This is a genomic window from Gulosibacter sp. GYB002 (genome assembly GCF_036577665.1).
GTDB lineage: Bacteria > Actinomycetota > Actinomycetes > Actinomycetales > Microbacteriaceae > Gulosibacter > Gulosibacter hominis.
This window is the reverse complement of sequence record NZ_JARBDD010000001.1, coordinates 1-115,343: the sequence shown is the minus strand read 5'-3', so window position 1 is coordinate 115,343 and position 115,343 is coordinate 1. Positions and strand designations below refer to the sequence as shown.

General features: G+C 63.2%; 102 protein-coding genes and 1 tRNA gene (1 of these 103 running past the window's edge). 30 read left to right on the top strand and 73 right to left on the bottom strand.

What is annotated here, in order from left to right; genetic code table 11:
* The 4 genes from gatB to PV375_RS00495 all read right to left on the bottom strand — a co-directional run.
* A protein-coding gene (gene gatB, locus PV375_RS00510; RefSeq protein ID WP_332105681.1) for an Asp-tRNA(Asn)/Glu-tRNA(Gln) amidotransferase subunit GatB crosses the window boundary here: on the bottom strand, positions 1-3 show its 5' portion. The gene continues 1,512 nt to the left of window position 1, outside the view; only the first 3 of its 1,515 coding nucleotides appear in the window; it begins with the start codon at positions 1-3; its stop codon lies beyond the left edge, outside the window.
* Positions 3-1,523, bottom strand: coding sequence for an Asp-tRNA(Asn)/Glu-tRNA(Gln) amidotransferase subunit GatA (gatA, locus tag PV375_RS00505; protein ID WP_332105680.1), 1,521 nt, complete (start codon positions 1,521-1,523; stop codon positions 3-5). The genes gatB and gatA overlap by 1 nt, the downstream gene beginning before the upstream one ends.
* Before the next feature lie 12 nt (positions 1,524-1,535).
* A complete protein-coding gene (gene gatC / locus PV375_RS00500; RefSeq protein WP_332105679.1) occupies positions 1,536-1,835 on the bottom strand; it encodes an Asp-tRNA(Asn)/Glu-tRNA(Gln) amidotransferase subunit GatC in 300 nt (99 codons plus the stop codon).
* Between the two features lie 65 nt (positions 1,836-1,900).
* Positions 1,901-3,556 carry a DUF6882 domain-containing protein gene (locus PV375_RS00495; protein ID WP_332105678.1) on the bottom strand — a complete coding sequence of 552 codons (1,656 nt, stop codon included), beginning with the start codon at positions 3,554-3,556 and terminating at the stop codon, positions 1,901-1,903.
* A 140-nt stretch (positions 3,557-3,696) separates the two neighbouring features.
* Here PV375_RS00495 and PV375_RS00490 point away from each other — a divergent pair, with 140 nt between their 5' ends.
* A complete protein-coding gene (locus PV375_RS00490; RefSeq protein WP_332105677.1) occupies positions 3,697-4,641 on the top strand; it encodes an acyl-CoA thioesterase in 945 nt (314 codons plus the stop codon).
* A 54-nt stretch (positions 4,642-4,695) separates the two neighbouring features.
* Here PV375_RS00490 and ligA read toward each other — a convergent pair whose 3' ends face one another.
* The 4 genes from ligA to PV375_RS00470 form a co-directional block, all read right to left on the bottom strand.
* Positions 4,696-7,071, bottom strand: a complete 2,376-nt coding sequence (gene ligA / locus PV375_RS00485) for an NAD-dependent DNA ligase LigA (RefSeq protein ID WP_332105676.1) — start codon at positions 7,069-7,071, stop codon at positions 4,696-4,698.
* Positions 7,068-7,553: a hypothetical protein gene (locus tag PV375_RS00480; RefSeq protein WP_332105675.1), complete on the bottom strand. Its 486-nt coding sequence runs from the start codon at positions 7,551-7,553 to the stop codon at positions 7,068-7,070. The genes ligA and PV375_RS00480 overlap by 4 nt, the downstream gene beginning before the upstream one ends.
* 131 nt (positions 7,554-7,684) lie before the next feature.
* Positions 7,685-8,839: a tRNA 2-thiouridine(34) synthase MnmA gene (mnmA, locus tag PV375_RS00475; protein ID WP_332105674.1), complete on the bottom strand. Its 1,155-nt coding sequence runs from the start codon at positions 8,837-8,839 to the stop codon at positions 7,685-7,687.
* Between the two features lie 20 nt (positions 8,840-8,859).
* Complete coding sequence (locus PV375_RS00470) at positions 8,860-10,068, bottom strand: cysteine desulfurase family protein (protein WP_332105673.1); 1,209 nt, start codon at positions 10,066-10,068, stop codon at positions 8,860-8,862.
* Positions 10,069-10,157: 89 nt separating this feature from the next.
* Between PV375_RS00470 and glgX the strand changes: the two genes are divergently transcribed.
* From glgX to glgB, 3 genes are all read left to right on the top strand, one after another.
* A complete protein-coding gene (glgX, locus tag PV375_RS00465) occupies positions 10,158-12,251 on the top strand; it encodes a glycogen debranching protein GlgX (RefSeq protein ID WP_332105672.1) in 2,094 nt (697 codons plus the stop codon).
* Between the two features lie 172 nt (positions 12,252-12,423).
* Positions 12,424-14,403 carry an alpha-1,4-glucan--maltose-1-phosphate maltosyltransferase gene (locus PV375_RS00460; protein WP_332105806.1) on the top strand — a complete coding sequence of 660 codons (1,980 nt, stop codon included), beginning with the start codon at positions 12,424-12,426 and terminating at the stop codon, positions 14,401-14,403.
* A gap of 99 nt (positions 14,404-14,502) precedes the next feature.
* A complete protein-coding gene (glgB, locus tag PV375_RS00455; protein ID WP_332105671.1) occupies positions 14,503-16,722 on the top strand; it encodes a 1,4-alpha-glucan branching protein GlgB in 2,220 nt (739 codons plus the stop codon).
* A gap of 99 nt (positions 16,723-16,821) precedes the next feature.
* Here the strand turns inward: glgB and PV375_RS00450 are convergent, their stop codons facing one another.
* On the bottom strand, positions 16,822-17,811 hold the full coding sequence (locus tag PV375_RS00450) for a tetratricopeptide repeat protein (protein WP_332105670.1): 990 nt from the start codon (positions 17,809-17,811) through the stop codon (positions 16,822-16,824).
* Positions 17,804-20,107 (bottom strand): hypothetical protein, encoded by a 2,304-nt coding sequence (locus PV375_RS00445; protein WP_332105669.1) that lies wholly within the window; start codon positions 20,105-20,107, stop codon positions 17,804-17,806. The genes PV375_RS00450 and PV375_RS00445 overlap by 8 nt, the downstream gene beginning before the upstream one ends.
* A 248-nt stretch (positions 20,108-20,355) precedes the next feature.
* Here PV375_RS00445 and PV375_RS00440 point away from each other — a divergent pair, with 248 nt between their 5' ends.
* A complete protein-coding gene (locus PV375_RS00440; protein WP_332105668.1) occupies positions 20,356-21,936 on the top strand; it encodes a hypothetical protein in 1,581 nt (526 codons plus the stop codon).
* The gene (locus PV375_RS00435; protein ID WP_332105667.1) at positions 21,936-22,982 is read left to right on the top strand and encodes an AI-2E family transporter; all 1,047 of its coding nucleotides are present in this window, start codon (positions 21,936-21,938) and stop codon (positions 22,980-22,982) included. Before PV375_RS00440 ends, PV375_RS00435 begins: the two co-directional genes overlap by 1 nt.
* Before the next feature lie 22 nt (positions 22,983-23,004).
* Here the strand turns inward: PV375_RS00435 and PV375_RS00430 are convergent, their stop codons facing one another.
* The 9 genes from PV375_RS00430 to rpsB form a co-directional block, all read right to left on the bottom strand.
* Positions 23,005-23,322 (bottom strand): hypothetical protein, encoded by a 318-nt coding sequence (locus PV375_RS00430; RefSeq protein WP_332105666.1) that lies wholly within the window; start codon positions 23,320-23,322, stop codon positions 23,005-23,007.
* A gap of 97 nt (positions 23,323-23,419) precedes the next feature.
* Positions 23,420-24,106, bottom strand: a complete 687-nt coding sequence (locus PV375_RS00425; protein ID WP_332105665.1) for a transglycosylase SLT domain-containing protein — start codon at positions 24,104-24,106, stop codon at positions 23,420-23,422.
* A gap of 141 nt (positions 24,107-24,247) precedes the next feature.
* Positions 24,248-24,811, bottom strand: coding sequence for a DivIVA domain-containing protein (locus PV375_RS00420; protein WP_201517451.1), 564 nt, complete (start codon positions 24,809-24,811; stop codon positions 24,248-24,250).
* Positions 24,812-24,834: 23 nt separating this feature from the next.
* Positions 24,835-25,770, bottom strand: coding sequence for a phosphatidate cytidylyltransferase (locus PV375_RS00415; protein WP_332105664.1), 936 nt, complete (start codon positions 25,768-25,770; stop codon positions 24,835-24,837).
* Positions 25,771-25,791: 21 nt separating this feature from the next.
* Positions 25,792-26,346 carry a ribosome recycling factor gene (frr, locus tag PV375_RS00410; RefSeq protein ID WP_201517449.1) on the bottom strand — a complete coding sequence of 185 codons (555 nt, stop codon included), beginning with the start codon at positions 26,344-26,346 and terminating at the stop codon, positions 25,792-25,794.
* Positions 26,347-26,406: 60 nt separating this feature from the next.
* The gene (locus PV375_RS00405) at positions 26,407-26,889 is read right to left on the bottom strand and encodes a PACE efflux transporter (RefSeq protein WP_332105663.1); all 483 of its coding nucleotides are present in this window, start codon (positions 26,887-26,889) and stop codon (positions 26,407-26,409) included.
* A 62-nt stretch (positions 26,890-26,951) separates the two neighbouring features.
* The gene (gene pyrH, locus PV375_RS00400; protein WP_201522094.1) at positions 26,952-27,692 is read right to left on the bottom strand and encodes a UMP kinase; all 741 of its coding nucleotides are present in this window, start codon (positions 27,690-27,692) and stop codon (positions 26,952-26,954) included.
* Positions 27,693-27,880: 188 nt separating this feature from the next.
* Positions 27,881-28,735, bottom strand: a complete 855-nt coding sequence (tsf, locus tag PV375_RS00395) for a translation elongation factor Ts (RefSeq protein WP_332105662.1) — start codon at positions 28,733-28,735, stop codon at positions 27,881-27,883.
* A 14-nt stretch (positions 28,736-28,749) separates the two neighbouring features.
* Positions 28,750-29,592 (bottom strand): 30S ribosomal protein S2, encoded by an 843-nt coding sequence (gene rpsB, locus PV375_RS00390; protein WP_201517445.1) that lies wholly within the window; start codon positions 29,590-29,592, stop codon positions 28,750-28,752.
* Between the two features lie 278 nt (positions 29,593-29,870).
* Between rpsB and PV375_RS00385 the strand changes: the two genes are divergently transcribed.
* Both PV375_RS00385 and PV375_RS00380 read left to right on the top strand, forming a co-directional pair.
* On the top strand, positions 29,871-30,425 hold the full coding sequence (locus PV375_RS00385; protein WP_332105660.1) for a murein hydrolase activator EnvC family protein: 555 nt from the start codon (positions 29,871-29,873) through the stop codon (positions 30,423-30,425).
* A 63-nt stretch (positions 30,426-30,488) separates the two neighbouring features.
* Complete coding sequence (locus tag PV375_RS00380) at positions 30,489-31,826, top strand: hypothetical protein (protein ID WP_332105659.1); 1,338 nt, start codon at positions 30,489-30,491, stop codon at positions 31,824-31,826.
* A gap of 179 nt (positions 31,827-32,005) precedes the next feature.
* Here PV375_RS00380 and PV375_RS00375 read toward each other — a convergent pair whose 3' ends face one another.
* From PV375_RS00375 to PV375_RS00360, 4 genes are all read right to left on the bottom strand, one after another.
* The gene (locus PV375_RS00375) at positions 32,006-32,911 is read right to left on the bottom strand and encodes a tyrosine recombinase XerC (RefSeq protein WP_332105658.1); all 906 of its coding nucleotides are present in this window, start codon (positions 32,909-32,911) and stop codon (positions 32,006-32,008) included.
* 321 nt (positions 32,912-33,232) lie between these two features.
* Positions 33,233-34,690, bottom strand: coding sequence for a DNA-processing protein DprA (dprA, locus tag PV375_RS00370; protein WP_332105657.1), 1,458 nt, complete (start codon positions 34,688-34,690; stop codon positions 33,233-33,235).
* Between the two features lie 95 nt (positions 34,691-34,785).
* Positions 34,786-36,345: a YifB family Mg chelatase-like AAA ATPase gene (locus tag PV375_RS00365; protein ID WP_332105656.1), complete on the bottom strand. Its 1,560-nt coding sequence runs from the start codon at positions 36,343-36,345 to the stop codon at positions 34,786-34,788.
* On the bottom strand, positions 36,345-36,710 hold the full coding sequence (locus tag PV375_RS00360; protein WP_332105655.1) for a YraN family protein: 366 nt from the start codon (positions 36,708-36,710) through the stop codon (positions 36,345-36,347). The genes PV375_RS00365 and PV375_RS00360 overlap by 1 nt, the downstream gene beginning before the upstream one ends.
* Before the next feature lie 125 nt (positions 36,711-36,835).
* Between PV375_RS00360 and PV375_RS00355 the strand changes: the two genes are divergently transcribed.
* The gene (locus PV375_RS00355) at positions 36,836-37,495 is read left to right on the top strand and encodes a sodium/glutamate symporter (protein ID WP_332105654.1); all 660 of its coding nucleotides are present in this window, start codon (positions 36,836-36,838) and stop codon (positions 37,493-37,495) included.
* Between the two features lie 128 nt (positions 37,496-37,623).
* Here PV375_RS00355 and PV375_RS00350 read toward each other — a convergent pair whose 3' ends face one another.
* Both PV375_RS00350 and PV375_RS00345 read right to left on the bottom strand, forming a co-directional pair.
* Positions 37,624-39,360, bottom strand: a complete 1,737-nt coding sequence (locus PV375_RS00350) for an ABC transporter ATP-binding protein (RefSeq protein WP_332105653.1) — start codon at positions 39,358-39,360, stop codon at positions 37,624-37,626.
* A complete protein-coding gene (locus PV375_RS00345) occupies positions 39,357-41,972 on the bottom strand; it encodes an ABC transporter ATP-binding protein/permease (protein ID WP_332105652.1) in 2,616 nt (871 codons plus the stop codon). Before PV375_RS00345 ends, PV375_RS00350 begins: the two co-directional genes overlap by 4 nt.
* 295 nt (positions 41,973-42,267) lie before the next feature.
* Here PV375_RS00345 and PV375_RS00340 point away from each other — a divergent pair, with 295 nt between their 5' ends.
* Positions 42,268-43,908 (top strand): thiamine pyrophosphate-binding protein, encoded by a 1,641-nt coding sequence (locus tag PV375_RS00340; RefSeq protein ID WP_332105651.1) that lies wholly within the window; start codon positions 42,268-42,270, stop codon positions 43,906-43,908.
* A gap of 18 nt (positions 43,909-43,926) precedes the next feature.
* Here PV375_RS00340 and PV375_RS00335 read toward each other — a convergent pair whose 3' ends face one another.
* The 9 genes from PV375_RS00335 to PV375_RS00300 all read right to left on the bottom strand — a co-directional run bounded on the left by PV375_RS00335 (position 43,927) and on the right by PV375_RS00300 (position 51,427).
* Positions 43,927-44,250: a DUF2469 family protein gene (locus PV375_RS00335; RefSeq protein WP_332105650.1), complete on the bottom strand. Its 324-nt coding sequence runs from the start codon at positions 44,248-44,250 to the stop codon at positions 43,927-43,929.
* A gap of 11 nt (positions 44,251-44,261) precedes the next feature.
* Positions 44,262-44,933: an ABC transporter ATP-binding protein gene (locus PV375_RS00330; protein ID WP_332105649.1), complete on the bottom strand. Its 672-nt coding sequence runs from the start codon at positions 44,931-44,933 to the stop codon at positions 44,262-44,264.
* Positions 44,934-44,946: 13 nt separating this feature from the next.
* Positions 44,947-46,887, bottom strand: a complete 1,941-nt coding sequence (locus PV375_RS00325) for a hypothetical protein (RefSeq protein WP_332105648.1) — start codon at positions 46,885-46,887, stop codon at positions 44,947-44,949.
* 71 nt (positions 46,888-46,958) lie between these two features.
* Positions 46,959-47,222 (bottom strand): lactococcin 972 family bacteriocin, encoded by a 264-nt coding sequence (locus PV375_RS10510; protein ID WP_442903913.1) that lies wholly within the window; start codon positions 47,220-47,222, stop codon positions 46,959-46,961.
* A gap of 249 nt (positions 47,223-47,471) precedes the next feature.
* Positions 47,472-48,128 carry a ribonuclease HII gene (locus PV375_RS00320; RefSeq protein WP_332105647.1) on the bottom strand — a complete coding sequence of 219 codons (657 nt, stop codon included), beginning with the start codon at positions 48,126-48,128 and terminating at the stop codon, positions 47,472-47,474.
* Positions 48,125-48,958, bottom strand: coding sequence for a signal peptidase I (gene lepB, locus PV375_RS00315; protein WP_332105646.1), 834 nt, complete (start codon positions 48,956-48,958; stop codon positions 48,125-48,127). Before lepB ends, PV375_RS00320 begins: the two co-directional genes overlap by 4 nt.
* A 122-nt stretch (positions 48,959-49,080) precedes the next feature.
* Positions 49,081-49,428, bottom strand: coding sequence for a 50S ribosomal protein L19 (gene rplS, locus PV375_RS00310; protein WP_332105645.1), 348 nt, complete (start codon positions 49,426-49,428; stop codon positions 49,081-49,083).
* Between the two features lie 189 nt (positions 49,429-49,617).
* Positions 49,618-50,253: a hypothetical protein gene (locus tag PV375_RS00305; protein WP_332105644.1), complete on the bottom strand. Its 636-nt coding sequence runs from the start codon at positions 50,251-50,253 to the stop codon at positions 49,618-49,620.
* A gap of 82 nt (positions 50,254-50,335) precedes the next feature.
* A complete protein-coding gene (locus tag PV375_RS00300; protein WP_332105643.1) occupies positions 50,336-51,427 on the bottom strand; it encodes a carboxylate-amine ligase in 1,092 nt (363 codons plus the stop codon).
* Positions 51,428-51,626: 199 nt separating this feature from the next.
* Here PV375_RS00300 and rpsP point away from each other — a divergent pair, with 199 nt between their 5' ends.
* From rpsP to trmD, 5 genes are all read left to right on the top strand, one after another.
* Positions 51,627-52,073, top strand: coding sequence for a 30S ribosomal protein S16 (gene rpsP / locus PV375_RS00295; RefSeq protein WP_332105642.1), 447 nt, complete (start codon positions 51,627-51,629; stop codon positions 52,071-52,073).
* A gap of 2 nt (positions 52,074-52,075) precedes the next feature.
* Entirely contained in the window at positions 52,076-52,306 is a 231-nt protein-coding gene (locus PV375_RS00290; RefSeq protein ID WP_201517429.1) for an RNA-binding protein, read from the top strand.
* Positions 52,307-52,308: 2 nt separating this feature from the next.
* Positions 52,309-52,857, top strand: coding sequence for a ribosome maturation factor RimM (rimM, locus tag PV375_RS00285; protein WP_332105641.1), 549 nt, complete (start codon positions 52,309-52,311; stop codon positions 52,855-52,857).
* An 88-nt stretch (positions 52,858-52,945) separates the two neighbouring features.
* Positions 52,946-54,364 (top strand): hypothetical protein, encoded by a 1,419-nt coding sequence (locus PV375_RS00280; protein WP_332105640.1) that lies wholly within the window; start codon positions 52,946-52,948, stop codon positions 54,362-54,364.
* A complete protein-coding gene (gene trmD, locus PV375_RS00275) occupies positions 54,364-55,077 on the top strand; it encodes a tRNA (guanosine(37)-N1)-methyltransferase TrmD (RefSeq protein ID WP_332105639.1) in 714 nt (237 codons plus the stop codon). Before PV375_RS00280 ends, trmD begins: the two co-directional genes overlap by 1 nt.
* 13 nt (positions 55,078-55,090) lie before the next feature.
* Here the strand turns inward: trmD and ffh are convergent, their stop codons facing one another.
* Positions 55,091-56,680 carry a signal recognition particle protein gene (gene ffh / locus PV375_RS00270; RefSeq protein WP_332105638.1) on the bottom strand — a complete coding sequence of 530 codons (1,590 nt, stop codon included), beginning with the start codon at positions 56,678-56,680 and terminating at the stop codon, positions 55,091-55,093.
* A gap of 95 nt (positions 56,681-56,775) precedes the next feature.
* Between ffh and PV375_RS00265 the strand changes: the two genes are divergently transcribed.
* On the top strand, positions 56,776-57,348 hold the full coding sequence (locus PV375_RS00265; RefSeq protein WP_332105637.1) for a gamma carbonic anhydrase family protein: 573 nt from the start codon (positions 56,776-56,778) through the stop codon (positions 57,346-57,348).
* 258 nt (positions 57,349-57,606) lie between these two features.
* Positions 57,607-59,208 (top strand): amino acid permease, encoded by a 1,602-nt coding sequence (locus tag PV375_RS00260; RefSeq protein ID WP_332105636.1) that lies wholly within the window; start codon positions 57,607-57,609, stop codon positions 59,206-59,208.
* A 100-nt stretch (positions 59,209-59,308) separates the two neighbouring features.
* On the opposite strand, the gene ftsY is transcribed toward PV375_RS00260, so the two are convergent.
* On the bottom strand, positions 59,309-60,190 hold the full coding sequence (gene ftsY / locus PV375_RS00255) for a signal recognition particle-docking protein FtsY (RefSeq protein ID WP_201517422.1): 882 nt from the start codon (positions 60,188-60,190) through the stop codon (positions 59,309-59,311).
* Positions 60,191-60,276: 86 nt separating this feature from the next.
* Here ftsY and PV375_RS00250 point away from each other — a divergent pair, with 86 nt between their 5' ends.
* Both PV375_RS00250 and PV375_RS00245 read left to right on the top strand, forming a co-directional pair.
* Complete coding sequence (locus PV375_RS00250) at positions 60,277-60,897, top strand: histidine phosphatase family protein (protein ID WP_332105635.1); 621 nt, start codon at positions 60,277-60,279, stop codon at positions 60,895-60,897.
* Positions 60,898-61,034: 137 nt separating this feature from the next.
* Positions 61,035-62,033 (top strand): TerC/Alx family metal homeostasis membrane protein, encoded by a 999-nt coding sequence (locus tag PV375_RS00245; RefSeq protein WP_332105634.1) that lies wholly within the window; start codon positions 61,035-61,037, stop codon positions 62,031-62,033.
* Between the two features lie 30 nt (positions 62,034-62,063).
* Here the strand turns inward: PV375_RS00245 and PV375_RS00240 are convergent, their stop codons facing one another.
* From PV375_RS00240 to PV375_RS00195, 10 genes are all read right to left on the bottom strand, one after another.
* A complete protein-coding gene (locus tag PV375_RS00240; protein WP_332105633.1) occupies positions 62,064-62,984 on the bottom strand; it encodes a hypothetical protein in 921 nt (306 codons plus the stop codon).
* Positions 62,985-62,995: 11 nt separating this feature from the next.
* Positions 62,996-63,538, bottom strand: a complete 543-nt coding sequence (locus PV375_RS00235; protein ID WP_332105632.1) for an RNA polymerase sigma factor — start codon at positions 63,536-63,538, stop codon at positions 62,996-62,998.
* Between the two features lie 124 nt (positions 63,539-63,662).
* Positions 63,663-64,589 (bottom strand): lytic murein transglycosylase, encoded by a 927-nt coding sequence (locus tag PV375_RS00230; RefSeq protein WP_332105631.1) that lies wholly within the window; start codon positions 64,587-64,589, stop codon positions 63,663-63,665.
* A gap of 10 nt (positions 64,590-64,599) precedes the next feature.
* Positions 64,600-66,993, bottom strand: coding sequence for a choice-of-anchor M domain-containing protein (locus PV375_RS00225; RefSeq protein ID WP_332105630.1), 2,394 nt, complete (start codon positions 66,991-66,993; stop codon positions 64,600-64,602).
* On the bottom strand, positions 66,990-67,892 hold the full coding sequence (locus tag PV375_RS00220) for an anchored repeat-type ABC transporter permease subunit (protein WP_332105629.1): 903 nt from the start codon (positions 67,890-67,892) through the stop codon (positions 66,990-66,992). Before PV375_RS00220 ends, PV375_RS00225 begins: the two co-directional genes overlap by 4 nt.
* Positions 67,886-68,740, bottom strand: coding sequence for an anchored repeat-type ABC transporter ATP-binding subunit (locus PV375_RS00215; RefSeq protein WP_332105628.1), 855 nt, complete (start codon positions 68,738-68,740; stop codon positions 67,886-67,888). Before PV375_RS00215 ends, PV375_RS00220 begins: the two co-directional genes overlap by 7 nt.
* Positions 68,737-69,753 carry a choice-of-anchor M domain-containing protein gene (locus tag PV375_RS00210; protein WP_201522033.1) on the bottom strand — a complete coding sequence of 339 codons (1,017 nt, stop codon included), beginning with the start codon at positions 69,751-69,753 and terminating at the stop codon, positions 68,737-68,739. The genes PV375_RS00215 and PV375_RS00210 overlap by 4 nt, the downstream gene beginning before the upstream one ends.
* Positions 69,754-69,806: 53 nt before the next feature.
* Complete coding sequence (locus tag PV375_RS00205) at positions 69,807-71,351, bottom strand: anchored repeat ABC transporter, substrate-binding protein (RefSeq protein WP_332105627.1); 1,545 nt, start codon at positions 71,349-71,351, stop codon at positions 69,807-69,809.
* 122 nt (positions 71,352-71,473) lie between these two features.
* A complete protein-coding gene (locus tag PV375_RS00200; RefSeq protein WP_201522031.1) occupies positions 71,474-72,931 on the bottom strand; it encodes a choice-of-anchor M domain-containing protein in 1,458 nt (485 codons plus the stop codon).
* A 380-nt stretch (positions 72,932-73,311) separates the two neighbouring features.
* Positions 73,312-75,858 (bottom strand): DEAD/DEAH box helicase, encoded by a 2,547-nt coding sequence (locus tag PV375_RS00195; protein WP_332105626.1) that lies wholly within the window; start codon positions 75,856-75,858, stop codon positions 73,312-73,314.
* Positions 75,859-76,037: 179 nt separating this feature from the next.
* Between PV375_RS00195 and PV375_RS00190 the strand changes: the two genes are divergently transcribed.
* From PV375_RS00190 to PV375_RS00175, 4 genes are read left to right on the top strand one after another with little or no spacing between them, the layout of a single operon-like run.
* A complete protein-coding gene (locus tag PV375_RS00190; protein WP_332105625.1) occupies positions 76,038-76,988 on the top strand; it encodes a metal ABC transporter substrate-binding protein in 951 nt (316 codons plus the stop codon).
* Positions 76,985-77,773 (top strand): metal ABC transporter ATP-binding protein, encoded by a 789-nt coding sequence (locus PV375_RS00185; protein WP_332105624.1) that lies wholly within the window; start codon positions 76,985-76,987, stop codon positions 77,771-77,773. Before PV375_RS00190 ends, PV375_RS00185 begins: the two co-directional genes overlap by 4 nt.
* Positions 77,770-78,705 carry a metal ABC transporter permease gene (locus PV375_RS00180; protein ID WP_332105623.1) on the top strand — a complete coding sequence of 312 codons (936 nt, stop codon included), beginning with the start codon at positions 77,770-77,772 and terminating at the stop codon, positions 78,703-78,705. The genes PV375_RS00185 and PV375_RS00180 overlap by 4 nt, the downstream gene beginning before the upstream one ends.
* Positions 78,702-79,628, top strand: a complete 927-nt coding sequence (locus tag PV375_RS00175) for a metal ABC transporter permease (RefSeq protein ID WP_332105622.1) — start codon at positions 78,702-78,704, stop codon at positions 79,626-79,628. The genes PV375_RS00180 and PV375_RS00175 overlap by 4 nt, the downstream gene beginning before the upstream one ends.
* Here PV375_RS00175 and PV375_RS00170 read toward each other — a convergent pair.
* Complete coding sequence (locus PV375_RS00170; protein WP_332105621.1) at positions 79,562-80,239, bottom strand: metal-dependent transcriptional regulator; 678 nt, start codon at positions 80,237-80,239, stop codon at positions 79,562-79,564. The genes PV375_RS00175 and PV375_RS00170 overlap by 67 nt on opposite strands.
* A gap of 78 nt (positions 80,240-80,317) precedes the next feature.
* The gene (locus PV375_RS00165; RefSeq protein ID WP_332105620.1) at positions 80,318-84,085 is read right to left on the bottom strand and encodes an AAA family ATPase; all 3,768 of its coding nucleotides are present in this window, start codon (positions 84,083-84,085) and stop codon (positions 80,318-80,320) included.
* Between the two features lie 137 nt (positions 84,086-84,222).
* Between PV375_RS00165 and PV375_RS00160 the strand changes: the two genes are divergently transcribed.
* Positions 84,223-84,981 (top strand): ABC transporter permease, encoded by a 759-nt coding sequence (locus PV375_RS00160; protein ID WP_332105619.1) that lies wholly within the window; start codon positions 84,223-84,225, stop codon positions 84,979-84,981.
* Between the two features lie 26 nt (positions 84,982-85,007).
* Here the strand turns inward: PV375_RS00160 and PV375_RS00155 are convergent, their stop codons facing one another.
* The 15 genes from PV375_RS00155 to PV375_RS00085 form a co-directional block, all read right to left on the bottom strand.
* The gene (locus PV375_RS00155; RefSeq protein WP_332105618.1) at positions 85,008-85,379 is read right to left on the bottom strand and encodes a hypothetical protein; all 372 of its coding nucleotides are present in this window, start codon (positions 85,377-85,379) and stop codon (positions 85,008-85,010) included.
* A 153-nt stretch (positions 85,380-85,532) separates the two neighbouring features.
* Entirely contained in the window at positions 85,533-85,775 is a 243-nt protein-coding gene (locus tag PV375_RS00150) for a toxin (RefSeq protein WP_201522022.1), read from the bottom strand.
* Positions 85,772-86,017 carry a ribbon-helix-helix domain-containing protein gene (locus tag PV375_RS00145; protein WP_201522021.1) on the bottom strand — a complete coding sequence of 82 codons (246 nt, stop codon included), beginning with the start codon at positions 86,015-86,017 and terminating at the stop codon, positions 85,772-85,774. The genes PV375_RS00150 and PV375_RS00145 overlap by 4 nt, the downstream gene beginning before the upstream one ends.
* 100 nt (positions 86,018-86,117) lie before the next feature.
* Complete coding sequence (gene mutM / locus PV375_RS00140; protein WP_332105617.1) at positions 86,118-86,981, bottom strand: bifunctional DNA-formamidopyrimidine glycosylase/DNA-(apurinic or apyrimidinic site) lyase; 864 nt, start codon at positions 86,979-86,981, stop codon at positions 86,118-86,120.
* Between the two features lie 5 nt (positions 86,982-86,986).
* Positions 86,987-87,724: a ribonuclease III gene (gene rnc / locus PV375_RS00135; RefSeq protein WP_442903912.1), complete on the bottom strand. Its 738-nt coding sequence runs from the start codon at positions 87,722-87,724 to the stop codon at positions 86,987-86,989.
* A 3-nt stretch (positions 87,725-87,727) separates the two neighbouring features.
* Entirely contained in the window at positions 87,728-87,931 is a 204-nt protein-coding gene (gene rpmF, locus PV375_RS00130; RefSeq protein WP_201517404.1) for a 50S ribosomal protein L32, read from the bottom strand.
* A gap of 235 nt (positions 87,932-88,166) precedes the next feature.
* Positions 88,167-88,706, bottom strand: a complete 540-nt coding sequence (locus PV375_RS00125) for a YceD family protein (protein ID WP_332105616.1) — start codon at positions 88,704-88,706, stop codon at positions 88,167-88,169.
* Between the two features lie 37 nt (positions 88,707-88,743).
* Complete coding sequence (coaD, locus tag PV375_RS00120; RefSeq protein WP_201522018.1) at positions 88,744-89,244, bottom strand: pantetheine-phosphate adenylyltransferase; 501 nt, start codon at positions 89,242-89,244, stop codon at positions 88,744-88,746.
* Positions 89,245-89,309: 65 nt separating this feature from the next.
* Positions 89,310-90,560 (bottom strand): Dyp-type peroxidase, encoded by a 1,251-nt coding sequence (locus tag PV375_RS00115; RefSeq protein ID WP_201522017.1) that lies wholly within the window; start codon positions 90,558-90,560, stop codon positions 89,310-89,312.
* Positions 90,561-91,232, bottom strand: coding sequence for a copper chaperone PCu(A)C (locus PV375_RS00110; protein WP_201522016.1), 672 nt, complete (start codon positions 91,230-91,232; stop codon positions 90,561-90,563).
* Positions 91,229-91,867, bottom strand: coding sequence for a copper resistance CopC family protein (locus PV375_RS00105; protein ID WP_332105615.1), 639 nt, complete (start codon positions 91,865-91,867; stop codon positions 91,229-91,231). Before PV375_RS00105 ends, PV375_RS00110 begins: the two co-directional genes overlap by 4 nt.
* 102 nt (positions 91,868-91,969) lie before the next feature.
* Entirely contained in the window at positions 91,970-94,120 is a 2,151-nt protein-coding gene (locus tag PV375_RS00100) for an ATP-dependent DNA helicase RecG (protein WP_332105804.1), read from the bottom strand.
* Positions 94,120-96,576 carry a DUF3488 and transglutaminase-like domain-containing protein gene (locus PV375_RS00095; protein ID WP_332105614.1) on the bottom strand — a complete coding sequence of 819 codons (2,457 nt, stop codon included), beginning with the start codon at positions 96,574-96,576 and terminating at the stop codon, positions 94,120-94,122. The genes PV375_RS00100 and PV375_RS00095 overlap by 1 nt, the downstream gene beginning before the upstream one ends.
* Entirely contained in the window at positions 96,573-97,790 is a 1,218-nt protein-coding gene (locus PV375_RS00090) for a DUF58 domain-containing protein (protein WP_332105613.1), read from the bottom strand. The genes PV375_RS00095 and PV375_RS00090 overlap by 4 nt, the downstream gene beginning before the upstream one ends.
* Before the next feature lie 5 nt (positions 97,791-97,795).
* Entirely contained in the window at positions 97,796-98,767 is a 972-nt protein-coding gene (locus PV375_RS00085) for an AAA family ATPase (RefSeq protein WP_332105612.1), read from the bottom strand.
* Between the two features lie 23 nt (positions 98,768-98,790).
* Here PV375_RS00085 and rsmD point away from each other — a divergent pair, with 23 nt between their 5' ends.
* Entirely contained in the window at positions 98,791-99,381 is a 591-nt protein-coding gene (gene rsmD, locus PV375_RS00080) for a 16S rRNA (guanine(966)-N(2))-methyltransferase RsmD (RefSeq protein WP_332105611.1), read from the top strand.
* A 28-nt stretch (positions 99,382-99,409) separates the two neighbouring features.
* Here rsmD and thiL read toward each other — a convergent pair whose 3' ends face one another.
* Positions 99,410-100,453 (bottom strand): thiamine-phosphate kinase, encoded by a 1,044-nt coding sequence (gene thiL / locus PV375_RS00075; RefSeq protein ID WP_332105610.1) that lies wholly within the window; start codon positions 100,451-100,453, stop codon positions 99,410-99,412.
* 91 nt (positions 100,454-100,544) lie between these two features.
* On the opposite strand from thiL, the gene PV375_RS00070 reads away from it, so the two are divergent.
* Complete coding sequence (locus tag PV375_RS00070) at positions 100,545-101,093, top strand: DUF3515 family protein (RefSeq protein ID WP_332105609.1); 549 nt, start codon at positions 100,545-100,547, stop codon at positions 101,091-101,093.
* On the opposite strand, the gene PV375_RS00065 is transcribed toward PV375_RS00070, so the two are convergent.
* From PV375_RS00065 to PV375_RS00025, 9 genes are all read right to left on the bottom strand, one after another.
* Entirely contained in the window at positions 101,090-102,190 is a 1,101-nt protein-coding gene (locus PV375_RS00065) for a D-alanine--D-alanine ligase family protein (protein ID WP_332105608.1), read from the bottom strand. The genes PV375_RS00070 and PV375_RS00065 overlap by 4 nt on opposite strands.
* Positions 102,187-103,227 (bottom strand): NAD(P)H-dependent glycerol-3-phosphate dehydrogenase, encoded by a 1,041-nt coding sequence (locus PV375_RS00060; protein WP_332105607.1) that lies wholly within the window; start codon positions 103,225-103,227, stop codon positions 102,187-102,189. The genes PV375_RS00065 and PV375_RS00060 overlap by 4 nt, the downstream gene beginning before the upstream one ends.
* The gene (locus tag PV375_RS00055; protein WP_332105606.1) at positions 103,224-104,015 is read right to left on the bottom strand and encodes a lysophospholipid acyltransferase family protein; all 792 of its coding nucleotides are present in this window, start codon (positions 104,013-104,015) and stop codon (positions 103,224-103,226) included. Before PV375_RS00055 ends, PV375_RS00060 begins: the two co-directional genes overlap by 4 nt.
* Before the next feature lie 5 nt (positions 104,016-104,020).
* Positions 104,021-105,391, bottom strand: a complete 1,371-nt coding sequence (murA, locus tag PV375_RS00050; RefSeq protein WP_332105605.1) for a UDP-N-acetylglucosamine 1-carboxyvinyltransferase — start codon at positions 105,389-105,391, stop codon at positions 104,021-104,023.
* Positions 105,388-106,038 carry a 3-isopropylmalate dehydratase small subunit gene (gene leuD, locus PV375_RS00045; RefSeq protein ID WP_332105604.1) on the bottom strand — a complete coding sequence of 217 codons (651 nt, stop codon included), beginning with the start codon at positions 106,036-106,038 and terminating at the stop codon, positions 105,388-105,390. The genes murA and leuD overlap by 4 nt, the downstream gene beginning before the upstream one ends.
* The gene (leuC, locus tag PV375_RS00040) at positions 106,039-107,484 is read right to left on the bottom strand and encodes a 3-isopropylmalate dehydratase large subunit (RefSeq protein ID WP_332105603.1); all 1,446 of its coding nucleotides are present in this window, start codon (positions 107,482-107,484) and stop codon (positions 106,039-106,041) included. It lies immediately after the preceding gene.
* Between the two features lie 172 nt (positions 107,485-107,656).
* Positions 107,657-109,525, bottom strand: coding sequence for an AMP-dependent synthetase/ligase (locus PV375_RS00035; RefSeq protein WP_332105602.1), 1,869 nt, complete (start codon positions 109,523-109,525; stop codon positions 107,657-107,659).
* 63 nt (positions 109,526-109,588) lie between these two features.
* Positions 109,589-110,443: a PP2C family protein-serine/threonine phosphatase gene (locus PV375_RS00030; RefSeq protein ID WP_332105601.1), complete on the bottom strand. Its 855-nt coding sequence runs from the start codon at positions 110,441-110,443 to the stop codon at positions 109,589-109,591.
* 245 nt (positions 110,444-110,688) lie between these two features.
* A tRNA-Glu gene (locus PV375_RS00025) sits at positions 110,689-110,764 on the bottom strand.
* 105 nt (positions 110,765-110,869) lie between these two features.
* On the opposite strand from PV375_RS00025, the gene PV375_RS00020 reads away from it, so the two are divergent.
* From PV375_RS00020 to PV375_RS00005, 4 genes are all read left to right on the top strand, one after another.
* Positions 110,870-111,538: an MBL fold metallo-hydrolase gene (locus PV375_RS00020; RefSeq protein ID WP_332105600.1), complete on the top strand. Its 669-nt coding sequence runs from the start codon at positions 110,870-110,872 to the stop codon at positions 111,536-111,538.
* A gap of 112 nt (positions 111,539-111,650) precedes the next feature.
* A complete protein-coding gene (locus tag PV375_RS00015; protein WP_332105599.1) occupies positions 111,651-113,297 on the top strand; it encodes a hypothetical protein in 1,647 nt (548 codons plus the stop codon).
* Between the two features lie 108 nt (positions 113,298-113,405).
* A complete protein-coding gene (locus PV375_RS00010) occupies positions 113,406-114,614 on the top strand; it encodes a hypothetical protein (RefSeq protein ID WP_332105598.1) in 1,209 nt (402 codons plus the stop codon).
* A 153-nt stretch (positions 114,615-114,767) separates the two neighbouring features.
* Positions 114,768-115,079, top strand: a complete 312-nt coding sequence (locus PV375_RS00005; protein ID WP_332105597.1) for a thiamine-binding protein — start codon at positions 114,768-114,770, stop codon at positions 115,077-115,079.
* Positions 115,080-115,343: the final 264 nt, after the last annotated feature.

The following is a 115,343-nucleotide window of genomic DNA, read 5'->3' as shown; positions in this document are numbered from 1 at the left end:
CATTATCGTGCGCCTTCCTTGAGCTCGGGAGCGGCGGCCAGCAGCGTGCTACCGCGCTCGGTGTCGAGCGCGCGTTCGATCGCAGCGCCCACAGTGTAGAGTCGGGCATCTTCGCGGGCCGGGGCCATCAGCTGTAGTCCCACCGGCAGCCCGTCGGCAAGCCCTGAGGGCAGCGACAGTGCTGGCACGCCCGAGAGGTTTGCCGGGATAGTGGTGAAGTCGGCGTAGTACATGGCGGTGAGGTCTTCCACACGCTCGCCGAAGCGGAACGCCACCGAGGGTGAGGTGGGCGCGGCCAGCACATCGACCTCGCTGAACGCACGCTCAAATTCGCGCTGCACCAGCGTGCGCACCTTCTGAGCCGAGCCGTAATAGGCGTCGTAGTATCCGGCCGACAGCGCGTAGGTGCCGAGCAGGATGCGACGCTTGACCTCGTCTCCGAACCCGGCCGCGCGGGTTGCCGACATGACGGCTTCGACATTGGCGGCGCCGGCGTCGTCGACGCGCACACCGTACCGCACCGAGTCGTAGCGAGCGAGGTTGCTCGATACTTCGGCGGGCATCAGCAGGTAGTAGGCGGCGACGGCGTACTCGAATGTGGCGGTGTCGATCCAGCTGATTTCGGCGCCAAGTTCACGCAGCGTCTCGAGTGCTTTTTCGAAGCTCTCGCGCACGCCCGGCTCGCAGCTTTCGGCATCGGCAAGCTGCTTGGGTACGCCCACGCGCAGCCCCTTGACTGCGCCCGGCTCGTGTCCGGCGCGGGCAGCGTCGGCAAATGACGGCCACTCGGTGTTGAGTGAGGTCTGGTCGCGCTGGTCGCGACCACCGATGATGTCGTGCAACAGTGCGGCATCGAGCACGGTGCGCGCGGCGGGGCCGATCTGGTCGAGCGACGACCCCATGGCGAGTGCCCCGTAACGGCTCACGCTGCCGTAGGTGGGTTTCATGCCGACGGTGCCGGTCAGGGATGCCGGCTGACGAATCGAACCACCGGTGTCGGTGCCAAGCGCGATCGGCGACTCAAATGCCGCCACAGCCGCTGCCGAGCCACCGCCCGAACCGCCTGGGGTGCGGTCGAGGTCCCACGGGTTGTGGGTGGGGCCGTAGGCCGAAAACTCGGTCGAACCGCCCATCGCAAATTCGTCGAGATTGGTTTTACCGATGATCGGGGTGCCCGCGGCACGCAGCTGCTCAACGACGTGGGCATCGTACGGTGGTTTCCAGCCCTCGAGGATGCGGCTGGCTGCGGTGGTTTCGAGACCGCGGGTGGCGATATTGTCTTTCACCGCCACGGGCACACCGGCCAGCGGTGAAAGCGTTTCGCCGGCAGCGAGACGACGGTCGACTTCGGCGGCCTGTTCGAGCGCGCCCTCGGCATCGACCTTGAGAAATGCGTGCACCGCGCCGTCGACCGCGTCGATGCGGTCGAGGTGGGCCTGGGTGACCGCAACCGAGGTGGTGTCGCCGGCGCGAATTGCGGCGGCGAGCTCGGCGGCAGAGCTGCGAGTGAGTTGTTCAGTCATGCGCCTACTCCCCTACTGTTCTTCGCCAAGGATTGCGGTGACCCGGAAACGGGTTTCGTCGTGGTCGGGTGCTCCCGCGAGCGCGGCATCGCGGTCGAGGACCTGGCCCACTTCATCGGTCCGAGTGACGTTGTATTCCACCAGCGGGTGGCTTGCCGGGGGCACCTCGGGGGTGGCTACTTCTTGCACTTTTTCGATGATGTGCTGCAGGTCGACGAGCTGCTCGGTCATACGCGCCACCTCTTCGTCGGTGAGGTTGATTCGCGCTAGGCCGGCCAGGTGCTCGACGTCGGCCGCGGTGATGTCAGACATTGCGCTCCGTAATCGATATCGGATGGGAACTGGTCAATTCTAGTTCGCCATCGTCGCGATGGAGCTTAATGCGGCTGATACGGGGGCGGGGGCTGCTGGCCAAACGGACCGTAGGGGTTCTGCGGATGCTGCTGCGGGCGCGCTTGGCCAGGCTGCTGCTGTGGCCAGGTCTGCTGTTGCGGACCGGGCTGCTGTTGCGGACCGGGCTGCTGTTGCGCCCAGGGCGCCCGCTGTTGCTGCCCGGCTTGCTGCTGTGGCCCGGCCTGCTGTCCGGCCTGCTGTGGGGGCCAGGGCGCCTGTCGCGGCGGCTGTTGCGGTGGATACGACTGGTTGAACCGCTGCTGCGGCCGAGGTGCCTGTTGGCCGGGTGCCTGCTGACCGGGTACCTGTTGCTGGGGCTGCTGTGACTGCCACGGCCGCTGCCCCGGTGCGGGTTGGGATGGCGCTGCCGGGAATACCCCCGACTGCCCCGGTTGCCCAGGCGCCGGCTGGAATGGTGCTGCCTGGAATGGCGCTGGCGGTCGTGGCTGCGACCACTGCTGCTGCGGCTGATCAAACTGTTGCGGGCCCGGCTGCTGACCGGGCGGCTGGAAAAATTGCTGTGGCGGACGCTGCTGCCCCGGAGCCGACTGCTGCGGCGGACCCTGCTGCTGCGGCTGCTGCGGCGGACGCTGCTGCCCTGGAGCCGGCTGCTGCGACAGCGGTGGCAGCTCGGGCAGCCCCGGCATTGCGGGTTGGTTCACCGGCGCTGGTGCCGATGGGGGCGACACCGGTTCGGGTGCCGATGGCGGCGCTGCCGGCGGTGCTGGCGGTGCTGGCGGTGTTGCAGTCGGGTTCGCAACCGCAGGCTGCGAATCGACAACCCCAAAAATATCGGTGGCGGTGAACGCCGGCTCATCGGCATCATTCTCGGCCGGTTCATCAAGCTGTGGCGCATTTATAGGCGTGGATGCAAAAACAAATGGTGAGGGACCAAATGGCGATTCGTCGTCGAGTTCAAACTCCGCGACCATTCGCTCGGTCGACTCGCGCGCCGAGCGCTGGTCGACCGCATCCTGTTCACGATTGATCGACAGGATGCGCCCCTCGGCATCGAAGGTGGCGATCACCGTGCCATTGGCAACTGAGACGCGCATCCAATTCTCATCGAACGTCTCGCTGGAGGCATCCAATTGTTTGAGGTATGCCTCGAACGCGGCACGATGCCGGTCGCTGATCTGCAGCGCAACACCGCTCATCACAATGTCAACCAGTGCGTTTGCGTCGGGGAGTTCAAGCTCGCCGGCAGCCACGCTCAGCACTGCCAATTTGCCAGGCTCGGTCTCAATACGCAGCCAGTGGGACGCATCACTCAGGCTCTGCGCCGCCAGTTGCAACGACAGCGAGGCGGTTTCGTGCAGCTGCACCTGCGGGGTGGTCAGCGGCGCAATTGCGCGCTGTTCGCCAACCTCGCGTACACGACGGGCAAGCTGCAGCACCGCGTCGGAAACCCCGATGGCTTCCTGCCACGCCCAGGTCCACATCCCCGCGGTTTGATCAATAGTGGCGATGAACTGTGCCGGAAAATCGTGCGAGGTCTCGCCGAGGTGAGCCGTCACGGCTGCGTGCGCGGGGTTAAAAGTCCAGGTTGCGTCAGGGAAGCGTTCGGCCAGCTCACGCTCGGCCTGGACATGCGCGAAGATCGCGTCGGTAGCCAGGTCGATCAGCGACTCATCCTGCACGTTGCACTCCCCTCTTATCTGGCGTGGTCGAACCTCGGCAAGGGTATCGAATAACCTCGGCTCAAGGCTCGGCATCAACCGATAACTGGCGGTGAGAGAATAGAACAACTCCGTCTGTGTTGTCGAAGGAGATCGCCGCCATGCACGATCGCATCACGCTTCGTTTTCTCGCCGCTCCCACCGACGAGACCCGTGATGGGCTGAGCATTCAGGCGGGGCGCGTTCTCGAATGGATCGACAAGGCCGGTTACGCCTGCGCCGCGGGCTACAGCGGCCACTATTGCGTGACCGCGTACGTCGGCAATGTGCACTTTTCGCGACCGATCCGCCCAGGCGAACTCGTTGAGGCAACCGCGCAGCTCATTTACACGGGACGCACCAGTATGCACGTGCTGGTTACCGTCGAGTCGGCCAGCCCACGCACGGGCGAGTTCTCGCTGGCCACGCGCTGTCTGCTCGTTTTTGTCGCCATGGACGACGACCGCAAGCCCGTCGAGGTGCCCAAGTGGCGGCCGCGTACCAGCGAGGATGAACGACTCTCGGCGGATGCCGTCGAACGGCTCGAAGCCCGCAAAGAGATCCACCAGATCACCCTCGACCAAAAATTCAGCGACGAGGGCACAACCCCGTCACTTACGCTGCGGTTTTTGGCGAATCCGACGGATGTGAACTGGGGTGGGAACGCGCACGGTGGCATTGTGATGCGCTGGCTCACCGAGTGCGCGCAGACGCTTTCTACGAGCTTTGTCGGTAAACAAACGGTGTGCGTGTACACCGGCGGTATTCATTTTCAGGCACCGGTGCACATTGGTGATGTCGTGGAGGTTGATGGCCGAATCATCCACACCGGTCCGCACTCGGTGCACATGTCGCTGCGGGTACGTTCGACCGATCCGCGCGATATGCGGTTCAGGCTCACCACCCGCTGCACCATGGTGTTTGTGCGCGTGGATGAGGACGGTAAAGCCGCCGAGGTGCCGCAGCTCAAGCTCAAGAGCGAAGAAGACCGCCGGCTCGATGCACACGCGCTCGATCTCATCGCCCGCCGCAAACGCCTCAAGCCGCTGCCTACACCACGCCGCTAAGCCCGACTCAAACCGACTTACCGTTATTGGCTCGCCTAGCCGTTATTGCCCCGCCTAACCGTTATTGATCAGGTGCGCGACCGCATCCGGCCCGCCCTCGACAAGCAACGCAAAACCGGCCGCATCCAATACCGGGATGCCCAGCTCTTCAGCCTTCGCGAGTTTTGAGCCGGCACCCGGACCGGCAGCAACATAATCGGTCTTTTTTGACACGCTTGATGCCGCCTTACCGCCGGCCTGAATAATCGCTTCTTTTGCCGATTCACGCGAGTAGCCCTCGAGCGTTCCGGTAGCCACCACCGTCAGGCCGCTCAACGGGCCGCCGGTCTGCGCCGCAGCGCCCGGCCCTGGATGCCCAGGAATTTCCCACCGCACCCCAGCTGCGGTCCAGCGCTCAATAATTTCGATGTGCCAGTCGACCGCAAGCCATTCGGTAATCGACTCGGCAATGATTGGCCCCACGCCCTCAACCGAGCTCAGCTCGGCAACGCTCGCCGCACGAATCGCCGCCAGTGAACCAAACCAGTCGGCCAGCGCTCGAGCCGCGACCGGGCCCACGTGACGAATATTCAGCGCCACCAACAGTCGCCACAGCTCTTTGGTCTTCGCTTTTTCGAGCTCGGCAATCAGTTTGGTTGCCTGTGCAGACGGTTCGATAATTCGATGGTCTTTTTTGATGCCTGCCTGGCGCCGCTGCGCCGCGGTCATCCCCTCGGCTTCGGGCGGGTACTCGAGCCGCGAGCGCTGGAATGGCGCGCGACGCACCGGCTCACCGCTGTCGTCAACACGTTCCTCACCGGTTTCGCCATCGCGCACCACCACCACGATCGGCACGAGCTCTTCGACAGTGAGATCAAATAGCCCGGCCTCGGTGATCAGCGGCGGCTCAGCGGGATACTCGGGCTGGGTCAGCGCAGCCGCGGTCACCTCACCGAGCACCTCCACATCGAGCGCTCCCCGCGAGCCAATGTGTTCGATTCGGCCGCGCACCTGCGCGGGGCATGAACGAGCGTTCGGGCAGCGCAGGTCGATATCGCCCTCTTTCATGGGGCGCAGTTCGGCACCACACTCTGGGCAGTTTGCGGGCATCACAAACTCGACTTCGCTGCCGTCGCGGGCTGACATCACCGGGCCGAGGATCTCGGGGATCACATCCCCCGCCTTGCGCAACACCACGGTGTCGCCGATTTTGACGCCCTTGGCACGCACCACATCCTGATTGTGCAGGGTCGCCTGCCGCACCACCGAACCGGCAACCTGCACCGGGGTCATCACGGCATACGGGGTGGCACGGCCCGTGCGACCCATACCGATGCGGATGTCTTCGAGCTTCGTGTGCACCTCTTCCGGCGGGTATTTATAGGCGATCGCCCAGCGCGGCGCACGCGAGGTGGCGCCGAGTTTGCGGTGCTGCTCCAGTTCATCCACTTTGACGACAATGCCGTCAATTTCATGCTCAATGCTGGCGCGCTGTTCACGGTACTGTTCAACAAAATCAACCACCGCATCCGCGTTCGGCAGCACTCGCACATGCGGGCTTGTTGGCAGCCCCCAGCCGGCCAACAGCTCATAAATCTGCGATTGCCGTTGCTGGGTCGGATTGGGCCAGTCGCCGATACCGTGCACGAACAGCTGCAACGAACGAAGTCGCGCCATACCCGACTCATGTTCGAGGCCGGTTTTTTTGTCGATCTGCTGCCGCAAACCGCCGCTTGCCGCATTGCGCGGGTTGGCAAAGGCGGGGAAACGGTTTTCGGCGCGGCGCTGTGCCTGTTTTTCGGCAGCAACGTCCCACTCGCCGCGATGCTGCGAACGCAGCTGCGCCACCACTTTGTCGCGCAGCTCAAGCTGCAATTGGTTCAGCTTTTCGAAGGCGGCCACCGGGATGAATACCTCGCCGCGCACCTCAAACGCATCCGGGTGCCCATCACCTTCGAGCCGCTGCGCAATAGCCGGAATATGCTGCACATTCGCGGTGACATCCTCACCCGTGACGCCATCGCCGCGGGTGGCTGCGCGCACAAGCCTGCCGTGTTCGTACCGCAAATTGATCGCCAGGCCGTCAATTTTGAGTTCGCTCAGCCACTCGACCTCGCCACCAATAGCCGCCTGGGTTTTCCCCAGCCAGTCACGCAGCTCGGCAACCGAAAACACATTGTCGAGCGAAAGCATCCGCTCACCGTGCACCACCGGCGCGAACAGTTCTGCCACGCCACCGCCCACGCGCTGAGTTGGTGAATCGGGATCAACCAGCTCTGGATACTGCGCCTCAAGCTCACGCAGCTCGGCCATCCGTGCGTCATACTCCGAATCGGGAACGAGCTGCTCATCACGCTCGTAGTATGCCGCCGACCACTCGTCGAGCTGGGCACGCAATTGGCTTGCGCGGGCCGAGGCTACCGCGCGCTCATCTTGCAGCTGATCGCTCATGCGCCGGTCCGCTCGTCAAGGAAGACGTTGAGCTGCTTGCGGCCCGCGCCAAGCAGCCACTTGGCTTTTTGGTCGGTCTTTTTCTCGGCGTGCGCGGCGTTGGTCGTGTCGTAGTAGACATAGCCCACTCCGATACCAAAAATCGCCACGGCCACCCCCACAAAAATCCAGAACCAGAGCATGTCGGGCTGCATCAGCAAAATCGACAGGGCCAGCACGATGCCCGCAACAATCAGCCACATCAAAATCGCCGCGATCCAGTCGACCACGGCAAATTTGCGAGCTTTAGGGGTGCACTTCGCCGCGAACTCGCCGGCGGTCTCGGTGAATCGTGCCTCGTAGTCAGCTCCGGCACGCTCGCGGTCGTGGGGATGCGGATACCGCTTTGCCCAGCGCTCAACCTGCGTCAAAAATTGGTCGAGTGCCTCGCCGTCACGCAATTGTGGGGCGCCCTCGCGCGCTCCCCCGGTGCTCATTGACACGGTCGCAAACCCATCCCTTCCCGATCGGCCTGGCGACGAACAGTGTCGCCACGCTCGGCCAAGTCTAGTCGGGCCCACGACAAGTTTCGCTGCCGCTTGGCGCTCGACAAACGTCCGCTCGGCAGCCGCGGTCAGGCTGCCGGCGCCGATTCGCCGGTTTCGACAGCCGACTCAGTTCGGTCGATGGTGAAGGCCCCCACAACACGCTCGCCGTCGTACACCACTGCGGTCTGCCCCGGAGCCACACCGTGAATCGGATCGGCCAGCCTCACCGCCACCTCCGCTCCGGGTTCGGTCGCGTCGGGACGAGTGGAAATCTCGGCGACACGTCGAATGAACACCCCCGGCACCGCTTCGCCGTGCGCGCGCACCTGCACGAGACAGTCGAAACGATCGGCCTGCGGTGCTGGTCCGGCCCAATTGAACCGCTGCCCCGAAACCTCGCCGATCGCGAGTGCAGCCCTCGATCCCACCGTCACCTCGTTGCGTTCGGTGTCGATACCGAGCACAAATCGCGGCGAGCCATCGGGAGCCGGCCGACCAATATTGAGGCCCTTACGCTGCCCGATGGTGTAGGCGGCGGCGCCGGCATGTTCACCAATCTGGTTACCGTCCGCATCCACGATGGCGCCCGGGCGCATCGGGATGTGGTCGCCCAGCCAGGTGCGGGTGTCGCCATCGGGGATAAAACAAATGTCGTAGCTATCGGGTTTATTGGCCGTCACAAAGCCGCGGCGCTCGGCCTCCGCCCGCACCTGTGCCTTCGACTCGTCATCACCCAGCGGGAACCAGCAGTGCTGGAGCTGCTGCTCATTCAGCACCGCCAGCACATATGACTGGTCTTTATCGTGTTCGGCTGCGCGGCGCAGCTCACGAGTACCATCGGGCTGCTCAATCAACCTGGCATAGTGCCCGGTGACCACGCAGTCGAAACCAAGATCGAGCGCTTTTTCGAGCAGAGCCGCAAACTTGATCTTTTCATTGCAGCGCAGGCACGGGTTGGGAGTGCGCCCCTGGGCGTATTCCGAAATGAAGTCGTCGACCACGTCTTCGCGGAACCGCTCCGAAAAGTCCCACACATAGAAGGGAATGTCGAGCTCATCCGCAACTCGGCGCGCATCCACCGCATCTTCGATGGTGCAGCAACCGCGCGATCCGGCGCGCATGGTGCCACCGGCGCGAGAGAGTGCCAGGTGCACACCAACCACATCGTGCCCCGCGTCGACGGCGCGCGCAGCTGCCACCGATGAATCGACTCCACCGCTCATTGCCGCCAGTACCTTCATGGGTACCAGTGTAAGAGCCGCTACACCTCGCGGTACGAAAAACCTGCCTTGCGCGCGCGCTCATACGCCTCGGGCAGCACTTTGGCGAGCGTTTCGAGTTCGTCGTCGCTGGTCTGCTCGCCCACGGTCATCCGCAGCGCGCCCAGCGCCTGCTCGTTCTGGTAGCCGCAGCCAATGACCGCGTGGCTCGCCTCGGGAATACCGGCATGACATGCCGAACCGGTTGATACCGAAACACCTGCCATATCCAGCAGGTACACGAGCGAATCGCCCTGACAGCCGGGGAATAAAAAGTGGGCATTGCCGGGCACTCGCGCCGGAACCTCGACGCCACTGTCGTTGAGCATCCCGTCCGGGTCGGCGCCGGTGAGCGTCGCATCGGGCACCGCCTGGCACACGATTTCGATCATCCGGTCGCGCCGCTCACGCACTCGGGCAGCATGTTCGGCCAGCCACTGCTCATCAGCAATAAGCTCGGCAACGGCACCGAAAGCTACCGCGCCGGCCATGTTCTGGGTGCCCGATCGCAGCCCGTACTGCTGTCCACCACCGTGGATGAGCGGGTCGAGTTTGGTGCCGCGGCGCAGTGCCAGCGCGCCAATTCCCACCGGGCCGCCAACCTTGTGCGCCGAAACCGCAACCGAAGTCACACCCCACTCGTGCAGCGACACCGGCAGCGAGCCGTAGCTCGCTACCGCGTCGATGTGCACCGGCACTCCGGCCGCGTTCGCAAGCTTGGCGACCGAGCGCACCGGCTGCACCGTGCCGATCTCATTGTTGACGTGCAGCATGGCCACCAGTGCCGTGCGATCGTCAAGTTCGCGCTCCAGCGCATCCAGGTCAATCACACCGGTCGTGTCAACCGGCACGATCACCACCTCGGCTCCGTGGTGGTCGCGCATCCAGGCCACCGTGTCGAGCACCGCATTGTGTTCGATTGCGGTGGTGATGATGCGTGGCCGCTCGGCATCGCGGTTGCGTGCATGCCACAGCCCCTGAATTGCGGTGTTATCGCTCTCGGTGCCGCCCGAAGTCAGGATCGTCTCGACGGGCTCGGCTCCGAGCGAAGCCGCAATCGAGGCACGGGCACGCTCCAGGGCCCGACGGGAGTGTTGGCCGTGCGTGTGGATCGACCCCGGATTTCCGATCTGATCAACCGCAGCTACCAGCGCGGCTTTTGCAGCCGGATGCATCGGTGCGGTCGCGGCGTAGTCAAGATAAGCAACCATGCATGACATTCTGACACCTCGAGCCGGTTAAACTCTTGCGGTGTCCGCTGACGGCCGAGCAGTTTGGCCGTGACGTGCTGAGGATTTTCATGACCACACCAGACTTTGCCGATCTTGGCGTTACGCTCACCGAGTTTGGCGGCCGCCTGCGAGTGTGGAGCCGCCACGCCACCGCGATGGATCTCGTGCTCTTCGAGGGCGGCGCCGAACAGTTTTCGCTGCCCATGCAGCGCAGCGGCGAAACCTGGGAGGTCACCACCGCCGAACTGCGCCCCGGCCGCCGTTATGCGCTGCGGGTTGATGGCCCCGAGGGCGAACAGCATCGCTTCGATCGCTTCACCACGAGCCTCGACCCTTACGCTCGCCACGTCGAAAACATCGGTAGCGCCAGCACTCCCCGCTGGGTTGCCGTGGTGGTGGCCGATGACAAATTCGATTGGGGTGAAACGCCTCGCCCCAACACCCCGATGCGTGACACGGTCATCTACGAACTCCATGTGCGCGGTTACACGCAGCTGGCACAGTTCGTGCCCGAACCGCTGCGCGGCACCTACGCCGGTCTGGCCAATGAACACGTCATCGCACATCTCAAAAACCTCGGTGTCACTGCGGTTGAGCTTCTTCCTGTGCAGGCGTTCGGTAGCGAGCAACACCTGCGCCAGCAGCAACTCACGAACTACTGGGGCTACAACACGCTCGGTTTTTTTGCACCGCACGCACCCTATGCATCCGAAGCCGCCCGCCAAGCCGGACCCGAAGCAATTGCGCGCGAATTTAAGCAAATGGTGCGCACGTTCCACGAAGCCGGTCTCGAGGTCATCCTCGATGTGGTGTACAACCACACCGCCGACGAGCACGACAACGCCCCACAGGTGCTTTTCCGCGGTATCGACAATGCCGTCTACTACCGGCTCGGTGAAAACGGTCGGCTGAACGATGTCACGGGATGCGGCAACTCGGTAAACACCTCACAGCCGGTGGTGCAACAGCTGGTGATCGACTCGCTGCGATACTGGCACGAGGAGTTCGGCGTTGACGGGTTCCGTTTCGACCTCGCACCGACGCTCGGACGCGACGAACGCCACGAATATCACCGCGACCATCCCCTGCTGCAGGCAATCGTTTCTGACCCGCGGCTGGCCGACACCAAAATTATTGCCGAGCCCTGGGATGTGGGCTTCGGAGGTTGGCAAACCGGCAATTTCCCACAGGGATGGTCGGAGTGGAACGACCAGTACCGCAATCGCGTGCGCCGGTTCTGGGTTTCGAGTTTTGCCCAGGCCCGAATCACCGGCCACCACCGCGAGGGCGTCGGCAAACTGGCAACCGCGCTGGCGGGCTCATCCAACCGTTTCGCCGACGAACGCGGCCCGGTGGCGAGCATCAACTTTGTCACCGCACACGACGGGTTCACCATGCAAGACCTGGTGAGCTACAACACCAAACACAATCTGCTCAATGGTGAGCTCGGACGTGACGGCAGCAACGACAACCACTCGTACAACTTTGGTTACGAAGGAGACACCACCGACGAGCAGACACTCTTTTTGCGCCGATTGGCAGTGCGTAACCTTTTTGGCACGCTGCTCATCTCGGCCGGGGTACCGATGATCACCGCTGGCGACGAGTTCGGCCGCACGCAGCGAGGAAACAACAACCCTTACAACCAAGACAATGAACTCTCGTGGGTGCACTGGGATTGGAATGAGCAGGCCCGCGAGCGCATCAAACACGTGCGGTTGCTACTCAAACTTCGTGCCGAGCATCCGGTGCTGCGCCCCACGAACTACAACCACGGCCGCGAGCTGAGCGACCACTCCACCACACTCGAATGGTTCGACGCGCTCGGCGAAACTATGCCCGAGTGGGAGTGGAACTCACCACAAACCCGTTCGGTGCAATATCTCGCCTCGATGAAACTCGCCGAAGGTGTCGACCGGCTGCTCATCCTGGTGCACGGCGTCAACGACCCGGCGCCCTTCCGGCTTCCAAACATCGACGGTATTGCCGAATACCGACTGCTGTGGGACTCGGCCGTCGATGATGTGCAGCACCTGCACACCGATTCGATGGCAATCGCCGCGCCCGGCCAGCGAATGCACGTTACCGGCCCCTCGATGCGGGTTTACGCCGTGCGCCACCGCGCCATCACCGGGAACACCGCACCGATCCAGTTGCCATAGTGCGCGTTCAGGTAGCGCCCATGCGCGGTCACCCGAACTTGCTAGCGTCGAAACCGTGGCTGAAACACCTGCATCGAACCAGTTCCATCCCCGTCTTTCGCTGAACCGCCCCGCAACGAGCGCAGCGACCGAACCGAATGCGGCATTCCCCGGCAGCGGATACGAGCCGGTAATGGGGCGCATTCCGATCCTTGAGCTGCGCCCCCAGATCACCGACAACCTCTTCCCCGCCAAGGCTTACCAGGGCGAAGTGGTGCCGTTCTCATGTGTCGCATTCCGCGAAGGACATGACGTAATCGGTACGCAGCTGGTGCTCACTGATCCGCACGGCGAATCACGTCGCATTCGGATGCACGCGGGTCGCCCGGGTCTCGATGAGTGGGTGACCACCGTCCAGGTGCAGGAAACCGGCGACCACCACTGGTATGTGGAGGCGTTCGGCGACGACTACGCCACTTGGATGCACAACGCCACTATCAAGGTGCCCGCCGGCATTGATGTGGAACTGATGCTCGAAGAGGGCGCCCGCGTCGTTGAGCGAGCGGCCGACAACCGCGAAACACTCGCTGCCGCTCCGACCATTGCCGAGCAGCTGCGCGACGCCATCAAACAGGCCCGCGACACTTCCATCCCCGCAAACACCCGACTGGCAGCGCTCACCACCGCAGCCATCCAGCGCCACCTGCACGAACACCCGGTGCGGTCGCTCGTGACAAAGTCGGCCGAGCGCGGGCTCAAAGTCGAGCGCCTGCGCGCCGGATTCGGTGCCTGGTACGAGTTTTTCCCGCGCTCTGAAGGCGCCCGCCCCAACGGCGACGGATCGTGGACCTCGGGCACCTTCGCCACCGCCAGCAAGCGTCTCGACGGGGTCGCCCAAATGGGATTTGACGTGGTCTACCTGCCACCGATTCACCCCATCGGGCTCACCAACCGCAAGGGCCCGAACAACACCCTCACCGCCGGGCCCAACGACCCCGGCTCACCCTGGGCAATCGGAGCCGCAACCGGTGGGCACCGGGATGTGCATCCCGACCTCGGCACCATTGACGATTTTGTTGCCTTCCGCCGTCGCGCCGAAGAACTCGGCCTCGAGATCGCACTCGACCTCGCGCTACAGGCAACCCCAGACCACCCGTGGGTGAGCGACCACCCCGAATGGTTCACCACTCTCGCCGACGGCAGTATCGCCTACGCCGAAAACCCACCGAAAAAATACCAGGATATCTATCCACTCAACTTCGATAACGACCGCAACGGTCTGTACACCGAGGTGCTCGAGACGGTGCAGTTCTGGATCGAGCACGGCGTAAAAGTTTTCCGCGTCGACAACCCACACACCAAGCCGCTGCAGTTCTGGGAGTGGCTCATTCACGAAATCAATGCCGAACACCCCGAGGTGATCTTCCTCGCCGAAGCCTTCACCCGACCGGCCGTGATGACATCCCTCGCCAAAGCCGGGTTCCAACAGTCGTACTCGTACTTCACCTGGCGCAACAGCCGCGACGAGCTGCACGAGTTCATGAACTGGATTTCACACGAAACCAGTTCATTCATGCGCCCCAATCTCTTCGTGAACACCCCCGACATCCTCACCGAATACCTTCAGCACGGCGGCCGCCCCGCCTACGAAGCACGCGCGGTAATCGGGGCGATGGCCGGCACAAACTGGGGAGTGTACTCGGGCTTTGAACTCATCGAAAACGTTGCCCGCCCCGGCTCAGAAGAGAACATCGACAACGAAAAATACGAGTACAAGCAGCGCGACTGGGAAACCGCCGAAGCCACCGGGCAATCAATTGCACCGCTGATTCGCCGGCTCAATGAAATCCGCCACAGCCAACCGGCGCTCGCCCAGCTGCGCAACTATGTGGCGCACTACGCCGATACCGACCAGATCTACGCCTTTTCGAAGCACCTCGCCGGTGCCCACACCGAATCGGGCGCCCCGAACTCGATCATCGTGGTCGTCAACCTTAACTTCCGCGACACGGTCGAATCGAGCCTGCACCTCGACCTCACCAGCTTCGGACTCGTGCCCGGCAGCCGATTCCTGGTGGAAGATCTGCTGTCTGGTTCGGTTTGGGAGTGGCACGACGCGAACTATATTCGCCTCGGCCCCGGCCAAGCCCACATCCTGCGCGTAAAGCACTAATACGCATCCCTAACCGAGCGCCGGGCGGCTGCAATCGTGGTCGGCCGGCGCTCAACTGCGAACGCTAGCCTGAAGTCAGATGCTGACGAGAGGACTCCCATGAGCACAACACCGAACCTCACCCCTCCCCTCATCCCCGACGCCGAGCTGCTCGCGCTCGGTGAGGGGCGACACAGCGGCCCGCACGGTGTGCTCGGTCAGCACCTGCTCGACCCCACCGATGCGGTGGGTGACACCGCGGCCCCGGTAGTGCTGCGAGTGCGCCGCCCGCTGGCCGAGTCGGTTACGGTCGTACTGGCTACCAGCGGTGAGCGGGTCCCCTTGACACACCTCGCGCACGGTATCTGGCAGGGCACCCACATCCATGGCCTCGACGACTACCAAATCGCCACCGAATATGGCGATGGCGTCGAGCACCTCGAAGATGACCCCTACCGTTTCCTACCCAGCATCGGCGACCTCGATCTTTTTCTCATCGGCGAGGGCCGGCACGAACGGCTCTGGGAAGTGATGGGTTCGCATGTGCGTGAGCACTGGGGCACCCACGAAGCGGTCGCCGGCACCTCGTTCACCGTCTGGGCCCCGCATGCCGCCGCAGTGCGAGTGGTCGGCTCGTTCAACGACTGGGATGGTGCAAAGCACGCTATGCGCCGCCTCAACGAGGGCGGAATTTGGGAGCTATTCATCCCCGGCGTCAGCGCACACGCCACCTACAAATTTCAGATCCTCACCGCCGAAGGCGTCTGGATCGATAAGGCCGACCCGATGGCCCGTCACGCCGAACGTCCGCCACACACCGCATCCGTTGTCGCATCCACCAACGAATACGAGTGGAACGACAGCGACTGGATGAACCGGCGCGCCGCCACCGACCCGCACAACTCGCCCATGAGCGTGTACGAGCTCCACGCCATGTCGTGGCGACCGGGGCTCAGCTACGTCGAGCTCGCTGACGAACTCATCGACTATCTCGACCAAACCGGTTTCACGCACGTCGAGTTCATGCCGCTGGCCGAACACCCCTTTGGCGGCTCGTGGGGCTACCAGGTCACCGGCTATTTTGCGCCCACCTCCCGGCTCGGCTCACCCGACGAACTGCGCTACCTGATCGACCGGCTGCACCAGGCCGGTTATGGCGTGCTGATGGACTGGGTGCCCGGACACTTCCCGAAAGACTCGTTCGGTCTCGCCCGGTTTGACGGCCAAGCCCTCTACGAGCATCCCGACCCGCGTCTGGGCGAGCAGCTCGACTGGGGCACGCTGGTGTTCAACTACGGCAATTCCCAGGTGCGCAACTTCCTGGTCGCCAACGCGCTGTACTGGCTGGAGGAGTTTCACATCGACGGGCTGCGTGTCGACGCGGTCGCGTCGATGATCTACCGCGACTACTCGCGGGATGAATGGCTCCCGAACGCTGACGGCGGCCGCGAATACTACGAGGCCATCGACTTCCTCAAAGAGGTCAACGCCACCGCCTACAAGCTCTACCCCGGCATCGTGATGATCGCCGAAGAATCCACCAGTTTCCCGGGCATCACCCGCCCCACCGACTGGGGAGGCATCGGCTTCGGCCTCAAGTGGAACATGGGCTGGATGAACGACAACCTGCGCTATATTTCGCGCGACCCCATCCACCGCAGCTACCACCAGGGCGACCTCACCTTCTCATTCGTGTATGCCTGGAGCGAGCAGTACATGCTGCCGATTTCACACGACGAGGTGGTGCACGGCAAGGGCTCGATGTGGACAAAGATGCCCGGTGACGACTGGCAGAAAGCCGCAAACATGCGCGTGTTTTACGGCTACCAGTGGGGTCACCCCGGCAAACAGCTGCTGTTCATGGGGCAGGAAATCGGCCAGCCCAACGAGTGGAGCGAAGAGCGCGGCATCGACTGGTGGCTGCTCGAAAATCCCACTTTTGCGGGCATCCAGCGGTGGGTGAGCGACCTCAACCAGCTCTACCGCAACACCCCAGCCATGTGGGAGCTCGACAACGATCCCGCGGGGCTGCAGTGGGGGTCAGCCGATGACGCCGGGCACAGTGTTATCACCTTCATTCGCCGCGACCGTTCCGGTGGCGAACTGCTGTGCGTGTACAACTTTTCGAACTCGGCACTCGACGACTACCGCATCGGCGTGCCCACCGGCGGTGCCTGGCGCGAGGTGCTCAACTCGGACGATCTGCGCTACGGCGGCTCGGGGGTTGTGAACCCGAGCGATCTGCTGACCGACTCGGCGATGCCGTTGCAGGGCCACGCGCAGTCGCTGGCGCTGCGCATCCCGCCGCTGGGCGCGACGTTCTTGAAGCCGATCGATTAGCCCGGCAATTGGTCGACGAGCGACCGCAGTCGCTCGCAAACAATTGGGCCGGTTCCGCGAGTTGGATGCGGAACCGGCCCAATTGCGTTCAGCTGCGAACTAGGCGAACAGCAGGTTTGTCAGCTGCTGCCGAGCCCGCTGCACGCGCACATCCTCATTACCGACCACCTCGAAGTATTCGAGCAGTCGCTCACGAATCGCCGTCTTGCCAACTGCATCCACGCTGCTAAACAGCGACAGCAGTCGGTTGCATGCGTCGTCGACGTGCCCGCCCGAAAGGTCGAGGTCGGCAACCTCAAGTTGGGCTTCGAGGTCGTTCGGATTTTCGGCCGCGCGCTCACGAATCTCAGCAAGCGTTTTGCCCTGCAGGCGGCCCAGCAGCCTCACCTGCGCCAGCCCGGTGCGAGCGGCATCATCGCCTGGTTGTTCGGCGAGGGCTTTTTCATAGGCCTGCTGCGCGGCAGCAATATCGCCGCGCTCAAGCGCATCCCGTGCCGCCTGGTGAAGCGGCGGCAGTTCGGGTTCGGGGGCAGACTCTTCCGGCGCTGCTCCGGTGGCAATAGTTGCGGTCATACCGCGCTGAGCGGCCGCCTGGATCAGCTCGGCCACGAGCTGTTCGATCTGTTCGCGCGGCGGGTTGCCATTAAAGAGCGGCATCGGCTGGCCACCAAATAGCGCGATCGTCTGCGGCTGTCGGCCAAGATGCGGGTGTGCATCAAGGTTGATGCGCAGCAGTGCGATGCGGCCATTGGCGGCACGAACAATCTGTTCGAGCACCGGCACCAGCTCGGTCGATTCGTGTGACCATCCCGCGTGCATCTGCACCAGCACGGGCAGCAGGCTCGACAGCTGCGCAAATTGCTCGAGCTCGGTGTCGGAGCCCTCGATAACCACATCCGGCAGCGGAATCTGCTGCGAGCCGCCGGGCTGGCCCGGGTGCTGGGATGCGCCAGCCGGCTGTGGCGCGGGCTGCTGGGGCTGAGCCTGAGCTTCCTGCGCGCCTGCAGCGCCAGCAAGCGTGCTCAGATCAACCGCTCCCCCGCTTGCGGCCATCGCTGCCGAGCGGTCGTTTACCTGTTCATCAGCCATTCGTATTGACCTCATCCTTTGTCAGTTGACGTGCGCTGGTCATCGCCTGCGAAGTGCCGAGGAACGACACCTTGCCACCGGTTGCCTTCGAGGGAATATAGAACAAGACCTGGTCGGTGTAGACCCGTTCAAAACCGAACTCTGAAGTGTCGGTGCCCGCGAGCGCGGCCGTGCGGCCAGCCACCGATATACGTGAGCGGTCGTTAACGGCGCTGAGCGTTTCGGTTTCGTGGATCGAAACCGCCACGATTGCACCACCATCGAGTGCGGTTACGCCGACCGGTTCGCTATCGCTCGCCGCATAGCTGAAGTCGAGCTTGGCGACCTCGGCATCAAGCCCGTCGCGCTCACTCTTGCGATAGTCATCGTTCACCTGTTTGCGCAATGAGTCGTGTTCAGCAGTGAAATTCTTGGCGTGCTCCGACTTATCGCCCTTGGCGATAATGTCGGCGTAGGCTGCGGCAATTTCGTCGGGGTTCTGGGCGAGTCCGTCTGCCAACTCCGGTAGCGGCGTGGCACCGATCTCAACCGGTGCGGCATCGGGTAGTTGCACGCCGGGTTCAAATTGCACCAGCGAAGTGATTCGATATCCCTCGCGCGGTGACTGCTGCACCAGCATGGCGCCGAACGGCACGGCATCGGCCGAACCGTCGGAGGTGGCGTTGACCACAGCGAATGCGGTGCGCGGCCACTCCTGCGTCGCATCCGGAATCAAATATGCGACTTTGCCCGTGGGAAAAGGCACCGGCCCGGGGAGCTCACCATCGGCGCTCTGGGCCTTATACAGTGCCTTGCGCTCGGCGAGAGCATCACCGGTAAAGCGCGGCTCGAGCAGCTTCGCGTCGCGGTTTTTGTCGGCTTCTTTGGCGCGTTCCCCAGCATCAGCAATGATTTTGTCGGCCCGCTCTACCGAGAGCACCGGATAGTGCGCACCCTCGTCGATGATGGCCGCATCTGCCTCAGAAGTCGGGGTGCCGGTGGGGGCGATTTCGGTGCCGGTCCATGATTGCGGCCAGTATTGCGGCGCACAGCCGGCGAGTGTGAGTGCTCCGACAAGCAGCGCGGGCGCCACAAAGAACACCCGTTTAGGCGCCTGCGAGCGATTACGGCCGCGAGGACGTTTCCACTTCGATTCATCGTCGTCAGAGCTGGGTGCGGCGGGGGTTTCGCCGGCTGGTTCTGGTTTGTCGGCAGGTTCGGGTTCGGCACCGGATTCGGCCTGCGTTTGGGGCTCGGGCTCGGCTTGTGGCTCGGTTTGGGGTTCCGGCTCAGCCACGGGCGCTGCGGAATCGGTAACCGACTCGGCCGCATCCTGTGCACCCGGTCCGTCAACCACGACCGGTTCATCAATCACGGCCGGTTCAGCGTCGTCGGTCGGCGCATCCTGTTCGTTCGCTTCCGGTGCAGCACTGCGGATGATCGGAATCTCTGAGGTCGGCAGCGGCTCTTCCTCGGCATTGCGCGGCTGGAATGGTTCAGAAAGGTCAAGATCGGGCGCTGATTCAAGCTCGGTGTCAATCTCGTGATCACGCTGCGCGGCCGCGGCAGCGGCCACGACGCTCTCGGCCAACTCGTCGTCCCACTGCACCGCCGTCCATTGCTCGTGGTCGCGAGCGGCATGTTCCCGCTGCGCAGCGTCCACGGGCTTAGCTGGCGCCACGGGCGCAACCACCGCGCGACGCTGCGCGCGTCGACGCCCGGCAAGCGCCCACCACAGCAACAGTCCTGCCACCAGCAGCAGCACCGCCCCCGCAACAATCAACGGCCCCGAAAGTGGTGCGTACCCTCCGAATGGCCAGGTGATGGCGACCTTATTTGGTGCCGGATGCGCACCGTCGCTAGCGATCAGCATCGAATAACCGGGAGCCACCACGGTGTTGATCGTGAGCTCACCATCGCCCTCGATCGTTTCCATCCACAGATCGCTATTGAGCGGATCTGGCACTTCCGTTTCAGAACCGGTGACAGTGAACTCCAGTGATTCTTGATCGGGATGCCCGTCAACACTCGGTCCGACACTGATCGCGTCATGCTTGGCCTCACCAACCCAACCGTGCACATCATTCGTGCGACCAATGGCCACGACGATCGGACCGTCACCAGAAATTACGATTGACTGCGCCCCTGCGTGCGATGACAGCACCTTTTCATCAAGCACCATCACCGGCGCATCAGACTGCGATTCGCCGCTGGCCGTAATCGAATCGATCGCGGCCGCCTCCGAGAACTGCAGCAGCCCAATCGTCAAAAGCACGGCACCGGCCGCCGCAGCAAGCGCAGACAGAATAAATCGCACCAGTTCTCCTCCGTATCCGTCCGATTCGGCAGTGAGCCCCAGCTTTTGATTACCGAACGGATGCTCAATTTTAGACCAGCGCCCTGTTTCCACCTGGGCGGGCAGTCAATATCACCGGAGGCGATCAATTCTGCGCGCGCATCCAAACTTCGTCGGAAGGTCACACTAGGCTTTTGCCAGAGCGTGGACGCAGGGCGTCGACAACGTGACCGGGAGGTTTGATTCGAGTGAATGGCTTCAATTTCACCATGGCTATGCGCGGATACAGCCGTGAAGAGGTAGATGAGGCAATCGCGCAGCTGCAGCAGCGCATCCAGCAGCTCGAACAGCAGTCGCAGCAAACCTCCCGCACACTAGAAGAGCGCAACACCGAGCTCGAACAGCTCACCAGTCGTGCGGACGAGCTGCAGCGGGCCCTAAAAGAAAGCGATGCCCCAACCTATGCCGGGCTTGGCACCCGCCTTGCCGGCACCCTCGCCACTGCGGAAGAACAGGCGGCCCGGCTGATTGCCGACGCGAACCGCGAAGCCGACCGCATTCTGAGCGAGGCCCGCCAAAATGCGCTCAAGGTACAGGAAGACGCCAACGACTATTCCGAACGCGTGACCAATGAAGCTGACGCTTCCGCCCGCCGAATCCAGGCCGAAGCGCAGTCAACTGCCGACCAGCTCGTCGAAAATGCCACCCAAGAGGCTGAACTCATCCGCCAAAACCAAGAGAGCGAAATCGAGTCGGTAAAAAACCAGATCACCGCTGAGCTGCGCGAGCGGCGACACTCAACCGACCGTGAAATCGCCGCCGCCCGCGCGGCGGCGAACGAAGAAATCGCTCGCCAGCGCCAACAGCACGAAACCGAGCTGGCTAACTCTCTCGCCAAGCTCGCCGAACAGCAGCGCGGGTTCGAAGAGTTCAAACTCAACGGTACTGCCGAGGTTGAGCAGGCACGCGAAGCAATGCAGCGCGAGCTGGTCGAACGCCGTGCCGAACTCGAAAACGAACTGGCACAGCGCCGCCACCAGCAAGAGCAGGAGCTCGGCGAAGCCAAGACTCGGTTCGACCGCGAAACCAGCACCGCACGCGAAACTCTTAACGCCGAACTAACTCGCCTGCGCAGCGAGGCCGAAACCGACGCGCAATCACTGCGTGAGCAGGTCGAGCGCGAGACCACCGCGCTGCGAGAACTCGCCGAGCGCGAAGTGGCAGATCTGCGCGCCCAAGCAGAGCTCGAAACCGACGAGGTGCGCCGCGCACTCGAACGCGAGCAGAACGAGCTGCGCAGTCGCCTCAACGCAGAACTTGGTGAGCAGCGCGAAACTGTCATGCGCGAACTCGCTGAAGCGCGCTCGGCGCAGGAGGTCGAGCTGACCACCAAACGAAACGAATTCGAGAAGCAGCTGGTGGCTGCCGGGCGCAATGCCGAAGCTGCAGCCAAACGCATGATCGACGAGGCCACAGAACAGCTCGCCGACCTCAACCAGCGCAGCGAACAGGTACGCCGAGACTCGAGCAAGATCTCCGCCGATGCCCGCAGCCGCGCGCAAGAAACCATCGAATCGGCCGAACGCCGTGCCGCAACCCTGCTCGAGCAGGCGAACCGGCAGGCGCGCGAGCGCGCCCGTGAGCTCGAAGAGCGCAGCCGCACCGAAACCGCCGACGCCGAGCGCCGCCTGCGCGAACTTCAGGATGAACGCGACGAGGTAATCGGTTACCTCGACCAGATGCGGGCGGTTTTCCAGCAGCTCAATATCCCCACCCCGCAGCAGAACACCCAAACTCCGGAGCCAGCGACTGAAAAACCCGCTGCAGCTAGCGAAACCGACGAGTCATAATGCAGATCGAAAACCCCGTCCGCGTCGGATTTTTCGGCGCAATCGGTGTGCTGCTGGCAATGTTCCTCGCCGGCATGCTCACCTCGCTGTCGACAGTGCTCACCTATATCGGTGCTGCACTCTTCCTCGCGCTCGGGTTCGAGCCGCTGATTTCATGGCTGGAGCGGCGCCGCTGGCCACGGCCCGTAGCCATGTTGGCCACAATCGTGTTTGTCGCCGGAGTGGTGGCGCTCGTGGTGTGGGCAATCGTGCCCTCGGTGTCAGAGCAGGTGAACGAGATCGGCGTGCGCTACGGCGCTATCGTGAACGATCTCATCAACTCCAACATTGCCGATTGGGCTCGCAACACCTTCCCGCTACTCGATATCAATAAGATCATTGCCGAGGCCACCGCCTGGCTGCAAAAAAATGCTGGCGCGATCACCGGCGGCGTCCTGCAGGTAGGTGTGGGCATCGTAAACGGACTGTTCGGCGCGATGATCGTGTTCATCCTGATGACCTACTTCATCACCAGCATGAACTCGCTCAAGCGGGCGTTCTACCGTCTGACCCCCGGTTCCAAACGCGCAACCGTCGCCAAAATCACTGAAAAGGTCACCGGTTCGGTGGGCAAATATGTGATGGGTCAAATTGGTCTCGCCGCGGTCAACGGCGTGCTGTCGTTCATCTTCCTCACCATCATCGATGCGGCCATGCCGATGGTGTTCGCAGTGCTGGCGTTCGTCGGTTCACTCATTCCGATGGTGGGTACGATTTCAGCCTCGGCACTCATCGTCATCGCCCAATTGCTGTTGGCCCCGCCGGGAACCCCGGTGTGGTGGATCTGCGCCATCTACTACCTCGTGTACATGCAGATCGAGGCCTATGTGATTTCTCCGCGCATCATGTCGTCAGCGGTGAAAGTGCCCGGCTCGGTTGTGGTCATTGCTGCGCTCACTGGAGGTACGCTGCTGGGTCTACTCGGTGCCCTCATCGCCATTCCGGTCGCGGCCAGCATCATGATCATCATCGAAGAGGTCATCATCCCGGTACAGGACGAGCGCTAGCCCAGCCGCAACCCCGCAGTCGCTACCAGCGCTGCCAGCACGGCGTGTGCCAGTGTCGCCGATCTGCCAGTGCCGATTCATCCCCCAGCACGCTATCGGCGCGCCACACCGCCACATGGGCCACCCCCACACCCACCTCTCTGCCGCACCCGGGGCAGCGATAGGGCTTCTGGGCGCGTTCCGAACGGATTTGCTGCACCGTCCACTCAGCCCCGTGACGTGCCTCGACGCGCCGGGTCGCGCCCCGAATCCGACCAATGTCAAGCGGTTCGGGTTCGACTTGCCACTTATTGTGCCGTCGCCTACCGCCGCGACTCGACCGGTTACGCTGCCCTGACATGGCTGCCAGTGTACTGAGGCCGCATTAGAGACAGCACCGACAAAAAACTCGGGCACAGCGTTGCTGTGCCCGAGACAAAGGAGTTTCGCGTGACGGCCTAGTACCACCCGTTCGCGTTGCTGTGTGCAAGCGCTCCGTTCCAGCCGCCGTAGCGCGCATTCACGTAGCCATTGCCCCAGCGCAGCGCGTCAACCGGGTTGTTCCATTGGCCCGGGATCTTGCTGCATGGCAGTGCTTGCACCAGACCGCAAGCACCACTCGATGCGTTCATTGCGTCTGGGTTCCAACCCGACTCGCGTGAAATCAACGCGTCAGCGGCGCCCCACTCGTTTTCAAGAATTCCCGCGGCAGCCATCCACTCGCTCTTCGAGCCGCCGCCGCTGTAGGGAACGTAGGCCGGCTCGGCCGATTCTTGACCGGCGTCACTTGCCTGACCAGCGTCATCGCTCGCAGTAGCCGAGCTATCCGAGCTGACAGGCGCCGGCTCGGGCGTGGGTTCGGGCTCAAGTTCGGTAGTAACCGCTTCTTTTCGCTCAACCGATGCCACCGCGCCGAGGTTCGCCTGGTACGACTGCGAATTTGCCGCCGAAATATCGGCCACCGAGGGCAGCTCAACTGCCTCAGCGGCAGGAGCCGGAGCGCTCGCCTGGACGATCGCAGTGAGGGCGATACCGGCGGTCACACAGGCGCCAATCGACCCTGCGATGACACGATTGCGGCGGGCCGCAGTGAGGGCAGCAGGACGCGCGGCTCGGGTTGCACCGGTACGCTGCAGCTGGCTCATATGGTCACCTTCCGTTTGGGAGCAATAGTATCTACGGTAACGGAAAGGTCACGGAATGACAACGGAATGGTAGCCACCACGGGGAACTCTCAGGATGCAGCCCGGTGGATATGCCCCGCACCGAACGCCAGTCGGATCTCGCTAACGAATCGCAAGCATCACGTCGACGAGCGCATCAATCAGCAGATCTACCTGGCCCTCGTCGTAGCCGCGACGCTTTGAGGTGAATGCCACACCGCGCGCCTGGCGCAGCGTCATCGACTGCTTGCCACGCAAAAACTGGTCGATCTGGTCACAAAACTCATCGACTTCATCCACTGAGTAGCCGCGCTGCAACACCGAAACCCGACGAAAACGCTCGCCCTTCTGGCGCTGCACGCGCTTGAGCACCGCGCGAGCGGCCTCTTTTACCTCAGAGTCAAATTGCTGGCGGCCAAGCTGTGAGATGCGCTCCTCGCGCTCACGCACTGCAACCGCATCCTCAAGCCGCTCGAGCGCCGCATCCACATGCGGAGCCGAATAACCACGCTTACGCATGGTGAAAGCCGTGTGACGGATACTCTTCGCGGTCAGACGTTTGCCGCCCGAACCGTTGTCAAAATTCTCATAGCGTTCGCGAGCCACTCGCAGCGCCCGATCGACCTCATCACAGTCGTATCCGAGCTCGCCACGCGGCGCGATGGGAAACGGAGTTTGATTCGTCACGGTCCTATTGTGCCATTCCTCAACTAGGCAACCACTCGCATCAGCGGTGCCGACCAAAAATACAGCGAGAATGCCATCGCTCCCGAAGGCAGCATCGAGTCAAAGCGGTCAAAAAATCCGCCGTGGCCGGGCAGCCAATTAGAAATGTCTTTGATGCCCAGGTCGCGTTTAACCATCGATTCGGTGAGATCACCCGCCACCGCCGTAATGGTCAGCATCGGCCCCATGATGAGACCGAACCACCAGGGCAGATCGAGGATGAACGTGCAGGCGATCACGGCAACCACCATGGCTGTGATGCCACCACCAATGATGCCTTCCCAGGTTTTACTTGGGCTGATGCGGGGAGCCAACGGCGTGCGACCAAAGCGCATCCCGAACACATAGGCGCCGGTATCAACACACACCACCACAGCCCCGAAGGTCAAAACCCACAGCTCGCCACGTGGCTGGGCTGCCAGCAGCACGGTGAATGATCCGAGGAAGGTGAGGTAGAGCTGCACGAAGGCGCTCGACGAAATATCCAGCCCGGTCCCCCGCCGAGTGCGAAGCGAAGCGTCAAACCAATTTGCAGCGAGCCGCCAGGCACTCACCAGCAACAACCCCAGCAGCAGCCCCGCCCACTGCCAGGAGGGGCCGTAAAAGTAACCAAGCGGCACCACCGCGATGGGCACCAGAGCCGACGGAATGCGCGGCACATACAGTCCCACCCCACGCATCGCAGTGCTGAGCTCCAACACCAGCGCCAACACAAACGCGGTACCGACCAGCACAAACCAGCGCTTATCAAACACCAGGCTGACGGTCATAATGACGATCAGTCCGATCCCCACCGCAATGGCTTTGAACAGATCACGGCCACTGCGCTCGTTGACGCGCGAATTAAATGAGCGCACCCGAGCAGCGATTCGCTGCCGCTCGCCCACTAGCGGGCTGCGGTTCATATCGGGTGCGCTCATGTAGACGGTCCTGGCTGGCTGCTAAACCTCGAGCAGGTCGGCTTCTTTAGCCTTGAGTGCCTCGTCGATCCGGTCAACGTACTGCTTGGTGATCTTGTCGAGTTCTTTTTCGGCACGGGCAATATCGTCGTCGCTGATCTCACCCTCGAGCGCCTCGAGATCAGTCTTTGCCTTGCGACGCACGTTGCGGGCGGCAATGCGGGCATCTTCGGCACGGTCACGCGCAAGCTTCACATACTCCTGGCGACGCTCCTTGGTGAGCTCGGGCATCACCACGCGGATCAGGTTGCCGTCGTTGGTGGGGTTCACCCCCAGGTTCGGTTGCGCGACAATTGCCTTCTCGATCTCCTTGATGACTGACTTGTCATAGGGAGTGATAACGAGCATCCGAGCTTCGGGAACCTGCAGCGAGGCGAGCTGACCGATCGGGGTCGGGGTGCCGTAATAGTCGACCGGGATCTTGTCGAACAGGCCGGGGTTTGCGCGGCCGGTGCGGATGTTGCCGAATTCATCCAGGGCGTGCTGGACAGCACCTTCAAGCTTGTCTTTAGTCTCGGCAAGAATGTCGGAGATCACTGATTTTCCTTTCGCTGCAGCGGATGAAGCCATCCTAATCATTAGCACGGCCTCAGCGAGTCATTGTCGGGGCTCGGTTGGCTCTTCAGGGGATGCAGAGCCAGTGTTTGGATGCGGCTGGGCCGACGCGGGCAGGCCAAAAAGCCGATCAAACACCCAGGCAAACACATAGGTGTAAAAGAGAAAAAAGACGAGCACGCCGGCTTCCAGCACCAGCGCCTCCCAGAGCGAAATACCGAACCAGAGCGCAAAAAACGGCACGATCATCAGTGCCAACCCGCCCTCAAACCCCAGCGCGTGCAGGATGCGCCGGCCGATACTGCGACCGCGCTGCGTTTGCCGCGCTTCCCAGCGTTCAAATAGCCAGTTGAACACCAAGTTCCAGACCACCGCGGTGATCGAAACGACTGCGCTCGCCAACGCCGAGGCCCCGAGATCCTGGCCCATGGCCATCATGTAGCCGGTGGTGAGTATGAGCGCGATCAGCTCGTACGCCGCCACATAGACAATGCGGCGAGCCGGCCCTTGCAGTGAATAGATCATCGCTCAATAGCGACACCGGGCCAGCGGTGCGCTGATAGCACCGCTGGCCCGAATGTGCCGAACTAGACGGTTTCGATTTCGGATACCGAGTTGGATACCAGTGTGCCGATATCGGCACCGCGAATGGCCCGATCAATGTTGCCCTCAGGCTGCATCCCGAACACTCGCATCGACATATTGTTGTCTTTGCAGAGGCTGAAGGCGGTCGAGTCAACCACCTTCAGGCCGCGCTGTAGTGCATCCTGGTACGAAATCTTGCGGATGAGCTTTGCATCTGCATCCGTGCGCGGGTCGGCGGTGTAGACACCGTCCACGCCATTTTTGGCCACGAGCATGACATCGGCGTGAATCTCAAGTGCGCGCTGTGCCGCAACTGTATCGGTCGAAAAATATGGCAGCCCGGCGCCGGCACCGAAAACAACCACGCGGCCCTTTTGCATGTGCCGCTCGGCTCGCAGCGGAATATAGGGTTCGGCAACCTGCCGCATCTCGATAGCCGATTGCACGCGCGTGGGTGCCCCCGCCTGCTCGAGAAAATCCTGCAGCGCAAGCGCATTCATTACGGTGCCCAGCATCCCCATATAGTCGGCCCGGCTGCGATCCATCCCGGCATCGGCCAGCTGTGCACCGCGGAAAAAGTTGCCGCCGCCAACCACAATCGCGACTTCCACCTCTTGCACTGCGCTCGCGACCTCCTGGGCGATCGCACGCAAGGTGTTGGGGTCAACACCGAGTTTTCCACCACCGAACGCTTCACCCGAGAGTTTCAACATGACGCGTCGACGTTTGCCATTGATCGACATAGATCTCCTTTGCTGCGCCGCAGAATTCGTGCCGTCTTTAAGGGCACGTTCCGCAGGGTGTTCGTTTTCGAGCCTACCCAGTGCTTCCGAGCCACTTGCTCAGCTAGCGGTGAGCAACCCGGCTCGCGCTCCTAATAGCGGAAGGGGATGCTCTGCAGAACATCCCCTTCCAGCCAGTTGCGTCAGATTTACGCTTCGTTGGCGGCCTCGACGCCGGCGCCCACCTTGAGGCGCGCGAAGTCAATGACCTTGATGCCGGCCCTGTCGGCAACCTGAGCAATCGTGAGCTTCGGGTCACGAGCGTATTCCTGCTCGTTCAGCACGATCTGCTTGAAGAAGGCGCCGAGGCGACCTTCGACGATCTTCGGCAGTGCAGCTTCGGGCTTACCCTCGGCACGGGTGATCTCTTCAACAACGCGACGCTCGCTGTCGATCGCGTCCTGCGGCACATCCTCGCGGTTGAGGTACGAGGGGTTCGCGAAGGCAATGTGCTGCGCGATACCGTGTGCGGTGTCGGTGTCGTCACCCTCGTAGCCAACAACCACACCAACCTGCGGGGGCAGGTCCTTCGAGGTGTAGTGCAGGTAGATGTCGAACTTGTCGCCCTTAACGAGGCGGACGTTGCGCAGTTCGAACTTCTCGCCGATAACCGCAGCAACCTCGTCGATCAGCTCGGCAACAGTCTTGTCGCCAGCCGGCGCGGCAAGCGCAGCCTGGGCGTCAGTGGCGCCGGCAGCGGCGGCAGCTTCAAGCACCTGGTTGGCCAGTTCGATGAACTTGTCGCCCTTGGCAACGAAGTCGGTCTCGCAGTTGAGTTCGATGATGGTTGCGGTGCCGTTGCCGTTTTCCTTGACGGCAATCAGACCCTCAGCGGCCGAGCGGTCAGCGCGCTTGGCGTTGCCCTTGGCACCCTTGAGGCGCAGGATTTCCGTGGCCTTTTCGAGGTCGCCGTTGGCTTCCTCGAGGGCTTTCTTGGTGTCGGTCAGGCCGGTGCCGAGCTGTTCGCGCAGCGCCTTTACGTCAGCAATCGTGAAGTTCGCCATAAAAGTTGGTCTCCCTACTTGGTTTCGTCGGCCGCGGCAGCAGCCTCGGTCGCGGTTTCAGTCTCGGGGGTTTCGGTTGCCGGCTCCTGAGCGGCCTCGCCCTGCTTGAGCAGTTCGAGTTCCCACTCGGCCATGGGCTCGGCAGCTTCACCGGTCGCGCCGTCCTTCTGGTGACGCTTCATCAGGCCCTCAGCCGCGGCGTCAGCCACGATGCGGGTGAGCAGTGCCACCGAGCGGATGGCGTCGTCGTTGCCTGGGATCGGGTAGTCGACGTCATCGGGGTCGCAGTTGGTGTCGAGGATGGCAACCACCGGGATGCCGAGCTTCTTGGCTTCGTCGACCGCGAGGTGTTCCTTGTTGGTGTCGACGATCCAGATGGCCGAAGGGGTGCGGCTCATGTTGCGGATACCACCCAGGGTCTTTTCGAGCTTGTCGCGCTCACGACGCTGGATGAGCAATTCCTTCTTGGTGTAACCGCTCGAGGTGTCGTCGAAGTCGACCATGTCGAGTTCCTTGAGGCGGTTGAGACGCTTCTGAACGGTCTGGAAGTTGGTGAGCAGACCGCCGAGCCAGCGCTGGTTAACGTAGGGCTGGTTGACACGGGTTGCCTGCTCAGCAATGGCTTCCTGGGCCTGCTTCTTGGTGCCCACGAACAGGATGGTGCCACCGTGCGCGACGGTTTCTTTCACGAAGTCATATGCCTTGTCGATGTAGGCAAGTGACTGCTGCAGGTCGAGGATGTAGATACCCGAGCGCTCGGTGAAAATGAAGCGCTTCATCTTGGGGTTCCAGCGACGGGTCTGGTGGCCGAAGTGCACACCAGCGTCAAGCAGCTGACGCATTGAAACGACTGCCATGGTCGTTCTCTCCTTGTTGTTTGGGCGCATCAAAGGATGCGCAGATGCGGTTATTACTCCCGAACCAGCCGGGAATCCTGGTGTTCGATGCCGTCACCGCTCAGACGCCGTGCGAATGAGACCGTTGGTAGCGACACGTTCCGAACACGCGAAGTCAGCTCGCCGGAGCGAACTGCTGGGTTGATTCTAGCCTGCCCGCAGGGGCTGTGGAAACCGGTTTTCCCACAGAGACCTCCTTCGACCCAGCGAGATTTGCCGTTTTGCACGACGGTATCGGCATGCAACCTCTCGACCGAATCCGTATAGCAAGTGCGATCTGGTGCGCGCTGGTGCTGTGGTTGATGCTGGCACCACCGCAATCGGCGTGGGCTGCGGCGGGTGCCGGGCCGCTGCCGATAACCGAGCCCGATTCATCCGCATCCGATACCTGGCAGTGGCCAGTGCCGCAGCCGGCGCAGGTAACCCGACCATTCGACCTGCCCCACCGCTACGCCGCCGGACACCGCGGCATCGATATTGCAGCGGCTCCCGGCACCACCGTCACCGCCGTGGGGGACGGCAAGGTGCGCTTCGTCGGTGTCGTGGTCGATCGGCCGCTGCTGTCGATCGAGCATCCCTCCGGCCTCATCTCCACCTACGAGCCGGTGATCAGCGAGCTGCGTCTCGGTGATGCCGTCACCGCCGGCTCGCCCATCGGCACTGTGCCCGAGCATCCCGTTCACCAGCCCGATGGCGGCCTGCATCTCGGCGCCCGCATCGGCGATAGCTACGTCGACCCGCTGTCCCTCCTCGCGCGCCCACCACGGGCCGTGTTGCTCCCGCTGGGCGATTAGTACCCGGCTTCAACCCAAGTTCCGCATCCATCTCTGGCAACTGTTTCTCGAAAGGAGTCTCTCGTGACCACTATCCCCGACCGCGCGCCGACCACCGTGAACCGGCCCGTGAGCGCGCTTATATTTGTGATCTCGGCGATCATCGCGATCCCGCTTTTTACCTGGTTCGGCGCGAGCCCCGCGCAGGCCGCCGAGCGTGGGCCCGGCTATGGCCTCGCCACTGCGCTGAGCTTCAACGGTGAACACGCCTATTGCGTCGAGCTCACCAAGCCCTCCCCCATCGGTGTCACCACCCGCGAGCTCGCGCCCGGCGAACCGACGCCGCAGCCGATCGCGCGAATGAGTCTCGACGATCGCGCGCGCCTGCACTGGGCGATCGCCACTCGCGGTTCATCGACCGATCCGCGCGATACCGCCGCCACCGCGCTGTACGCGTGGTACATCGTCGAGCCCGACACCTTCGCCCGCTACGGCGGTGCCAGCGGCAGTTTGGTGAACCAGGTGCCGAGCATGCAATTGCCCGAGGTGCAGTCGCGCTTTGAACGGCTGCGATCGGATGCGCAAGAGATTCGGGCCGTGCAGGTGACGGGATCGGCGTCGGTACATTTGCGCTGGGCCGACGGCAAGCTTGAGCTGCAGGTGGCGAAGCTGCCGAAGCACACCGAGGTGCAAGTGGAGCTTGAGGGCGCGACATTCGCCGATGGCAAGCGGCAGCGCGTGTTCAAGGCCAACGAGACGGTGCAGCTGCGCGAGATGTCGGCGAGTGCTTCGGCAGGCTCGGGGTCGACACGCGAAGGGATCGCGGTGAGTTCGCACGGCGACCGTGCGATTTCTGCCAGCTATCGGATGCAGTATGCGCCGGGATATTGGTCGCCGGATGTGCGGCCGCTGGTGACAGAAGATCGGCAGCTGATCGTTGCCGCGGCGGCGGATTTCCCGGCAACGCGCGTGCAGATCGGAGCGGTGCCGCCTACGCCCGAACCTGAGCCTGAGCCGACCCCGACGCCTTCACCTGAGCCGACTCCTACTCCCGAACCGGAACCCACGCCTGAGCCGGAACCTGAACCTGAGCCCACGCCTGAGCCGGAACCTGAACCGACCCCCGAACCCGAGCCTGCGCCGACTCCCACAGCCGCACCGACACCGAAGCCGACCCCGGTGCCGTCGACTCCCGAAACGAGCGCTGGCCCCGAGCCCGCAACCACCCCGCCCGCGGCTCCACAGCAGCCGGTGAAGCATCGCGATAGCGCGGGGCCCGATGAGTTGCCGAGCACCGGCGCGAACTTCGATCCCGCATCACTGATGCTGCCGCTGGGGCTCGCCGTGATGCTGGTGGCAATCGGTGGGTTTGCGCTCGCGCGCGGACGCATGGCAGCTGCCGACTCCGACAGCCAGTGGTAGTCGGCGAGCCACGGCACACGTGAACCCTTTGGGCTGTGTGTGTCTTAGCGGCCTTTGTGCGTGGTAGAACACGCACACATCCCCGCAAGACGCACACAGCCCAAGTGGAGTCGGGGAGGTAAGGCTGCGACGAAGGTTCGAACGCAGCAGGTCGCCGCACCCAGTGTGCACGCTGAAAGCTATGCCCGCGGATGCGCGCGGCGGTAGGTTTCGCGCAACCGCTCGCTCGACACATGCGTGTAGATCTGCGTGGTCCCGAGGTTGGCGTGCCCCAGCAGCTCCTGCACGCTGCGCAGATCAGCCCCGCCATCCAGCAAATGCGTCGCGGCCGTGTGCCGGAAGGTGTGCGCGCCTGCAGGTCCCGACCCCGGCGAGTGCTCGAGTTCGCGTCGGGTGAGCTCATACACGGTGCGCGGGTTCAACCGCGCACCGCGAGCGCCGAGCAGCAGCGCCTCACCCGAGCGCTCGTTCGCGAGCGTCGGCCGCCCGCGCGTCAACCACTCGACCAGCGCATCCGCACACGGCCCCCCAAAGGGCACCACCCGCTCGCGGTCACCCTTACCGATCACCCGCAGCGTGCGCCGCTCGAGATCCACCGAGTCGAGGTCGAGGCTGCACAGCTCGCTCACGCGGATCGCGGTGGCATACAGCAGCTCGACGATCGCTTCATCGCGCAGTGCCACCGGATCTCCGGTCGCACTGCGCGCGCGCAGCTCGTCGAAGATCGCATCCATGTTGTCGGCCGACACCATCCGCGGTAGCGAGCGCCCGGTCTTCGGTGACCGCAGCCGCCGCGCCACATCCTCGCCGCGGCCGCTCGTGCGCAGCCATGCGGTGAAGCCGCGAGCGCTCGACGAACGCCGCGCGAGGGTTGCGGCCGCGAGCCCCTCCTCCGACTCGCTCCACAGCCAATCGCGAAAAAGCTCGAGGCCCAGATCCGCAACCTCACTCGCTCCATGTTCGGCGGCGAAGTCGGCAAAGCGGTGCAGATCGCCGCTCACCGCGCGGATCGTGTGCGGCGAGCGGCCACGCTCAAGGTCGAGCGCACGCAGATACGCGTCGATTGCACCGGCCAGCGAACTCATGTCGTAAGTGTGGCAGCACCGTCCGGCGCACAGCGCACGCGCCCCGCGAGTGTCGCGAGCGGGGATGCGTATACGGGGCGTGGGCAGGATGCGGGCCGGTCAGGGATACGGACGCACTGGATACAGGCCAGCCGGGAATACGCGCCGGTCAGGGATACGGGCGCTCACACAGCTGGCCGGCCAAGGACGTGGGGCTGGTCAGGGACACGACGCCCGGGATGCGCTTGGCCACGGAATGCGGGCAGCCAAGACAGCCAAGGTTGCGCGGGGCCGGGCATCTGGTCATGCACCTACCGCCCGGCACCACGCCACGAACGCGCGCTATGCCCCGCGGCGCCAACCACCCGCATCCGCCACCGCGAACCCGTGCAGCTCCAGCTCGGTGAGCGCGGCACGCACCTCGACCATCGACATCCCCGCGTGCTCCGCTAGCTCCTCGGGAAGCCGCGCGCCCCGCACCCGCAGCGCATCGTGCATCCGCCGCGCCCCGACGCTCAACTGCCGCAGCTTGTCGCCGCCGGCACGGTCTGGCCGCAGCGCATCCGGAATCTCAAGATCCAGCTGTGGTGCCGCAAAATCAATGCCCTCCGATTCGCGCCACAGCTGCACGATGTCGTCGCTATCGGTAACCAGCCGCGCGAGTTCATCCTGGATCAGCCGGTGGCAGCCCACCGACGCCGCCGAGTGCACGAGACCCGGCACCGCGCCAACCTTGCGACCGATCTGCAGCGCGCCGTTCGCGGTATGGAGCGCACCCGAACGCGCACCGGCCTCGACCACCACCGTCACCTGCGTGAGCGCCGCGATGATCCGATTGCGCTGAATGAATCGCCAGCGTTCGGGTGCCTGCCCAACGACCAATTCCGACACCAGCGCGCCCCGCGCAATGATCTGCTCGAACAGCCCGCGGTTCGCCGCCGGATACAGCCGGTCGACCCCGCCGGCGAGCACCGCCACGGTGGGCGCCTCGCTCGCAAGCGCCGTGCGATGTGCTGCCGCGTCGATGCCATACGCCCCACCCGAAACGATCGTGAAGCCGCGATCACTCAGCCCCGCGGCAAGATCGGCGGTGGTCGTGGTGCCATAGGTCGAGGCCGCCCGCGCACCCACCAGCGCGACGCTTTTGGCGCATCCTCGCAGCGCTTCGAGATCGCCACGCACCCACAGCACATGAGGACTGCTCTCGCCGAGCGCATCCAGGCCCGCGGGCCACTGCGGATCATCGGGCACGAGCAACCGTACCCCCAGCTGCGCCGCATTGTGGCAGGCACTGACCATGCGCTCGTGCCGCAGCCGCGGCCGCCACCGTGCAAACGCCGCGCCCCAGGCCTGATACTCATCGAGGTGGTGCTGCTCAATCAGCCGGTAGAGCTGCTCCTCTTTACCTGCGAACAGCGCGTACACCGTTTCGGGCCCAAACTGCGCGACCAGGGCGCCGGCAGCAGCGTCACCGGGTTCGCAGATGCCCGACCAGCAGATATAGGCGGCCAGCCGCGCCGCATCCGCCTCGGGGAGGTCGCGGCGCAGGGCCGCGAGATAGGGATGCAGCGCCGCAACAAGCTCGGGATCGGGCGCCAGCAGCTGCGTCAGCTCGGCACCGGCCGAGTCGGCCTCGGATTCGTTCGGTTCGGGATGCACGGACCCTGCTGCGGTCGAGCCGGTCACGACATCAATCGGTACAGGCTCAGCTGGCGCAGGCTCGATCGCAGCGGGCTCAGTCGCAGCGAGCTCGAACTTGTCAGTATCGGTCAGTGCACTAGTGGTTGGTTCGACGGTCATCGTGCTCCTCGGGGTCAAAAAGCTCTGGATCAAAAAGCTCGGTATGAGAAGAAGGGGTCGGGATGCGCGGCTGCGGCACCGGCAGGATGCGCGGCTCAGTTGCGCGTCGAGGTGCGAAACCACAGCGCCTCGGTGATGTGGTCGTGGATGGGGCGATCGGCGCCGGCAAGATCGGCGATGGTCCAGGCGGTGCGCTGCACGCGCGTGTATCCCCGCATGGTGATCAGGCCTCGCTCGAGCGCCTGATCGAGTGGCTGCGCGGCTCCCGGTTCGGGGCGCAGTTCGGGCCGGCGCAGCGAGGCGGCATCCACCTCGGCGTTCACCGCGAACCCGAGCGGCGCCAGCCGCAACCGCGCCCGCTCGCGCGCCTCGAGCACCTGCGCCGCCGCATCCGCCGTCGATAGTGCGCCCCGCTCACCGCTGGCAGTCAGCCGCATCGCCGCCACGCTCGGCGCCACCACTCGCACCTGCAGATCGATGCGATCGAGCAGCGGCCCGCTGAGCCGACGCAGATATCGGTGCCGCACGCTCGGCGCGCAGCTGCACTCGGCGCCCGGCACATCCGCATTGCCGCAGGGGCACGGGTTCGCCGCCAGCACCAACTGCGGGTTCGCGGGATAGGTGGCGCTCGTGCGCGCCCGGTGGATGGTGATCTCGCCCGATTCGAGCGGCTGCCGCAGCGCATCGAGCACCGTGCGCGCGAACTCGGGCGCCTCATCCAGAAAGAGCACGCCGTGCGAGGCCAGTGAGATCGCACCCGGATTGATGCGGTTGCCGCTGCCGCCACCCACGAGCGCCACCTGGGTGGCGCTGTGATGCGGCGCCTGAAACGGCGGCGTGCGGTTGAGCTCATTGCCGATCGGGATGCCGCACAGCGATTGCAGCGCTGCCACCGTCACCGCGGCCTCGACGTCGAGCTGCGGCAGGATGCCCGGCAGCCGTTCGGCGAGCATCGTTTTGCCGCTTCCCGGCGGGCCGATCATGCTCAGGTGGTGGCGGCCGGCGGCGGCGATCACGAGTGCCCGCACCGCATCCTCCATCCCGAGCACATCGGCGAGATCGGGCACAGCCGCGCCCGTCACCGCACCGGCGCCGGCGACCGCGAGCGCGGGCCGCTCGGGAGGCGCGGCCTTGATTTCGCCGCCATAGTGACTCGCGAGCTCGTGGAGCGAGCTGACCGCTACGATGCGGATGCCGCTGACGAGTTCGGCTTCGGATGCACAGGCTCGCGGTACGACGGCGGTTGCGTATCCGGCATCGCGCGCGGCGGCCACCGCTGGCAGCACACCCCGCACCGGCAACACCGCGCCATCGAGCCCGAGCTCACCGATATGCACCGCCTGCGAGGGTGCCGCGGCGTTGATCACTCCGCTGACCGCGAGCAGCGAGACGGCCATCGCGAGGTCGAAGCCGGCGCCGTGTTTGGGGAGGTCGACCGGCGAGAGGTTGAGCGTGATGCGGTGCGGCGGCAGATTCTTGCCGAGCGAACCGAAAGCGGCGCGGATGCGGTCGGCTGACTCGCCGATCGCCGCATCCGGTAGCCCGACGACGATCACTCGCGGCAGCCCCGAGAGCACGACCGCCTGCACCTCGATGGGTTGGCCACCGAGCCCCTGGAGTGCCATCGCCCAGGTGCGAACCGGTACGCCGAGCATCAGTTGTTCGTTCCGACGCCGACGATGTGCCGCAGCTGCGGTTCGGCACCCGGTGGCAGCAGCACCCCGATGGCGTCGAGACGCAGCATGCCCGAGAACTCGGGATGTTCAGCGCGCCAGGCGAGCGCGAGGTCGCGCATCCGCAGCAGTTTTTCGGGGGTGAGCGTTTCGAGCGGATGCCCGAAACCACTACCGCTGCGAGTGCGCACCTCGACGCAGACGAGGTAGCGGGCGTCGCGCGCGACGATGTCGATTTCGCCGGCGCGACAGCGCCAGTTGCGGTCGAGGATCTCGTAGTCGGCCTGTTCGAGATAGGTGAGCGCCAGGTCTTCGCCGCGGCGACCGAGGGCGATGCGTTGGTTCATGACACCTCCTGTGTGGATGTGCCAGTACTGTGGCGCAAGTTCGTTCGGCTTGGCTGCGGCGGGGAGGTCTCTGTGGAGCAATCGGTTTCCACAGGGTGCCCGGGCTACGGGATGCGCCCCACAGGATGCGGGCGAGAGGCAAGCCGAGACGCACATCACCCCACCACGACCAAATTCTTCTCAGCAAACGAGAATCAGCCGAACCCGAGCGCGGTGCCTTCTATCGGCCGCTGCTCAATGCGTTTGTGACCATCGGCGTCATCATGGTGTTCGGCACGCTGCTGGGTGAGTGGTTCAGCGACACCACCGGCTTCTCGCTGCCGGGCTATGTGGGCGCGATGGTCGTGGCGGTGGTGTTCCGCAATATCAACGATCACGTCAAACTGGTCGACCTCGACGATGCCGCAGTGGGGCTGATCTCGAAGTTCACGCTCGGTTTCTTCTTGACGATGGCGATGATGAGCCTGCAGATCTGGGACCTCGCCGCCCTCGCACTGCCGCTGCTGGCCCTGCTGGCGGTGCAGGTGATCTTCATCATTCTGTTCACCCTGTTCGTGGTCTTCCCGCTGCTGGGCCGCAACTACGATGCCGCCACGATGGTGGCCGGGATGCTCGGCCATGGTCTCGGGGGTACGCCAAATGCGATGGCAAATATGGATGCACTCAATCAGCGATTCGAGGTGCGTTCTGAACGTGCGTTCCTGATCGTGCCGCTGGCGGGTGCGGTGCTAATCGACATCGTGGCGCTGCCGTGGATCGTGTTCTGTATGAACTGGGGTCGGTAACACGCACTCAGTACCGCTATGCGCCGGTCGCGCGCCAGTGAGTTCAGCGGAAGATTTGGGGGTCAGGATGCGTTATCCGCAATCCTGACCCCCAAATCTTCCGTGCAGCTCATCCCCAAGCAGAGAAACTAGCGCCCACGACCAAGCCGCCACCCAGTTGCCGCTTCTTGGTGCTGCCAGAACGCTGCGAAGCGGCCGCCCGCCTGGGCCAGCTCGGCAGGTGCGCCATCTTCCACCACTCGACCGCCGTCCAGCACAATCACTCGATCGACGTGCTTCAGGCTGCTGAGCCGGTGGGTCACGATGACACTCGTTTGGGATCGTTCGTCTTCGGCGAAGGCATCGTTGATCGCGGCTTCGTTGTCGTTGTCGAGTGCACTGGTTGCCTCATCAATCAACAGCACTGGCGCGGGTTTCAGCAGCGCCCGCGCAATCGATACGCGCTGTCGTTCGCCGCCAGACAGCGCGGTGCCGCCCTCGCCGACGCGCCCAGTTTGGGTCTCCACGCGGTCGGCGAGCAATCCGTCAATTCGGGCCGCTCGCGCAGCTAGCGCCACCCGAGCATCATCCGCGTCGGGGTCGCCGGCGAGGACGTTCTCGCGGATGGTGCCGTCAAACAGGTACGGCTGCTGGAACACGACGCTAACCAGTTCCCGCTTCGATTCCGCGTCGAGATCGCTTACGGCGACTCCGTCGAAGAACACGTTGCCACTTGTTGGTTGCTTTAGCCCGGCGATCACCGAAAGCAGCGTGCTTTTCCCCGATCCTGAAGGTCCGATAATGGCGGTGGTTGTGCCAGCCTCGAACTGCAGGTTGATGTCGCTGAGCACCGGCTGATCGGCGTTGACGCTGACACTCACATCGCGCAGTTCGATCGTGGGAGCTTGCTGATACGGATGCGTCAACTGTCCGGTTTCGGCAACTGGCGCCTCGAACACCGAGTGAATCTGCTGCAGAGTGTTCGACACCGTTTCCACGCCTGACGACAGCTCCGCGAGCACCGTGAAGGGTTCGAGGTAGCGCACAATCACCACGATCATCACGATGGCTTCCGCCGGTGCTAGCTGGCCATGGATCGCCAGCACTACCGCGGTGCCTGCCAGCAAAATCAGCGCGAGTTGGCTGGCGACACCGAACACGATTTGGCCGGGAAGCTGGAACACAAGCTGCCGGAGCATGGAGCGGCGCTGCGCCGCGAGCGCCTGCCCGGCGCGCCCCTGTTCGGCGTCGACGCGACGTGCCGAGCGCAGTACCGGCTGCGTTCGCGCGAATTCGATGATGCGTTCTGAGAGCGTGGTGTTGGCTTCGACGGCCACCGCATCCGACCGTTCGCCGAGTCTGCGCGCTGCAACGAACGCTCCCAGCAGTAGTGGTACGCCGGCGAGCGCCGCTAGCCCGAGCTGCCATTTCACGAACAACAGCGCGAGCGCGATCATGAACGGCATGATGACGGCGCTGATGAATGGGCCAATAAAATAGAGGACGAGTCCCACAAGCGTGGGGCCGGTGGCAGCGATTGCTTGTCGTGCCGTGGCCGTGTTGGTGGCGGTGAACCAGTCGAGTTCCACCGCTGCCAAGCGCTTCGAGACGGTCTCCTGACCGGTGTCGAGCAACGCAAACCCAGTGTCGAGGCCGATGCGCGAGGCGAAGGTGGCAATCACGAACTCGCCGCCGATTACCAGCAGCAGCATTCCCACCCACGGCCAGGCTGTGGCGGGGTCGTTACCGAGCAGCGACCCCAATACGGGGATGAGCAGTACCACCGCGAGCGCACGCATGATGACGCTCAGTAGCGTAAGGCCAATAAACGCGAAAAATACTCGGCGTTGATCGAGCGGGATGAGTGCGAATAGTGTGCGGATCATTGCCGGCTACCTTCCACGATTGCGCCTGTTGTGGTGCCGCCGGCGAGCCATAGCCGGTGATAGTGTCCTCGCAGCGCGAGCAGTTCGTCGTGGGTGCCGGTTTCGACGATTTGTCCGTCGTCCATCACCACAATCTGGTCGACCCCGGCAATTGTGTGCAGCCGGTGTGCGATCACCAGCACGGTACGGTCGGCCGTGAGTTCGTCGATCGCCGCTTGCACCAGATGTTCCGATTCTGGATCGGCAAACGATGTGGCTTCGTCAAGCACCAGCACCTCGGTGTCGGCGAGGATGACGCGAGCAATCGTTACGCGCTGCTGTTCGCCGCCAGAGAGCGATACTTGTTCGCGGTTGCGGGTGGCGTAGCCGTCGGGTAGCGCGCTGATGCGGTCGTGAATCTGTGCCGCCCGGGCGGCCGACTCGATCTGCTCGTCGCTTGCTTCCGGCACCGCGAGTGCTATGTTCTCGCGCAGGGTGCCGTCAACGAGCTGCACATCCTGCAGCACGAAGCCGATTCGTTGGTACAGCTCGTCGGGTGAGAGCCGGCGCAGGTCGCGACCGCCGACAGTGATACTGCCGGTGTCGACATCGTAGAAGCGCGCCAATAGCGCGGCCAGTGTCGACTTACCCGACCCGGACGACCCAACCAGCGCCGTCACTGTCCCCGGTTCGAGTGTGAGTGACACATTCTTGATCACCGGCAACCCGGGGAGGTATCCGAACGTGACGTCGTCGAACACCACTCGGCCGGGGGTGTCGGCAGCTTCGCTTTCGAGCGCTGGCTGGGTGTCGAGTTCGGTTTCTTCGAGCGTGGTGTTGATGTGGCGGGCGGCAAGCAAACCGGTGCGCAGATCGCTCAATCCGTATCCGATGCCGAGCAGTCGGGTTCCGAAGGTCGGGGCGAGAATCAGGAACGGCAGGATCGCGAGCGGCTCCATGACACCGATGCTGATGAATAGGGCGCCAAAGACCACGGTCAGCAGCAAAAACGTTGTGGGCTGAGTGACCAGGTCGAGGAAGGTGCGGTATTTCGCGAGCGGTCGCTGCCAGTCGGAGAGGAACGTAATGTATTCGTGCAACCGTTTCTGGAAGTGTGATGCGGTGGCACCACCGAACACTCGGATGACGGGCTGACCCTCGAGATAGGAGTTGGCGGCGGTGTTCATCCGTTCTACCCAGCGCATCGATTCGGCAGCCTTCGGCCCCGATTGCACGACCATCACCGCCATCACTGCCAGATAGGCGACGACCGGCAACAGCAGCAGCAGTGCCAGCCGCCAATCAACAATAAAGAGGTAGATGAATACGGCGATGGGTGCGGTGATGGCGGCTGCCGCATCGGGTACTGCGTGGGTCACCAGGTAGTGCATTGCGAGCGTATCGTCTTGCACAATCTGCTTGACCTGGCCCGACCCTCGGGCGGTGAACCAGCCAAGTGGCAGGCGCGCGAGTTTGTCGAGCAGGCGCCGGCGCAGCGTGTAGCCGTATCGCGCATCAACCCAGTGCAGCCAGGTGGTGAGCGCGAGGTTGAGAAATACGCCGGCCCCCAGCAGCGCTGCGGCCCAGATACCGAGTGTGATGAGGGTGTCTGTGGATGCACCAATGAGCAGTTGCCGAGCCAGTTCGGTGATGAGAACAAAGGGCGCGAGCTCAATGAGCGTCACCAGCACCTGAATGATGGCGGCGGCGATGATGGTGGGTTTGAGGGGTGCCAGCAGCTTTCGGCCGCCTGTGGAGTGCCAATTACCGCGGGGTGCGACGGCTGTCGTGGCCGGCTCGGGTGTCGGTGTCGGCTCTGGCATCGGAGCCGATTCGGGAGTTGCGGCCGCAGCGGTTTTGGTGTCGAGCGGCATCGGCTCAGCCTTGGCACGGTTTTTACCGAATGCGCGCCCCCAGTACCAATACGCCTGAGCAGTGATCTCTTGTTTTGGGAAGCCGAAATCGTCCCGCAGCCGAGTGCGCAGGTGCTTGAGGCTGCCTGATTCGGTGGCCACCCAGGCTGCCCAGTTCGACCAGTCACGAGCTGCAATCGAGTTGGCGAGTGACGCTTCATCGGCGCGCTGCACCCAGTGAATCTCCGCGCGTGGATGCTGCGACAGGGGGATGTCGCGGTCGGTTTCGCGGGCTTGTTCCAGGTACACCTCGGCGGGAAGTTGCGGCGGCAGCTCGTTGAGGATGGCGTTGATGGCGGGGATGGATGCGGCGTCGCCGACGATGAGGTAGCCGGCGGGGAGTTCTTCGGGAATTGCGAACTCTTTTGAGCCCAGAGAGGTGACTGGAATCGTCTGTCCCACTGTCGCTTGCTTTGCCCATGCCGAACCAGGGCCGGCTGGGATGTGCAGCAACACGTCAATCGCGAAGGTGCCGGTCGAGAGATCTGCCTCAATAACGGTGTAGGCGCGCTGCTGTTCCACATCCGGTTGCTCCGGATCGGGGAACCAGAATCGTAGATAGGCAGTGGGGCCAATGGCGGCGTCCTGCAGGAGGGTTTCGGAGACGAACCAGATGCGCAGAAAATCTTCCGTGAGATATTCCACGCGGGTCACAGTCGCTTCGTGGTCTGTGGCTCCGTAGGCTCGCATGAGCACCCCGGAGAAGCCGCGTTTCGCCATGCAGAGCTTTCTCTCTCTTTGGATTCCAGGCAGGTGGTTGTCTATTATTCGCTTGTCATGCGCAGCAGCGCCGAGCAGATCTGCGCATCCACAACACCCACCATTTGACTTAGATAAGGCTACCCTAACTCTCCACAGTGTGCGGGGATGCAGTATCCCCCAGAGCCCATGAGCTAGACCTGACAAACCGCATCCACCAAGCACACCTACACCCACATCCTGCACACTCATCAACGAGTTTCGACTACAGTCTGCACAGGAGGGTTCCGCAACGATGCGAAATTCAGGAGTCACTATGCCCACGGTTGCCGAACGTGTTGCCCAGGTGCTCGGGGCCCACGCCACCGAGGTGTTCGGCCTGCTAGGTAACGGCAACGCCTTCGTCGTCGACGCGCTGCTGCGTCTGACCGACGCCCGCTACACCGCCGTTAGGCACGAAACCGCCACCGTCGCATCCGCCGACGCCTATTGGCGCGCATCCGGCAAATTGGCAATCGCCACCACCACCTACGGCGCCGGATTCACCAACACCCTCACCTCGCTCGCCGAGGCCGCGATGGCACACTGCCCGATGATCGTGCTGGTAGGCGACGAACCCACCTCGGGCCGGCGCCCCTGGGATGTTGACCAGGTGGCACTCGCCCGCGCCTGCGGCGTCGAGACCATCACCGTCACGGCACAGACTCCCGGCGCCGACACGGTGCGTGCCCTCGAGCTCGCGCTCGGCGGCGGCACGCCGGTCGTGCTCGCGCTGCCCTACGACCTCCCCACCGCCAAAACCACTGAGCCCGAGTTCAATCCGCAGCTCAGCCTGCCCGAGCCCGCGCAACCGAGCGCCGAGGGCATCGAGAAGCTCGCGGCGCTGCTCGCCGGCGCCGCTCGCCCGGTGATTCTCGGCGGTGTCGGTGCGCGCGATGCCGGTAGTGAACTCGCCGAGCTCGCTGACCGGCTCGGCGCCATCACCGTCACCACCGCGCCCGCGCGAGGTCTTTTCGCCGGCCGCAAGCTCGATGCCGGCGTGTGCGGCGGGTTCTCGTCGCCGCGCACGGCTGATTATCTCGGCCAGGCCGATCTCGTGGTGGCCTTCGGCGCCGGGCTCAACCAGTTCACGATGGGCTTCGGCGGGCTTTTCCCGCAGGCGACGCTCGCGCAGGTCGGGATCGCCGAGTCGCCCACGCATCCGGCCGTCAGCGAGTATCTGCGCGCCGATGCCCGCGCGGCCGCCCTGTCGCTGCTGGACGCGATCGCTGGGCCGGAGCACGACACCTGGCCGGGTCTTGTCGCCGATGAGGTGGCTGACGCGCAGTTCGACCGCGGTGAGCGCCCCGAGCTTGCCGCCGATGGCCGCCTCGACCCGCGCGGGCTGATCAGTGCAATCGACGCGCAGCTGCCCGATAACCGCCTGGTGTGCACCGATGGCGGCCACTTCATCGGCTGGCCCAACACCCACCTGCGGGTGCCGAGCGTCGGCAGCATGGTGCTGGTGGGCACGCACTATCAGTCGATCGGGCTCGGCTTCCCCTCGGCGCCGGGCGCAGCGGTCGCCGCGGGTGAGAGGATGCTCGTGGTGCCGACCGGTGATGGCGGCGGGCTCATGGGGCTGGCCGATCTCGACTCGCTCGTGCGCAGTGCTCGCCGCGCCACCGTCGTCGTCTTCAACGACGCCGCCTACACCGCCGAGACCACGCAGTACGGCACGCTCGGGCTCGACCAGCGGCCGATGCGCATCGATGAGGTCGACTTCGCGCAGCTCGCACTGGGCGTGGGCGCGCACTCAACCGTGGTGCGACACCTGAGCGACCTCGACTCGTGGGCCGCCTGGTGCACCGCCGGTGGCGAGGGCACCTGGGTGCTCGACTGCCGCATCTCGGGCGAGGTGATCGCACCCTATCAGCGCGAGATCATGGCGAATCTGCGCCGTTCAGTGGGCAAATAGGCGCGGGGGCCAAGCGCCCTAGTCGTCGAGCGAGAGCTCCTTCGGCAGCTCAAAGTCGTGCACATTGAGTTCTTCGACATTGACGTCTTTAAAGGTGAGCACCCGCACCTGCTTCACAAAGCGGTTGGAGCGATAGATATCCCAAACCCACACATCCCGCATAGTGAGTTCGAAGTAGAAGTCGTTGGCGGCATCCTTGCGGGCTAGCTCAACATCGTTGGCGAGATAGAAGCGCCGCTCGGTTTCGACGACGTACTTAAACTGCTTGGCAACGTCGCGATACTCCTGGAAAAGCGCCAGTTCGAGCCCGCGCTCGTAGTCGTCGAATGTGTCCTCGTTCATAACACCCCAGTCTAGGCCGGGGCGTCGGACTCTGTGGCGTTCGCGCCCGAGGGCGTGAGGTCGACGATCTCGTCGCACCGGCGGGCGAGTTCGAGGTCGTGCGTCGCGACGACGACGGTGCGCGCCCGGTCGCCGGGCTGCAGCAGCAGCTCGGCGACCCGGGCGCGGTTCTCAGCGTCGAGCGAGGCGGTCGGCTCGTCGGCGAACACGTACTCGGCGTTCTTGAACAGCGCGCGGGCGATGCCGACCCGCTGCTGCTCGCCGCCCGAGAGCTGCGCCACCGGGCTCGCGACGCGCTCGCGCAGGCCGACTCGATCGAGCGCGTCGAGCACGGCGGGGTTCGTCGTGGCCCGGTGCTTCCGCAGCGGCGGGTCGCTGAGCATCACGTTGTAGCCGGCGGTCTCGTCGTCGATGAGCCCGTAGTTCTGCAGCACGAACGCGGCGCGCTCGCGCCAGAACCGCTGCCGACGCCGGTCGCTCGGGCGCTCGAGCCGCTCACCGTCGATCGTGAGATCGCCGGCCGTCGGCCGCAGGATGAGGCTGAGCACGTTGAGCAGCGTCGTCTTCCCCGAGCCGCTCGCACCGATGAGGGCGACCGACCGGCCGTCGGCGATGTCCAGGTCGAGTCCGCTGATGATGCGCCGTCCGGCGATCACGAGGTCGAGGTTCCGCACCGAGATCATGTGAGCCTCCCTGTCAGGTCCGTCGCTCGATCGCGTTCGCGACGAGCCGTCGATAGTCGAGCAGGTGCATCCGCACCGAGAGGGCCGCGCTGCCGAACCCGAGCGCGGCGGCGGCGCCGATGCCGATCGGACCGGCGCCGGTCGTCGCTGCGACGATCGTCGCAGCGATCGTGAGTACGCCGATCAGCGAGAGCTCCCAGGTGAGCCGCCCGCGGAAGGTGCGGGCGAACGGCACCCCGCTCAGCGCGAACGGCAGGAACCGTTCAGCGTGCGAGCGCACGTACGCGCTCGCGCTCACCCAGAGGCACTGCACGGCGGCGAGCACGAGCAGCACGAAGGCGATCACGCGGGAAGCAAGCAGCTGCTGCCGGTGCTGCAGGTCGAGTAGGCCTTGGTCGGCCACGGCGTCGACCGACAGCGCCCTGCCCTCGAGCCCGGCGCCGGCGAGCGCCTCGCGCATCGCGGTCTCGTCGTCGAAGATCACGCCGCCACGGGTGGTCGCCGCGAGCAGGAAGCTCGGCGAGAGCGCGCCGCCGGGGTCGTCGACGACGAGCAGCAGCGGCGCCTCGACGAACCGCATCGCGCCGAGGTAGGCGTTGCTCGCGATCGGGAGCGCACCGTCGCGCCAGGTCATCGCGGTGAATCGGGCGCCCGGATCGCCGCGCAGCGCCGGCGCGAGCGCGAGGTCGAGTGCGGGGGCGAGGCCGACGAGCGCCGGGTGGCCAGCAGGCACCGAGGCGAGCCGCGCATCGAGCTCGCCCGGCGTCGACGCCGTCGCGGTCTCGAGGTAGTGCCGGTTGACGACGAACGCGCCGCTGAAGCCCGTGATGGCCTCGCGGTAGGCGTCGAGCTCGTAGGCGAGCTGCACGCGGCCGCCCGCATCGGCGGCGGCGACCGCCCCCGCGAACGCGACGCCCGCAGCGTCGTCCTCGGGGGTGCCGGGCGTGGTACCGAAGTTGTTCACCGTGACGGCGTCGGCGAATCGATGCCAGACGGTCCCCTCGTCGCGGGCGGCGATCGCCGCGGCGAGGCCGTTCGTCGCGATGGGGACGAGCGCGATCGCTGCGGCGAGCGCGAGCACCTTCACGACCTCCGCAGCGCCGGTGACGTGCCGCACCGGGTTCCGCCGCTCGGCGATCGACACGACGCTCGGCCAGGTGAACAGCGTGATCGCGACGGCGATGATGAGCACGAGCGCCGCGAACGGCACGATGAGATGCGCGAGGCCGATCGCATAGGGCCCGATGTACTCGACCCCCGACCGCAGCGCCACGATGCCGACCGCCATCGCGGCGCCGACGAACCCGGGCACGAGCACCGCGCCGAGTGCGAGCAGCGCGTTCTCGGCCGCGATCCGCCCCGGACGCACGCCGCTGAGGAGCTTCTGCGTGTTCGCCCGCGCCTGCCGCGCCGACTCGGCGAGCAGGGCCACGGTCATCGCGAGCAGCAGTGCGAGCAGCGGCACCACCGACGAAGTCTTCGCCAGGGAGGAGAGCGTGAGTTCGAGCGGGGTGGGGAACTGCATCGGCGTAGCGCGGATGCCCGCCGCAGCCGCCCACGCGTCGACGGCGGCGAGGCTCGCCGGGTCGCCCCAGACCGCGTACGAGCCGGTCATCGGCGTCGTCGAGGCGGGATCGAACGGCCGCGCCGTCGCACCGAACTCGGGCGAGTACCACTTCGCCGTCGGCGGTGGGGCGCCGAAGTAGTAGGCGATCCGTTCGCCGCCGTCGCCGCGGCCGATCACCGCGATGGCGACGCCCGCCTCGGCGGCGGTGCGTGCGAGCCCCGGCGCGAGTTCGGCCTTCGGCTGCGATGCACTGCCCGCGTCGAGGGTGAACGCGGCGTCCGCGCTCATCGGCACCGCGCGCTCGGCGACGTCGAGTCGCACGCTCGCTGTCAGCGCCGCGATCACAACATACAGTGCCGCGATCGCCCGCAGCGCCCACGTCGTCATTTGACTTCTCCTTGGGGAATACAGCTGCGCTCGCCACCTCACGGCGGCGAGCGCAGCCGCTTGGTCAGGTGCTAGCAAACGCGGTAGTAGTACTCCCGGTTATCCCAGACACCCACCCACCCGAGGCCCGCATGAGCCGTGTATCCGCCGGCGGTATCGACGGAACGATCCCACCGATCTACGCCATGCTTCACGCTGGAACCGTGGCATCGAGAATCGTGGTAGTAGTCGGAGTTCATTGTTTGGGACACCGCGATGTAGCCGTAATCCCACCGACCACCCTCAGCGGGATACTCTGTCGTAGCGAAGGCGGCCGTCGCGCCACCGAGCACCATTGCTGCGGTCAAGACTGACCCGGACAAGAACCGGCGCATCGAAATCACTTCTCCTTTGACCGTCGAATCGAACACCTGAGGAAGATGCCATCGAGGTGGCCGCTCATCATTGCGCGTCGGAATGGCGATCTGCTCGCTGGAGACACTAGCCGGGCAGCCTGGTAATTCGCCGAGAACACAGCGAGTTTCACATCATTGCGGTATAATGCGCGCACTCACTCAAGTCCACACGCGAACGCAACTCGCGCATCACTCCGCGAGGATGCGCCCGAGCCAGGTCCGCCGGTGCGCGTCGCAGGCGCCGAGCCGCGCGATCACGTCGCGGTGGGCCGCCGAGCCGTAGCCTTTGTTCGATGCCCAGTCGTACTCGGCCCATTCCGGATGCGCCTCGGCGAGCGCGACCATCCGCGCATCCCGCGCTACCTTGGCGATAATGGCTGCGGCGGCAACAGCCGCGCAGTCACGGTCGGCCTTGGTGCGCACCACCACCGGCAGCGGATGGTGCATCGCGCCGGTGAGCCAGTCGTGGGTGCCGTCGAGCAGGATGACCGCACGATCGACAGGGATACCCTGCTGCCACAGCTCAGCGAGGGCGCGAATGGCGGCGCTGGCGAGGCAGCTACCGATGCCGTACTCGTCAATTTCGGTGGCGCTCGCCCACCCCAGTGCGCTCGCGAGCGCCCAAGCGCGCGCCTCGGGTTCGATAGCGAGGCGGCGTTTGGCGGTCAGTAGTTTCGAATCACGCAGGCCGGCGGGCGCGCCCTGTTCGATCTGGGCGGGGCCGATCACACAGGCGCCCACGGCTACGGGTCCGGCGAGGGCGCCACGCCCCACCTCATCGACGCCGATTACGAGCTCGTTTTCGGTGAGCAGCTGCCGTTCGATTTCGAGTGTGGGTTCGGTCACGGCTGCGGTTCGCGCGATGGCACATTCACGAATGTTTGCGACGAGCTATCAATCCAGCTAAACCGGTCGAGTGGCCAGTTAATAACGAAAGCCTGCCCGACAATATCGTCATAGGGCACGAACCCGCGTGTCGGGGTATTTTCGTGAAACCGAGAGTCTTCTGAGTTGTAGCGATTGTCGCCCATCACCCAAACCGACCGTTCGGGAACCGTCACATCAAAGTTGATGCCGCTTGCGTTCTCGCCACTGGGCCGAATGATGTAGGGCTCATCGATTGCCACATCATTAATTTCGAGCTGCCCGTATGCGTTGCAGCACACAACGTGGTCACCGGGTAGACCGATGACACGTTTAATGAGGTGGCCGGTCGATTCTTCGGCCTTCAAACCAACAAGTTCGAGCGCGCCATCAATAATGGCTGCCGGGAAGGGCTTTTCGGGCTGGGACATTTCCGGCAGCCAGCCGCCGGGGTCTTTGAACACGATCACATCGCCACGGTTGATGTCGATGACGCTGGGCGAGAGCAGGTTGACCAGTACGCGGTCGCCTTCGACGAGCGTGTTGCGCATGGATCCGGATGGGATCGCGAAGGGGCGCAGGAAAAACGTTTTGACGACAATCGAGATCACGATTGCCAGTGCCACGATCACCAGGACATCACGGAAAAACGACCCACCGCCGTCGGCCCGGGTCACTTTGCCGTTCGCGTCAAGCTGCAGATGTTCGTTCGCCCGGTGCCGATTGCCGACACCGTGCCGGTACGGGGCGAGCAAGTCTAGCCCACCGGGTTCATCCGGCGACAGCTCAGGCAGCTCGTAGCCGTCGCTCAATGCATCTCCTCGCTCTTAGGTAGCCACCGCAGTCTAATGTAAAGCGACGGCCACCGCGGGTATTGCTGCGGTGGCCGTCGATTTTTTGTTGGATACCGAATGAATATCGGCATCCCAAGCAACTAGTTGGCGCGCTTCTCGCGAATCTTCGCAGCCTTGCCGTGGCGGTCACGGAGGTAGTAGAGCTTCGCACGGCGAACGTCACCGCGGCTAACAACCTCGATCTTTTCGATGATCGGCGAGTGAACGGGGAACACACGCTCCACACCCACCTGGAAGCTCACCTTGCGCACGGTAAAGGTCTCGCCGATACCGGCGCCCTGGCGGCCGAGCACAACGCCCTGGAACACCTGGATACGCGAACGGTTACCTTCAACGATGTTGACGTGCACCTTGACGGTGTCACCGGGACGGAAATCGGGGACGTCCTTCAGCGACTGTGCGTCGATCTGGTCAATGAGGTTGGCCATTTTGGTCATTCACTCTCTCGCCCGCCTCAGGTCGGTGCGAATAAAAAGATTGTTGCTGTGCGCTCGTCGGCTGATTGTCCCCTGAGGCAGAGTCGAGCCGCGGCACAAGCCATCATTCTTCCACAATTTACAGGTTCGAGGCAAGAGCTGACGGGGGCTTATTGCCCCAGTCGGAGGTAAAAAATCGCCTTAGCTGTCGCGGTGGGGGCGCGCCGTCCATTCATCCGGATCGTCGCCACGTCGGATGCGCGGGTTGGGTTCGTCAATAATTTCGCCATCGACCACTTCCATTTGGTGCCCCACCGAGTCGCCGCGGCGGGCGGGTGTGGTGTTGATGGTGATAATGCGCGTGCGTCGCCACCCGGAGGGCGAATCGGCCGCCGGGTCGTCAAATTGATCCGAGCCACCCTGCTCGAAGCGGTGTCGCATGGCGTTGACGTTTTCTTCCTGCGCGCTGCGACCAATGCGGTAGATCGCCACCGCACCCACGAGGAATGCCAGAATCTGTACCAACCCCGCCGCTGTTGCCGAGGGCATCACGGCCCCGATCAACCACAGCGCGAATGTGCCGAAATACCAGAGCAGGTCTTCGGTGCGGTAGCTGCCTGACAGCCGCGCACTCGGCCGCAACCAGAACAGGAAACCGAGGGTCGCCAGCTGCAAAAATCCGACCGGCACCGTAATAAACAGCGCGAGGAAGCCGGTGGCGCTCTGACGCATCACGAGCCATGCGCCCACGGTCCAAATCGCAACAATAAACGGCGCCGCCGGACGCATGAACTGCATCACACGCGCCATACCCGAAGAACGAGCACCAGAAGTCATGCTTTTACGCTACCCGGCCATCCCGTGTGCCGGCGGCAATTTTCCCCAGTTTCGCTCTGGGCACAGCCCGTTTGTTGCCGCGCTACTGCCGCAGGGCTGCGCGCATTGCCTCAATCATGCCGCTGCGACTGTGCGTGCGCATCAGACTGCGCTGGTGGTCGGCGCCATTACTCTCCGCAACGGCCAGTGAGTTCACCAGTTTTGAGTCGCATCCTAGGTCGTTCGCGATCGGTAGCAGTTCGTCGATTCGCCGTGCCATCAGATCACGGCCCGGCTCTAGCCCACCGTCGGCATTGATGATGAACTCGGTGTCGAGCCCGTATCTGGCCGCCCGGAATTTGTTTTCATTCACCGCCCACTCCGGCAGCGCCCGCAGCGGCCGACCGCGCTCGAGCGCTCGCACCGTTTCTTCAACGACGCACTGCACGAATGCGGCTGCCGCGCCGACCTCGGTTACGGTCGACGGCGCATCAAACACCCGCACTTCAAGGGTGCCGAAACGACCGGCAGGTCGCACGTCCCAGCGCAGTTCACGCTCATCCAAGAGCGCACCCGAGGCGAGCATCCCCGAAACGGTGCGGTCAAGCTCACGCCAATCATCCAGCCGCGGTGGCAGCCCCGCCGAAGGCAGCTGCTGAAACATCATGCTGCGATGCGAGGCAAAACCGGTGTCCTTCCCCTCCCAGAACGGGCTGGATGCGGTGAGCGCCAGCATCAGCGGCAGGTCGGCCAACACCGCGTGCATCGCTGGCACGACGTGATCGCGCGAGGTCAGCCCAACGTGAATGTGCAGCCCCCAAATCGAAAGCTGTCGGCCCCACTGGCGGGCTCGATCAACAACGCGCAAATAGCGGTCATCGGGCGCAAGGGTCTGCAATTGCCAATCGGCCCAGGGATGCGTACCGGTGCCGATCACGCCGATACCCAGGCGGTCAAGCGTGACCATCAGTTCATCACGCAGCTGTCGCAGCTCGGCGGTAGCTGCCGGCACCGTGTCACACACACCAGTAACCAGTTCGACCGTGTTGGTGAGAAATTCGCCGGCGATGTGCTGATTGGCTGCGGCTGCCACAACCTCGGCGCCGCGCCCCACCAGGTCACCGGTTACGGGGTCGACCAGCGCCAGTTCCCACTCAATCCCGAGAGTGGAACGCCGTGAATTCGCGAAATGCATGACATTCATCGTAGGCGCTCATGCACCGCGTTCATATTGGTCTGGCAGAACTGGGTGGAAATCTGCAACAATAGACAGCTGAGTCTGTGTCAACGACCCTCTCTTCGTAACGCGCAGCAGTCCAGAGCCCCAGAATGATGGCGCCCCACGCCGTTGATTGTGATGCTCAGAATTTTTCATCAACACCTACAGGAGACACGTGTCTGTCAAGATTCGTCTAAAGCGGTTCGGTAAGATCCGGTCACCGTTCTACCGCGTCGTTGTGGCCGACTCGCGCACCAAGCGCGACGGTCGCGTTATCGAAGAAATCGGCAAGTACCACCCCACCCACCAGCCTTCGGTCATCGAGATCGACTCGGAGCGCGCTCAGTACTGGCTTTCGGTCGGTGCTCAGCCCACCGAGGCCGTGCTCGCACTGCTCAAGCTGACCGGTGACTGGGGCAAGTTCACCGGCGAAGGCTCGACCGAGTCGACCGTTCAGGGACAGCCAGAGAAGGAAACTTTCGAGGCTGACGCCAACAAGAAGCCGGTGCTCAAGCCCAAGGCTGAGGCTGAGGCTCCCGCCGCTGCAGAAGAAGAAGCAGAAGCAGCTGCCGAAGCCGAAGCTACTGAAGCAACTGACGACGCCGAGAACACCGAGGCGTAGTAATGCTCGCGTCCGCACTCGAACACCTGGTACGAGGCATCGTCAATCGACCTGACGATGTCCGAGTGGACGCGCGCGAAACCTCTCGCGGCGAGGTCCTCGTGGTGCATGTCCATCACGAGGACCTCGGCCGCGTCATCGGCCGTCAGGGCCGCACCGCCAAGGCGCTGCGCACCCTGGTGACCGCGCTCGCCGATGGCCGCCGCGTCCGCGTCGACGTGGCGGATGACTAATCTTGGCTCCCAAGCAGTCCGGTATCACGCAGCTTCGCGTCGGCCGGCTAGTCAAGGCTCACGGCCTCAAGGGCGCGATCAAGCTCGAGCTGTACACCGATGAACCCGAGCGTCGTTTCGTACCCGGAGCTTCGTTCTCGCTGCAGGTGCCCATCGATTCGCCCTGGCGGGGAAAGTCGATTGTGCTGCGCGAGTTGCGCTGGTTCAATGACGCGCCGGTTGTTTTTTTCGAGGGTGTCGAAGACCGCACCACCGCCGAGACGCTCATCCGCGCGATTCTCTGGGTTGATAAAGACGACACCGAAGAGCTTGACCCCGACACCTGGTACGACCACGAACTGATCGGCCTCACTGTCATGGTTGCCGGCGAGGCCGTGGGTACCGTCGTCCGCGTCGACCACTTCCCCGCCCAAGACCTCATCGTGGTCAAAACCGATACCGGCGATGTCTTTGTGCCGTTTGTCAAAGAAATCGTGCCCGAGGTCAACATCTCAAACAGCACCATTACCGTGACTCCGCCCGGAGGACTGTTCGACATAAATACCGACTAGTGTGGCTACCAGCACTTTCACAGGAAGCGCTTTCACAAGAAGCACTTTCGCAGGAAGCACTTTTACAGATAGATCGGTGAGTTGACGGATGCGTTGGGTTACGTTCGCGACAGTGGGCTCTGGGGTGCTCGCCTACGTTGTCGTATTTATTGCAGCGACCACGCTCACGGCCGATCGATTCACCGAATTCATCGTGCTCTGGTCGCTCTGTTTCGCGGTAATCGCCTCGCTGCAGGGTTTTATGCGTACTACCTCGGCCGGTGTGCGCCGCGCGGGCGCGCAGCAGGGTCGACCGATCATTGATGCAAATGACAACGGCATCGACGACGCCGAAGAACTCGTTATTTCAAGCGGTCCGCTCGGTCTCACGGTTATTGAAGATCGCACCGCCGATGAAATCCTCGCGGGGCGCGAACGAACCGTTCCCGACCCGTTTCCGACCAGCCCAAACGAGCCCGGCGCGCGGCCGGTGGTTGCCGCACTGTGGGCGGGCACGCTCGTAACGGCACTGACCGCCGCTGCATCCCCGCTGTGGGCGCCGGTGCTGCTTGTGGGAATGGCGCAGCCCCTGGCCACTCTGCTATTTGCAGTTTCGGCGGGACTAGTGGTGCTGCAGGCGGCCCTGGCGGGACTGCTCAGCGGCACTGGCCGCTGGCAGGCGTTCGGCTGGTTGATCAGTGCTGAGGCTGCCGCGCGGCTGCTCGTGGTGATTGTTGCCGCCTGTTTTGGCGATATTGTTTCGGGGCTCATGTATGCCGCGATCGCCGGCGCCATCGTCACTCCGATCATGCTCTTTGCCACACCGGCCGGACGAGCCTGTCGTAAGCTGCGTACCGATCTGCCGATGCCGCAGTTTTTGCTGGTTGCACTGGCCGCCACTGGCCGGTCGGCGATACCCAGCGCGCTGATTGCCGGGGCCCCGGCTCTGCTGCGGTTTTTGCAGCCGGATATCGAACCGCTTGTGCTCGGAAACCTGATGCTCGCACTCACCATGGTGCGCGGCGCTATGCTCACCCCGGTAACCTCCTTCCAGAACGCGCTCACCGCCTACTTCCATGAGCGACAGCACCGCGGGATCGCCGCACTGTTGGTCCCAACGATTTGGGTGGTCGCGCTCGGCCTCCCGGTAAGCGCCCTGCTGTGGTTCCTCGGCCCGATCCTGCTGCAGCTGGTCGGCCCCACCTATTCGCTCAGCGGCGAGGCCATTTTGTTGCTCAGCCTCGGTGCGGCGGCAACCGCGATGCTGTACATCACCTCGGCCGCGGTGCGCGCCCATCACAACTATCGGGCCGATACTGCCGGTTGGTCGGTAGCCCTGCTCACCACCGTCGCGGTGCTGCTGGTGGTGGCAGATCCGCTCACCGCCACTACTACTGCGCTGCTCACCGGGGCACTTGCCGGCGTCATCACCCAGCTTGCCACCGGGATGCGTGACGGCATCACACCGGTCACGCCCTCCCCCTCCCCCTCCCCCTCGCCCGAACCCGCCAAATATTTGAGTCACTAATGCGCGTCGATATCATCACGATCTTTCCCGAGTTTTTCGACATCCTCGACATTTCGCTTTTGGGCAAAGCGCGCGAGCGCGGCATCATCGACCTGCACGTGCACGACCTGCGCGATGCCACCCACGATCGACACCGCACCGTTGACGACACCCCCTACGGAGGTGGTGCGGGCATGGTCATGAACCCCGAGCCGTGGGGTGAAACACTCGATGCGATCTTGCAGGCGAGCGAGTCGGACGAGCCGCCGCTGATTGTTTTTCCATCCCCCGCTGGCGAAGTGTTCCGGCAGCCCACCGCACGTCGATTCGCCGCCGAGTCGCACATCGTTTTTGGATGCGGCCGCTACGAAGGTATCGATCAGCGCGTGTTCGATTGGGCGGCCACGCGCGCACGGGTCGAACTGATTTCACTGGGCGACTATGTGCTCAACGGCGGCGAGGTGGCGGTCATGGCCATGATCGAGGCGTTTGGGCGGCTGGTTCCGGGCGTGGTGGGAAACCCCGAATCACTCGTTGAAGAATCACACGAGCAGGGGCTGCTCGAATATCCGAGCTACACCAAGCCTGCCCAGTGGCGCGGATACGAAGTGCCCGAAGTGTTGCTTTCGGGGCATCATGGTCGGGTGGCGCAGTGGCGTCACGAACAGCAGGTTGACCGCACCCGACGTGTGCGTCCCGACCTCTACGAGGCCTGGCAGCGCGAACAGCAGTAGCCGAGCTGCTTCGCTACTGTTTCAGGAAGCGCTGCAGTTTTTCGAGCTCTTCCGGGGTTGGCTGACCCGATGCGGCACCAGCCCCGGCACCGGCACCAAAGGCGCTGCCGCCAAATGCCGCACCAGACTGCTTCGCCGCGGTCTGTTCAGCGGCCGCCTCGCGCTTGGCGGGGTTGCCCGACACTCGCCGCCCCTTGCCCTTGTTTTTTTGTTTCGCCGCCTGCTTGCGCTGCGCGGCACGCCCGCCGCCGGGCATACCCATCCCCGGCATCCCGGGGATCTGCGGCATTCCGCCACGAGCGACGTTTTTCATCATTTTTGCCATCTGCTCGAAGCGCTTCACGAGGTCGTTGACCTCGCTCACCGAAGTACCCGAACCGCGGGCGATACGAGCCCGGCGCGAACCGTTAAGCACCTTCGGCTGTTCACGCTCGAGCGGGGTCATCGACTGAATAATCGCCTCGATGCGCACGAGTGCCGATTCGTCGAAGTCGTCAATCGCGGCCTTCATTTCTTTTGGCACGCCCGGCAGCATGGCGATCATCTTCTTGAAGTTGCCCGCCTTGCGGATCTGCTGCATCTGCTTCAGGAAGTCATTCAGCGTGAACTGCTCATTGGCAAGTTTTTCGGCGGCTTTGCGCGCCTCTTCCTCATCGAACGCCTTCTGCGCCTGCTCAATAAGAGTGAGCACGTCACCCATGTTGAGGATGCGCGATGCCATCCGGTCTGGGTGGAACACCTCGAAATCGTCAAGCTTTTCGCCGGTGGATGCGAACATAATCGGTTGCCCGGTGGTCTGTGCCACCGACAGCGCGGCACCACCGCGCGCGTCACCGTCGAGCTTGGTCAGCACAGCACCGGTGAAGCCGACACCGTCGTGGAAGGCTTTTGCGGTTGCGACCGCATCCTGACCGATCATCGAGTCGATCACGAACAAAATTTCGTCGGGCTGGGTAGCATCGCGAATATCGCGCGCCTGCTGCATCAGCACCTCGTCAACACCGAGCCGGCCCGCGGTGTCGATGACGACCACATCGTGCATCTTGTCGCGCGCGATCCGCATCGATTCACGCGCCACCCGCACCGGGTCGCCCACACCGTTACCGGGTTCGGGTGAGAACACCGGGACGCCTGCCTGGTCACCGACAATCCGCAGCTGCGTCACCGCGTTTGGACGCTGCAGGTCGGCGGCCACAAGCATCGGCGAGTGTTTTTGTTCAACCAGCCACTTGGCGAGTTTTCCGGCCAGCGTGGTTTTACCGGCACCCTGCAGACCCACCAGTATGATGACGGTGGGCGGTTGTTTTGCCAGCTGCAGTGCTCGGGCCTGGTCGCCGCCGAGGATGCGAATGAGCTCCTCGTTCACAATCTGCACGACCTGCTGGGCGGGGTTGAGTGCCCGGTTCACATCGTCGCTCAGCGCTCGCTCGCGCACATGCGCAACAAACTCTTTCACCACCGGTAGCGCGACGTCGGCTTCGAGCAGCGCGCGACGGATTTCACGAACGGTACCGTCGACATCGGCTGCCGTGAGCTTGCCCTTCGAGCGCAGATTGCCGAGGGCTTCAACGAGACGGTCAGAGAGATTCCCGAACATGGCCATAATGACCCGATTCTACCCGCTTCTACCGCGCGCGTGCAGTGTGAGCTTGGCTGTCTCCCCCGCCGTGATCAGCCACACATGCCAGACTCGGCGGCATGACCGCTCAAGTATCTGCTGCCCAACCGCTCATCCTGCCCTTTGCCGGTAAATTGCCACGCATCCATCGCAGCGCCTGGATCGCTCCGAACGCGACCATTATTGGCGATGTTGAAATCGGCCCCGATTCGAGCATCTTTTACGGCTGTGTGCTGCGTGGCGACTCGGGCGGCATCCGCATCGGCGCCGGCACCAATGTGCAGGACGGCACCGTGGTGCATGTGGATGCGGATGCCCCCTGCGTGCTCGGTGACGGCGTGATTGTCGGGCATGCGGCGATGCTGCACGGCACCACTGTGGCCGATGGCACGCTGGTGGGGATGCGCGCGGCACTGCTGAGCCAGTCGCGGGTCGGCACCCAGTCGCTTATTGCCGCTGGTGCGGTGCTGCTCGAGGGGGCCGAGGTGGGAGATGGGATGCTTGCCGCGGGCGTTCCGGCCAGGGTGCGGCGCGAACTGACTGCTGAAGAGCGAGCCCGATTCGCGCCCCACGCACAGTCATATGTGGCACTCGCCGGGCGTCAGGCAACCCCCGCCGAGGCGATCACCCTCGAAAGTGTTTGGTACGAATAAACAGCGCGAACTTCGGCATGACTGCAGGGCATGCGCGTGCTAATCAGCTTAAGACGCCTCGATTTTCGTAAATCTTTTGTGCATATCCGCAATTCCCCTTGGCACAGGCTCCACTCAGGCGTACGGTGTATGTAGGCCCTCGCCATTCGGTCTGCGACGAAGTTGCCCGCTACGAAAGAGGACCATCCAAGCGGCTCGGTATCTCAAAGCTGTTCCGGCCGCACTCACGGCGCACTGCGCATTCTGGAGAGTTACGCAATGTCGAATGGTTCTAAAAATTCGGCTCAGCCTGCAACCGAGGCAGCCGACAATACGAAAAAACTCAGCAATCGCCATGTGACGATGATCACCCTCGGCGGAATTATCGGTGCCAGCCTGTTTGTCGGCTCTGGCAACGTGATCCGATCGGTTGGCCCCGCGGCCCTGGTCTCGTACAGCATCGGCGGCCTGCTGGTCATTTTGGTGATGCGGATGCTCGGCGAGATGGCCGTCGCATCCCCCGCCGTAGGTTCGTTTATGGAGTACGCTCGCCGCGGCCTCGGCGAGTGGGCCGGCTACCTGATTGGCTGGCTGTACTGGTATTTCTGGGTCGGCGTGATCGCATTCGAGGCGGTGGTCGGTGGTGCGACGCTGCACGGCTGGTTCCCGATGATCCCAGACTGGGTGTTTTCAATCGCAGTGATGCTCATCTTCACGATCGCCAACCTGGTTTCGGTGCGATCATTCGGTGAGATTGAATTTTGGCTGGCGAGCATCAAAGTCGCCACGATCGTGGTGTTCCTCACCCTCGGCCTGCTGTTTGCCTTTGGCCTGTGGCCGGGCGCCAGCTTCTCGTTCGGCAATATCGTCAACGCCGAGGGTGGTTTCGCGCCCTACGGCTGGTGGGCCGTGATTTCGGGTGTGGCGTTGGTGATCTTCTCGTACTTCGGCACCGAGATCGCCGTGATGGCTGCCGCCGAGTCGGAGGACCCCAAAAAGGGCGTCACTCGCGCCACCAACGCCGTGGTGTGGCGAATCATGCTGTTCTTCATCGGTGGTGTGACGCTCATCCTGGCCATCGTGCCCTGGAACCAGTTGCCCGACCCCGACCAGATCAGCCCCTTTGCCTACGTGTTCGGTCAGATTTTCGCGCCGTTCTTCGGCCCCGGTGCGGCACACGCTGCCGAGATCATCATGAGCGCGGTGTTGCTCACAGCTGTGTTCTCGGTGCTGAACTCGGGTATCTACTCGGCTTCGCGAATGTTCGCGGCGATTAGTGATGAGGGTCTGGCGCCGAAGTTCATCGGTAAGCGCGCCAGCAACGGTGTACCGGTAATGGCGGTACTTGCCTCCACCATCGGCGGTTACGCCGCGGTGGTCATCAATTTCTTGCTGCCCGACAGCGGTATTTTCACGTTCATCATGAACTCGGCCGGTTTGGTGGCGCTGCTGGTGTATGCGTTCATCGCCCTCACTCAGATTCGGATGCGTCAGCAGATGACCAAACAAGAGGCCGACCGGCTCGAACTCAAGATGTGGTTCCACCCGTGGCTGGCAATCCTCACCATTGTTGGGATCATCGGCGTGGTCGTAATCATGATCATCCTGCCTGAAACCCGCGTACAGGTGTGGTCGACACTCATCTCGGTGGCAGTGCTCGTGGTGTTCTGGCCGGTTGCCCGCCGTAACCTGCAAAAGATCGGCAAGCTTGGCCAGAAGCCCGAAACGCGACTACTGCGCACCGTGCAGCGCAACCAGCCCGCTGCGAGCGTCGGTCAGGGTTCGAACGACGGCGAGGTATCGACCGAGACGCGCGCTATCCGCACTGCAAACCGCGAGCAGCGTAGACAGCGCCAGCAACACAAGCAGCACAAGCAGTAGCGCCACTGCCAAAACCATCGGGTGCGAGTTAGACAGCAGCTGTCAACTCGCGCCCGATGTCGTTTCTGCTTCTGGTGCCGGCGGCCGGGGCGGCAGGCTACTAGGCGTCGCCGACGAGCTTTTCGGCGAACACGTGCGGGGTGAAACCGCTCAGATCGTCAATACCCTCACCGGTACCGATGAGTTTGATGGGCAGTCCCGTGCGTTCCTGCACAGAGAGCACGAACCCGCCCTTTGCCGAACCATCAAGTTTGGTGAGCACCAGGCCGGTGACGCCAGCGTGCTCAATAAAGGCTTCGGCCTGCGACACCCCGTTTTGCCCGGTGGTAGCGTCGAGCACCAGCAGTACCTCGCTCACTGGAGTGATTTTTTCAACCACCCGATGAATTTTTGTGAGCTCATCCATCAGCCCGGCCTTCGTCTGCAACCGCCCGGCGGTGTCAATGATGACCATTTCGATGCCCTCACGCACCGCGGTTTCAACCGTTTGGTAGGCAACCGATGCCGGATCCTGCCCGAATTGCTGCGGACGCACGATCCGCACATCCGCCCGCATCGCCCACGTGTCGAGCTGCTCAACCGCAGCCGCCCGGAAGGTGTCGGCAGCGCCAAGCACAACGGTGCGGCCATAGTTCCGCAAAAAGCGCGCGAATTTGCCGATAGTAGTGGTCTTACCAACACCGTTTACGCCGACGATGATCGACACGGCCGGCCGGGCCGAGAGATTGAGCGTGGTATCGAATTTGCTGAGCCGCTCCTCGATGAGATCGCGCAGCATCCGTTTTAAATCGGCCGGATCGGTGGTCTGGTAGCGGGCGACATCATCGCGCAGCTGTTCGATGATTTCGTCGGTGATCACCGGCCCGAAGTCGGCGGTGAGCAGCGCATCCTCGAGGTCTTCCCATGTCGACTCATCGATTGTGGGACGAACGAACAAATTACGGAGTGCGCCACCGAGTGACCAACGATTTCCTTCAGCCATGCAGCCAGGTTACGCGACCGGCGAGTGCCGCGGTGAGGATTCGATGCCAAGATAGACAGACAGCTTATTTTTCGGATGGGGGCAGCATGCGAATTGGACTGATACGTCACGGCGAAACCGATTGGAACGCACAGTCTCGTTTGCAGGGCACCACCGATATCGCACTCAATGAGCGCGGGATGGAGCAGGCACGCGAGGCCGGGCGGCTCCTGCAACACACAACCTGGACACGGCTGTACTGCTCGCCATTGGTGCGCACCCGCACCACCGCTGAGCTGATCGCCCGCGAGGCCGAGCTACCGCATCCGGTTGCGGTGGATGAGTTCATCGAGCGTTCTTTTGGCAAACTTGAGGGACTGAGCGTCTACTACGAAGACGGCAGCCGCCGCCCGCTCGACCACCCGAGCATTGAACCAAAATCGGCCGTGGTCGATCGTGTACTACCGAAATTGCAGCAAATCGCCGGCGAACATCCCGATGAGGATGCGCTGGTCATCACCCACGGTTCGGTGGTGCGTCTGGTGCTCGACACGCTGCTCCCCTTCCCTGCCCCGCACATCACCAATCTTGGTTTTTCAGTGCTTGAAACAAACCCTACGATGCCACACGGATTCGCGGTGGTCACCGCCAACGGCTACCCCGTTTTGCATCCGACACAGGTGGCACCGGCGGCACCTGCCAGCGGCACCGAACAGGCGAGCGTGTAACCTTAGGCTTCGAGAAGGGGAGTATTCCCGAACGCGATGCGCTCGTCATCACGGGTTCCAAGGCTGGAGCCCCGGGCGTTTCGACCGTGGCTACGGTGGAAGAGACCTTCAGGTAGTGCAACGATCCTGGAGGCTGTGTGAACCACGTGGAAATTTGGATCTGGGCGATTAGTGTCGCCGTGATCGTCGGTTTTTTCTTCTTCGATTTTTATTCGCATGTGCGGCACGCGCACGTACCGACGATGAAAGAAGCCGGCCTGTGGTCGCTGTTTTACATCGGCATGGCCTTCGTGTTCATGTTTCTGGTGGCCTGGCAGTGGGATTGGAATCACGCCGGTGATTTCATCGCCGGTTATGCCACCGAGAAAGCACTCTCGGTCGACAACCTGTTTGTGTTCCTGCTGCTCATGACGAGCTTCAAGGTGCCAAAAATCGCGCAGCAAAAAGCGCTACTCATCGGTATCGCCATGGCGCTCGTGATGCGCACCGCGTTCATCCTCGCCGGCGCCTGGGTGCTCGAGCAGCTGTCGTGGGTGTTCTACATTTTTGGTGCCTGGCTGTTGTTTATGGCGGTGCGCCAGTTCATCGAGTCGTTCGACGATTCCGACCCCGAGATGCCGGGCTGGGTGATGCAGCTGAAAAAACTCATTCCGGCGAGCGAAAACTACGACGGCGACAAGTGGACCATCGTCGAAAACGGTAAAAAGATGGTCACCCCGCTTGTGCTTGTTGTGGTGGCTCTGGGGTTCACCGACCTACTGTTTGCGCTCGACTCGATTCCCGCGATTTTTGGTATCACGCAGGAGCCCTACCTGGTGTTCATGGCGAACGCACTCGCACTACTGGGGCTGCGTCAGCTCTACTTCCTCATTGATGGGCTGCTCGAAAAGCTCAAGTTTCTCGATCTCGGGTTGGCATTCATCCTCGGCTTTATCGGCGTGAAGCTGGTATTCCATGCCCTGCACGTCAACGAGCTGCCGTTCATCAATGGTGGCCAACCGGTCGAGTGGGTGCCCGATATCCCCACCTGGTTCTCGCTGGTGTTCATTTTTGGCACCCTCATCATCGCCACCGTCACCTCGTTCATCTACGCCAGCAAAGAAGAAAAGGCCGAGGCGAGCCCCGAGGCCGAGTAGCCGGAGCCACTCGGCCTCGGGCCGGTTGCCCTAGGGTGTGATTTCGCTGCAACCCGAGTCGAGCAGGTACTGGTTGCGGGCGTCGTGGTCGCTTTCCGAGATGGGTGCGTGCTCAACAAAGAGCAGCACCAGGTCCTCCCGAATCATGGCAGTTGATTCCACATAGGTGCCTTCGACCTCAGCAGCACCCGGGTAGAACACATCGGTCTGACCGCGCGCAGCGTCGTTGAGTCGGTATTCGTATTCGAGCCCAGCCGCTTCGACTTTTGGCAGCACTTTGTCAATCGGACCGGTCAGCTCGGTGCAGGCGAGCGGGTTGCCGGCCGCGTTGGCTTCCTCGCTGACCACGTACATCTCGCCCGGATGCGCGCGGCGCACCATTTGCACACTGCTCGTGCGACTGGTATCGCCCTCGATGCGCAGAATATAGCGGTCGCCAGACACCTCATCGCTTGCGACATATTCGCCGGTGAGATCCGGTTCAACGAACGGGTCGTCAGCACCGGAGCTCCATGATCCCCAACCAGAGACGTCTCCAACGGCTGACGGCGGGCCCGGAATGAACTCGACCTCAAACGTGTAGCCAGCCGCGCGCAACTGCTCGTTTACATCGTCGGTCGACCCATCAATCGAACTGAACTCGAACACCTCGGCGTCACCCTCCATATTCCGGGTGAGGGTCGCGATGGCCGATTGGCTGGCACCCAGCGACATTCCGAACACCGTGGCGACTGCGCCCGCAACCAGCGCACCCGAGGCTACCCAGACGCGTCGACGGTGCTTCCGGGCACCACCCGGCATACGAACCCGCTGCGCACCGCGTCTGGGTGCGGTTCCAAGCGCCGGTTCGGCAGCTGCCTGGCGAGCGGTTGGGGCGCCGTGCTGCTGCGTTTCGATGAGCGCGGCGAATTGATCTTCAAGCTGGTCAAGAACGGGGATGCGATTATTCATTTCGGTTTCCTTCAAACAAGCTGTTCGCGCAATTTGGCCAGGCCGCGGTGGACGCGCACCCGGGCGGCACCGACGCTGATGCCGAGTGCCGCTGCGATTTCGGGATAGTCACGTTCGGCGATATAGCGGTAGAGCACCGCCTCGCGTTCGTGCTCGGGCAGGGTTTTGAGCGCGGCAATCAGTTCGCTACGAGCGCGGCCGGCGTCGATCAAACCGTCGATGCGTTCCTGTGATTCATCATCAAGTTCGGGGCTGGTCACGGCGAGCCGCTGCACGGCACGCATCCGCACCCGATCGCTGCGCCAAAATGCGGCCAGCTCATGCCGGGCGATGCCGAACAGCCACTGCCGCACCGAACCCTTTTGGGCATCAAATTTGTCGCGTCGCTCGAACGCCGTTGCCATGGTTTCGGCAAATAGGTCGAGCGCGGTTTCGGCATTGCCACTCCCCCGCCGCAAGAAGGCGATGAGGTCTTCGGCGTGGCGCCGGTACAGAATCCGGAATGCCTCGGGATTCGTCTGGCTCTCGGCCAGGAGTCTCGCGTCAGCTTCCATGCTGTATCCGCCTTTCAGAGTTCGACCGCCATGTGGCGGTTCACTCTGTACTCTGCGCGAGGCGAGCGGGCGTTACTGAAAAAGTTTTGCTGTGCCTCGGGCTTCGGCTCTACTACAGATCAGCCTAGTTCTGTCCGTACGCGTTCGCGGCAGCGGCAACGCGGTTGATGTAGTCGACCGGCGAGTTGTAGGCGCCCACCGCGGCGATCCAGTTTTCGGGCACGGTGAGATCCCCACCCACGTGGCACAGATACCGTGCCGCCGCGAGCGCGGCATCATCGAGCTGCTGTGGGTCACTCACACCGTCGCCATTACCGTCGGTGCCCCACTGCGCCCAGGTATCCGGCACGAATTGCAGCGGCCCCATGGCGCGATCCCACTGTCCGTCGCCGTCAAGCGCACCACCGTCGGTGTCGGGCAGCTGCTCGGTGCCGTGCTGTCCACTCAGCGGCACACCGTAGATCGGCGGCTTAGTATCCCCGTTGCCAGCGATATGGCCGCCATGCAGGGTGCCGTGTTCCGACTCGACCCACCCGATTCCGGCGAGGGTGTTCCAGCCCAGCCCGCACTCGGGCAGTTCTTCTCGCACTCTGATTGCGGCGCCGGAATATGCCGCGAGCGCCCGCGGCGGGATACCGGTTGTTTTTGCGGTGTGCCCCACCCATTGTGAGTCGGCCAATAGCGCAATTGATTTGGATTTGGTGTCGGCCTCGGTTTCGGTCGGGGCGTCGATCGCTGTTGGTGCAATCGGCGCCGGGCTCGGAGTTTGGGTCGGGGCCGCCACTGCTCCGGCAGGCACCGTTGGCGCGGGGCTACCAAGCAGCGGCAGCGCCACCGCACCGATCACGGTTACTCCGGCCAAAACCATCCCGGCGGCCACCAGCAACGGCCCGTAGCCAGCCGCTTTTTTAGCGTTCCTGCCACGCGGCGCTGAGCGTTTTTGGCGAGCTTTGGGATCGGGAACGCCCGGAAGCAGCGGGGCATCATCAAATGCGGCCGCTGCTTCCGGCTGTGACTGGGCGCCTGCGTTAGTTGAGTTCAACCGGCTCACTGCCCCACCACTATTCAACGCCTCGCAGCCGTCGCAGATACCAGAGGGTGCCGTAGCCGATACCGCCGATTGCGAGTGCACCGCCACCGATAGCGGCCCACAGCAGCAGTCGCTCGCGTTCGGGGTCGGTGACCGCTGCCGCAGCATCGCTGGCATGTTCGCTGTCGGCCTCAGCGGCAGTGACTGCCTCGGCAGCGCGCTGGCGAGCTTTTTCTTTTTCTTTTGCTTTGGCCTGCTTGGCCGCTTCGGCAGATTTACTTTCTTGTTCGTTGATGCTGTCGTTGACGGCTGCCGATGCTGCTCGCGAATCGGCGGATGCAGTCACCTTGCAGAACACATCCCCCAGCGGCACATCACCAACCTGGAACACATAGCGATGGGTGGCAGTCGTTGCACTCTGGCCATTGCTGGGATTTGTTGCGGTAGCGCTCACGGTGAGCACGTAGATGCCGGCTTCCGAAAATACCCACTGGGCGTGCGTGTGCGCCGGTGTCGGTTCGCGCAGGCTACCGGGCAGGCGGGTGCTGCCGCCATCAAGCAGCGGTTTGAGATCGCCGAATGAACCCATCGAGTAGAGATGCACGCTGCCGGGCCCCTCAACACTGTGAATGTTGATGGTGACGTCGGTATAGCCGCTACCGGTGGTGCGGTTGGTATCCCATCCCGGCCAAACCAAATCTGATCGCTGCGCGAGGGGCAGCACATAACCCGAAGGCGAGCCGGGCAACGAAGCTGGAATATTGCTCTCGTAGGCCGACTGGTTTACGCGCAACAGCACATCTTCGGCTTCGTGCAGCACGTGCGAGCCGGTGACGTCCTCTTTCAACTGCAGCACGGCTTGGCCACCAGTGCTGACGCTGACATTAAATGCGTCAACGTGGCCATTGTCGAGCACGAGTGACGGTTCGCAGGTTTGCGCGGCCGAGTCTGGTTTTTGGCTCGGTTGCTGGCCGCTATCGTGTCCACCCCGATTGTTAGAGCCGCCACGGGGTGGCTGCGGCACTTCGCCAGGGGTGACATCAAGCTGACGGATGGTGAACGCATCCCAGCCAAGCAAGTCACCGCTGGTCGACTTCAGCACCAGCTTGGCCGCGCCGGGTTTTGCATCCGCCACTCGAACCGTGAGGCTACCGTCGGCACCAACCTGCACCCAGCCAAGCCACTGCTGCCCCTGTGCGGTGTGCTGCCAAACCGACACCCACTGGCCCGCTGCTTGGCGTGCCGAGGCAGTAACGGTGGCATGCTGGTCGACTGTTTTTGCAGACTTCGGAATGCGCACCACCTGACCACGATTGGCATCGGTGAGCGATGCATCCGGTACCGGTGTGCCATCCTGTTGCTCGGGTCGCTCGATAACGTCACCGGTCACTTGAATTGGCAATCCATTTCCAGCTTTGAGCACGACCGGTTCGTATTCATCCGCCCACTGCGGGATGAACCGGGCGGTGATCTCGTGCTGGCCCGGGTTGAGTGCGCTGGTCGCCAGACGCGCCACGCCGTTTTTTACTTCGGCGACACCGAGCACCTGACCGGTTGCTGCGTCACCGTATTCAACCCAGCCGCGAGCGCTCGCGGGATCGAATTCAGCGCTCAGCTGCAGCGATTCGCCCGGTGCGAGCTTGCCGCGATCAGCGGCCACGAGCATCCCGGTGCCCGAGGTCATCTTGTTTTTCGGCCCGACGTAGAACGAGTAGGTGCGCTCGGCGGTCTGGTTTTTGCCGTTGATTTTTGCCGTGGCCCGGAAAGTGAGTTCGTAGCGGCCCTGTGCTCCAAATGCCCAGTTCATGTGTGTGTGTTGGCGCATCCCCATGCTCCACGCCGGCAGTTTGTCGGTGGATGAAAACACCCGATTGAGCTCGCCGAAGCCGCCCGATAGGAACAGTTCGACACGACCGGGACCCTTGGTGTTTATCAGCTCGAGGCTCACTTTGCCGTCATCGGCAGCGTTCACGAGCGGATCGTGCTCGGTGCTGAAGCCCGGCCAAATCAGTGCCGGGTCTTGAGTCTGGGGCGCCAGCCACATGTCGTTGCCCAGGCGGCGCAAAAACTCTGGGGTGTTGGCGGTCGTGGTGCGCGATGCCGCTTCGAGGTGGAATAGCGTGCTGTCGGTATCGATGCGGTAACCGGGGCCGTTGATATCGGCTTTCGACCCGAGCACGAGTTTGCCGTCGTCAACGAACACCGAAACCGTGTCGGTGTGCACGTTCTCGATGATGCGGCGCTCAAGCGTAACCGGGGCGGTTGGCACCGCTGACTCACTAGCAGTCGTCTCGGCAGCCGCGGGCTCGGCCGCCGCTGCGCCCGGCAGTGACGCCAGAGGTGCGGCGATGAGCGTTGCGGACGCCAGCGCCAGCCCAATTGCGGCGGCGGTGATCCGTTTCAGCACTGAGTTTCGGCGTTTCACGACGCCACCTCCATTTGCGGTTGAGTGCGAGCTTCTTCGGCGACTTCGCGGCGGCGTGCGAACTGGCCGTGTTTGGGCGCGAACAGCCACGCGAGCAGGAAGCCCGCGGTGCTCACGAGCACGATGGTGCCGCCGGTGGGGAGCCCCGCATCGATGCTCCACGAAAGGTAGAGACCAATTACCGCGGCGCTCATTCCGAGCACCGGGGCGAGGATCATCATGTGTCCAAGCCGGTCGGTGAGCAGTCGCGCTGTTGCGGCCGGGGTTACCAACAGCGCCAACACGAGGATGTTGCCGATCGTTTGAATCGAAATCACCACGGCGAGCGCCACCGCAATGTAGAGCCCGAGGTCGAGCATCGTCACTGGCAGACCGCTCGCCCGTGCTGTTTCGCGGTCGAGGCTCACCGCCACCAGTTCTTTACGGAAGGCACTCACCACGATGAGTAGCGCCAGCCCGGTCAAAATGACCGTCAACACATCCTCGTCGGGAATACCGGTGATCGAACCAAAAAGGAACTGCGTGAGCGATCCGGCATATCCGGGGGCGAAACTGATGATGACGATACCCAACGCGAAGGTGGCAACAAAGAGCACACCGATCACGCCGTCCTCTTTTAGCCGCCGGTTCTGTGAGAGCAGCGCTACGAGCATCGCGGTGACCACACCGGCAATCGCGCCACCCAACACCAGATTGCCCTGAATAAGAAAGGCAATCGCCAGGCCCGGGAAAACCGCGTGCGCCACAGCATCACCGATGAACGCCATCCCGCGCAGCACCACAAAAGTGCCGATCACCCCGCAGACAATGCTCGAACACACCGCCATCACGAGCGCCTTCATCAAAAATCCCAGGTCGGGATTGAACAGGTCTTGGATGAATTCAATTGGGCTCAGCATGTACCGGCACCTGCCTTTTGCGTTGCGTCGACCGATTCGCTTGCGTCTTGGTCGGTGGCTCGACCCGCTTGATTGTGAGCGCCGGCGTCGGTCGCCTCAGTCGCCTCGGTCTCGGCGAGTTTGGCGGCGACCGCCGTGAGCGCGGTGAGCAGTGGATGCTCATCACCCACCCCGAACGCCCGCTGCCACACCGCTGGGTCACCCAGTTCACGCGGGGCACCGTCGGCGATGATCGTGCGATTCAGCAGGCACAGTCGCGAACAGTCATGCATCGCGCCGATCAAATCGTGCGTGGTCATCAGCACCGCGTGTCCCTCTTCGGCCAGCCGGGCAAAGAGTTTTGACAGCAGTTCTTGGGTGGGCAGGTCAAGGCCGGTGAACGGTTCGTCGAGCAGCAGCACCGATGGGTTCAGTGCGAGGGCACGCGCTACGAGCACGCGCTGGCGCTGCCCGCCCGATAGCTCGGCCACCGGACGTCGCGCCAGATGATCGAGCTCGACGCGGATGAGCGCATCCATTACCGCCTCGAAGTGGCTCACGGTCGGGCCGCGCAACCAGCCGATTTTGCGCACTAAGCCCGACATCACCACATCTTCGACCGTGATCGGAAAATCCCAGGCAAATTCATGCCGCTGCGGCACATAGCCGGGCCGCCCGCCGCTCACACGGGCACTTCCCCGCTCGGTTTTTTGCAGCCCAAGGATGCTGCGCAACAGTGTGGTCTTGCCGGCACCATTGGGGCCAATCAGCCCGACAAACTCGCCGCGGTCGATCGACAGGTTCAGGTCTCGCAGCACCTGGCGGCCGCCGAGCCGCACCGCAAGGTCGGTAACTTCGAGCGCCGTCATTCGGTTGCCTCGCTCTCAGGTGCAGTGGCCGCGTCACGCTCTTGCGCCGCTTGTTTTGCGCGGGCTGTCGCCACGCGACGCTTGGTGCGTGCCGTTGCCACGGTGATGATGATGAATGCGATCACCGCTACGGCACCAACGACCCCGGCCACGATCCAGATCACGCCACCCAGGCCAGTGTCGGCACTCGCTGCCTGCGGTTCGGTTGCAGCCGGCTGCGCGGCCTCGGGCGCTTCGGGGGCTTGGGCGGCGAAGGCCGCATCGATATCAGCGTTTTCACCAACTGCGAAGCGCAGGGTGTCGGTGGCGCGCACCTCGCTGCCGTCGCGCAGCGTGGCACTAAATGCCACCTCTACGGCATACACGCCGGGTTCGGTGAACACCCAGTTGGCGTGAGTATGCGTGTTCGACTCGATCCAGGCCTGCTGCGGCAGCTGGTCATAGGTGGAGTACAGCTGCTGCGGTTCACCAAAGTTGCCGTTTTGCAGGTACACCACCAGTTGCCCCGGCCCGTCGACAGCGACGATTTCGAGGGTCGCGCCGAGATCGAGATTTTCAAGCACGCCGGGTTCTTGCGTATTCCACCCCAACCACACCACGTCGGGGTGCTGAGTTTGCGGCACCACATACACTTCGGCGCCGGGATCGACGCCGAGGAAGCGATACTTCTCATCATCGGGAACCGTGAGTTTCGATGCTTCGTTCACTTTGAGCACCACATCGGCAGGCATCCGCCAATAGCGGGGAACGCTTGTGTCGTCGTGCAGCTGCACTCGCCACTCACCGGTATTCAGCGTGGGACCAATGTCGACGTGCCCGGCGTCGATGACCACCTGGCCGGTGCCCTGTTCCTGATTTGGGTCGATCACCTGGGCCAGGCCCGAGTCGTCGTCGTTCGAGTCATCATTCGCTGCGAGCACCGCTGCTGAGGCGCTGCTTGGTGCGGCTACCAGCGCCGTGGCGCACAGCAGCGCGGTGGCAGTTGTTGCGAGTACTGCGAGCGAGCGTCGCATGGGCTTCCTTTCTCGGAGGTCGGTTGGGTTTCGTGGTGCGAACAGGGTCGGCATCACTCCCCCAGACAATCGACGAGCGAATGCGCGTTGAAGCGCATGAGTTTGATGTAGGTATTGGCTTCGGGGATGAACGAGTCACCGAGAATCGGACAGACTCGCACGCCCTTTTCTTTGGCGATTTCGTTGAGCGTCGACGACCGCTGCGCCAGATTCGGTTCGAGAAAAACTGCCGGAACGTGCAGGTTTTCGATGGTTTCACCCAGGCGACGGCGTTCGATCAAACTGGGCTCGGTAGCCGGGTTCGGAGTAACATAGCCGGCAACGCGCAGTTCGTAGGCCTTGGCAAGATAGGCAAACGAGTCGTGGGTGGTGATGAGGGTGCGGCGGCTCTCGGGAATCTGCTCGATTGAGCTGCGCATTTCATCGTCGAGTGCTTCGAGTTCTTTGATGTAGGCGGCGGCGTTGCGCGCGTAGGCGGATGCGTTCGCTGGGTCGATCTCGATGAGTTTGTCGCGGATGATCTGCACGTAGGCGATCACATTGCTGACGTCATGCCAGAGGTGCGGATCAATTTCGCCGTGCACATGTTTGCCGAGCACGGCCTGTGGCAGCTGGAATACTTCGCTGCCGGCGTGCCCGAGAAACCGGTAGCCGGGATCGGCTGGGATGGGCACGAGGGTGCTGTTTGGCACCGCGATCACGACATCTTCAATGCCGTAGTAGTCGCGGTTTGTCTCCCGGTCGACGAGCAGCCGCAGCTCACGATTTTCGAGACTGACGTCAATATCGGCGTGGCCGGCATCCAGCACGGTCGCGCCGGGCCGGTTCGGTGCCGAGTAGGGGTCAACTCCAACCGCGAACACGAGCGTTCCGGTGGCAACCGGTTCTGGCTGGTCATCGGTCGGGGCTTTGCGCAGCTCGCCCTTGAGGTCGAGCTCGTAGTAGCCGGGGGCGGTAAAGGTCCAGCTCAAATGTGTGTGGGCGTCAGCGGGCAGCGTGACCCTGTCGGTGTAGGGGTCGGCACCGTCGCTCGAGTCAAAATAGCGTTCAACGTCGCCGAAGCTGCCGGTGAGATAGGCGTGGAGCGCGCCGGGCCCCCGCGCTCCGGTGGTCGAAAGCTCAACCTTTGATGAGCGGTCGATTCCGTCAACGAATTCGCCGCCCGAGGCACGAAAGCCGAGCCAGATTGAGTCGAGTGACACATCCTCAACTAGGGGAATCACTTCGGCGGCATATTTGACCGCTTCTTCGGCGAGTGACACCTGCACGGCATGCTCGGGGAGGTTGGCGTCGATGGTGCTGATCACTCGCTGCTCTTCGAGCATGAGGTAGTTGGTGAACGCGAGATCGGAATACACGACGTCGCGCACATCGCGCAGCGTGGGTTCGTAGCTGTGCGGGTCGGCGCCATCGGGCACCAGCTGCACCACATCTGCTTGATCGCCGGCGACGTTGCGCACCAAATCTGCCAGGATGCCGGTGGTCGTAACCACCTGGATGCGATCGCTCGAGCTGGCAGCTTCGGGAATAGCGGCACAGCCGCCGAGTAGGGCGGCGGTGAGGGTGAGCGCGGTGGCAGCAGCGAGTCGTCGTTTCAAGTCAGGTTTTTCGCTCGAGTTACGGGGATGTTTACGGAATTGCTTGTGGGCTGATGGCTGATCGGTTCGGGGGTGTTGGCCAGGCGCTCTGCCGGGCCAACACCCCTTCGGATCAGGGAGTGCTACTCGGCACTCATGGTGCGGCGCAGCAGCGCGAGACCGGCGACGCCCAGAACGAGTGCGCCGAATGCAATCGGCAGCATCGGTTCGGCACCGGTGGCGGCGAGGTGGTTGCCGCCGGTCTTGGGACCCGGAGTGCTGGTGGCACCACCAGCGGCGGCCTGACCATTGCCGGCCTGCTTCCCGGCACCGTTCTGGTCGGCGCCGGCGCTGTTATTCCCGCCCGAGCCTGCGGGAGGTTGCTGGCCGGGGCCGTTGCCCTCCGAGCCGCCGTTCTCGTCTTCGGTGTTTCCGGGTTCCGAGGTGACGGATGCGGTGGGGCCGCCGGTCGCAGGTGCGCTTCCGGTCGGCTCTGGTGTGCTGGTCGGCTCTGGTGTGCTGGTCGGTTCGGCCGTTGGCCCGGGCGTACCGGTCGGTTCTTCAGTTGGCTCGACCGTTGGCTCAGCGGTAGGCTCCGCGGTGGGCTGCGGCATTTCGGTCGGATCTTCAGCGATTTGAATCGACACGGGCTCTGAAGTCACCGAAGCCGGTGCGGCGTTATTGCCGTAGTCTTTGCCGCCGGTGACCGAAACACGGTATTCAACACCGGATTTGGCCGGCACCGAGATCGATGCGCCCTCACCAGCGGCTTTCCAATCGCCCGCGGCACGCGCGCCACCGGATATCTCGCGCGACTCCCACTGGTAGGTTTCAAAGCCTGCGTTTTCGGGCGACTTTGCAGCCGAAAGCGTGACGTTTTGGCCAGCCTTCACCGGTTTTTCGGCACCGGTCACTGAAACCGAGTCGGGGGCGGGCTGCACGACGATGGTGTAGGTCTCTTCCTCGGTGGTGGAGGTGAGTTTGCCGTCTTCGCTGATTACTGTTGCTTGCACCACGAGCTTGTAGGTTCCCGGCTTCGAGAAGGCCCAGTTGGCATGCACGTGCGCGGCCATATCCTGCTGGATCGTTCCGGGGAAGGTGTAGTCACCGTCTTTCATGAGGGGCGTAACGCCACCCCAGGCACCGCTGCTCCAGATCGAAATTTCACCGGGACCATCGACACTCTTGACGTTGATATCGGCCTTGAGCTTTGCCCCGTATTTCGGTTGCAGCTGCAGGCTGTCCCAGCCCGGCCAAACCAGGTTGTGGTCCTGGGTGATGGGAAGATAGTAGGCCCCGTCACTGGGTACAGATTGCGGGATGGCCTGGGCCGGAAGGTTCTGCACCAGTGAATCCGCTTTGACAAAAAGTACAAAATCGCCTGGTTCGTGCAGAACGTGCTGCCCGGTTACGTCTTCTTTGAGGTTGAGCCCAACATTGCCGTCGTCTTTGAGGTGCAGATTGAACAGGTCAATGTGCCCCTTGTCGAGTTGCAGCGGTTCAGTCGCCGCCATCGCGGATACGCCACCAAGCAGCGATGCCGCAACAAGCGCTGTTGCACCGAGCATCGCAGCAACGCGCGCACGCAGTGTGCGAGTCATGTCTTGCCTTTCCAGCGGCAGCTTCACCACCACCGCAATAGCTAATGATAACGGTTTGCATTACTCTACACGAGCTATGAGCCCACGAGGCTGCCTGCACCCACAGGGCCGACTGCCGGGCGTCTCCAGCACAACCGCCTGGTGGCGACATGACCGCATCTACGCGTTGTGATTCTTTTCACCAGCGGCGAGAGAAAAATGGCTGGCCTGAATACTTGAGAAGCCGAACTTCAACGAATCGGCTGGACCTTGACGACGTCGGTTCCGATGCGCACGAAATAAAAGCCCGCTCGCTGCAACGCCAGCGACAGATCGCTGAACTCATTTCTGAGGGATAAACGACTAACTGGAAACTTCTATTACCAGCAGTTCAAAGCAACTCAGAGCCGAACGACGGCAGCCACCGTAAGAACCGCCTCACCGACATCGGCCGACGCCGCCAGGTCAACTTCGGCGCGGATACGCCAAGCAAGATCGCCTTCGGAATCGACAATCGTCTGCTCCACATCCCAATAGCCCTGCGACTCGCGCGACCGATCAATGCGGCAGTGCTGCGGTGAGCGCGCAGCAGCATCAATCTCAATCGCGTCATATTCGCCGTAGTAGTCATCAAGAACGCTCGGCCAGCCGATATCGGGGTCGAGCGCCTCGAGCTCAGCATCCCGCTCATGGGCAGCCAATTGCACCCGTCGCCACATGGCGTTACGCACCAGCACCGTAAACGCCCGCTGGTTCGTCACCACGCTCGCCGGAGCCGGCGGCACCACCGACTCATCGTCATCAGTTGCCGGAGCCACCAGATCAGCCCATTCATCCACCAGCGACGAGTCAATCTGCCGCACCAGCTCACCGAGCCATTCGATCAGGTCACTGAGCTCGTCGTTGCGATACTCTTCAGGTACGGTGCGGGTGAGCGCCCGGTAGGCATCCGAGAGGTAGCGCAACACGAGCCCCTCGGAGCGCGCCACCTCGTAGCGCGAAACAAAATCGGCAAAGCTCAGCCCCTGCTCGTACATATCGCGCACCACCGACTTTGGCTGCAATTCAAAATCACGCACCCAGGGCTGCGACTGCGCAAAGTCGTCATAGGCTTGCTGCAGCAGTTCTTCAAGCGGCTTCGGCCAGGTAATCTCTTCGAGCCGGTCCATCCGCTCGTCATAGTCGACGCCGTCAGCCTTCATCGCCGCCACCGCCTCGCCGCGTGCCTGGTGCTGCTGCGCCATCAACACCGAGCGGGGATCATCGAGCGTGGCCTCAATCACACTCACCACATCGAGCGCATAGTTGCCGGTGCCCACCGAGCCGGGGCCGGGTTCGGGGTCGAGCAGTTCGAGCACCGCAATCGCCAGCGGCGAAAGCGGCTGATTGAGCGCAAAGTTTGGTTGCAAATCAACGGTCAGCCGCAGCTGCGGACGGCCGTTTGGTAGCGGATGCTCGCGGTCAATCTCGATAATGCCCGCGTCGAGCAGCGTGCGGGCAAGCTCAAGCGCCCGGCGTGCCAGCTCATATTGCCGCGCCGGCGGCTCGTGGTTGTCAAAGCACAGCTGCCGCACATGCTCCACTACATCACCACCGCGTGCGGCAACGTTAACGAGCATGGCGCTCGTCATTTGCAGGTGACTCGTGAGCGATTCGGGTTCGGCCTGAGTGATGCGCTCAAAAGTCTGCTCGGTCCAGTTCACAAACCCCTTCGGGGGCTGTTTCCGCGTGATCTTCCGCTGTTTTTTTGGGTCACCCGCGGCCTTGGTCATTGCGGCCTCGTATTCGACCACGTGATCGGGCGCCTCCACCACCACCGTGCCGTGATCGTCATAGCCGGCGCGACCGGCACGACCCGCGATCTGGTGGTACTCGCGGGCGGTGAGGTGCCGCATCCGCTGACCGTCAAATTTGCTGAGCGCGGTGATCAACACCGAACGAATCGGCACGTTAATTCCCACCCCGAGCGTGTCGGTGCCACAGATCACTCGCAGCAGGCCGCGCTGCGCGAGCACCTCCACCAGGCGCCGATAGCGCGGCAGCATGCCGGCATGATGCACGCCAATTCCCTGCCGCAGCCAGCGCGACAGCGATTTCCCAAACGAGGTGGTGAAACGGAAATCGCCGATCGCCGCCGCAATCTCGTCGCGCTGCTGTTTAGTCGCAACTTTCATACTCGACAGCGCCTGCGCTCGCTCAACGGCCGCAGCCTGCGAAAAATGCACGATGTAGATGGGCGCCTCGTCATCTTCGAGCAGCTTCTCGACGGTCTCGTGCACGGGAGTGAGCACATACGAAAACGACAGCGGCACCGGGCGGGTGGCTCCGGCCACAAGCTCAGTTTCGCGGCCGGTGCGGCGAGTGAGATCGGTGCTCAGCCGCTCGGTATCACCGAGTGTGGCTGACATCAGCAAAAACTGTGCCCGCGGCAATAGCAGCAGCGGCACCTGCCAGGCCCAGCCGCGCTGATCGTCTCCGTAGTAGTGAAACTCATCCATCACGACCTGGTCGACCGCCGCATCCGGGCCCTCACGCAGCGCGAGATTGGCAAGAATTTCAGCCGTGCAGCAGATGATGGGTGCGTCCGGGTTCACCGACGAGTCGCCGGTAGCCATCCCCACCCGCTCGGCACCGAACGTTTCAACCAGGCTGAAAAATTTTTCGCTCACCAGTGCCTTGATGGGCGCCGTGTAGTAGGTGCGCCCGCCCGCGGCAATTGCAAAGGCGTGAGCCGCGAGCGCCACTAGCGATTTGCCGGTGCCGGTGGGTGTTGCGAGCACCACGTTTGACCCCGCCGCCAGGTGCATCACGGCTTCTTCTTGCGCCGGATACAGCTCGATGCCACGCTCGAGGGTCCAGTCGAGGAACGCCTCGAGCGCATGGTCGGCTTCGTACGGGGCGTCGGGATCGTTCAGCGTGGGGATGAGGTCGGGCAGGAATGCAGTCATGACCCTCCGAGTTTGTCATGCGCCGGCGACAAGTGCTGTATGAGTGGGCGGTGTCACCCTCGGTTACCACCCCACGCACCAATTGAATTCGACTAGTGCAATTAACTCACTACGACTGATATGCTCCCTAACTACGACGCGTCGAACATTTTAGTTATGCCTAACAAGAAAGACGTTCAATGCACATTCGCTCACGTTTCAAAGCCCTCCTGGGAACGGTGGCGGCCGCCGCACTCCTGATCACCGGCTGCTCGGCCAGTCCCCAGACAAGTGGTGGCGATGCACCCCTCACGGTGTATGCAACCACCGGCTATCTCGCCGATGCGGTCGCGAATATTGCCCCCGACGCGGAAGTCACCACCATGGTCGGGCCCGGCGGAGACCCCCACACCTACCAACCTTCAACCCAAGACATCGAAAAAATTCAAAATGTCGATCTGGTGCTGTGGAACGGGCTGCACCTGGAAGCGCAGATGACCGACCTGCTCGAAAGCCGTGGCGACCGACAGCTTGCCGTGGGTGAGCAACTCCCGCAGGATCTACTGCTGGCGTGGCCCGAAACCGACGACGAGGGCAACGCCCTGCACGATCCTCACGTGTGGAACAGCCCCGAAGCATGGTCACTCATCGTCGGTTACGTTGCCGACAAGCTCGGTGAAATCGACCCTGAAAATGCGGAGCTCTACCGCAAGAACGCTGTCGCATATCAGGAGCAGATCGCTGAAACCGCCAGCGAGGTGGAGTCGCTGCTGGCGACCGTGCCGGAGCCACGAATCCTTGTCACCGGCCACGACGCGTTTAATTATTTCGGCGACACCTACAACCTCAGGGTGCATGCCACAGACTTTGTCTCCACCGAAGCCGCGCTCAGCGCCGGAGAACTGTCGGAGCTGGCTCAAATGATCGCCGACAACAAAGTACCGGTGATCTTTCAAGACAACCAGGCCAACCCGCAGGCCATCAAGAGCCTGCAAGAGGCAGTTCGTGCGCGCGGCTGGGAGGTCGAAATCTCGACCGAAGAGCTCTACGCCGACTCCCTCGGTGCAGAACCAGGAGTCGACACCTACCTCGGGGTGCTCCGCCACAACGCTCAGGCCGTATCCGACGCCCTCGGAAGCGACGCACAGTGACCGACACCATCTCGACACGAGCAACTGCCGGCGAACAACAGCTCCAGTTCGCCTGCTCGACTCAAAACCTGTCGGTCGCCTACCGGGATGCACCGGTGCTGCGCGGCGTTGATTTCCTCGTACCGCAGGGGGTCGTGATGGGAATTGTCGGCCCCAACGGCGCCGGTAAATCAACCCTGATCAAAGCGATGCTCGGACTTGTAAAACCCCTCACCGGGACGAGCGAGTTCTTCGGCAGTCCACTTGAACGCGTACGCCAGCGGGTCGGGTATATGCCGCAGTCAATGAGCGTCGACTGGGACTTCCCCACCACGGTGCTTGATGTTGTCACTATGGGCACCTACGGTTCGCTCGGCTGGCTGCGACGCCCCGGAAAGGCCGAACGGGCCCGTGCCATGGCCGCTCTAGAGCAGACGGGAATCCCGGAGCTTGCCGCGCGCCAAATTGGCGAGCTTTCTGGCGGACAGCGCCAGCGAGTGTTTCTCGCCCGCACCCTCGCGCAGGAACCCGACCTCTATTTCATGGACGAACCGTTCCAGGGCATCGATGCGAAAAGCCAGCAGGCGATCGTCAACGTGCTCCACTCGTTGCGAACCCGGGGGAAGACGGTGGTCATTGTGCACCACGACCTTGCCACAGTGCGCGACTACTGCGACCACGTGACCCTGTTGAATCGCCGCATCGTCGCCTCTGGGCCGGCAGCACAGGCGTTCACCAAACAGAATATCCGCACCGCCTACGACGTCACCGCCGAAGACGATGCCTTCCTCGAGTTCACATCATGAGCCTGATCGAGTTTTTTGATAACCACACCTACCGCATGGTGCTGTTCGGCACTATGACGATCGGCCTGGTCGCCGGGGCACTCGGCAGTTTTGCCTACCTGCGCAAGCAGTCGCTGATCAGCGATGTGATTTCGCATGCGGCCCTTCCCGGTACGCTACTGGCTTTCTTGACCGCCGTTTTGGTGCTCGGCGCCGACGGCCGCAACATGATCACCCTGATCATCGGCGCGGTCATCATCGGCACTCTCGCAGTGCTGTTTGCCAACGACATCACCCGTGCCTCAAAAATCCGTATCGACACCGCCATGGCGGTTTCGCTGACGATCTTTTTTGGCGCGGGGATGCTGCTCATGCGAATCATCGCCAACGGTGCTTTCCCCGGCAAGGGCGGCATCCAGGACTACCTTTTTGGCAACGCATCGGTGATCACCATCGCTGATCTCACCACGAGTATCACGGTCGGTGCCTTTGCCCTCTTTTTGATGATCGTGTTCTGGAAAGAGTTCGCGCTGCGCACTTTCGACCCAGATCACGCCACTGTACTCGGCCTCCGAGCCCACACGATCGACACCCTCATGTTCACCACGATCGTGATAGCCACCGTGATCGGGGTTAAGGCCGTCGGGCTGGTGCTCATGGTGGCGTTCGTCGTCACCCCGACGGCCGCGGCACGGCAATGGACGCGCACTTTGCCGGGCATGGTGACACTCTCGGCCATCTTCGGTGCGGTGGGCAGCGGGATCGGCGCATACCTGTCGATCGCACTGGGCAATATCCCTACCGGGCCGCTGATCGTGCTCACACTGTTCGCGATCTTCATGGTTTCGCTGCTGTTTTCACCGCGCCGCAGCATCATCACCCGCGCCCTTGCGCGCAGCCGCGCTCGCGCGGCGCTGAAGCAGCAGCTGGTTTCAGAAAGGACCGCGCAATGAGTTTCACCATCGGCACCATGCTGCTCGCGGTCATCACCGCCGTCGCCTGTGCGCTCCCCGGCACCTTCGTGGTGCTGCGCAAGGGGTCAATGCTCGTCGATGCGATTGCCCACTCGGTGTTCCCCGGCATCGTTGTCGGCTATTTCATCACCCGCAATTTCGACTCTCCCCTGCTCATTGTCGGCTCTGCGCTGGCGGGCCTGCTGGTGGTGCTCGGCGCAGAGTGGCTTTCGCGCACGGGGCTGCTCACCGGGGATGCCCCGCAGGGGCTCATCTTTCCGGCCGTGTTCAGCGGTGGGGTGATTTTGGTGAGCATGAATTTCGCGAACCTTCACCTCGACACCCACACGGTGCTCGCGGGCGACCTCAACCTCGCCGCGTTCCGGCACCTCACCATCGGTGGAGTTTCGCTGGGGCCGTCGTATATGTATGTGATGCTCGCGGTGCTGCTCGTCAACGCCGCTTTTCTCACCGCGTTCTATCCGAAACTCAAGGTCACGACATTCGATCCCGAGTTCGCCGACACGCTCGGCATTCGTGGCGGGCTCATCAACACCGCGTTCATGTTCCTGGTCTCGGTGACCGTCACCGCCGCGTTCCATGCCGCGGGTGCCATTCTTGTGATTGCACTCGTGGTCGTGCCACCGGCCACGGCCTACCTGCTCAGCACCCGATTGCCAGTGATGATCACGCTCACCGTGGTGATCGCGGCAATCGGTGCTGCCGTGGGTTTCTGGCTCGCGTACGTGCTCGATGCCGCCACCAGTGCGGGCATGGCGGTGTTTTATGGGCTCATGTTCGCGGTGGCATTAGCCGGCACAAAAATTGCGCAACGGCGCCGGCAGCTCACACACCACTATTTGAGCCGCGCCACCCAGACCGCGTCGGTTGCAGCACGCCCAAGCGGCAGCACCGTATCGTGATCCACGACCGCCACCTCGATGGTGTCGGTGTACGGGGCTGAAGCTCTTGTCTCGAGCAGCGTGCCGTACACGATGCCATGATCTGCGAAATACTGCAGCAGGTTTGAGTCGTCGTCAGAGATCCGTTCCACCCGCACCCGAGCACCCGCTTCAATATCCGTCAGCGGCACCGCATCGGGTTTGGTCACGGCGCCGTCTGCTTTGGGGATGGGGTCGCCGTGCGGGTCTCGCTGCGGGTGCCCGAGCAGTTCATCGATTCGGTCGATCATAAAATCTGATACGGCGTGCTCGAGCATGTCTGCTTCTGCATGCACCTGGTCCCAGCGGTAGTGCAGCACCTCCACCAAAAAGGTTTCGATCAGTCGGTGGCGACGCACCATCGCCACCGCGTGAGCGCGACCTTCTGGCGACAAACTCACCACGCTATACCGGGTGTGTTCCAGCAGTCCCTGGGCGCTGAGCTTTCGAATCGCGTCAGATGCGGTCGACAGCGCCACCCCCGTGCTTGCGGCAACCATTGACGCGGTCACCGGAGCGTCCGACCACTCCTGCAGGCTCCACACTGCCTTGAGATAGTTCTGAGTACTGTCCGACAGCGCAGATACCGACATGTTCGCAGCCTACCAAACGCCAACTACGACACAGCGAACCCTCGCGCACAGCGCAGTGACGCCGAGACGTCCGCCGAACTATTCAGTGAGGTCGCGGATGCGTTGCCCGACAACGGTCGAAATACCGTCGCGATGCATCGACACCCCGTAGAGCGCATCCGCAATTTCCATCGTGCGTTTTTGGTGGGTGATGATGATCAGCTGGCTCGACTCGCGCAGATCGGCAAACACCTCGAGCAACCGCCCCAGGTTGGCATCGTCGAGGGCCGCCTCAACCTCATCCATGATGTAAAAGGGGCTGGGGCGGGCCTTAAAAATTGCCACCAGCAGCGCCACCGCGGCAAGCGAGCGTTCACCGCCCGACAGCAGCGAGAGCTTGTCGATCTTTTTACCTGCCGGCCGAACCGCCACCTCAATACCGGTCGTCAGCAAATTGTCGGGGTCGGTGAGTCGAATGTCTCCGGCACCGCCCGGAAAGAGCGTGGGAAACACCTCGTGGAACGCCGCCCGGGTGTCATCAAATGCGGCTGCAAACACTTCCTGCATCCGATTGTCGATGTCGGAGACAATTTTCATCAGATCGGTTCGGGTGCGCAGCAGATCATCGAGCTGTTCCTGCAAATAGGCGTGCCGCTGCTCGAGTGCCGAAAATTCCTCGAGCGCAAGCGGGTTGATGCGGCCGAGCTGCTGCATTTCGCGTTCGGCGCGCTTGAGCCGAGTCTGCTGTTCAGCGCGATCAAACGGTACGGTTTCGATCTCGACATTGATGGATGCAGCGGGCTCGGATGCAGCGGGCTCGATTTCGGCAGGCTCCGTTTCGGTGGCTTCGGCATCGACCGTCTCATCGGCTTCCGTTTCGATGCTCGGCGCGGGTTTGCCCGCAATCGTCGCCGCGTCTGCCGCCAGCTGCACCGCCACCTGTTTCGTTGCCTCAGCCTCGGCCCTGATCGCGGCGCGCTGCGCTGCTGCCTCGGAAACTGCGGCATCGTCACGCGGCACCGGTTGATCGGGCCCGTACTCGGCAATCAGCACGGCTTCGGGCAGTGAGAGCTCGCTCGCGGCGCGTTCAAGCAGGTTTGAAAGCTGCAGTTTGCGTTCGTAAATCTGCAGTTCGAGTGCGTGCACATCCTCGGTGATTTCCTGCACCCGCTTGCGCAGCTGGGCCTCTTCATCACGCAGCTCGCGCAATTCGGCATCCTGTGCTTCACGGACGCGCTCGGCGGCCGCAAGCTCGTTCCGAGCCTCGGTCACGCTGCGCTCCAGCGATGCCAGCAGCGGCGGGATGGCTGCCAGCACCCGCTGCGTGCGCGCCAGCTCAGCGCGGCGCACCACCTGCTCGCGAGCGGCCCGATCGGCAGCTTCCTGTTCGGCCGCACGTTTGCGCTGCAGCTCGGTCACCCGCAGCTGCTCTGAGCGCATCCGCTCTCGCAGTGTCTCGAGAGCCAGCCGCGCCTCAACCTCCGCTTCACGGCAGCGTTCAACGCCGTTCGCAAACTCTTCGCGGCGCGAGGCGTCGAGCATTGGCCTCGGCTGCTGTTCGTGGATCGCCAGCGCCTGTTTTGCCTGCTCGGCTTTCGTTTCGGCCTCGTCAACATTCCCGGATGCGAGTCGATACGATTTTTCGGCCCGCTCGAGCTCACCCCGAGCCGATTCCACCCGGGCCCGGGCCCGGTTGAGGGCTTCGCGCCGCTTCGCGAGCTCAGCATCAAACCCGCGCAGATCGCTCAGCGCCGACTCGGCACGCTCTTTAGCGGCCGCCAGTGCCGCACGCCGATCCGCCAGCTGCAGGGCGATGCGGTCGACCTCGGCACGCACCTGCGCCAGCTCGCTGGTGGCCCGCTCGCGCTCTGCCACCAGCGCAATCCGGCTCGCACCGGGTTCTTCATCGGCGGCCACACCCGAGGTGCTCAGCGTGGATGCGGTGAGCACATCACCGCGCAGTGTCACGATCTGTGCCGCAGCCGGCAGCAATTCGAACGCGCGGGCTGCCCGCCGCGCATCCGGCAGCTCGGTCACAAACACCGTGGCCGCAAGCATCCGTTCTGCCGCTGGCACGCCCGAGACGCGCTCGCTCGCCGCCACCGGCCGCTCACCGAGCACCTGTTCGAGCTGGTCGAGCATCCCCGCAACGGCCGAATCTCGACCCGTAGCGATCAGCTCGGCAACCAATTGCACCTGGCCGAGTGAGGTCGCCGCATCCGCGAGCGCATACAGCTGGTCAGCTCCCGTCGCCAGCAGCGCGTCGGCAAACCCGCCGAGCGCCGCGGCCACAGCGGTTTCGTATCCCGCCGTGACCCGCAGGTGGTCGCTCACGCGACCGGCAATACCGTCGGGATGCGCGGCCAGGAGTGCCTCGGCGCCATCATTTACCTCGGCAGCCAGTGCCAGGGCGGTGGCGCGGGCATCAAGTGCGTCGCGTTCGCGTTCCAATTCGTGGAGTTTGTCGCGCAGCTCATCCACCGTCTGCTGTTCGTCGCGCACCTCGTCCTGTGCCTGTTCGTAGGCATCATCGAGGCCGGATGAGTCGGCCTCACCGGCGGCGGTGTCCGACTCGACCTCGGCCAGCTCTCGTTCGGCAGCTTCGAGTCGTTCGGCTGCTGAGCGGCGCATGTTTTCGCCCCGCAACACCTCACCGCGCACGGCGGCGAGCCTGCTGGCAGCCGCATCCGATTTCCCCTGCAGTTCGGTTCGTTTGAGGTCGTGCTGCGAAAGCAGTGCTGATTGTGCCGCGATCTCGCGGTCGAGTTCGTCGAGTTCGGTGCGCGCTCGCTGAGTGTCGAGCTGCGTCTGTTGCCACGCCTGCTCGGCCGCCGCAGTGCGTTGCTGCAGCTGCTCGATTTCGGTGCGGGCATCGGCCAGCTGCTGTGCGCTCACCGTGACCTGCAGTGCCGGTTCGTCGAGTCGGGTTTGCAGCATCGACTCACGCTGACCGGCAAGCAATTGCAGGTTGTGGAGCCGCTCGCGAACGCTTTCGAGGTCGAAGGCAACGCGTCGCGCCTGATCCACCGCGTCGCCGCGCTGCGCGGACTGCAGGTGCTCGATACGCAGCAGGGCACGGTCGAGTTTTTCACCGAGCACCATGCGCTCGGTCGAGCGCGCCTGTTCGGTGCTGTTCGCATCCCGCAATTGCGCGCGCAGCGTCACCACCTCGTCGGCCATCAGCCGAGCCTTCGCATCGCGCACAATTGCCGCGATTCCCTGCGCCCGACGCGCCACCTCGGCCTGCCGCCCCAGCGGTTTCAACTGGCGCCGCACCTCGGTCACCAAATCTCGCAGCCGCTGCAGGTTTTGTTCCATACCCTCGAGTTTGCGCACGGTTTTTTCTTTGCGGCGGCGGTGTTTCAAAATTCCGGCGGCCTCTTCGATGAAACCGCGCCGGTCTTCTGGGCTGGCGTGCAAGACGCTATCGAGCCGCCCCTGACCGACGATTACGTGCATTTCGCGGCCAAGACCCGAATCGCTCAATAGTTCTTGTACGTCAAGCAGCCGCACCTGCTGGCCATTAATGGCGTATTCGCTGCCACCCGAGCGGAACATGGTGCGCCGAATGGTCACCTCGGTGTAGTCGATCGGCAGCGCACCGTCGCTGTTATCGATGGTCAGCGACACTTCGGCGCGGCCGAGCGGACCTCGGGTGGCGGTTCCGGCAAAAATAACGTCTTCCATTTTGCCGCCGCGCAGTGTTTTTGCGCCCTGTTCACCCATCACCCAGGCGAGCGCATCCACAACGTTTGATTTGCCCGAACCGTTCGGGCCGACAACACAGGTGACGCCGGGTTCAAACTCGAGCGTGGTGGGTTTTGCGAACGACTTAAACCCCTTGAGCGTCAGGCTCTTGAGGTGCATACCTAAACCCTTAGTGTTTGTCGTTGTTCTTCGCGCGGATGCGTTCCCCTGAGTTTACCGGCGAGGCGACAGTCTGCGGCGCCAACGGGCCACAGACGAGCAGTACGCTGAGAGCGCGAGCACACGAAAGGATGGCGTTGACCGACTGGCTCAATATCACCCGCATCGTCGCGGTCTGCATCCTGATGGCCGCCGTAGCGACCTGGCTGCTGTGGCAGGCCAAGTCACGGCACGGCTTCGCACCGCTCACCGCGATTTTGCGTGCCGCCGCCCAGCTGGCGGCACTCGTGGTCATTTTGCAGTTCATGATCACGAGCGTGTGGTGGGTGCTGCTGTGGCTTGCGGTGATGCTGGTGGTGGCCGCACTCACCGCTACCCGCAGCATCGGGTTCGACCGCATCGTACTGCGGGCGGTGTTGTTGTCAATACTCAGCGGAGCCACCGTCGGAGTGCTCGTTGCGTTCGCTACCGGCGCGGTGGAGTTCGGCGCCCAGTATTTGCTGGCAATCGGCGGCATCGTGATCGGCAACTCGATGAGCGTTGCCACACTGTCGGCAAAACGGATGCGCGAACAGCTGGTTGATCATCGGGATGAAATATTCGGTTGGTTGGCGCTTGGCGCAACCATGCGCTTTGCCACGGCCCGTTTTCGTGCCGAAGCTGTTCGGCTGGCGACAACGCCAAATATTGACCAGTCAAAAACAACCGGACTGGTGGTGTTGCCCGGAGCCTTTACCGGCGCCGTATTCGCGGGTGCGAGCCCGGTTGAGGCGGGCCTGTTTCAGATCGTCGTGCTCTCAACCATCATGCTCTCGAGCGCCATCACCGCGGTGCTGGTCACTGAGCAGCTCGGCTCGCCGCAGCAGCTACCGGCACCCGACGGGGCCGCCGCTTAGGCGATCCCGGCGGGAGGCGGCTGGGATCAGCTCTCGTGCGGCAGTTCGATCCGCACGGTCACCCGTGGTGCCGGTGGGCTTGAGCGCGGCGGGCCAAAAATTGAGTCTTCGCGCGGCCGCGCCGAGTCGTTATCGCGCGCCGCATCATCTGACGCACCGTCGGGGGCGCCGGCCCGATCGGGCTGGTCGAGTTCGGCCTTCACGCTGGGGCGCGGGGCTCGCGCTCCGTCCATCGCGGGGGTGCTGTTGTGCTGCGCGGAGCCCGCGGGGTTGTCTTCGGGTTCAAGAACGGTCGAAACCACGGGTGCGAGCACGCATCCAGACAGCACTGCCGTTGCAAACGCGGCGACGGCTGCGGCGCCTAGCAGCCGTCGACCCACATTCGCTTGCGTTCGCATATTCATGAGCGTAGTGAGCCGCAACCCGAATTGCATCATGCAGTAGGACTAGCCGCGTGCATCCCGCAGCCGATAGCCAGCAAAATATCGCTGTGCTACTCGATCAGCGCAGACGCTGACAGCGCGGGCACGTCCCCAGCCATCGCGAGGCCGCTACGGCAGTAGGTCCCAGAACTGCTTGCGTGCCGGCATGGCATGAATCACAAGTTCCGAGCCGCTCTCGAAGACCAAGACGACGGTCTCCAACAGCCGCGACTTCGTGTCGAAGCCGAGCCGAAGTTCACGGTGTGGCCAGTCATCATCATCCAGTGGTTCGATCCACTGCGACCAATAGGCCGCCTGGATAATGTCCTCGGGTTCAAGCCCGTGCTTAAGCGCGCTCGGATGCAGCTTCATGCCGCAAATGCAGCTAAGGCCTGGCGAATTGCCTCGGACCGTGACACCTGCCCTGCCCTGGCAATGGCATCCAGCGCAGCCAGCTCCTCCGCCGTCAGACGCACAGCCACGACCTGCATGGGCTCAGCCCCACGACCGGGACGACCTCGCCCACGTTTTTTTAGCAGCTCGACGTCATAGCCAGCCTCGGCTTCGTCGACCCACGCCTGGATCTGCTGGTCGGTGACCTCGTTCTCCTTCATGGGAATATCGTAAACGAAATACTGCGCAGAAAGAAGGCCAGATTTCGGATCAGAGCTGCCACAGCACCTGAGCCGTCAGGGGCGGGCCAATCAAACGAGATCAGCGCAGCCGCTGACAGCGCGGGCAGCGGAACGATGACCGGTTCGCAAACGACTCGCGCAGCAGCAACCGTCCGCAGCGATCACAGGGCTCACCTGCTCGGCCATAGGCGTGCAGGCTGCGGCTGAAATACCCTGATTCTCCGTTGACGTTCACGTAGAGCGAATCAAACGAGGTGCCGCCCTCGGCAAGCGCCCGCTCAAATACTGCGCGCACTTCGCGCAGCAGCTCCCCCGCTTTGCGTGCCGAAACCGTATTCGCCGGCTGCGCCCAGTGCAGGCGCGCCGCCCACAGCGCCTCATCGGCATAAATATTGCCGACGCCCGACACCACCGACTGATCCAGCAGCACCGCCTTGATCGCGCGGCGCCCACGCCGCAAGCGGGCGCCTGTCGCGGCGGCATCAAACTCGGGATCGAGCGGATCGCGGGCAATATGCGCCACCTGCGATGGTGTACCGGATGCTGCCAGCGAGTCGATTGCCAGCGACCCGAACCGGCGCTGGTCAACAAATCGCAGTTCGTGTTCGTCGCCGGCCGGCGTCACCAGCCGCAATCGGATGCACAGCTGCCGTTCGTCGGGGGCGCCAACCGGTTGAATCAGCAGCTGTCCACTCATTCCCAGATGTGTCATCAGCACGCGAGTGGGCGCATCGGCATCAGCCAGCGGCAGCCATAAAAATTTGCCGCGCCGCTGCGGGGCCAGCAAGACCTGCCCCTCAAGGCCGTCAACAAAATCGAGTGCATCGCCGCGATGCCGTTTCAGCGCCCGCTCGTCGAGCACCTCGACGGCGGTCACCGTAGCGTCAGTCACAAAGCGCTCAAGGCCGCGCCGCACCACCTCAACTTCGGGAAGCTCGGGCATACCGGCTACCGCTTGCGGCGCTCGGTTCCGGTCACCTCGTGCCAGGCGTCAAGTGCCGCGGCCAATTCGGCCTGCTTCTTGGTCGTGGCCACACCGCTGGTGCGCAACACCACGGTGTCACCACGGCGCACTTCCAGCTGCGCGGTGAACACCCGATTGTGGTCGGGGCCGGTGCCGGTCACCGTGAAATGCTGTGTACCGCCACCGCGCTCGGCAAGCGCCTCTTCGAGCGCCGTTTTGGGGTCAATTGCCGCGCCAAAACGGTTGGCATCGTCTTTAAGCGGCTCAACCAGCCGCAACACCAGCGCATCCGCCACTTCGTGACCGCATGAAAGATAAGCGGCACCAATAATCGCTTCCACGGCGTCGGCCAGAATTGAATCTTTATCCCGACCACCGGTGATTCGCTCACTCTTACCGAGGTAGAGATAGTCACCCAGGTCGAGCCCGCGAGCAATCTCTGCGAGCGAGACAGCCGAGACCAACGCGTGGTGACGGCGCGATAGATCGCCCTCGGAGAGTTCGGGGTGGGCGCGATACAGCATGGCGGCCACTGCCAGGCTCAGCACCGAGTCACCCAAAAACTCGAGCCGCTCGTAATCAGCCACCCCGTGCTCGTAGCTGTATGACGAGTGTGTGAGTGCCTGTTGCAGCAGTTCGGGAATGAACTCGACCCCGAGTGCCTCCGCCAGTTTTGCTGACGGGGCCACCTCGGGGTCGGGAGTTACTGAGTGCTTCACCACCGATTAGGCGTCCGCGATCTTGCGACCCTTGTACTCGTAGTGCGAGGGGTTGCCGGCGGCGTCCTCAACGAGCTTGGCACGGTGCGGAAGGCTGTAGGTCACCTTGCCGTTTTCGACGGTCTTCACGAGGGTTGGGGCGGTTGCCTTCCACTGCGAACGACGCGAGCGGGTGTTTGAGCGGCTGAGCTTGCGCTTGGGCACTGGCATTGTTTGATTCCTGTTCTAAATTTTCGGTCACTACCGAGTCTGTCTGCTGGCGGCTATCTGACTTCGCCGTCCAGGTGTGGGCTGCGGCGGCGCGGTGCGTTTTCGCACGCGCTCTGCCGGATGCGGATCAGCGGATCGATAATCCCAATCGCACCTTCAACACATTTGCGCCCGGCACAGCCCTCAATCTTACGCGAGAACCTCGTCGCGCGCGACCCGGGTTTGCGGCCGCGAGCTATTTTTCGCGACTATCGTCCGCGAGCGCATCCGATCCGAGTAGCTCCTGCAGCTTTGCCCAGCGCGGATCCACCTCTGCTTCGGCTTCTGGTAGCGGTTCAACCAGCGGCGTACCGTCATTGGGGTTGAGGCCGAGGCAGTCGTCTTTACACAGTGGCTGGAAGGGAAGTTCGAGCACGAGTGTGTCGCGCAGCGGACCTTCGAGATCAATTTCGTCATTGCGCACAAAATAGTCGAGCGATTCGTCCTGATCATCAAGCCCGAAAAGTTCGGTGATCTGCCCGCTCCACTCTTGTTTGAGCGGCTGCAGGCAGCGACTGCACTCCCCCACGAGCGTGCTGGTGCACTGGGCGGTTGCGAGCACGCCGTCGACGAGGATCTCAATGCGCAGTTCGATCGTCAGCTGCGTGCCGGCATCAAGGTAGAGCATCCCCTCACCGATGCGTTCGGGCACCGCGAATTCGAGGGTGAGCTCTTCCATGGCTCCGGGGCGGCCAAGCAGCGTGGCCACATTTACAACATAAGGAGAGGTTGCCATGCCCCAAGTCTACGCAGCGGCGGTGCGAGCCGATCGACTAGGCGGCGTTCGGATCGCTCTCGCCCTGCAAAAACTCGGCCACCACCGGCGGCACATACGGCGAAACATCGCCGCCGAGGCCAGCGACCTGGCGCACCAGCGAACTTGATACGTGGGCGTGCTGCGGGTTGGGCATCATGAACATGGTCTCAATGCGGCCGAGGTGCCGGTTTACGATCGCCATCGGCGTCTCATAATCGACATCGGCGGCCGAGCGGATCCCCTTCACGATGACATTGGCGCCCACATCGGTGCAGTAGTCGACCAACAACCCCATGCTCCACGAGCGCACGATGACATTGTCGCGCGGCACACCCATCGCGATCGCGCGCTCGATGAGGTCGACGCGGCGGGCAATTGGCAACATCGCCGATTTGTCGGGGTTGTGCACCACCAGCACATGCACCTCGTCAAAGACGTTTGCGGCGCGCATGATGACGTCCAGATGCCCCAGAGTGATCGGATCGAAGGATCCGGGTACGACAGCGATTTTGCTCATGGCTGCCATGCTATTTGTCATTTCCCGAGTATCACCAGGATGTAGTTGGTCAGCCACAACTATTTTTACGCTTCAAAGAGCGTGTCGCCAATGAATCCTCCAGCCGAAGCTGCTGGCGGAATGGCAAACACGGCCGAACCCACCGGCACCGTCCAGGTGTTCAGCAGGTCACCCTCGTCGAGGCGCTGCTGAATCGGCACAAATTGTTTGAGCGGGTCGGCCTGCAGCGAACCGAACAGCAGCCCCGAGTCGGACACCTCGGCACCCATGCCGCCGACACCCGAGACGGGGTGATCGTAGTTGTAGGTGTGGCGCACGATCCGAATATTCGGGTCGTCTGGACGCGCCCGGCGAACGTGACTCATGGGGTTAATCACCGTGAATCCCACCGAAGTGCGGGCGTTGAAGTCGGGCTCATCGTGTTCGTTGACGCCGGTGAGTGGTGCGCCAGTGTCGAGGCGGCGACCAATGGATGCTTCGCGGCCCGGCAGATCAACCTCATCCCAGGTTTCCAAATTCATATGGATGCGACGCAACACAAAACTGGTGCCGCCCACGAGCCATTTCGGCCCGGTCTGGTCGTTGATCCACACCAGGCGGTCATATTCGTCGGTGTCGGCGGCAGCATTCACGGTGCCGTCGAGCTGCCCAAACAGGTTTCGCTGGGTGGTTCCTTCCGGCAGGCTTTGGTGCGCGTTGCGGAAGCCGGTTTGTTGCCAGCGAATGGTCGAATAGGCGCGCACGTCTTTCAGCATCATGCGCTGGGCGTGCGCCACGGTGAGGGGGTCGTCGCCCGCCACCAGGATCAGCAGGTCGCCGTGGCTCCAGCGGTCTTCAAGCCGGTCGATCGAAAACTTTGGCAGCGGCGCCAGCCACTCGGGTTTGCGGTCGGGCGCAACGCGATCAACCAGCCCCGGACCAAAACCAAAGGTGATGGCGAGGTTGGCGGGCACCTCTGCCATTGAGGGTTCTTGATCGCCCACCGGCGGGTTGCCCGCCATCAATCGATAGGCGTCGTCGCTGAGAATTTTCAGCAGGGAGCGGATGCGGTCGCGGTCAACCTCGGGTGCCAAATCAACGCCGATGAACACTCCGTGCGCGCGGGGCCGGTCGAGGCCGGCTTGATGCCTGCCCGCGGTGCTCGTGCGAGAGCGCCCGAATTCCGCAGGCTCGGCGGTTGCCGCCTGCACTGCGGCAGCCGCGCCAAGCGTGGCTACCGCACCGACACCGATACCGGCGGCGCCCACGAGCACATCGCGTCGGCGAACTCCCGAGCTCTGCTGCGCGGCCGCATCCGTTCTCTGCCGTTCAGTCACTTAGTGACCAGTCTCCTCACCCATTTCGTCGTGACCGTCGTGGTTGATACCGCCCTCGTGGCCGGCATCGTCGCCGTGGTCACCGTGTCCGCTGTGGTCCATACCGCCGTGTGGGTTGTTCCCCATCGACCCGTCGGGTGCGTAGGTCTCCTTACCACCGGTGTACTCCTTCACTTCGAAGGTGACATCGGCGGTGGTGCCGTCAGCAAATTCAATGGTGATCTTCACCTCATCGCCGGGCATGAGCGACTTCTGCAGGTGCATCAGCATGATGTGGTTGTCGCCGGGCTTGAGTTCGAGAGTGCCACCAGCGGGAATCTTAAAACCGCCCTCGATCTCCTGCATCATGCTCGAGCCATCAGCCTCGACGATGGTTTCGTGCAGTTCGACCATGCCGGCAACTTCTGCCTTGGCACCGATAATGTTGACCTCGGCGTCGGTGTTGTTCTTAATCGTGCCGAAGGCACCGGTCATCCCGTGGTCGTTCTTGTCGATGTCGACGGCCTTGATCCAGGGATCGGTCACGCTGATGGGGCCCGCTTCAACCACATCGGCGGCTGCGGCCGAGTTCTCGGGCTCAGCACCCTGGGCACCACAGCCGGTGAGGGCGAGGGATGCGGCGATTGCGGCCGAGATAGCGAATGCACGGGTTGCACGCACAGGCAGTTTCATTTGGATTGCTCCTCATTGGTTTCACTCGTTTGAGCGATGGTCACCGAATCGGCCGAAGCGGTGTTGTCGGCCGTTTTGCTGTGGCGCGAGGCCCGCACGATCACAAACACCACAATCGCCGCCACTACGATTCCGGCACCGATCAGCAGACCCATCATGGGCCCGGCGTTCGACTCCGATTCGTCCCCGGTGGCAGCGGCCCGCGGCACCTCGGTGATGACCTCAGTGCCGATGGCGAAATGGATTGCACCGGATACGGGGTGCCCGTCTTCCGAGACCACGCGCCAGTTCAGCACGTACGCACCCTGATCAAGCGGCACCAGTGACTGCGTGACGGTGCCTTCAGCAACACTCGGCTGCTCCGGCAGCTCGAGGTACTCGCCTGTTTCAGCGTCAAGTAGTGCCACCTCGGTGCCCAGTTCGAGGATGTTGCCCGAAAACGACATCGTTATTTGTTCCGGTGCAGCGTCGAGCGAGACGCCGTCGGCCGGATCTGAGTGGATGAGCCAGTCGTGGGCGGATGCAGGCGAGGCCGCGGTGATTGCGAATGCGATTGTGAGCATGACGGTGACGATCAATGCGGCGATCGCGCGGGAGACGCGCGTTGCAGCATGATCCCATCGCTCCAACAGCATGCGATTAACTCTACTACATGTAGTAGATACGGGCAATTTCCCTCCAACGAACCGGCAGCAAGATCAGGCCATTGCTCCATCATCTCACCGATCCGTCGCCGGTCACCCCATCTGCAGGTGTTCTCGCTCCCCCGAACCCAGTCGAGCCACCGCATCCCGCAGCGCCGGATGCTCCGCCAGCGTCGGATCGGCCGCAACGATGCGTTCAGCCTCGGTGCGTGCGGCCGCAATGATGTCGGTATCGCGAGTTACCCGCAGCAGGCGCAGCGAAGAAGCGCCGCCCGATTGCGCGGTGCCGAGCACATCCCCCTCGCTGCGTAACTCCAAATCACGCTCGGCAAGCACAAACCCATCAAGCGTTGCCGCCACCGCGTCTAGCCGCTCACGCGCGAGCGATCCGGGCGGCGCGCCGGTAACCAGCAGCGCCAGCCCCGGGTGTTCGCCCCGACCAACGCGGCCGCGCAACTGGTGCAGCTGCGACACCCCAAACCGATCGGCATCCAGCACCACCATGACGCTCGCATTGGGCACATTCACGCCCACCTCAATCACGGTGGTGGCAACCAGCAGGCCAATATCCCCCGCTGCAAACTCACGCATCACCGCATCTTTTTCGGCCGCATCCATCGCACCGTGCAAAGGTGCCAACCGCATCCCGGCAAACTCCGGCAGCCGCCGCAAATAGTCGAGCACCTCCACCACATTGGCAATCGGCCGCCCCTCCCCCGCCTCAGCACGCACCTCTGCCGGATCAATCGCGGGGCACACCACAAAGGCCTGCCGACCGCGGCCAATTTCTTCCGCCGTGCGCTGCCACACTCGACCAAGCCAACCCGGATGCTCGCTCGTGGCCACGACAAACGACTCGATCTCGCCGCGCCCGGCCGGCAGCTCACGCAGCGTCGACACTTCAAGATCACCGAACACCGTCATCGCCACCGTACGTGGGATCGGAGTTGCGGTAAGCACCAGCGTGTGCGGATCGGCGGCGCCACCCTTTCGGCGCAGCATCTCACGCTGTTCAACACCAAAGCGGTGCTGCTCATCCACCACCACCAGGCCAAGATCCGCGAACTCAACCCCCTCGCTGAGCAGCGCGTGCGTACCCACCACAATTTTTGCGTCACCGGTAACCAGGTCGAGCATCGTGCGCTGCCGCTCACGACGCCCCAGCGATCCGCTGAGTAACCGCACTCCCAGCTGCCGCGTGAGTTCGGGGCCGAGGGTGTGCTGAATCGACCGCAGATGCTGCCCGGCAAGCACCTCGGTGGGGGCAAGTAGCGCCGATTGCCCACCACTTTCGGCCACCTGCAGCATCGCCCGCACCGCCACCAGAGTCTTGCCCGATCCAACCTCGCCCTGCAGCATCCGATACATCGGCGCATCCGCCGCCAGATCGTGAGCGATCGTCTCGCCCACCCGCTGCTGATCACCGGTGAGCGCAAAGGGCAGCGCGGCATCAAACTGAGCGGTCAAGCCATCGCTCGCACGAATTCGCGCCGTGGCCACCCGTGCGCGAGTGCTGGCGCGCTGCTGCACAATTACGGTCTGCAGCTCAAGGGCTTCGGTAAATCGCAGCGACTGCTGTGCTGCCACCACCTGCTGCTCATTCGCAGGCTGATGAATCGCCCGCACCGCCGCATCAAAACTCAGTTCACCGCGCTCGTGACGCAACCGCTCGGGCACCGGATCAGGCAACTCCGGCACCCGCTCCAACACCAACTGCACCTGCTCGGCAATATCCCAGGTGCGCAATTTTGCGGTCGCAGGATAGATCGGCAGCAGCCGGCCGGCGCCCCAATCGGCAGCCGCCGCCACCGCATCCTCATCATCTGCCAGCAGGCGATAATCAGGCTGGGTGAGCTGCAGGTTCGTTCCGTAGCGGCCAACTTTGCCGCTGAACATGCCAACGGCACCCGGAACGAGTTCGTTTGCTCGCCACGGCTGGTTAAAAAACGTGAGCTGCAGCGTGTCGTGACCGTCACCGATCACCGCCCTGGTGAGCGACCCGCGCCGATTACGCATCGGGTTCGATTCGCAACTGATGACCGTGGCCACCACCGTGGCGTACTCGTCTTCTACCAGGTCGGCAATGCGGGTGCGCTCACCACGCTTGGCATAGCGGCGCGGCAGGTGTGCGAGTAGCTCGGCCACGGTCTGCACCGAAAGCGCACGCTCAAGTCGCTTCGCAGCTTTTTCGTCAAGCACCTGCCGCAGTGGCAGCGCCAGCGGAGTTTCAACCTCGCCGGTCATCATTTTCTCCGCCGGATGCGCCCACCGGTGCGACGCCGAGCGTTCGCGGCCCGCAGCGAGGCCGGGCGACGCTGCGCTCGTCGGCGCTGCGCGGGTGCGCACACCTGAGCAATCGCCTCACACACTGTGCGCACATCCGCCTCGTTGGGATAGCGTGCCGCAGCGTCCGGCTGCGCAAATGCGGCGTGATCCCACACCGCGGTTACTCGCTGCAGTGCCGCACGCACCGACTGCAATTGCGCATCCGATAGTGACGTCTCACCGCGCTGCAACTGTCGCAATAACTGGCCGCGTTCGGTGCCGATTGTGCCGGGGCGCAGCGTGAAGCCGTGGTCAATTGCCGTGGCCCGAATCTCTCGCCAGGCGGCTGCCGCCGCGTGCAATTCTGCATCAGCGCCGGTCATCGCACCGCTGGCACCAGCACGTACCCGATCGAGTCGAATACGTCGTTGCCGCTGCCGCAACCATCCCGGCAGCCGCAGGGCCACCACCACAGCCGCCGCAACTACCAGCACCGCAGCCGCAATCGGCAGCCATGCCGCTATAGCTGCGCCCCGGCCTGAGCGGCTGTCGACAGCATCGGGCTCGGGGGGATCGGAGGGAACGGTCGTTTCGCTGGGAGTCGGCGTGGGTGTCGGTGTCGGTGTGGGCGTTGGGGTCGGCAGGGCAACCGTCGGGTTGGCCTCGGTTTCAGCCTCATCGGTGGTACCTGGCTGCGGGGCCGGGATTTCTCCGAGGCCCGATGCCGGCGTGGTTTCAAACGGCACCCAACCGTATCCGGGCACCCAGAACTCCGCCCAGGCGTGCAAATCGTCACTGGTCACTTCAAACACCGACTGCCCCACCGAATTCACGCTCGTTTGAGAGCCGGGCGTGAACCCCACCTGGATGCGGGTGGGGATGCCGAGCATCCGCCCCATAACCGCCATCGAACTGGCAAAATGCACGCAATATCCACTGCGCATCTCAAGAAAACGGTCAATAACCGCAACACTCGTGCCGTCATAGCCGCCCGATACGGGAGCGCGCTCGGAATAGTCGAATGCGCCGCCGGTAAACCACTGTTGCAATTGCCGCGCCTGGGTGTACGGGGATGCACCCGGGTCGACGACCTCATTGATCGCGGCGCGAATATTGCTGAGCCGATCTTCGTCGGGCAGCTCAAGATAGAAGTCGAGTGCCTGCGGGTACTCGGCCGGAATCGACGCGAGTTCCTCGTCACTCGGGCGCAATGGCGCCGTGCTCACGTAATACGACTGCTGCAGCGACTCACCATCAGCCTGGCGCACATCACCGGTTGTTTCATCGCGCCGATATTCGCCCGACACTTCGGCATAGCTGTCGACAGCGGTGAAATGCGGCAGGTATGCCGAAACACCGGGCTTGAGGATGATGTTGACGTTCTCTTCCACGCCGCGGTTCCACTCACCCGACTCGAGGTTTCGCGGCGGCGACACCGGCTGTTCGGTGGGTAGCGAGCTATCGGCCGCAAACTCACGCGGACGCCACTCGGTGCCGTCATGGAAATCACTGAGCGAAACGAGCGATAGATACGGCAGTGTCCCCTCGGTTTGCGAGGTGGCATAGCTCAGCATTGTCACCGGCTTGCCGCGGCGCAGGTCATCACCCAAGTCGATGATGGGGTTGACGCGGTTGGTGGCCAGCGATGTGGTTGGCGCAACCGCATCCCACCACAGCCCGGAAGCAGGCGGGAGCAGCACGGCAATCAGCGACCCGGCCATAAGTGCCGCCAGCGCCGAGGTTGCCCCCGCAAACAGGCCACCGGCGCCCCGCCGGTCGGCCGCATAGCCGAGCTCGGAACGGGCCTGATCTTCGCAGGCACGCGCCCAACGCGCCGAAACGTACAGCAGCACCAGAATGAGTGCGAGCACGGCAAGCCACGCCTCCAGCGGCGCGGCGGGGCGACCGGCGGCGAGGTTGAGCGCTGGAAACACCAGCATCGGGATGATCGCGGTCAGTGGAGCGCGCAGCGCGAAGGCACACAGGTCGACCAGCACCGTAACAACCTGGACGAGCACGACCGCCACAAAGGTCACCGCGGGCGAATTTTGTAGCGGTGGCAGATCACTCGCCAGCTGCTGCACAAATTCGACCACTCGTTCAATCACGGCGGTGAATGCACCCAGCGGCGATGCCGGTTGTGCCGCGATCAGCAGCGTGATGAGCACAGTGGTGTAGGCGGCCAGTGCCGACCAGCCAACCGACGCGGTGAGCTGGCGCACGAGCTGTGCCACAAGCAGCACCGCGGCCGAGCTCAGCACCGCCGGCACGAGCCACTCCGGCGTCGAGGTGATGGGGGTAAGCAACGCTGCTGAGGCGGCGATGAGCGCGGTCAGGGTCATCGCCAGCGGCCACGACCCGCGGGCCGCAGCTTCGACAGCGCGGTCGCGCAACAGCGGACTGCGACGCGGGTGCAGCATGGTCAAGGCGCTCATGGTCGCACCTGCCAGGGGTCGCGGGCGGATGCATCCATCGCCACCACTCGCCAGCCGGCATGATCGAATCGAGCGGCTTCACGAGCAGCGAGGGATGCATTGGCGGCCGAACGAATGAGCACCGCTAGGGCGCTACCGGCACCGGCGGCAAGTTCGAGCAGCTCGGTGGCTGCGGGTTCGTCTCGCACGATCCCCACGTACACCAACGGGGTGTGTTTTGGCGGCAGTGCGGGCAGAGCTTCAGCATCTGCGGCTGCGGGCTGCACCAGCATGTAGCGGCGCATCACCTCATCCAGCGGCGTGGCTGCCGGGGTGCGGATCTGGTCGAGGGTTGCGCCCTCAATATCTTCGGCGGGATGGGTGGTGAACACTTCGGTGTCGTAGCCGAGATCGTGCAGCCGCTGGTGCACCGAGGCAGCAACCGAAACCGCCAGCTCGAAGGCTGCTTCATCGGCACCTGGTGCGGTGTCGAGTAGCACCCGCGCGACCGTTTCACCGTGGTGTTCTTCTTGCCGCACCTGCAGTTCGCCCACGCGCGCGGTGGCGCGCCAGTGCACCCGACGCATGGCATCACCGCGGCGATATTCACGAGTCATCACGTCATCGGCCTCACCGGCATGGCCGAGCGCCACCTCGGTTTCAATACCCTCCCGCTGAGCCGGAATTTCGAGCGCGGCAACATCGCGGATGCTCGGCCAAACCTCAATCGTTTGGGCGTCGCCAAGTTCGCTCACCCGGCGGGTTGCGCCGAGCCCGTCAATGTGTTCCAGGTAGAGCGGCCCAACGGTTTGGATACCCCGGCGCAGTTCGCTGAGCCCGTAGGCGATGCGGCTGCGACGGCGCCCTTCACGAGGATGCAGCCGGCTACCGATTGCCCGCAACACGCCGCCCACCGAGCGAGCCTGCGCACCGGTGATGGTGTCGGCATACGCTGCCGCCGGAAGCGGCACCACCGACTGGTTTTGCACCTCAACAACTACGCGCAGCCGATCACCGGCCGAGACTGTCGCGGGATAGACGGTGCGGGTGATCGTCAACCGCGGTGGAAAAACCATGCCGATCAGGTACACCACCACGGGTACAGCGGCGATGACCACGCCGCAGTACCGCAAGGGCTCATGTTTGAGCAGATCTGCCACCAGCGCGAGCACCACGCCGCCAATGAGCAGCCCCCACCCGCGGCGGGTGAGGCGCAGTCGGGTTTCGGCCCCCACTGCCGCTACGCTCCCGTAGGTGCGGGCACCTGCCGGGCGATCTGTTCGAGCACGCGCGCCGCATCCGCAAACGAGCTGGCGGCGCGCCCACCGCGGGTGCCGAGCACCAGGCGGTGTGCGAACACCGGCACCAGCAAATTGCGAATATCGTCGGGCACCACATAGTTGCGACCGGCCACAGCTGCCGATGCTTTCCCCGCCCGCAGCAGGTGCAGGGTGGCGCGCGGGCTCACCCCAACTCGCACCGCTTCGTGTTCGCGGGTGGCTCGGGCCAAATCAACGATGTACTGCTTCACGCTGCCGGCAACAAAAATACCCTGCACCTGGCTGATTGCCTCGCGGATCTGTGCCGCGCTCACCACCGGCTGCAGCTGCGCGAGCGGGTCGACCCGGTCGCGGCCCTCGAGCATGGCGAGTTCGGCACCGCGGTCGGGATACCCCATCGACACGCGTGCCATGAAGCGGTCGCGCTGTGCCTCGGGCAGCGGATAGGTGCCCTCCATTTCAGACGGGTTCTGCGTGGCAAACACCGTGAACGGTTCCGACAGCCGGTGGGTGACACCGTCCACCGAGACTTGCCGTTCCTCCATGCATTCCAGCAGGGCCGACTGGGTTTTGGGCGAGGCACGGTTAATTTCGTCACCAATCACGATGTTGGCAAAAACCGGGCCCGGCTGAAACTCAAATTCGTTGTTGCGCTGGTTGTAGATCGCCACGCCAGTGACATCGCTCGGCAACATGTCGGGGGTGAATTGGATGCGGTTCACATCCGCGGCCATTGCCCGCGCCAGGGTCTTGGCCAACACGGTTTTACCAACACCGGGCACGTCTTCGAGCAGCAGGTGCCCACCGGCAAGCAGCACGGTGATTGCCAATTGCACTCGATCGGCCTTGCCGATGATTACCTGTTCGACCGCCTCGCGGTAGCGAGTAATCAGGTCAAACAGCGCGGCCGGGGCGTCGGGATGCGTCGTCATGCTGTCCATCTTACGATCGAGCCATGACTCGAATCATTGCGGGCGCTGCAGCCATGACCCGGTTACGGGTACCTGCCCGTGGCACACGTCCCACCAGCGACAAGGTGCGTGAGGCGCTTTTTTCAGGGCTGGAGGCGAGTTTTGAATTCGAGGATGCTCGCGTGCTCGACCTGTATGCCGGCTCTGGCGCGCTGGGGCTTGAGGCGCTTTCGCGCGGTGCCGAGTCGCTCGTGGTGGTGGAGCGTTCGCGGCAGGCGGTTGAAGCGCTGCGCGCAAACATCGCGGCGGTGCAGCAGCGGATAAACGCGCCGGCACGGGTGGCAGCCGAATCGGTGCCACATTTTTTGCGGGCGGCCGCGGGCGAGTTCGACCTCGTGTTTATTGATCCACCCTATGAGCTCGACAATGCCGCGGTCACCGATGATCTCGAACTGCTTTTGCCACTGCTGTCGCCGGATGCGCTGGTGGTGGTCGAACGGGATGCGCGCTCGGGCGAGTTCACACTGCCCGCGGGACTCACGCTGTGGCGGCAGCGCAGCTACGGCGAGACGGTGCTGTATTTTCTTGAAGTACCTGTCAGCGACCCGAGCGTGGCTGACACCGCGGACAGCTAACGCGCACAGGCTCAGGCTGCGGCTTCGGCTATGCCGTAACGCCAACAAACGGGTCCCAGCCCGCCGGGTCGGCAGGCTCGCCGTCAACGAGGGTGCCGCATCCCTGTCGCACTGTGCCGATGGGGCGAACTGTGCCGATGCGACGAAATGGCCGCGGTAGTTCGGCATCGCACGCAAAGGTTGCCAGCAGCGAGTGATCTTCCCCGCCACCGAGCACGAATTGTTCGGCCAGCTCGGGGCCAAAACGCTCGGCAAGCGGGGCGATATCGGTGTGCAGCAGTTCGCGGCTGAAATCGAGCGCCACATCCGACGCTGCCGCCATCCGGTCGCCATCGAGCAGCAGCCCGTCCGAAAGGTCCATCATCGCGGTGGCGCCCGCGAGCGCAGCCGCAACTCCGGCGGAGATGGGCGATTCGGGTGCCAGCTGGACGGCAGTCAGCGGGTCGGCTTCTCCGCGGAACAGCAGATGCAACCCTGCCGCAGCACGACCGAGTGTTCCGGCCACCGCAATCTGATCGCCGGGACGCGCCCCCGATCGGGTGATTGGGTCGCGCCCCTGCAGGTCACCGAATGCGGTCACCGAGATCGTGATGTGTTCGGCTGTTGCCAGATCTCCACCGACGACCCCGCAACCGGGTGCGAGCCGCCGCAGCTGTGCGGAAACGCCATCCGCGAACTCGGCAACCCACGAAACTCGAGTGTCGCGCGGCACTGCGAGCGCGATTACCAGCGCGCTCGGCACCGCGCCCATCGCGGCGATATCCGACAGGTTTGTGGTGACGGCCTTGCTGCCGAGCTGCCGCGCGGTCGACCATTCGCGACGAAAATCGGGGCCCTCAATCATGGTGTCGACCGTCACCGCAAAGCGGCCGTCGGGTGCGGCCACAATTGCGGCATCGTCATCGGGGCCGAGTAGTGGCGTGCCGGTGGGGATGCGCGACAAAATTTCGGCGAGCACGCGCCGCTCCCCCGCCTGGGCGACAGTGAGCGACTCGATTTCGGTGCGGTTCGCGGAAGCGCCAGCGGTGCCAGATTTATCCCCGGACGCGGCGCGGTGCGGCTGTGCGGTCATGCGGCTACGTTACCGCCGCCAGGGGCCGTCCGGCTGACGGTGCTGTGCCCGCTGCCGGCGACTACACTGGTTCGGTATGCGTAGAGGTGTCATGGCCCGTGGACTCAGCGTGGGGGTGGGTGTGCTGCTGGTTTCAGCTTCGCTCACCGGATGTAATGCGCCCACCGGCCCGACAGTACCCATGGATGCTGCGCAGGATGCGGCCGATCCGGCCTGTGCCGAGACAATGGTGCGGCTGCCGATGAACCTCAACGGGCTTCCCAAGCGCAGCACCAATGCGCAGGCAACCTCGGCCTACGGTAAACCGGCGGCCGTACTGCTGCGGTGCGGGGTGCCCACGCCTGAGCCGACCACTGATCGCTGCATCAGCATCAACGGCATCGACTGGGTTGAACGCACCACCGATAACGAGGTCTATATCTACACGACCTACGGTCGCACACCGGCGCTCGAGGTGGTTATCGACACCACCAAAGCATCCGGTGAAGTGCTCACCGGCATCACCACCCCCGCGAGCTACCTGCCAAAAACCGGTGGCTGTGTGGGAGCCGAGGATGTGCTCGGTGAGACCAGCGTCCCCGAACCGGCTGACACCGGTCCAGCAAACACCGAGCCGGCAGCTAGCGAGCAGCCTCGCTAGCCGGCAGCGCGGCTGATTGCCACCTCGATGAGTTCGGTAATGAGCTCGTCATAGGGCAGCCCGGATGCGCCCCAACACTTGGGGAACATCGAAATCGGAGTGAATCCGGGCAGGGTGTTGACCTCGTTCACGAGAAAACCCTGCTCGTCGAGAAAAAAATCAACCCGGGCCAGGCCCTCGCAGCCGAGCGCATCAAAGGCGCGCACGGCCAACTGCTGCGCAGTGGCAAGCTCGTCATCGCTCAGTTTTGCCGGGCAATCGAGTCGCACCGCACTGTCGTCGAGGTATTTGGCAGCAAAGTCGTAAAACTCTGCCCCCTGCATCACGATCTCGCCGGCAACGGATGCGCGCGCCGCTTCACCGCGGCGGCCACCGAGCACCGCAATCTCGATCTCGCGGCCGGTGATTGATTCTTCTACCAGTACGTGATCGTCCTCGGCGAATGCCACCCGCATCGCCTCGTCAAGCCCGGATGCATCCGCAACTTTGCTCACGCCAACTGACGATCCAGCACGAGCCGGTTTAACAAAAACCGGCCACCCCAGTTCGGCAACCTGCTTGGCAACCGAATCACGTGCATCCCGCCACTGCTCAGCAAACACGGTGATGCCGCCGGCCACCCGCAGCCCCGCGGCGGCCAGCAACAGCTTGGTGTAGTGCTTGTCCATCCCCGCAGCCGATGCGAGCACGCCCGAACCCACAAACGGCAGGCTGGTCATCGCGAGCATGCCCTGCAGGGTGCCATCCTCACCGTAGGGGCCGTGGATGAGCGGCAACACCACATCCACCTGGGCAAGTGGTGCAACTGTGTTGTCGCGAACCACTCGCAGCTCGCGGCTACCGACACTGTCGGGCAGCAGCACACGGGTGCCGTTGTCGAGCACCTCGGGCATTCGTTCGGGGTTGAGCTGGAATTTCGCGGGATCGTCTGATTCGAGCACCCAGGCACCCTCGCGGGTGATGCCCACCGGAATGACATCGAATTTTTCGCGATCGATTGCGCCCAGCACCCCGGCGGCGGTGGCACACGAAATGGTGTGTTCGCTTGATCGTCCCCCGAACAGAACAAGCACCGTGCGGCGGTTCGTTGCGGTCATTCCCGATCTCCTGTTTCAGTAGCGAGGTGTGGGGCCAAGTCGGCCGGATGCATCTGCCCCTCGAGCACGGCCGCAATCTGAGTGACGATCGGCATTGGCACCGAGTGCTGCTGCGCAATCAGCAGAATCGAGTGCACCGATCGCAAACCTTCCGCGGTCTGCGCCATCCGGCTGGTTACGTCACTGTAGCTGTATCCCTGCCCGAGCAACCGGCCCGCCGTAAAGTTTCGTGAAAGTGGCGACATACAGGTGGCGATGAGATCGCCAAGGCCCGCCAGCCCCATCATGGTGTCGCGCTGCGCTCCCATCGCCACCGCGAAGTCGGTGATTTCAGCCAGGCCGCGGGTCATAATCGCGGCCTTGGTGTTTTCACCAAAACCAACGCCGTCGGCGATACCGGTGGCGATAGCGATGAGGTTTTTGAGCACACCACCAAATTCGGTGCCCACCACATCTGCGTTTACGAAGGTGCGCAGATACGAGTTGCGGGCAAGCTGTGCCACCTTCACCGCCAGCTGCTGCGAAGCTGAGGCCACCACGATTGCGGTGGGCTCTTCACGGGCGATTTCGAGGGCAATATTTGGCCCCGAAGCGACCGCCACCCGGTCGGCTGGCAGGCCAGCCACCTCCATAATGACCTCGCTCATCCGTTTGCCGGTTGAGCGTTCCACGCCCTTCATGAGCGAAATAATGGATGTATCCGCACCCAAATGACTCTTGAATCCCTCAAGATTTTCGCGCGCCGACTGTGCCGGAACCGAAAGAAAAATCAGCTCGGCAGCGGCCACCGCTTCGGCCACATCCGCCGTCGCTCGGATACGTTCGGGAAGATTCACGCCGGGCAGATACGCTGTGTTGCGATGCGCATCATTGATCTCATCGGCAAGCTCGGGGCGCCGCACCGCGAGGGTGACGTCATTGCCGCCGTCGGCGATGATCTTGGCGAAGGTTGTGCCCCAATTACCGCCACCAACTACGGCAACTCGCCCGCGTGGCGGCAACGGGATCGAACCGGTCGTCGGATACCACTCGGTCACTTCACATCACCATCGCGCTGGATTTCCGATCGCTTCGGGTCGGCCGTGGGCATACCGAACTCAGTCTGGCCATAGCGCACCGGATCGTACAGTTCGGCGGGCGCAGTCTCGCCCCGAATTTGTTCCAGCAGCTTGGTAATTTCGCACATGACCTGCGCCGTGGCCGCATCGATAGTGGCACGGTCGTCGCGCTCACCCACCAGCTCGCGCACCGAAATGGGTTCACCAACCCGCATCACAATGGGCGTGCGCAGCCGAAAGCGAAACTTTTTTTGGAAGCGCGGCACCACCCGATCGGCGCCCGTGGTTGCCACGGGAATGATCGGAATATCACCCGCGAGCGCGAGCCGGATCGCGCCCGACTTACCGCGCATCGGCCAACCGTTCGGTTCTCGGGTGAGCGTGCCCTCGGGATACACAATCACGCCGCGGCCGTGGTCGACGAGCGTCTGGGCTGCCTCGAGCGCCGCCCGTTTACTGTTTCCGTGCCCGCGGCCACGCTCCACCGGGATTTGACCGCTACGACGCAGGAACCAGCCCAGCACCGGAACTTTGAATAGCGAGGCTTTTGCCATGAATCGTGGTGCCCGGCCGAGCTTCCAAACCCCAAAACCAACCACGACCGGGTCGATGTCGGAGTAGTGGTTGGGGGTGAGGACGAACGGCCCGGTACGCGGCAGTTCACCCTGAATGTCGTATTTGAACAACAGCGTCGACGGTAACCATCCCAGCCCTGCCATCAGCCAAAAAAACGACGGCCGGCTTTTTTCGGGAGACCAGCGTGCCACAGCGATTAGCCCTCGACCGTGAACTCGGCACCGAGCATCCTGAGCTTGCCGAGGAAGTTCTCGTAGCCGCGGGCGATGATGCCGACATTTGTCACGGTCGATTCGCCTTCTGCCATGAGCGCTGCAATCAGGTGGCTGAACCCGCCGCGCAGATCCGGCACCTCAATATTGGCCCCGTGCATCTTGGTGGGCCCAGAAATGACCGCCGAGTGCACGAAGTTACGCTGCCCGAACCGACATTTTTGGCCGCCAAGACATTCGCGGTGCAGCTCGATCGTCGCGCCCATCTTGACCAGCGCGTCGGTAAAACCGAAGCGCTGCTCATACACGGTTTCGTGCACGATCGAAACGCCGGTGGCCTGCGTGAGTGCCACCACCAGCGGCTGCTGCCAGTCGGTCATAAACCCGGGATGCACATCGGTTTCGATCACCACCGGCTTGAGCGGTGTGCCGGGATGCGCAAACCGAATGCCGTCATCAAACACCTCAAAAATGCCGCCAGCTTTGCGGAAGACGTTGAGGAAGGTGAGCATTTCAGCCTGTCGAGCGCCCTCGACAAAAATCTCGCCGCCGGTGGCGAGTGCCGCAGCTGCCCAGCTGGCAGCCTCGTTACGGTCGAAGATCGAACGGTGGTCATAACCGCTGAGCCGCTCAACACCCTCAACTCGGATGACTCGGTCAGCATCCACCGAGATCACGGCACCCATCTTCTGCAGCACATTGATGAGGTCCATAATTTCGGGCTCGATGGCCGCGTTCGACAGTTCAGTAAGGCCCTGCGCCCGCACCGCGGTCAACAGCACCTGCTCGGTGGTACCCACCGACGGGTAGTCGAGCCGGATCTTCGCCCCGCGCAGGCCTTCGGGGGCAGTCAGGTGGATGCCCTCGGGCAGCTTGTCGACCACGGCACCGAATGAGCGCAGCGCCGACAGGTGAAAGTCGATGGGACGGTCGCCGATACGGCAGCCACCCAGGTCGGGGATGAATGCCTCACCCAGCTGGTGCAGCAGCGGCCCGCAGAACAAAATCGGGATGCGGCTGGAACCGGCGTGCGCGTTGATCTCGGCCATGTGTGCCGACTTGACGTTCGTGGGATCAAGGCGGATGACGCCGCCATCAACGTCACGTTCGATCATGACGCCGTGCGCGCCAAGCAGACCCGAAACCACGCGCACATCCGAAATATCGGGCACATCGCGCAGGGTGCTTGGCGAATCACCGAGCAGTGCGGCGACCATGGCTTTGGTGACGAAGTTTTTTGCACCGCGCACCACGATACGACCGTTCAGCGGGCGGCCTCCCGTGAAGGTGATGGTGTCGGAGGTTAGTCCGACCGACTTACCCGCTGCCGCAGCAGCCTCACTCAAAGTGTTCACGCGTTGACATCCTCAGCTGCATCATTGGCAATAGTGCCGGGTTCGGTACCGCCCAGCGCCGGCAGAGTTTTTGGCATCCAGCCGGGCCGCTTGGCTTCAAAGTCGGTGATGGCCGCCTCATCGCGCAGGGTGAGCGCAATATCGTCGAGCCCCTCCATCAGCCGCCAGCGGGTGTAGTCGTCAATTTCAAAATCAAAACTCAACTCGCCCACGCTCACGGTGCGTGCGTGGAGATCGATCGTGGCTGCAATGCCGGGGTTCGACTCGATCGCGTCCCACAGCTGTTCCACTTCCGACTCGGCAATCTGCGCGATCAGCAGCCCCTGCTTACCCGAGTTGCCCTTAAAAATTTCGCCGAAACGCGAGCCAACAACGGCGCAAAAACCGTAGTCACGCAGCGCCCACACGGCGTGTTCGCGGCTCGAGCCGGTGCCGAAATCGGGGCCAACAACGAGCACGCGCGGGTTCGCATAGGCGGGGTCGTTGAGCACGAACTCGGGGTCTTGACGCCACCGCGCGAACAGGGCGTCATCAAAACCGGTTTTGGTGATCCGCTTGAGATACACCGCGGGAATAATTTGATCGGTGTCGACATTCGAGCGGCGCAGCGGCACCGCGGTGCCGACAACAGTGGTTACGGGCTCCATTTAGGCGACCTTCCCTTCCTGCTCGGTAGCGTCCAGATCCCAGGGGCTCGAGAGCGTCCCGCGCACCGCGGTTGCGGCGGCAACCAGCGGTGACACCAGGTGGGTGCGGCCGCCCTTACCTTGGCGGCCCTCAAAGTTGCGGTTAGAGGTGGATGCGCACCGTTCGCCAGGCTCGAGCTGGTCGGGGTTCATCCCCAGACACATCGAGCACCCGGCAAACCGCCATTCGGCACCAAAGTCGCGCACGATTTTGTCAATGCCCTCGGCCTCGGCTTGCAGTCGCACCCGAGCCGAACCGGGAACGACCATCACCCGCACACCATCGGCCTTCTTTCGACCCTGGATAACACTGGCGAAGGCACGCAAATCTTCAATGCGCGAGTTCGTGCACGACCCCATAAACACGGTGTCAACCGCGATCTCCTTCATCGGGGTGCCGACCTCGAGCCCCATGTATTCGAGCGCCCGCTCAGCGGTGGCTCGGTCTACCGGGTCGCTGAAATCGGCGGGGTTCGGCACGCTCTCGCTGAGAGATACACCCTGACCCGGGTTGGTACCCCAAGTCACAAAAGGTTCGAGCTCGTTCGCATCGATGTTGACCTCGGCATCGAACACCGCACCCTCGTCGGTGGCGAGCGAACGCCAGTACTCGACAGCCGCATCCCAGTCTGCCCCCTGTGGGGCATGCGGGCGGCCCTTGAGGTATTCAAACGTGGTTTCGTCCGGTGCCACCATGCCGGCGCGGGCGCCGCCCTCGATCGACATATTGCAAATGGTCATCCGGCCTTCCATCGACAGCGCGCGGATGGCCGAGCCTCGGTATTCAAACACGTAGCCGGCACCGCCGCCGGTGCCGATCTTCGCGATCACTGCGAGGATGATGTCTTTGGCAGTAACGCCGGGGCGCAGCTCGCCCTCAACGTTGATGGCCATGGTCTTAAACGGCTTCAGTGGCAGCGTCTGAGTGGCCAGCACATGTTCTACCTCGCTGGTACCAATGCCGAATGCCATAGCGCCGAATGCGCCGTGGGTCGAGGTGTGTGAGTCACCGCACACCACGGTGATACCCGGCATCGTCAAACCCAGCTGCGGACCAACCACGTGCACGATGCCCTGTTCGACGTCACCGAGCGAGTGCAGTCGAATACCGAACTCTTCAGCGTTGCTGCGCAGCGCGTTGATCTGCTTTCGCGAGGTGTCGTCGGCAATGGTGCCGAGGATGTTCTCGGTTGGCGTGTTGTGGTCTTCGGTGGCGATGGTGAGGTCGGGACGTCGCACCTGACGCCCCGCCTGGCGCAGGCCGTCAAACGCCTGCGGGCTGGTGACCTCGTGCATGATGTGGAGGTCGATATAGAGCAGGTCGGGATTACCGTTCTCGCCCTGCTTCACTACGTGCGAGGCCCACACCTTTTCGGCCAGCGTGCGGGGTTGAGCATTGTTCGTCATGTCTAAGGGGATCTCCTGATCGTGCGAGTGCAGGCGCGGAAAGCCTCCGCGGCGGGAGTCGCCCGTGGTTACCACCCGCCGCGGCAAGAAAGTCGCCGCTGCCAGAAACGCATGCCAGCAATGCTAACACCGAGCATTGCGCCCGCCTCGTAGCGGTGTGGCAGTGGCGGCATTATGAAGAGCGCGAACTCCCCGGCAGCACCTCATAGATGCGATCAATCACCGAGCGCAGCCGTTTCACAAGCTCCTTGCGTTTGAGTTTCAGCGTCGGGGTGACCAGGCCACCGGCATCAGTGAGGTCAGCAATCACCAGTTCAAATTTGCGGATCTGCTCGGCCCGCGACAGTCGCGAGTTCGCTTCATCGACAACTTTGCGTACCGCCTCGTGCAGCCGCTCATGCACCACGCTCAAATACCCACCCAGGTCGGGCAGTTCGAGCGACGGTAGGTCAGAGATGCGTTCTCGCAGGGCCCACTTTTGCACGGCTTCAGGATCGAGGACGATCAGTCCGCCCAAGAAGGGTTTCCCCTCGCCCACCACAACCGCGTGCGCTACGAGATCAAGCGATTCAACGGCCCGCTCCCACTCGGTGGGCAGCATGTTTTTCCCGCCCGCCGTAATGATCATGTCGCCGCGTCGGCCACGGAGCATCAACCGGCCGCGTTCATCCAGTTCGCCATAGTCACCGGTGCGGAACCAGCCGTCCACGAATGCCTCTGCCGTCGCCTCGGCCGAGGTGTATCCGCGACACACGCCCGGGCCCTTAGCAAGCACCTCGCCATCATCGGCGATCCGCACCGACGACCCGGGCATCGGATACCCAACCGTCTCGGACACAAAATCGTCCAGCAGGTTGCCAGTAAGCGGGGCCGTGGTCTCGGTGAGCCCGTACCCCTCAATGATTGGAATGCCGAGGCCCCGGAAGGTGAGCGCCAGATCGGGTGACAGCGCCGCCGCCCCCACCAGAATCTGCTGCATCCGGCCACCAAGCGTGGCGCGGATGCGGCGATAAAACAGCCGCTCATACAGCTGATACCGCAGCCGCTGGCGGGCTGTAATTGGCGCCACCGGTCTACCCGCATCAACGGCTTCCATCCGCATACCCCGCAGATGGGCAAATTCACGGGCCCGCTCCCACAGCCAGTACAGATGCTTTTCACGAGCCGCATCGCCGGCGGCAATGAGGATCTTCTGCAGCACGCGCGGGACAACCATCACAAAGGTGGGTTTCAGCGTGGCCATCGCCGCCACCGCCTGCTTCGGGTCGCCTATGAGCGCCACCCGCACCCCGGATGCCAGACAGATATAGAACACGCCGCGCGCCAGCACATGCGCCATCGGCAAAAACAGCAGTGTGTTGGCCTGTTCATTAGCGAAGCCGCGATATTTGTCGGCAACGGCCATCACCTGACCAAGAAAATTGCCGTGCGTGATGAGCACGCCCTTGGGGCGAGAGGTGGTGCCAGAGGTGTAAACAATGCTCGCGAGACTCTCGTGCGCGGGAAGCTGGCGCAGCCGCTCAATTTCCGCATCCGACACTTCGGCACCGGCCGCGCGCAGATCGTCAAGGGTCGGCGCACTTTCGGTATCCATACCCCACACCTGCGCACCACTGCGCCCCAACTCGGCGAAAGCCTGCCGCAACCGGTCAACATGCTCGCTGCTGGCACCAATGGCTGCCACCGCATCGCTATCGTCCAGAATTAGCTGCACTTGCGCGAGCGCTGAGCTTTCGTAAACCGGCACTACAACGGCGCCGATTACCTGCATCGCGAGATCGAGCAGCGCCCATTCAAACCGGGTTGGTGAAAGGATGGCCACTCGCTGCTCGGGCTCAACACCCGACGCAACCAGGCCCTTGGCCACCGCAACCACCTGCGCTTTGAACTCGGTGGTGCTGATCTGAGTCACCTCACCGTTTTCGCTCGGCACCTCGAAAATGATGTGATCGGGGCCGGCTTCCGCGCGCTGCCACAGCAGATCACCAAGATTGCGGTAGCGCTCAAGGTCGAGATTCAACGGTGTGGAGATTTCACGCATGATGGTTTTCCCAGTCGGTAAAGCTCCCCAGCTGCGGGGTGCGCGGTAATGATGCAGCGGTTGCTATTCAGATTCCGAAACCGATTCGGTTGGGGATTCCACTCCCTCACCTGAAACCGGCGTCGATTCCACCGCCACAACGGTGATGTTGTCACGCCCGCCACGTTCAATCGCTCGATCGATAAGCGTCTGTGCGAGCGTTCGAGTTACCCCGGTTTCGACGGCATAGTTCTGAATGATCGCCCCGATCTCATCGTCCGATAGCTCCTTAGTGAGCCCATCCGAACAGATCACGAACAGCTGGTGACCTTGCACCGGCATCAGCCACAGATCTGTGTGCACCTGCGTGTCCGAACCGACAGCACGGGTAATGACATTGCGATCGGGATGAACGAGCGCCTCTTCCTCGGTGATGATGCCGAGATACACGAGTTCTTGCACCGCCGAGTGATCGACGGTGATCTGCACTACCGATCGCCCATTCCAGCCATACACGCGTGAATCGCCGACGTTAAAAATCATCCAATAGGGCGCAACGTCCGTCTCCCCGTCGGGGTCGACATCTACGAGCGCAACGCCGCTTACGGTGGTTCCGGCGATCGCACCCGGCTCACCATCGTTGGCCATCAGTTCTTGGATGCGTGTGTTGGCAGCATCGACTGCCGCAATCACATCTTCGGGCGTGGTTGGCCGCCGGTGATCATTGAACGTTTCACCGAACACCTCAGCGACCGTATTCGAAGCCAGATCGCCGTACGAGTGTCCGCCCATACCGTCAGCGACCAGGTAGACCGGCGCGCCCGCATAAAATGCATCCTCGTTCACGGCACGCACAAGACCAACATCAGTCGCAGCGGAGCCGCGAATTTCAAGCTCCCCTGCTGAAGTGGCAATGCTCGCCGCAAAGTCCGAACTCATCTCGCCCCTTAGCGCTTGGTTAACTCGGCCACTCTATCGCGCATTTGGTTATAAAACAGAACCTGCCAGCCAGCGAATTATTGCGGGCCGAAAACTTGCGCCGATGTACCGCTTTCGGAATCCTAGCCCGGATGCTGCCAGAAAGCGCCAGAGCCCGAGGAAACCGTGTGCGAGAAAACTGGCCCCCGGGCATCGTGCGAGAAAACAAAAGTGCCGAGTCAGGATTCCTAACTCGGCACTCGCACTGGTGACCCCAGCGGGATTCGAACCCGCGCCGCTGCCGTGAGAGGGCAGTGTCCTAGGCCGCTAAACGATGGGGCCTCACCTTGGCTGCCGCGTGGGCAACTCTCATAGTTTGCCATGGCTATATGCGCATGTCAAATCAGGCTTCACTTGAATTTCATGGTGCACCGCTACCCTGCCTCCATGCAGATCACAAAATTCGAGCACTCCTGCATCCTGCTTGAGCAATCGGGCCGCCGCCTCTACCTCGACCCCGGCAAGTTCACAACGCCCCTCACCGAGTGCGGCAGTGTGGATGGTGTGGTCATCACCCACGAGCACGACGACCACTTCGTTGTCGAACAGCTGGCTCGCATTGCAAAACAATCACCAAATGTGCAGGTGCTCACCACGACCCGCGTTGCCGATCTAATCGATGCAGCCGAGCTCGAAGATATCGGCACCGTACACATCGCCGCACCCGGTGAGACCGTGCAACTCGGCGCCTTCAGCATCACCGTTTTCGGTGGCACGCACGCCGAAATTCACTCCAGCATCCCCCGCATTGACAACATTGGCGTGGTGGTCAATGGCGCCTTTGCCTACGCCGGCGATGCTTACGACCCCATCCCCGCCGGTTTTGATATCCAGCTGCTTGCGGTGCCCGCCTACGGCCCCTGGATGCGCATGGCCGACTCGATCGATTATCTGCTGTCGGTACGACCCCAAGCGGCATTCGCGGTGCACGAAATGCTGCTGTCGAGGCCCGGAAAAGAGCTTGCCAACGCTCGCTTCCAGGCGGCAGCAGAGTCATACGGAGGCACCTACCACGCGCTAGCTCCGGGCGACTCAATCAGTATCAGCCGCAATTAGTGAGCGCATCCCGCACAAAAATTTTCGCATCGGGAACTTTCCGCACCATGGCGCGCTCCAATCAGTGACTTCGAAAAACCACCGAAACTTCCTCCCGAAAGGAATCCCGATCATGTCGCAGCACAGCTCGCCCGCACCAATGGACAGCTCGCCGGTTGATTCAGACCAGCTCGATGGCAATGAAGCAACGAACACCAACCCGACCGGCACCGACGCAGCCAACACCGAAGGCGGCTTCGACGAATACGGCCTGAAAGAAATCGACGCCGACGGCAACGGCATCAACGACTCGTACGCGGTCGATATCACCGGAAACAATCAGGCGGATGCAATCATCACCGACGCCGACGGCGACGGTAACTACGAAACCGTACTGGTCGACACCGACGGCGACGGCAAATTTGACTCGGCTGCCTACGACGTCGACGGTGACGGCGTATATGACGAGTTCGGTTATGACTCGAACGGCGACGGCAACTACGACCAGCGCTTCAGCGCAGACGGCACCCCGATCACCGACGGCGCCACCGACTCGGATCAGGCCCAGCCCATCGATCCCACCGGTGGCATTGGCGACACCGGTAGCGTTGACGACACCGGTAGCGTTGACGACACCGGCGGCACCGACGACAGCGGCCGTGCACCCAACGATGCTGGCGACGGTGGCTTCGACGAATACGGGATGCAGGAAGTCGACCTTGATGGCGACGGCATCAACGAAACGACCCTTTACGACTGGGACGGCGACGGTAAGGCCAACGCGCAGTTCATCGACACCGACGGCGATGGCCAGCAGGACTATCTTGTTGCCGACTCTGACGGTGACGGGGTTGCCGACACGTTCGCGAAGGACGTCGATGGCGACGGCATCCCCGACGACTACGCCTTCGACTTCGATGGCGATGGCGTTATCGACTCGACGTATAGCGATAGCGGGGACGGCACCACCCAGGAGCCCGTGGGCACCGAACCACAGCCCGGCACCGGCGCAAACCTCTTGCCCGAACTCGGCGATGAGACCCCCGAGTCGGTAACTGCCGAAGACCTTGCCCCGGGTGCGGGTAACTACTCATCCTCGAACGCGGTGGATGTGGACGGTGACGGCACCGTTGATGCCACCCACTATGACATCGATGGCGACGGTGTCGCCGACCAAACGCATATCGACCAGAACAACGACGGCGTCATTGACGAAATCGCTGTCGACACCGACGGCGACGGCATCAATGATGCGCGTGTGCTCGACACCAATGGTGACGGCGTGATGGACCGCGTCGAGGCCGACACCGACGGCGACGGCGTGATCGATGTGGTCGGTTTTGACAGCGACGGTGACCGCCGGATCGACACGATCGAAGCCGACACCACTGGCGATGGCCGCTTTGACACTCGCGTGTCAGACACCACCGGCGACGGCGTTTTTGACACCCAGCTCAGCGACACCGACGGCGACGGCATCATGGATGAGACCACCGAGTACGGTAGCGGTCTCAGCAGCCCCACGGTGGGTAACCAGTTTGATCTCGACGGCGACGGCGTCAACGAATCAACCTATGTCGACCTCGACGGCGACGGCGAGCTCGATGCGCTCGGCTCCGACTTTGATGGCGACGGTGTGGCCGAGATCGTCTACATCGACACCGACGGCGACGGCAGCTACGACACCGTGATGGTTGACACCGACGGCGACGGAACCCTCGACTCGACCATGGTCGATGCCGACGGTGACGGCCAGTTCGACGGCACCGAAGCGTACTAATAAAAAAATTTGTGATCGGATGCGCGGAGTCAGGAACTTTATTCCTACTCCGCGCATCTCACTTATGACCAAGCGATCTACTGAAGACCAAGGCGAAAGGTAAGAACAATGACCAACGAACAGTCGAACCTCCCCACCACTGGCGAAGGCATCACCCCCGTCGACCTCGACGGCGACGGCATCACGGAAGCCGCCGAAGTTGACACCAATGGCGACGGCATCAGCGACGCCATGGTGATTGACACCGACGGTGACGGCCATATTGACCTCGCTACCCTCGACAGCGACGGTGACGGCCACCAGGAGACCACGCTCCTCGACACCGACAACGATGGCCAGCCCGATCTCGCACTGGTTGACAGCGACGGCGACGGCTTTGCCGATGCATCCACCACTGACCTCTCGAGCCTCGAAGGCGGCAGCACCGCAGACGAGTACGGCAGCGAGCCGAACGACAACTACGGCGTCCCCGCACCAAACGCCACCCCCGAACCCGATGCAACCGGCGGCACCGATGCTCCGAGCGACACCGGTGAGCCGACTGACACCGGTTCGACTGACACTACTGAACCGACTGACACTACTGAACCGACCGACCCCACCGGTGGCTACGGCAGCACCGACAACTACGGCACCGACCCGGTGAACAACGACGGCACCACCACGCACGAGGCCACGATCGACGCCGATGGCGACGGCATCAACGACTCGGCCATGGTCGACATGGATGGCGACGGTGTCGCAGAAACCCTGATCACCGACACCGATGGCAACGGCGTTGCCGATATTTACACTGTCGACACCGACGGCGACGGCCGCGTTGACACCGAGTACTACGACACCAACGAAGACGGTGTGATCGACACCAGCGGCTACGACAGCAACGGTGAGAGCACCACCGAGCCCACTGACGACTACGGCACCTCGGAGCAGGATGGCGCCCAGGGTATCCCCGGCCCCGGTTCCGACTACGGCAACGACTCTGGCAGCGAATTTGGTGGCGACTACGGCGCCGACGCTACCGAACCGACCGACAACTACGGCACCACCGATGACTACGGCACCGAACCGGTGGGCGACGGAGGCACCGAGTCGTACTCGGGCTACTCGGAAGACACGTTCGACTCGGACGGCGACGGCGTCGCCGACTCGGCACACTTCGACCTCGACGGTGACGGAGTTGTCGACGCCGCTGGTGTCGACGTCGATGGCGACGGATACGTCGACGAGATGTACGTTGACACCGACGGCGACGGCGTATACGACGAGACCCACGTCGACACTGACGGAGACGGCGTACTCGACACCATCGTGTAACGCAGACGAACTGCATCCGAACGGGGTGCCCGTGCCAAAAGGTGTGGGCACCCCGTTCGTCTTGTGTGGCGTTGTTTGTCGGCTACGGCCAGTGCAACACCGTGGAACGTAAACTGAGCGCATTGCATCCCCAAATGAGCCAGGAGGATTCCCATGCTCGCAGCATTTTCGGTTGCCCCAAGCGGCACAGGACGAGCTGACGGTTCGGTATCGGACGCGGTGGCTGCAGCAGTCGAGGTGGTGCGTGCATCCGGTGTTGCCCACCGTACCGATGCGATGTTCACAACGCTCGAAGGCGAGTGGGACGAGGTTTTTGCGGTGATCAAGGCAGCGACCGAGGCGGTGGCGCCATTTGGCTCGCGCATCTCGCTCATCATCAAGGCTGACATCCGCCCCGGCTACGAGAACGAGCTCGACAACAAGATGGCCCGGCTCGAACGCGCCATCGACGAGCGCCAGCAGTAGCCGCGGCCCGGCTGCCCGCACCCCGGCGCGCGAGCGGCGCATCCCGCCCACACCAGCGCGCATCCCGCCCACACCAGCGCGCTTTTCACGACGCCCCGAGCTCGTTTTGTGTGGGTTCGCGTCAAATGTATGTGGCAGAACACACACATTTGACGCGAATGCACACACGAGGCGGTAAGCGCGGCGGTGAGCGCGGCGCGGACGCGCGGCAGCGCGTGCGCGGCAGCGCGTGCGCGGCAGCGCGTGCGCGGCAGCGCGTGCGCG

Excerpts from the sequence above, each read along its gene's own strand:
- PV375_RS00280 (WP_332105640.1), top strand. The coding sequence starts at position 52,946 with ATGCGTTGGGTTACGTTCGCGACAGTGGGCTCTGGGGTGCTCGCCTAC.
- PV375_RS00335 (WP_332105650.1), bottom strand. The coding sequence starts at position 44,250 with ATGAACGAGGACACATTCGACGACTACGAGCGCGGGCTCGAACTGGCG.
- rpsB (WP_201517445.1), bottom strand. The coding sequence starts at position 29,592 with ATGGCAGTCGTTTCAATGCGTCAGCTGCTTGACGCTGGTGTGCACTTC.
- PV375_RS00365 (WP_332105656.1), bottom strand. The coding sequence starts at position 36,345 with ATGCTCGGCGTACCGGTTCGCACCTGGGCGATGGCACTCCAGGGGCTC.
- glgB (WP_332105671.1), top strand. The coding sequence starts at position 14,503 with ATGAGCACAACACCGAACCTCACCCCTCCCCTCATCCCCGACGCCGAG.
- coaD (WP_201522018.1), bottom strand. The coding sequence starts at position 89,244 with ATGAGCAAAATCGCTGTCGTACCCGGATCCTTCGATCCGATCACTCTG.
- PV375_RS00355 (WP_332105654.1), top strand. The coding sequence starts at position 36,836 with ATGCGGGCGAGAGGCAAGCCGAGACGCACATCACCCCACCACGACCAA.
- PV375_RS00195 (WP_332105626.1), bottom strand. The coding sequence starts at position 75,858 with ATGACTGCATTCCTGCCCGACCTCATCCCCACGCTGAACGATCCCGAC.
- leuC (WP_332105603.1), bottom strand. The coding sequence starts at position 107,484 with ATGACGAACAATGCTCAACCCCGCACGCTGGCCGAAAAGGTGTGGGCC.
- PV375_RS00005 (WP_332105597.1), top strand. The coding sequence starts at position 114,768 with ATGCTCGCAGCATTTTCGGTTGCCCCAAGCGGCACAGGACGAGCTGAC.
- leuD (WP_332105604.1), bottom strand. The coding sequence starts at position 106,038 with ATGGAGCCCGTAACCACTGTTGTCGGCACCGCGGTGCCGCTGCGCCGC.
- PV375_RS10510 (WP_442903913.1), bottom strand. The coding sequence starts at position 47,222 with ATGGTGCTCGGTGGCGCGACGGCCGCCTTCGCTACGACAGAGTATCCC.
- PV375_RS00385 (WP_332105660.1), top strand. The coding sequence starts at position 29,871 with ATGCAACCTCTCGACCGAATCCGTATAGCAAGTGCGATCTGGTGCGCG.
- PV375_RS00125 (WP_332105616.1), bottom strand. The coding sequence starts at position 88,706 with ATGGCAACCTCTCCTTATGTTGTAAATGTGGCCACGCTGCTTGGCCGC.
- gatA (WP_332105680.1), bottom strand. The coding sequence starts at position 1,523 with ATGACTGAACAACTCACTCGCAGCTCTGCCGCCGAGCTCGCCGCCGCA.
- PV375_RS00015 (WP_332105599.1), top strand. The coding sequence starts at position 111,651 with ATGTCGCAGCACAGCTCGCCCGCACCAATGGACAGCTCGCCGGTTGAT.
- PV375_RS00350 (WP_332105653.1), bottom strand. The coding sequence starts at position 39,360 with ATGATCCGCACACTATTCGCACTCATCCCGCTCGATCAACGCCGAGTA.
- PV375_RS00450 (WP_332105670.1), bottom strand. The coding sequence starts at position 17,811 with ATGGCTGATGAACAGGTAAACGACCGCTCGGCAGCGATGGCCGCAAGC.
- PV375_RS00470 (WP_332105673.1), bottom strand. The coding sequence starts at position 10,068 with ATGGTTGCTTATCTTGACTACGCCGCGACCGCACCGATGCATCCGGCT.
- rplS (WP_332105645.1), bottom strand. The coding sequence starts at position 49,428 with ATGGCCAACCTCATTGACCAGATCGACGCACAGTCGCTGAAGGACGTC.
- PV375_RS00240 (WP_332105633.1), bottom strand. The coding sequence starts at position 62,984 with ATGAATAATCGCATCCCCGTTCTTGACCAGCTTGAAGATCAATTCGCC.
- PV375_RS00430 (WP_332105666.1), bottom strand. The coding sequence starts at position 23,322 with ATGTCAGGGCAGCGTAACCGGTCGAGTCGCGGCGGTAGGCGACGGCAC.
- mnmA (WP_332105674.1), bottom strand. The coding sequence starts at position 8,839 with ATGAAGGTACTGGCGGCAATGAGCGGTGGAGTCGATTCATCGGTGGCA.
- ftsY (WP_201517422.1), bottom strand. The coding sequence starts at position 60,190 with ATGGCTGAAGGAAATCGTTGGTCACTCGGTGGCGCACTCCGTAATTTG.
- PV375_RS00065 (WP_332105608.1), bottom strand. The coding sequence starts at position 102,190 with ATGACCGCAACGAACCGCCGCACGGTGCTTGTTCTGTTCGGGGGACGA.
- PV375_RS00145 (WP_201522021.1), bottom strand. The coding sequence starts at position 86,017 with ATGAAGGAGAACGAGGTCACCGACCAGCAGATCCAGGCGTGGGTCGAC.
- PV375_RS00095 (WP_332105614.1), bottom strand. The coding sequence starts at position 96,576 with ATGAGCGCCTTGACCATGCTGCACCCGCGTCGCAGTCCGCTGTTGCGC.
- PV375_RS00010 (WP_332105598.1), top strand. The coding sequence starts at position 113,406 with ATGACCAACGAACAGTCGAACCTCCCCACCACTGGCGAAGGCATCACC.
- mutM (WP_332105617.1), bottom strand. The coding sequence starts at position 86,981 with ATGCCCGAGCTTCCCGAAGTTGAGGTGGTGCGGCGCGGCCTTGAGCGC.
- PV375_RS00070 (WP_332105609.1), top strand. The coding sequence starts at position 100,545 with ATGGCCCGTGGACTCAGCGTGGGGGTGGGTGTGCTGCTGGTTTCAGCT.
- PV375_RS00435 (WP_332105667.1), top strand. The coding sequence starts at position 21,936 with ATGCAGATCGAAAACCCCGTCCGCGTCGGATTTTTCGGCGCAATCGGT.
- pyrH (WP_201522094.1), bottom strand. The coding sequence starts at position 27,692 with ATGTCGATCAATGGCAAACGTCGACGCGTCATGTTGAAACTCTCGGGT.
- rsmD (WP_332105611.1), top strand. The coding sequence starts at position 98,791 with ATGACTCGAATCATTGCGGGCGCTGCAGCCATGACCCGGTTACGGGTA.
- PV375_RS00215 (WP_332105628.1), bottom strand. The coding sequence starts at position 68,740 with ATGACGGCGCTCGAAGTTACCGACCTTGCGGTGCGGCTCGGCGGCCGC.
- PV375_RS00170 (WP_332105621.1), bottom strand. The coding sequence starts at position 80,239 with ATGTCGGTATCTGCGCTGTCGGACAGTACTCAGAACTATCTCAAGGCA.
- PV375_RS00340 (WP_332105651.1), top strand. The coding sequence starts at position 42,268 with ATGCCCACGGTTGCCGAACGTGTTGCCCAGGTGCTCGGGGCCCACGCC.
- PV375_RS00110 (WP_201522016.1), bottom strand. The coding sequence starts at position 91,232 with ATGAAACTGCCTGTGCGTGCAACCCGTGCATTCGCTATCTCGGCCGCA.
- gatC (WP_332105679.1), bottom strand. The coding sequence starts at position 1,835 with ATGTCTGACATCACCGCGGCCGACGTCGAGCACCTGGCCGGCCTAGCG.
- PV375_RS00155 (WP_332105618.1), bottom strand. The coding sequence starts at position 85,379 with ATGCGAACGCAAGCGAATGTGGGTCGACGGCTGCTAGGCGCCGCAGCC.
- PV375_RS00150 (WP_201522022.1), bottom strand. The coding sequence starts at position 85,775 with ATGAAGCTGCATCCGAGCGCGCTTAAGCACGGGCTTGAACCCGAGGAC.
- rpmF (WP_201517404.1), bottom strand. The coding sequence starts at position 87,931 with ATGCCAGTGCCCAAGCGCAAGCTCAGCCGCTCAAACACCCGCTCGCGT.
- PV375_RS00035 (WP_332105602.1), bottom strand. The coding sequence starts at position 109,525 with ATGCGTGAAATCTCCACACCGTTGAATCTCGACCTTGAGCGCTACCGC.
- PV375_RS00300 (WP_332105643.1), bottom strand. The coding sequence starts at position 51,427 with ATGCATTTCGCGAATTCACGGCGTTCCACTCTCGGGATTGAGTGGGAA.
- PV375_RS00405 (WP_332105663.1), bottom strand. The coding sequence starts at position 26,889 with ATGATCTATTCACTGCAAGGGCCGGCTCGCCGCATTGTCTATGTGGCG.
- PV375_RS00105 (WP_332105615.1), bottom strand. The coding sequence starts at position 91,867 with ATGCTGTTGGAGCGATGGGATCATGCTGCAACGCGCGTCTCCCGCGCG.
- PV375_RS00210 (WP_201522033.1), bottom strand. The coding sequence starts at position 69,753 with ATGCGACGCTCGCTCGCAGTACTCGCAACAACTGCCACCGCGCTGCTG.
- PV375_RS00330 (WP_332105649.1), bottom strand. The coding sequence starts at position 44,933 with ATGATCTCGGTGCGGAACCTCGACCTCGTGATCGCCGGACGGCGCATC.
- PV375_RS00180 (WP_332105623.1), top strand. The coding sequence starts at position 77,770 with ATGAGCCTGATCGAGTTTTTTGATAACCACACCTACCGCATGGTGCTG.
- ligA (WP_332105676.1), bottom strand. The coding sequence starts at position 7,071 with ATGAGCGATCAGCTGCAAGATGAGCGCGCGGTAGCCTCGGCCCGCGCA.
- PV375_RS00290 (WP_201517429.1), top strand. The coding sequence starts at position 52,076 with ATGCTCGCGTCCGCACTCGAACACCTGGTACGAGGCATCGTCAATCGA.
- PV375_RS00190 (WP_332105625.1), top strand. The coding sequence starts at position 76,038 with ATGCACATTCGCTCACGTTTCAAAGCCCTCCTGGGAACGGTGGCGGCC.
- glgX (WP_332105672.1), top strand. The coding sequence starts at position 10,158 with ATGACCACACCAGACTTTGCCGATCTTGGCGTTACGCTCACCGAGTTT.
- PV375_RS00375 (WP_332105658.1), bottom strand. The coding sequence starts at position 32,911 with ATGAGTTCGCTGGCCGGTGCAATCGACGCGTATCTGCGTGCGCTCGAC.
- trmD (WP_332105639.1), top strand. The coding sequence starts at position 54,364 with ATGCGCGTCGATATCATCACGATCTTTCCCGAGTTTTTCGACATCCTC.
- PV375_RS00085 (WP_332105612.1), bottom strand. The coding sequence starts at position 98,767 with ATGACGACGCATCCCGACGCCCCGGCCGCGCTGTTTGACCTGATTACT.
- thiL (WP_332105610.1), bottom strand. The coding sequence starts at position 100,453 with ATGACCGCACAGCCGCACCGCGCCGCGTCCGGGGATAAATCTGGCACC.
- dprA (WP_332105657.1), bottom strand. The coding sequence starts at position 34,690 with ATGACCGTCGAACCAACCACTAGTGCACTGACCGATACTGACAAGTTC.
- PV375_RS00260 (WP_332105636.1), top strand. The coding sequence starts at position 57,607 with ATGTCGAATGGTTCTAAAAATTCGGCTCAGCCTGCAACCGAGGCAGCC.
- PV375_RS00490 (WP_332105677.1), top strand. The coding sequence starts at position 3,697 with ATGCACGATCGCATCACGCTTCGTTTTCTCGCCGCTCCCACCGACGAG.
- PV375_RS00425 (WP_332105665.1), bottom strand. The coding sequence starts at position 24,106 with ATGAGCCAGCTGCAGCGTACCGGTGCAACCCGAGCCGCGCGTCCTGCT.
- PV375_RS00200 (WP_201522031.1), bottom strand. The coding sequence starts at position 72,931 with ATGACTCGCACACTGCGTGCGCGCGTTGCTGCGATGCTCGGTGCAACA.
- PV375_RS00440 (WP_332105668.1), top strand. The coding sequence starts at position 20,356 with ATGGCTATGCGCGGATACAGCCGTGAAGAGGTAGATGAGGCAATCGCG.
- PV375_RS00165 (WP_332105620.1), bottom strand. The coding sequence starts at position 84,085 with ATGCACCTCAAGAGCCTGACGCTCAAGGGGTTTAAGTCGTTCGCAAAA.
- PV375_RS00020 (WP_332105600.1), top strand. The coding sequence starts at position 110,870 with ATGCAGATCACAAAATTCGAGCACTCCTGCATCCTGCTTGAGCAATCG.
- PV375_RS00100 (WP_332105804.1), bottom strand. The coding sequence starts at position 94,120 with ATGACCGGCGAGGTTGAAACTCCGCTGGCGCTGCCACTGCGGCAGGTG.
- PV375_RS00325 (WP_332105648.1), bottom strand. The coding sequence starts at position 46,887 with ATGACGACGTGGGCGCTGCGGGCGATCGCGGCACTGTATGTTGTGATC.
- PV375_RS00220 (WP_332105629.1), bottom strand. The coding sequence starts at position 67,892 with ATGCTGAGCCCAATTGAATTCATCCAAGACCTGTTCAATCCCGACCTG.
- PV375_RS00360 (WP_332105655.1), bottom strand. The coding sequence starts at position 36,710 with ATGAACCAACGCATCGCCCTCGGTCGCCGCGGCGAAGACCTGGCGCTC.
- ffh (WP_332105638.1), bottom strand. The coding sequence starts at position 56,680 with ATGGCCATGTTCGGGAATCTCTCTGACCGTCTCGTTGAAGCCCTCGGC.
- tsf (WP_332105662.1), bottom strand. The coding sequence starts at position 28,735 with ATGGCGAACTTCACGATTGCTGACGTAAAGGCGCTGCGCGAACAGCTC.
- PV375_RS00305 (WP_332105644.1), bottom strand. The coding sequence starts at position 50,253 with ATGACTTCTGGTGCTCGTTCTTCGGGTATGGCGCGTGTGATGCAGTTC.
- PV375_RS00235 (WP_332105632.1), bottom strand. The coding sequence starts at position 63,538 with ATGGAAGCTGACGCGAGACTCCTGGCCGAGAGCCAGACGAATCCCGAG.
- PV375_RS00460 (WP_332105806.1), top strand. The coding sequence starts at position 12,424 with ATGGGGCGCATTCCGATCCTTGAGCTGCGCCCCCAGATCACCGACAAC.
- PV375_RS00415 (WP_332105664.1), bottom strand. The coding sequence starts at position 25,770 with ATGAGCGCACCCGATATGAACCGCAGCCCGCTAGTGGGCGAGCGGCAG.
- PV375_RS00265 (WP_332105637.1), top strand. The coding sequence starts at position 56,776 with ATGACCGCTCAAGTATCTGCTGCCCAACCGCTCATCCTGCCCTTTGCC.
- PV375_RS00030 (WP_332105601.1), bottom strand. The coding sequence starts at position 110,443 with ATGAGTTCGGACTTTGCGGCGAGCATTGCCACTTCAGCAGGGGAGCTT.
- PV375_RS00175 (WP_332105622.1), top strand. The coding sequence starts at position 78,702 with ATGAGTTTCACCATCGGCACCATGCTGCTCGCGGTCATCACCGCCGTC.
- PV375_RS00250 (WP_332105635.1), top strand. The coding sequence starts at position 60,277 with ATGCGAATTGGACTGATACGTCACGGCGAAACCGATTGGAACGCACAG.
- PV375_RS00345 (WP_332105652.1), bottom strand. The coding sequence starts at position 41,972 with ATGGCGAAACGCGGCTTCTCCGGGGTGCTCATGCGAGCCTACGGAGCC.